Below are 88,051 nucleotides of genomic sequence, written 5' to 3'. Positions count from 1 at the left end.
CACCGATGCTGAACCATTACAATTGGAACAGGTGGCCGGAACCATACTCGGAGTAAGCGTTAAACTATTGGGCAAGGGACAGGTTGTACAGGTATTGGTTCGGTAATACAAGCCCATCATCATAAAATTGAAACAGTCACTGGGACCATTATGAGAATACGTGGCGTTCATCTGTCCGGTGGTAACAGTAGTGGCTACCTCTTGCCAGTCGAACATCCCCATGGTATAGGTTGGATTAGGGGCATTGGCCAACACCTGGGAACCCCCGGTGGAGAAGGCAGGCTGAATATCTCCGAAGAGTGCAAAGCCTCTGGCAAAAATGGAATTTCCGCAGGCATTGATCCCACCCATGACCTGTGTATTGGTTCCGCCAATCTGAATACAGCAACCATCGTTGATTACCATATGTCCTTGATAATTTGCAGTGGGATCGGAGAAGATAATCAAAAGGGATGCTCCGTCGGTGTCCTTCTGAGGCGTAGGCGGGTTCGTAGGAAATCCGCTGATAACATAATTTCCGTTTCCGGTAATGGCCGCCGTAACATCTACGCGATAGGAAGTGGTTCCACCATATCCCCAGCATTTGTCGGCTCCTGTTCCAATCACCACGGCAGGATAGGTATTTGAAACCATCGAAGGGTTAACAATAGTAATATTCAGCGGAATTTGCGTGCCACTCATACTGGCGTAGATGTATGCTCGTTCGATGGTGCGACAGGTGGGAATTCCACTTATAGTAAAAGTAGCAGGCTGGTTGGCGCCAACAATTGGAGGATTGCTGGACATACGTTTCCAAAGCACGCGCTCGGCGTGAACGTAATTCAGACCGCATTTGCTCATATTAAAAATCTGGCCCAGCGTACCGTTTCCGTTTTGCGGAGAATTCGGAGTAGTATGAAGAGGAGAATAGAGATGACAGGCTCCGCCATTCATGTTACAATCATTTTCCGTAGTACTCTGGGCAAAAGCAGACGGAAAAGAAAAAGCAAAAAACAGTGCGGTTAAGAATAATCTGAGATAGAGCATCGCGAGGGGCTTAGGTGTCTACTATTAAGACACCTCCCGCGGCATGAAAGTTTCGCTTTTGTCAAAAAAACACAATTAGCTGTATTTCAATTAGTTAAAAACTCGTAAGAAAGAATTTGTGTCCCATCGATCGTTCGAATCACGAGTCGTGTGAAACCCTCGTCCGAATCATTTCTTTCAAGCAATCGCGGATCATGCAGGTAGTGCTTTCTGAATTTGGAATTCTTGCTTCCGCTCCCTGAAATAATCTGTGTCCCCCACTCCATTTTCCAGACCTGAAAATTATGATCATGCCCTGCGACGAGGATATGACTTTTACCGGATTCTTTCAGCAAGCCATTCAGCCGGTCCTTGTAATTTTTATATCCGGGCTGATTAACATTCTGGGAGAGCACCCGATTCGCTCCCATCAATCCAAAGATTTGAAAAGGAGTATAATTAACCATAAAGCGCACCAATTTCATTGGTGCTCCATGCGTCCCTGCGCTGATCAGGGGATGATGTGCTGCAAAGATCAATTGCTCTCCCCGAAGAACCGCGGCAAGTATTTCCGCTTCCAGTGTAGTCCAGAAAAACTCCTCCGTCTCTCTTTTACTTTTACCAGCCAACGTACCAACCTTCTTGTGTGACCGTTTCTGTATAAACCACTGAGAATCGATAATAAATAAGCGGAGGCCCGGAGAAAGCAGCACCGAATGCGGACCCGGCAAAGCTCCGGAGGGCAAATACGCACCATTCACTTTCAGACTGTCACGCAGATAAGCGTTGACCCACTGCTCCTGATTCTGTATCCATACGGCGCCGTTCCGTCGCTGTGCTTTCCAGTCGTGGTTCCCTGGAATCATATACACAGAGCCCCTGTGACCCTTGAGCACCGACAACTGGGCCATCATCTTTTTTTCTTCCGGCGTGATTTTTCCATCTGCGATCTGTTCATTCATTCCATGAGGATAAACATTATCGCCTAAAAAGATTATAGTAGCTGATGTATCTTTTACAATTCGTTTCTTCAGCGCCAGCAGAGCCTTTCCAGGAGCAGTATCATTGCCGGCATCACCCACCAGGTAAATCACCGTGGAATCTATCTGCGAGGATGAAAAGAAGGATGCGGGGAAAAGAAAAAATAAAAGGACGAGGGACGGGGTGTTCATAGTATCCTGTATTCTGTCCGTCGGTTCTGTGCACGTCCTTCCGGTGTATCATTGGTAGTTTTTGGAAGTGTTTCACCAAATCCTTTCCAGGACAACCGAGATTTATCAATTCCTTTTGAAACGAGGTATTGGTATACTGCCTTCGCCCGGTTATCAGACAAAATCAAATTGGATTTGTCGTCGCCCACATTATCGGTATGACCGCGTAACTCAATTTTTACCGTGTTATGCTTTTGCAAAAACTCCGCCAGTTTGTCCAACTCGTATTTACTGGTTGGCTTCAGATCCCATTTGGCAGTTTCAAAAAAAACATTCTTAAGCTCCACAATTTCTCCCGAGGCGTCTTCGGGTTTCACGAGTGGAACATCGACCAAAAAGGGTTTATCCGCCGGTGATTCTTTAAATGAAAAATTCTCCGAATAGAAATTGTAGCCGTCTTTAGACACATTCAGTGCGTAGTTTTTATTGGGCGGCAAAGTAATCAGGAACTGACCGTTCCCAGGGTTGGAATTGGAGCGTACTACCGGCAGACCGGTTTCCAGATCAATAAGTTCGAAAGCTGCATCCAGTGGCTTACCGGTCTTTTTATCATAGACCTTCCCCTTCATATAGGATATCTTCTCCGGCTGCAATGATTTATCGAGTTCAAAAAAATACAGATCCAGGCCGCCGTATCCTCCTTCACGATCGGAAGCGAAATACGCGATTTCGCCGGAACCACCAACCAGAAGGCTGTTCTCATCTGCACAGGTGTTGATAGGATAGCCGAGGTTCACCGCAGGTCCCCAGTTGCCGTCGGGCTGACGCCTGCACATATAAATATCCATCCCGCCCATACCCACTCTTCCGTCGCTGGAAAAATACAAGGTCTGGTTATCAGGATGAATAAATACGGATTCCTCTGTACCAGGGGTATTAACATTAGGACCGAGTTTTTGCGGAGCGCTCCATTTTCCGTTCTCATCAAGTGTACACATATAAATATCGTCCTGGCGCTCATATTCACCTTTGATGCCTTTTGTGAAATACATTGTGCGCCCATCGGAAGAGAATGAGGGCTGGGACTCCCAGTGACCCGAATTGAGCGGCGAGCCAGCATTCTGAGCCTTTACCCACTTCTCTCCGTTTTTCATTGAAAAGAAAATATCGCAACTGCCGAATCCTTTTCGGTTTTCCCCGTATCCCATCATGTCCGGACAAACAACAAAAAAGAGGATATTCCCATCGCTGGAAAGATTCGGTGCTCCTTCATTCATGGTTGGCGTATTGATATTATTTCCGACACTGACAGACGGGGTCCATTTCCCGTTTTCCTTTTTTGAATAGAAAAAATCTTCCTGCATATGGGTACTGTTATCCTCCTTAACGGTACGGATATTTCTGGTAAAAAGGAAGAGCTGATCATCGGCAGTAACAGTGGGAAAATATTCATAATCTTTGGTATTGATCTCGGGTCCCATATTCACGGGTTTAAAAGGAACCGGGTGCTGCATGGCACCGATCGCGAATTCACAGCACTGAATATCCATCTCTACGTAAGGGGCGAATTTGGGATTCTGTTTCGGCATTTGCCTGTATTTCTCATAATTTTTTTTCGCATCCCCGTATTTTCCCACACTCATCTGCAGTCTTGCCAGCGTAAACACGTTCTCTCCATAGCGGAATCCGGGATTCAGTTGAACTGCAGTAGTTAACGCTTCAATAGAGAGATCCGTCTTCTTTTGTTCTGCGTAAACATAACCAAGCATTGTCCAGGCTTCAATAAATTCCGGTACTCTTTCCACCGCTTTCCTGAGCCCGCTTTCCGCGTCACTGAGCCGCTGTTCGTTGTATGCCTTTCTGGCATCCTGGTACAGTTTAAGTGCTTTTTTATCAGACGTGGAGTATTCTCCGGGAGGCTGTGCTTTGCAGGCTATAGCCGGAAAGAGGATGATCAGGAGGAGGAGGTGCTTTAACATATCAATCGAATTCATGGATCGCAGTTCAGGGGATACCGAGATATTTATGGGTTTGTAAAGAGACATTCCACTTCGGGTTTTTAAGAATGAATGATACAATCATAGGCATCGTTTCCTCCCGTTTCGACCATTCCGGCTGCAGGAATAGGTACGCAGCGGAGTTAACCTTTTCGGCCTGTAATTCCGCCCATTCCAGATCATGCCGGTTATGAATAATTACCTTCAATTCGTGTGCCACATCGTACCATTCAGAACGAACTGAAAAAGTTTTTTTCGGAGAAAGGCATATCCAGTCCCATTCACCACTCAGGGAATAAGCACCGGAAGTTTCCAGATGGGTTTTAAGTTTCATTTTACGCAATCCTGCAGTAAGGGGCTCCAAATGCCAGATACAGGGTTCGCCTCCTGTGATCACCGCGGTTTTCGCCGGGCAGGCTGCAGCTCTTTCGATAACCGGGTATATTTCCTGCGGCGGAAAAGCGGCTGGCTCCCAGCTTTCCTTGACGTCGCACCAGTGGCATCCAACATCACACCCGCCGATACGAATAAAATAAGCCGCCTTCCCGGCATGGAAGCCTTCGCCCTGAATGGAATAAAACTCTTCCATAACAGGCAACACCAATCCCTCACTCATCAGGTCATCAGTCTTGATTCGCACGGCCATACTTTATAAAGATAGTGAAATTCGGGAGAGGATTCTGATGGTAATCGTCGGCCAAGTTAAAACAATCGCTAAGTTTACAAGGATGAAGCACCTGTTGCCATTACTACTGTGCATTCTGTATTTTCCACTGACGGCGCAGCAGCCGGAACAAGTGCTGCGAACAGATATTGCAAAAGCGGAGAGTGACACTCAGCGGGTTCATTTACTCTGCAAACTAAGCGATCTTTATACCCATTCGCAGCCCGACAGCGCATTGGCCGTAGCTGAACGTGCGCTCCAGCTGGCTGAACAAACCGGCGACCTCAGGAGTCTGACCAATGCCTATCATTTTAAAGGGCTGGCACTTGATTATCTCAACGACATGAAAGGTGCGCTTCAACATTATCTCAAGGCGCGCGATCTGGCCATACAGCTGGGAGATAAATTATTGGCCGCACGGGAATATAACGGGATAGGAAATATTTACATCGGGATGGGCAAATACACAGAAGCCAACGAGGCGTTGGTTCGTTCACTGAAGATATTTGAAGATGTAAAAAGTGATCAGCGCTTTCTCCCCCTCGTTAACCTGGGGAACATATATTACTACCAGAAAAATCTTTCTAAAGCGGTGGAATACTGGGAGCAGGCCGTGCCTCTGCTGAAACAGATTAATAACAACTACTACCTGGGTATTCTGCTTGCCAATCTAGCCGTTGGGTTGGAAAATACCGGTAAATACAGAGAGAGCCAACGCTACCTGTGGGATGCCATAGGTATACACTCAAAACTAGGAGACAGTATTGGTTTAGCCGTTGCATACACCAACCTGTCCACCTGTTATCTGAAACTGGGCATGAAAGACTCCGCATTATATTTTATCCGGAAAGGCATCAGTATCTGCGAGAAAACCGGAAACATGAAAGAGTTGGGCGGTTTTTACAATAATCTTGCGGATATACTTGCCGACGACGGCAGGCACGACGAGGCAATGAAATATTACCGGATTTCAATGCACCTGCACGACAGCCTGAATATTCCGGATGCCAAACTTTACAATCTGAAAGGAATGGCCCGTGTATACGGCCTTAAGGGTGATTTTAAAAACGCTTATTCCTATATGTCACGTTACGCCGAATTACGAGACACACTTATCACGAAAGAATCCCAGTCATTGGTAGAAGAGATGAACGCGAAATATGAGAACGACAAGAAAGAGCTTGAAATTGAAAGACTCGCGAATCAGAAGCTGCTGGACGATGAAAAACTGGCAAAAGAACGATACTTCCGGATATTTCTCATCGTAATAATTGTCCTGGTGGTAGGAATGGCCGTGGTGGCGTTGCGTGGATTTTTGAGGAAACGGAAGGATAATCAGGAACTGGCCAGGCAAAAGAAGGAGATTGAATTGGCCAAAATGATCATTGAAGAAAAGAACAAGGACATTACCGACAGCATTCTTTATGCCCGCCGTATTCAGCAGGGTCTTATGCCTTCTGAAAAAATGGTAGAAAGGATGCTGAACAGGAGTGGGAAGAAGACCTGATCAGTTTTTTAATTTATAACTCAGCAGCGTATTCATCAGCAGGCTGGCAATGGTCATAGGACCGACACCACCCGGAACGGGAGTGATAAAAGAGCATTTGGGAGCTACCCCGTGATAATCCACATCTCCTTTCAGGGCGAATCCGCTTTTCTTGGATGCGTCAGCGATTCGGGTTATTCCCACATCAATTACTACCGCGCCCTCCTTCACCATGTCCGCTTTCAGGAACTCCGGCTTCCCCAGTGCTGCGATGATAATATCGCCCTGCAGGCAAATATCTTTCAGATTCCTGGTTTTAGAATGTGTGATTGTTACAGTACAGTTTCCGGGATATCCGTTTCTTGACATAAGAATACTCATGGGTGATCCCACAATATGGCTTCTGCCGATCACCACACAATGTTTTCCTTCCGTAGGAACTTTATAACGCTCCAGCAACTGAAGAATGCCGTAAGGGGTGGCTGGTAAAAAGGTCGGAAGGTTGAGTGCCATTTTTCCAACACTTTCCGCATGAAAACCATCAACATCCTTAGAGGGTGCCACTGTTTCAATAACTTTCTTTTCAGAAATATGCCTGGGAAGCGGCAGCTGCACAATAAAACCGTCCAGTGATTCATCCACATTCAGCTCACGAATTTTATTCAGCAATTCAGCTTCGGTGGTACTGGCCGGAAGGCGAATAAGGGTTGAGCGGAAACCTACTTTTTCGCAGGTAGCAACTTTGGATGTAACATAGGTCTCACTGGCTCCGTCATTACCTACCAGAATAGCAGCCAGGTGCGGAGGACGCTTCCCTGTCTCTGTTATCTTTTTCACCTCTGCAGCAATTTCCTGCTGAATGTCCTGGGATGTTTTCTTTCCGTCGAGTATGGTCATCGTCTGGGCATATTACGCATCATTTTTGCCATCTGATCTTTATTGCTCATCATGCGCATCATTTTACGTGTATCTTCAAATTGTTTGAGCAATTTATTTACTTCCTGAATGCTTCTGCCGCTGCCACGGGAGATTCGGGTTTTTCGTGAGCCATTGATCACATCCGGATTTTCCCTCTCCTTCGGGGTCATCGAATGAATGATCGCTTCGATATGCTTGAAGGCATCATCGTTTATTTCTACATCCTTCAACGCTTTTCCTACGCCGGGGATCATGCTCACCAAATCTTTCATGTTCCCCATTTTCTTTATCTGTTGTAACTGGGAAAGAAAATCATTGAATGAGAACTGGTTTTTGGCAATCTTCTTCTGTAGCTTTCTTGCTTCTTCGGCATTGTACTGCTCCTGTGCCTTTTCCACCAGAGTAACAATATCGCCCATCCCAAGAATACGATCGGCCATACGCTCAGGATAGAAAACATCCAGCGCATCCATCTTCTCCCCTGTTCCAACAAATTTGATGGGTTTATTTACGACACTCTTAATACTCAGAGCCGCTCCGCCTCGCGTATCACCATCCATCTTTGTAAGCACCACTCCACTGAAATCCAGACGGTCATTAAACGCTTTAGCCGTATTTACCGCATCCTGTCCGGTCATTGCATCCACCACAAAGAGAATTTCGTCCGGCTTTAGCGCGCGTTTCAGCTCTGCAATTTCGTTCATCATTTCCTCATCTACAGCCAACCGGCCGGCGGTATCAATGATAACAACCGTATGCTGATTGTCCATCGCCTGCTGTACACCCCTCTTTGCGATACTCACCGGGTCCTTGCTCTCCCGATCAGAAAACACAGGAATCTCCAGTTGCTCTCCGAGAACATGTAATTGATCAATAGCGGCGGGACGGTAAACGTCGCAGGCCACAAGAAGAGGATTTCGTCCCTTCTTTGATTTTAAATACTGTGCGAGTTTACCTGAGAACGTTGTTTTACCAGAGCCCTGCAACCCGCTCATCAGGATCACGGAAGGAGAATGAGTGAGGTTGATATCGCTTTTCTGGCCACCCATCAGCGCCGTAAGTTCATCATGGGTGATCTTGGTAAGCAACTGTCCGGGTGAAACGGCAGTCAGTACCTGTTGCCCCAGTGCCTTTTCTTTAACAGTGTCTGTAAATGTCTTGGCTACTTTATAATTAACGTCTGCATCCAGAAGGGCTTTGCGGATCTCCTTCAGCGTTTCAGAAACGTTGACCTCGCTGATCTTCCCCTGACCTTTTAAAACCTTGAAGGCCCTTTCTAATTTATCACTTAAACTTTCAAACATAAGAGCAATTATATATTGTCGGGCCGAGAAGCATCAAGGCCTCACTTTTTTACATACTGCTGAACATCCTTGTCGCTGATTTGCTTGTCACACAGAATCAGCAAGCGTTCAACAACATTTCGCAGTTCTCTGATATTACCGGTCCAGTTCAGTTTTTGTAGTTCCCTGATACATTCTTTGGTGAAGGTCTTGGGTTGCATACCCTGCTCATCTACGATGATGCGTGAGAAGTGCTCCACCAACAGAGGAATATCATCACGCCGGTCGTTCAGGGAAGGAACGTGAATCAGAATCACTGATAATCGATGATACAGGTCTTCTCTGAATCTACCTTCTTTAATCTCCTTCTGCAGATCTTTGTTTGTTGCTGCGATGACGCGCACATTCACTTTAATTTCTTTATCGCCCCCCACCCGTGTTATTTTATTTTCCTGTAAGGCGCGCAAAACTTTTGCCTGTGCGGAGAGCGACATATCTCCGATTTCATCCAGGAACAAGGTGCCACCTTCAGCCACTTCAAACTTTCCCTTGCGTTGAGCTACTGCAGATGTAAAAGCTCCCTTTTCATGACCAAACAGTTCAGATTCTATAAGTTCTGAAGGTATGGCGGCGCAATTCACTTCCACCATTGGTCCGTTGGAACGGTTTGACTTTTCATGAATCCAGCGCGCTACCAACTCCTTGCCTGTTCCATTCTCTCCGGTGATTAATACACGGGCGTCGGTAGGTGCAACACGTTCGATCATTTCCTTGATCTGCGCAATTCCTTTTGAATCGCCGATCATATCGAATGTTTTGCTGATTTTCTTCTTGAGGGTTTTAGTCTCCGTAACAAGGGAACTTTTATCCATCGCATTACGGATAGTCACCAGCAGGCGATTCAGGTCCAAAGGCTTTTGAATAAAATCGTAAGCCCCGATTTTCACCGACTCAACAGCCGTTTCAATATTCCCGTGTCCGGAGATCATGACTACGGGTGTGTCGGGATTAGAAGTCATGAGCTTTTCAAGCACTTCCATTCCATCCATTTTCGGCATTTTGATGTCGCAGAGCACGATATCAAACTTTTCCTTTTGAGCCAGGGTCAATCCCTCCAGACCATCCTGCGCTTCATCAACCTTAAAGTTCTCGTACTCAAGTATTTCCCTGAGTGTTTTCCGGATACTTTTTTCGTCGTCAATGATGAGAATTCGAGGCATTCCGCTTGATTAGTGAAGGGTAAAAGTAAGAAAAAAGTGGGCAGGTGGGTGCGTCTCCAGGTAAGTGGGCGGCAGTTCCTTCATAGCCAAATAATTGAGGCAAAGCAGGGTGGAATGGCGGTAAGGTATGTACCTGCTGCCCGCGGATAAAATACATACCGGCCGGCGAATAAGCTTAACGTCACCGATTTTGCATATCCATGCGTTGAAATCGTACATTCGGGAAATGAAAAAGCTATTCTTATACTCCATAGGCGGACTTCTCCTGTTCGCTTTCACACAAAAAGCTATTGACCCACATAACCTTGTTGGCTTATGGAAAATGGACAAGCACACCTACATCATCAAGGAGATGGTGAAGGGAAAGGACAAAGATGTGGAGCATGAATGTGATTTTGGGATACATCTTCCCATGCTTCAGATCAGCAAGGACAGTACTTATTCCATCAAACTTAAGGGGAAGGTTATTGAGATGGGCAAATGGACTTTTCGCGGCACTTCCACGCTAAAATTTTACGATTGCAAAGATATGCCTGATGATCCGGCGGTAACCATTGATCCCAGGGAGATGGAGGTACTCAAAGCCTCTTCCTCCGAACTCCGGCTGAAAGAATACCAATGCAGCCAGAAATTCATTGGAACAAGTGTGTATAAAAAATTATAGCCTTCGGACAAGGCATCAGATCCTAACCGGCTTAAAAATCATCCGGCCTGTGTCAATTCCGTCCTTCAGACTATGAGTAGTCATACGGAATTGGCGCAGGTTACATTTTTTTAAAATGTACCTCGTGAAGAATGCCGCCGGCACAATGGCGTCTACGCGGAAAGACTCCAGTCCTTTCATTTTTTCGCGCTCGGCATGTTTTGAACTCCGCAGTTGTTCCTCCAGAAGCATGAACTTTTTAATGTCAATGTCGCAGTAGGAATTCTTCCCGGCAACATCAGAAAACTTATCTGCGTTATTCAGAATAAGCACAAAGGATTCAAATGATCCGGCTGCGCCGATGAGTACTTTCGGCTTGTGAAGGGCAATGGCCGTTTCCAGATTTTTCAGGAAAGCGTCAAAGTGGGCAGTCAGTTTTTCCTGTACGGTCTCATTGAACGGATCCTTGATCTTAAATTTTTCCATTAGCCGTTGCATCCCGAGATCAACACTCTCCTTCCAGAATACCTCCTTACTGTTGGCAATAATAAATTCATTACTTCCTCCGCCGATGTCCAGAATAAGAACGGGCTCCTCTCCTATTTCAATCCCGGCCTTCACTCCGCGGTAGATGAATTCCGCTTCTTTGAAACCCGGAATGATTGTAATTTCCAATCCGGTTAGCTTTTTTGCCTCAGCAATAAATTTTGCTGCATTCTTGGCGGTTCGAAGTGCGGAGGTACCATAGGCAACCCAGTTCTGTACTCCTCTTGCTTTTCCAATGTCCTTGAATTGTTTCAGTGCAGAAATCCCCCGCTCAAAGGCGGCCGGTTGAATATTCTTCTTTTCCATCCCACCTTCCCCCAGCCTCACCGGTATCTTTGTCTTGAACAGACGTTTCTGCTCTTCCCTGTTCGATTCAACAATCAACAGATTAAAAGTATTGGTACCCAGATCAATAATGCCGACGATCATCCTTTATAAAATAACCATTTACCTAATTCCTTCCACGTTGTTTTCTTTCCGTACATGAGAATTCCAGTGCGATAAATTCTTCCGGCCAGCCAGGTAGTAAATACAAATGCAATGACCAGAAGGAACATGGACAAAGCCAGTTCCCATCCGGGAACCCCGAAGGGCAGGCGAACCATCATAACAACCGGGGAGGTAAGGGGGAATATAGAAAGCCAAAAACCAACTGATCCCTCGGGGTTCTGCATCACGAATTGTGCTGCCATAAATCCCATGATTAGCGGAATGGAAACCGGCAGCATAAATTGCTGCGTATCTGTTTCACTGTCAACCGCGCTGCCAAAGGCCGCGAAAAATGCGCCATACAACAAATATCCGCCAAGAAAATAGAACAGGAATGACACTACGAGCAAAGGAATATTTTGATTCGCAAGCGCACTGTAGATATTTGCAATGGTATTTTTTGGATCATCCCTTCTTTCCGGTGTCAGATCCAGCGCGTTTACATTGGCACCCATTTTAATAATCTCCTGCTTTGGCTGCACCTGCTGAAGAACCAGGTCGGGATTGTCGGCAATCATTCCGCCCGTAAAAGAAACAAGTATTCCTGTAAGTGCTCCCCATAACAACAGTTGCGTGAGACCAACCAGTGAAACGCCAATGATCTTTCCAAGCATCAGTTGAAAAGGTTTTACGGAACTTACTATGACCTCTACAATCCTGTTCGTTTTCTCCTCGATCACTCCCCGCATTACCTGAACCCCATATAGAAAAATGAACATATATATCAGGATCGCGCTTCCGAAACCGATGAACATATTCACTTCGGAGCTGATTGTCTTCTCATTACCCTGCTCGTCGATCTTCTGGGTTACCATTCGTACGGGCTTTCGTGCATTAGCTACTTTTTGGGGATCAATACTGTCCTGTTCAAGAAGAAAATTATACAGTACATTTTCCAGATTAGATCGGATCGTACCCTCAATAATGATTCCGGGCTGCTTTTTGTAATACATATTCACATGACCCGTTAGCACCCCTTGTCCGGGCGGGATCCACAGAAAAGCGGTATAATCAGAAGCGTAGAGGAGCTTTTTACCTTCGTTTTCCGACAATCCTTCAACATAATCGTAATGCACGTACGATGTGTTTTTAAAATCTTCCTTTGAGTAGATGGGGCTTTCGTTGACAACCGCCACCCTGCTTACCGAGGTATCCTGAAGCGCAAAATAAATGATCAGTCCGAAAAGCCCGGTGATCAGAATCGGTGGCAGGAAAGACATAATCCAGAATGACTTTTTCAGCACGCGTGAAAAATATTCCCGCTGAATAATGATTCCGATCTTATTTTTAGCTCTGCTCATTCGGTGAAAGCTGAGTGACTACCTGCGTTTCCGTCGGTGACACACTTAATAAAAATATCATTCATGTTGGGAATCACTTCGTGAAGCGCATGGATTTTTGCGAAAGGCAGGATCGCGTTCAACAGATCATTGGGTGTATGATCATTACGGAGCCGGATCTTAGCCTTTTTAAGTTCTGCGTCTTCGGATTTTTCCATCAATTCCGCTCCCGACCACAGGGCGTTCGCAAACCCGATCCAGTTGCCTGTAAACTCCACTTCGTACACATTCATCCTGTATTTATTTTTGATTTCCCTGACAGAACCTTCCAGGATTTTTTTTGACCGGTTAATCAGTGCAATCTGATCACAAAGTTCCTCGACACTTCCCATATTGTGTGTAGAAAAAATCACCGTAGCGCCCTTCCGCTGCAGCTCCATGATCTCATTCCTGATCAGGGAAGCGTTGATGGGATCAAAACCAGAAAATGGCTCGTCGAGAATCAGAAGCTTAGGCTCGTGAAGCACGGTCACAATAAACTGAACCTTTTGCGCCATTCCTTTTGACAGTTCCTCTACCTTTTTATGCCACCAGCCGGTTATTTCAAATTTCTCGAACCAGTACTGAAGCCGGTTCATTGCTTCCTTCCGGCTGAGCCCTTTCAACCTGGCCAGGTACAACAATTGCTCTCCCACTTTCATTTTCTTATACAGGCCGCGTTCTTCCGGCAGGTAGCCGATCTGTTCGCCGTGGCCGGGATTTAGCCTTTCGCCCTTAAAAAGTACCACACCCGAGTCGGGTCCGGTAATCTGATTGATAATCCGGATTAGTGTTGTTTTTCCTGCACCATTAGGGCCCAGCAGGCCGTAAATGCTCCCTTCCGGCACAGAAATACTTATATCATCCAGGGCGGTATGCCCGGCAAATCGTTTCACAACGTTCTCGGTGGAAATAATCGGGGTGCTCATTCAAAGTACTCCCTCATCCGATCGAAAAAGCTTCTTTCGTTTTTGGCGGGATCGGGTTTGAAGTTCTTGGAATCCTTCAGTTTTTCCATTATCTTTTTTTCCTCTGCAGACAAATGTGCAGGAGTATAAATATTCACACTGACCAACAAGTCTCCTTTGCCATAGCCGTTGATATCCGGAATACCTTTGCCTTTCAGGCGAAGCACTTTTCCTCCTTGTGTGCCCGGTTCTACTTTAATCTTCGCCTTTCCGTCAAGGGTGGGAATTTCGCAGGAAGTTCCGAGCGCGGCGTCCGGAATGCTGATATGAAGATCATAAAGGAGATGATTGCCTTCCCGCACGAGGTGTTCATGTTCCTGCTCTTCGATCACTACGATCAGATCGCCGTTCACACCGCCGCGTGCCGCGGCATTTCCCTTTCCACCAACAGAAAGTTGCATCCCCTCCCCTACTCCGGCAGGAATATTAATGCTGATCACCTCCTCACCTCTGATAATACCATCACTGTGACATTTCGTACATCGGTCTTTGATCGTTTGACCTTCTCCTCCACAATCCGGACAGGTGGTGGTCGTTTGCATTCGGCCCAGGAAGGTGCTAGTCACGCGCATCACAACTCCGGAACCTTTGCACGTTCCACAGGAATTAAATCCGGATCCCGCCTTGGCACCTGTGCCTTTACAGGGCTCGCAGGCAACATATTTGTTGACTTTAATCTTTTTTTCGACCCCCGAAGCAATCTCTTCAAGCGTTAATTTAACCTTTATACGCAGGTTTGAACCCCGGTTCACGCGTCGTCCGCCCCCTCCGCCGAAACCAAAATGCCCACCGAAAATATCTCCGAACTGTGAGAAAATATCATCCATGTTCATTCCGCCACCATAGCCGTGCGCTCCTCCGTTCCCACCCATTCCGGCATGCCCGAACTGATCGTAGCGTGATTTTTTATCCGCGTTGCTCAGCACATCATACGCTTCCGCTGCTTCCTTGAACTTCTCTTCCGCATCCTTGTTGCCGGGATTCTTATCCGGATGGAATTCAATGGCCTTTTTCCGATACGCTTTTTTAATTTCGTCGGAAGTGGCTCCTTTCGGAACACCTAAAACATCGTAGAAATCTCTTTTACTCATAGATTCATTTATCAGCAGGCTATATCCCTACCACTACTTTTGCGAATCGGATAACCTTGCCGTTTAAATAATATCCCTTCTCCACACATTCAATAACCTTACCCTTCTTGTCTTCCGAAGGAGCCGGAATATTCGTAATGGCTTCGTGAATATCCGTATTAAAATCCTCTTGTTCCGCTTTAATCTCCTCTACTCCTTTTTGCTTTAGTGCGTTAAGAAATTTATGGTGGATCAGCTGAATACCCTCCACAAATTTTGGGTCCGAACTATTCTGGCCAACTTTCAGTGCCCGTTCCAAATCATCCAAAACCGGTAGAATGGCGGTAATCGCCTCCTCTGCCGCAAATTTCGCAAATTCGACCCGCTCCTTCAGAGAGCGCTTCTTAAAATTGTCGAATTCGGAATAGAGGCGAATGTATTTATCATTTATCTCCGCTAACCTCGTCTCAGGTGTAACATTCTGCTCCTCCACCGGAGATTGCTCCTCCAGAGGCTGACCCTTTTCTTCCTTTTGCTCTTGCATTCTATTACAAATTTTTTCCTTTAATTATCAAAATACTGACCATTGAGGAAAACATGACAAGCGGTCAAATATACACAGTCAAATTGTCATAAAGGCTAAAAAATGAGGGAGTTATAATCCAATTTCCGGCACTACAACCATATTAAAGAAATACTTTAAGTCAAGGCCTGAGTCCTGTTGAAAACCTCCGAATCAGTTATTAACAATGCCTCATTTTTGTGGATAATCCTTCCGGGTTCTGCACCCTCATTCTGTTAATTTAGCGGGGCAATGAAATCCGGCCTATAAGCCGGGTGAACCACCTAAATATCACCATTTTATGCTGAGCAGAATTGTAGTACTTAACTCCAAATTATATGGAAAAGCAGAGATTCGCATGGACGACTGCGATTCCCTGCAATTGGTTGGACCGAATAACATCGGGAAATCTACCCTCATCTACGCCCTCAACTTTCTATTCATTGTGGATGGGAATAAAATGACCTTCTCCGGAAACCGCCGGGGCGATAAAGACACGATCCACCACTATTTTCCTAGTCCCAATAACTCGTTTATTGTTTTTGAAGTCACCAAAAAAGGACATTACTGCATTCTGGTAAAGCGCGACAGCGAAGGTGAGCTGGAGTATTTCAAATTCGAAACTCCTTACCGTGAGGAACATTTCTTTGTGACGGAGAAAGGGGGACAACGACTCATGGACTTTGATGAGATCAAAGAAACGCTCTCCAACGAAGGGTTCCCTCCCATGCAGTTTCGTACCAAGACGGATGTTTTTAATTACGTCTACCAACGTGGAAGAAAGAACAATTCGGTGGTGTGGCTGGAAGACACCGTAAAAACGGAAGGCCTCTCGAATAATTTTTCCAAAGTTTACCGCTACCTGATCAATACAAAGCTGATCAATAATAAGTCGCTCAAGGAAGCACTCATCATTTCCGATAACAGGGAGAACGATAACCTGAATTTTTCCCAAAAGAATAAAAAAGATATCGCAGATCTACTGAAAATCAATCAGCAGATCCGTGCAATCCGGCATATTAAAGAAGATTTTCTGGCTTTCCGTGACAAGGTGAACCTGTACAACTCAAAAACCAATGTGGTCCGGGAACTTCTTTACGCATTTAACCATAATTACGCCAAAATCGTTCCCGAACTGGAACAAAAGGCAATTAAGAAAGACACCGACATTACTAAAGTAAAAACGGAGCTGCATGAAGTGTTGAAGCCAAGAGAAAATGAGCTGAACCAACGAATGGGAGAGAAGATCTCCGATGTACGGAATAAGGCGCAGTTCTTTGACCATCTCGACAAAGAACTTAAAGAGATCAATGCCTTTGAGCCGGAAAAGTTTTTACTGGAAGCGCTGGAGAACCTGGATAAAAAGAGAAAAGAAATCGAAGTGTCTGTTACCCAGATCGAGAATCAAAACTATACCGCAGACCAACTGAAAGGAAGGATTGCTGCCCTTGATGCTGAAATTGATCAGCTTGCAACGCAGATCAAGAACTACGAGGACCTTCTCATCAATCAGATTTCGGATCAGCCGGAAGTCCGGAAACTGATGAACTCGGTTTTTTCTGAACAAATGAAATCCCTGCCCGGCAAACAGGTGGTTTCCAAAATCACAAAAAAGGGTAAAACGCTTAAGATTTTCGACGGAGAAATTGACATTTCCAAAAACCTGGAGCTTGAAGAATTCCGGAGTGCGGAAGAAATCAAATCGGAGCTTGAATATAAAACCAAAGAAAGAGACAGCCTTCAGAAAATCTATAAAGTAGTGAAGGATCTTGACAAAGCTCAGAAGGATCTCACGCAGGTAAAATCAGAAATCGACCTGATTAACGAAAAGCTTCGGCGTATCCGGAATAAACCCAAGCTGGAAACACAGCTGAACAGCATCAAAGCAGAGCTGGATAAACTTACAGATGAGAAAAGTAAGCTGGAAAGGGAACTCTCCGATGTGAAACAGGAAAGCGTTAGAAAGGAAGAGTCATTGGATGAATTGCTACGGGAAAAACTGGCACTGGAGGAGCGCGCCCGTGAACTTAAGCACCAAAAGCTGGAACTTGAGGAAATGAATATCGAACCGGCAGAATACGAGAGCAATGAAGCACTGGAAGCGCTTTACAATAAAATCAAAGTACACCAACACGATCGTGCCGACCTCAAATCCAAAAAGGATGCAGCATTCCATGATCTGAGGTACCGAATCGACAGCAATATTGCCGACGAGGAACTCTTTATCAAATTCCTTGAGGAGGAAATTGCGTGTGTTGGCGACAAAGAGCGGAGTATCGACGGACTGCTGAAGTCCATATCCACACAATTCGCCAATCCGGCTTATACCCTCCTCCGCCGGTATGAAGAGTTCAAGAGTTATATCTACAATAAATTCAACTATGGTCTGAGTAAAACGCGCATCTCAGATATTGAGTCGCTACGCATCGAACTGGTCGACAATAAAAAGCTTCTGGATGAAATCAAAGCGATTTCTGTGATCCAGGAATTCACAGATCAGCTCATCCTTGAACTCGATCATGAAAGTGAAAACCTGAAGATCCTGAGTCAGTACCTGGACAATTCCAGAAAGATTTCTTTTGATGAACTATTTGATATAGAATTACATCTCGACATCAAAGGAACCATCAAGAAAGTGGATCTGGCCCATCAGGTAGAATCCGATGGTACGGACCGGATGATCCGCCTGGTGATCATCATGAGCATCATCAACCGCCTGGCCCTTCACGACACAGAGAACAAGATCGCCCTGTTTATTGACGAGGTAGCCACCATCGACAAACACAATCGTCCGGAGCTTGTTAAATTCTGCAGGCAGCATCAGTTCATTCCCATCTTTGCAGCACCCGACCCCGTTCCGGGCTTCAGCAAGTATTACATGATCTATCCGCAGAAGGGAAAGATCACGATCTCCGAGAATGTGAATGCCATTTACGGTGAACGGTCGCCGTCCTACGTCAACGAGAACTAAGCCATGAGGACCGAACCCAAAACCATACTCTATTTCCTCTGGCATTATTATGAACCGATCCAGGAGCTCTTCGACGCGCAGTCGCGTGATGGTTATATCCGGAAGGAAACCCTGAAGGAAATCTGCGGACGTCACGGGCACGATATCGAAGGAAAGCTCACTGAGTACAAGATCCTGAAGAATGTGAATACGGATTATGAATTCCGCACCGTGTTTTACGGGTTGCTGGAATTCATCATGAATGAATTCAAACCTATGCTTCCGGAAACGATCGAGAAGTATCACCACTCGATCTCAGAACTTTTCCGGAAAATCCGAAAGGGCGTACACGAGGAGAAGTTCATACTGATGCAGCGGCTGACGGACCTTACCTCGGAAACCCGCGATTTCTCTGAAGGTGTGGAAAACAATACCCTCAAGCTGCTCGCTAAGACCCGGGAGCTGAAGGCCAATATGGAAAAAGTAGATTACCGCGATAAGATCCGGAAGGCATCGGAATGGATAGAATATTATATCCTCCCGATGAATAAAATTCTGGATATCCACCATACGAGTTCCATCGCCAATAAGCTCTTCGAGATTGCCAATTTCGCTAACGAGAAACGATTACTGGTAAGTGAAGAACAAACACGCCAGGCCTTCGAAAAATTATATTACTTTCTGCTGCAGACCAACGACGATTTGCTGCGGCAATCGAAGATCCTTACCAATGAATTGTTACCGCTGATCGAGCGTATTCGTACGGAATCCATCATTCTTTCCGGATTCATCGAGTTTCTTAAGGATCCTTTCGATGTGCCTGTGCCTCAGATGCTCAAAACCTCACGCGACATGGTATACAATCGCCACATGGAGCTGAACGCTACAGAATTCTGGGAACAATTCGAACGGGTGGAAAAAGTATATATCAATGAAGCCGGAAGTGGCAAGCCTGCCTGGCTGTTCGACCGCGAAGCCTATAAGGATAAGCTGGACAAGTCGCTCCCCGTTGAGGATTTCTTTGATTTTCTCGGGACAGAATGGAACGAAAAACAAGAAGTATTCGACGAAGAAAAATTCTTTGCATTTACCACACTGCTGTTTGAGGAGGACTTGAAACTGGAGTTCCCCGATAAATCCTCCCAACACCGGATTCGGACCGAAAATATGACCTATCGTGTACCAAAGATCAAAGTAGACAAAAATGGAATATTCTAAGTATCACAAAACCATCGTGCAAAGCCTGCTTGACGGGAAGTTCCTGTTACGCAACGAGCCGGAATTCATTGAACTCCGCGAAAAGGAAGAATTTTATTCAGAATTCTTTAAGGCCTCTTTCGATTATGAGCTGAAAGTTACCACAGACTACTCCTACCTCATCAGTTCGGAAACAAGCGAAATCACCTCCCGCGATATCTGCATATTTTTTGCATTGATCTGCTATGAACTGGATCGCGACGGGAAGAACTTTATTGATGAGCTGAACTATGCGGAATTCGAAATCAGCCAGGTGGAAAATTACTTTGCCAATTCTGCTTATATTGATCTGATCCACTCCAACAAACAACTGAAGGATAAAGATTCCAGAAAAAACTTTATCAATATGCTCAGCCGTAGATCAATCATTGAAAAACGTTCGGAAGAAAAATTCACCTTCACGCCTGCGTATAAGGTGTTTATTGATTTTGCCCGCGACCTCGCCCGCAAAAGAATGGAGGAACAGCAACCCACAGCCTGATGTCGGAACAGGACGACAAGATCCGACGGGCATTCGAATCCAAGGACTGGAGTGAAATCAAAGCCCGGGATTCCTGGCAACTCTTCAAGATCATGGGAGAGTTTGTGGAGGGATTTGAAAAGATGGCGCGTATCGGTCCCTGCGTCTCTGTTTTCGGATCCGCCCGTACAAAGCCCGGCACCCGCTATTATAAGCTGGCAGAGGAGATCGCCTATAAACTGACCAAAGAAGGCTACGGCGTAATCACCGGCGGAGGCCCGGGTATTATGGAAGCGGCCAACAAGGGCGCACAAGCCGGCCAGGGAAAATCCGTTGGACTTAACATCGTGCTTCCCTTCGAACAAAAACACAATCCCTACATCGATTACGATAAGCTGATCAGCTTCGATTACTTTTTTGTCCGCAAAACCATCTTTTTGAAGTATTCGCAGGGTTTTATTGCCTTGCCGGGTGGTTTTGGAACCATGGACGAATTGTTCGAAGCCCTCACGCTGGTTCAAACGAACAAGATCGCTCACTTCCCAACTGTACTGGTGGGAAAAAAATACTGGCAAGGACTTCTTGACTGGATCCGCAATACCATGTTGAACGAGGAAAATAATGTAAGTGCGGAAGATCTTGATCTTTTTTCCATTGTGGATACGGCCGATGAGGCAGTTAAGGTTATCGCTGATTTTTATTCCAAATACACACTGAAACCAAACTTTTAGTTTATGGCAAAAGAAGTATTCATAGTTAGCGCGGTTCGTACTCCTCTTGGAAGTTTTGGAGGTTCTCTTGCTTCTGTACCTGCACCCCGCCTGGGGGCTGTTGCAATTAAAGGAGCGTTGGATAGAATCGGGCTCGCTCCCGGCGAAGTACAGGAAGTCATCATGGGCTGTGTCATACAAGCCAACCTGGGACAGGCACCCGCCCGCCAGGCCGCCAAATTTGCCGGGCTTCCTGATCATGTTCAATGTACGACGGTCAATAAAGTATGCGCCTCGGGGATGAAGGCCATTATGCAGGGCGCACAGTCCATTTTACTAGGCGACGCCGATGTGGTGATCGCAGGAGGAATGGAGAATATGAGCCAGGTTCCTTTTTATCTGGACACCATGCGCTGGGGAAGTAAATACGGAAATGCCAGCGCCATTGACGGCCTTGCAAAAGACGGGCTCACGGATGTTTATCATAATTACGCCATGGGAGTAGCTGCAGACCTGTGCGCCAAAGAATGCAATATCTCCCGGAAAGAGCAGGATGATTTTGCCATCGAATCTTACAAACGATCCGCCGACGCCTGGAAAAACGGAAAATTTACTGCAGAGATCGTTCCCGTCGGTATTCCTCAGAAGAAAGGAGATCCGGTATTTTTCAAGGAGGACGAGGAATACAAAAGCGTAAAATTCGACAAGATTCCAGAGTTACGGGCAGTGTTCAGTAAAGAGGGAACAGTTACAGCCGCTAATGCCTCCACAATGAATGATGGTGCTGCCGCTGTGGTGCTCATGAGTAAAGAGAAAATGGAACAACTCGGATTAAAGCCACTCGCAAAAATCCGGGGTTATGCTGATGCAGAACAGGCTCCGGAATGGTTTACCACTACCCCCTCGCTCGCTGTGCCCAAAGCGGTAGCGAAAGCGGGTTTAAAAATGGAGGATGTTCATTTTTACGAACTCAATGAAGCGTTTTCGGTGGTAGGACTGGTAAACATGCAAAAAATGAAACTGGATCCGAAAAAAGTGAATGTAAACGGCGGAGCCGTTTCCCTGGGGCATCCACTCGGCTGCTCAGGGGCACGCATCGTCGTTACACTGCTCCATGTACTTAAGCAGAACAATGCGAAGATAGGCGCAGCCGGAATTTGCAACGGAGGCGGAGGCGCCAGCGCAATGGTAATTGAAAGCCTGTAATGTATGTAGTTTCAACCCTCAGCATTGTCCCCGTACGGAAAGAACCTCGTTCCCAGTCCGAACTTGTATCACAATGGCTCTTTGGTGAAACAGCGGAAATTCTGGAGTCAGGTAAAGAATGGCACAGGATCCGGATCACCCACGACCGGTATGAAGGCTGGATAAACAGTGCGCAAGCAACCTCCCTCTCCCACTCACAGTTTCTGGATATTTCTACCCATCCTGTATGCCTTTGCAGCGGAATTACCGGTATGGTCAAAGACAGGAAGCTTACACAGGAATATCCCGTTACGGCCGGCTGTCTTTTGCCAGGACTGATTGCAGGGAGTTTCCTGCTTGGCGAAAACATTTATTCATTCCAGGGTGATTTTCACCAGCCGGAAAAACCTGATCTCAGTGAATTTCTTCCTTATGCAATGAAATTTATCCATGCGCCTTACCTATGGGGCGGACGCACTCCCTTCGGCGTAGATTGCAGCGGCTTTGTACAATCCGTTTACCGGTACTGCGGCATTCCGCTACCGCGCGATGCCCGGCAGCAGGCGGAGTTCGGAGAGGTGTTAAGTTTTTTAGAAGAAAGCAAAGCAGGCGATCTTGCATTTTTCGATAATAAAGACGGAGAAATCATTCACGTGGGAATCCTGCTATCCCCTGATCGTATTTTACATGCTTCTGGCAAGGTGAGGATCGACAAGATCGATCACCAGGGAATCTTTCAAGAGGAACTCGGGAACTATACGCATCATTTACGTGTCCTAAAGAGGTACTGACCTGCCATGATGCTGCTCCCGGACAACCAGAACAAAATAGGATACCTTGAAGGTTTGCGGGGATTAGCGGCTCTGGCCGTGGTTGCGCACCACTTTATGCTGGGATTTTACACCGCTGCCTACGACGGGAATCCCGAAAGAGCACATACCGAAGGGCTGGAACTATGGTTCTATTCGAGTCCACTCAATGTCATCGCCAACGGAAATTTCTGCGTCATGATCTTCTTTGTGCTGAGCGGGTTCGTGCTGAGTCATAAATACCTCAGCCAGGGGGATTTTTCCATTCTTACGAATGCAGCCAAACGAAGATACTTCCGGCTTTTCATCCCGGTAGGATTTACCCTGCTCCTTTCTTTTATTCTCCTTCGCCTGAATGCCTATAAACACCTGGAAGTATCCGTAATCGCTCACTCTGAACCATGGATGGGAACTCTCTGGCGCATGGATCCTTCCTTCGGCACCTGGCTGGAATTTTTCTTTTACCGGGTGATGTTTCAGGGATGGCATGATTATGACACCTCTATGTGGACGATGTCAAAAGAGCTTTACGGATCCTTTCTGGTATTCGGATTGCTGGCAATAACCCATAAACTGAAATCAAAAAATATTGCCTTCCTGGCAGCTATCATCCTGGCCTTCTTATTCGACATGGATCATTACATTGGCTTTTTTGCCGGCATGATGCTTTTTTCTCTTGAAAAACTCGCGCTAAAGTCGGAAGGTATTCTTTCCCGCACGGTTCTGCCCTGGACACTCATGGCAGGCGGTCTGCTGCTCGGCTCCTTTCCGTCGCTCGCCTGGGCGTATATGAGCTGGTGGGATTTTATAAAGAATCAGGCTATTTTGGATCACTTCGTTTTCATACACTCAATCGGCGCAATAATGGTGGTTGCGGCGGTTATCATGAGCCCGATCATGCAAAAGATCCTGGGCACAAAGCCGTTGCTTTTCCTGGGTAACATTTCATTTTCGCTTTACTTGCTTCATCCCCTCGTACTGGGTTCTTTCGCCTCCTCGTTCTTCCTGGATCATCATCTCGACTGGGGTTATAATAAAACCGGACTGATTACATTTATTCTCTATCTCTTGCTGTCGGGCCTACTCGCATGGATCATGACAATCACCGTGGATCGCTTCAGTATTCACTTTACAAAGAAGCTCTTTAAAATGGAGACGGTAAAGAAGGTAAAGGGCAAGAAGAAGAAATAGCCTTCACTTCTGAAGGCTATTATCTGATGTGGTTGGAGTGGCCGTCATTCGCTTGACTCACGATGACAGAACCTCCTCCTGAAAATTGGTCGGGGTGGCCGGATTTGAACCGACGACCACCAGCACCCCATGCTGGTACGCTACCAGGCTGCGCTACACCCCGAAAAGGACGCCAAAAATAGTTATTTTTACCATATAAGCGATTATGATCTCTGTACGGCATCTTAGTAAATCCTATAACAGCAATGTCGCTGTGAGCGATATCAGCTTCGATATACGGCAGGGAGAATGTTTCGGGCTGCTGGGACCAAATGGCGCGGGGAAAACCACAACCCTTTCCATACTCAGCACCTTAATCCCGGCAGATGCCGGCTCGGTAAGTGTGGCTGGCTTCGATATAAAAACACAGGCCCCGGAGTGTAAAAAAAGCATAGGGGTTGTACCCCAGGAAATTGCACTTTACGAAGAGCTGACCGCCTGGCAGAACCTGCTATTCTGGGGAGGACTCTACGGTGTAAGCGGAAAGAAACTTCGGGATCGCGCGGAAGAAATCCTGACGCTGGTAGGTCTGAGCGACCGTCGGCATGATAAAGTCAAGACCTATTCCGGAGGTATGAAAAGGCGCATCAATATCGCTGCTGCGCTTCTCCATCATCCACATATCCTTTTCATGGACGAACCCACCGTAGGCATTGACCCGCAGAGTCGTAATCTGATTTTTGAAGTGGTGGAAAAATTCCATAAAGAAGGTATGACCCTGATTTATACCACCCATTACATGGAAGAAGCCGAAAGACTCTGCGACCGCATTGGGATCATAGAAAGCGGAAAACTCATAGCGTGCGGAACAATTGATGAACTCAAGGCGCTGAGTCCTGTCAAAGAGAGCATAGATATTCAGCTGACCAACCTGACGGGGGCTGAACTGGATCACCTAAAACTAGAATTTCCCTCACTGATTTACGCCGGTCAACTGATTACGCTTCCGTCGCACAGCGTAAAAACGGACCTGGGGAAACTCGTGCTGAAATGTTCTGAACTGGGCCTGGATATTATTCAGGTGGAGATTAAAAAAATAAATCTCGAATCCGTATTTCTTGCACTCACCGGAAAACAACTTCGTGACTGATGTTTAAGCTCGCTCTAAAAGACTTACGGTTAGTACTGTCCGACAAACGCGGGATGCTGCTGGGATTCGCACTGCCCATCGCCCTGATCTCGCTGTTCGCTTATGCGTTCGGCGGGGTAGGAAAGTCTTCGCCTGCTCCAAAACCCAGAGAGGTAGTGATAGCTGACGGAGACAGTAGCCCATTCAGTAAAATGCTTATCCGGCACATTGATTCCATGCCTGAATTTACCGTATTGCAGACCACCTCCGACTCCGCGAGGGAGATGGTGAAAAAAGGTGAACGAGCCGCGGTTCTGCTGATCGGACCGGGTTCCGGTGATTCCATAAGCAGGAAGAATTTTCCCGGTCTGGAGTTTCTATACGACGAAGCAGAGGGGCCTTCAACAACCATTCTTCAGAGCGCCCTTTATAATACCCTGGCTTCAATCATTGAACCTTTACTTATTCCCGACTCTATCCGACCCTTAAACCTTCAGCCGCAGCATCGAAAAACCTTCATCCGGTCTGTACCCGTGGTGGCAGAGCAGGGAAATTCTCCCGGCCTCATACAGGCAGTGGCAGGAACCTCCATCATGATGATGCTGTTCTCTGTTTCCGCAATCGGCGCCGGGCTGCTGGACGAAAAAAGCGAGGGAACATTAAAGCGGCTGCTGTACTCTCCGGTAACACCCAACGGCATCCTGCTTGGAAAAATGCTTTTTGCCAATATTATGTCAATTGCCCAGCTCACGGTCATGTTTCTCTTCGCCTGGGTGGCATTCGGACTTCAAATTATTCCTGTGATCATTCCAACTTTTCTGATGATTCTCTGCACAGCCTTCGCCTGTTCATCATTTGGTGTTTTTCTCGCTTCACTGGCACGGACACGTGTGCAGGTACAGGGCCTTTCCACGCTCATTGTACTCGTGATGAGTGCCGTCGGCGGGAGTATGGTTCCAAGTTTTGTGATGCCGGAGTTCATGCAGAAGATATCCGTTCTCTCCGTGAACTACTGGGGAATACAGGGATTCTACGATATTTTCTGGAGACAATTATCCCTTAGCGATCCGGTTTTTCTGCAGCGCCTGATTGTACTGCTGGTCATAGGAGGGGTATTCAACGGAATTGCGTTAATGCTTTTCCGTAGGAATCTGTTTAACCTTCACTAGAGTCATGAATAAGCATACGGTATTTCTTTTAAAATCTACTCTTGTTCTCTTCTGTTTGAACCCTGGTGGCATATTGCATGCACAGAATGATTCGATCCAGGAAATGGAGGAGATTGTAGTGGAAGGAACCCGATCCAGCAAGAGCATAGCCGATATACCCACACGAGTGGAGGTGCTAACAGAAGAAATTGATGAGTCAGCAACAATGGATCCCAGTAAGATTGCGCACCTTTTGACCCACAGCACCGGTATCCAGGTTCAGACCACTTCAGCTGCGTCTAACACCGCCAATGTCCGGATACAGGGACTCGACGGAAAATACACCCAAATCCTGAAAGATGGGTTTCCACTCTACGGAGGATTCACCGGCAGCCTGAGCATTATGCAAATTCCCCCGCTCGATTTGCGACAGATAGAGTACATTAAGGGTGGCGCTTCCACCCTATATGGCGCCGGAGCAATAAGCGGTCTCATCAACCTGATCAGCAAGGATCCAATGAAGGAAGAACACCTGCTTCATGTGAATGCTTCACATGTGGGCGCATTCGATTTGAATTCATATGTCAGCCGGAAAAAAGGGAAAATAGGCTTTTCTATTCTTGCCCAACGAAATTCCCACGCCATGTATGATGTGAACGGAGATGGTTTCACTGATCTTCCAAATCTGGTAAAATACAACCTGAATCCCCGCCTCCGGTTCAACATTACTGACCGGATTCACCTGGTTGCCGGCGCCACCTTTACAGACGAGATAAGAAAAGGTGGCGACACCCATCTTGTACGTGGCGAACAACCAGATTCTCTGCATTTCTTCTTCGAAGGCAACGATGTGAAGCGTGTCACATCACAGCTGAAACTGGAGTGCCTCACGGTAAAGGATCGCGTATGGACACTTAAAAACAGCGTTTCACGGTCCTACAGGGACATGAACAGCCGCTTCGCACCATTACAGACGACCCGTTTTACCGGGATACAGCTCTCTTCCTTTTCTGAGGTTACCTACGGTGGCAAGTGGCCAAACACCACCTTCATCGCCGGAGCGAATGTTTATACACATGAATTTCGTGAGCTCCGTCCCGATTCCTTTCCTGCGAGAGATGAAGAAAGTATAACCCTTGGTGCATTCGTTCAATTTACTTATACTCTCTTCAAGAAAATTCACGGTGAAACCGGCATGCGTTTGGATGCGCAGTCGAACAGAGAATTATTTTGGCTACCCCGGTCATTTTTTCTGATTAAATGGACGGAGAACATTACCACTCGTTTCGGAGGAGGAATGGGTTATCGCACGCCCACGCTTTTTAATCAGGAAGCCGAGCAGATATATTTCCGGAACGTGTTGCCTGTCAGCGATGCGGAGCTGGAAACCGAGATGTCTGCGGGAGGAAGTATTGATATTGGGATGAAATTTCCCATAGGTAAACATTACTTTATTTCCTTCAACCAAATGTTTTTTTTAACAAGGGTTAACCGGCCGCTCCAACTGGCCGATACCGGTTTTCATTCCGGGATTTACCATTACAAAAATTTCGACGGCATGGTAAGGAGTCATGGTGCTGAAACTTTTTTAAAATTCGGATTCTTTAAATTTGTCTTTTTCGCAGGCTATACCTATACCAACGCATTTTTACTTTCTGAAAATTCAGGTTACACGACACTTCCCCTCACCCCGCAGCACAGTCTGAAAGGCGATCTGCTTTATAGCTTGCCCGGCAAGTGGCGTATAGGTGCTGATTATGAATACAAGGGCGCCCAGAAATTGTCCGATGGGCGCACAACACCTGGCATCTGGACCTTCGGAACGGTAGTGGAATACACTTACAGGCAGTATACCTTTTTTGGTAATGCAGAAAACATTACTGACGTACGGCAAACAAGGTATGAAAACATGATCCGTTCGCCCCATTTCACCCCACAGTACACAGAAGTTTGGGCACCGCTGGATGGGTTTGTGTTCAATGCGGGAATCAAGCTAAGGCTTTAAACGCATCTCCCAGGTGGGAGATCACATCACCCGGTATTAACGCCTCCTCCGATGAGGCATTGACTGCAATATCAGCCGCCAGACCGTGGAGATACACACCGAAAATCGCTGCATGTGAAGGAGGATAGCCTTGTGCAAGCAGTGAAGTGATAATACCGCTTAGCACATCTCCGCTGCCGCCTTTGGCCAACCCTGGATTACCCGTTGCGTTAAACCACACCGTTCCGTCTGGCAATCCAATCCAGGTATGCGCTCCTTTTAAAACAATTACGCTGCGAAGCCGCACCGCCTGTCGTATCAGCTGATCCAAACGTTTAAGGTCGTCCGGTTCTGCACCAAAGAGCCGGGCGAATTCTCCCGGATGAGGAGTAAGTATTGTGCCGGCTGGAATAAATGCCAGCCAGGTGGGATTAGCGGAAAGAATGTTCAGCGCATCGGCATCCAGCAGCAGAGGCACGGGGCATTCCTGAATCAATAATTTTATAAAAGAGTTTGTGTCCTCTCCGGTGCCGATACCGGGCCCCGCACCCACAGCCGTCTCATTTACAAACCGGATACGGCCGGAAAGACAAGTAACGCCAGTGTCCGCATCAACAATGGCTTCCGGAAGAGCGGTTTGAATCACCACCTTTTCACCTCCGGGAATTCGCATGGTCAGCAACCCGGTTCCTGAGTGAAGACAAGCCCTACCCGCCAGAATTGCTGCACCCATCATCCCTTCCTTTCCGGCGGCGATCAATGCATGTCCGTAGGTTCCCTTATGGGAAAACTTTTCCCTGGGCTTGTAAATTTCTTTCACTGACCTCTCATCCGTATAATAATATTTCGTCCGGACAGTATCTATGAATCTCTGATGAAGTCCAATATCTATCACATGTATCTTGCCACAATATTTCCCTGTGAAGGGCAGCATCATGGATAGTTTCGGGCACTGAAAGGTGAGCGTGTGGGTGGCCCATACAATATGTTCCGGGTCGCCTGCACCGTTGTCATCCGCAAAAAGTCCGGAAGGAATATCAATCGCTATCACCGGCTTTTTGCTTTTGTTAATCGCTTCTATTTGTTCGGCCCATTTTCCTTCCGGGGGGCGGGACAATCCGGTACCAAAAAGTGCATCAATTATCACTTCTCCGTTTTCGCCTACTTCCCTGCCGGCTTCCTTAAGCATATGTATTAACACTTTCCCATCGCCCCCATTATTCCCCGGACCGCAATACACCGTAAATTTTCTGACAGAAGAAAAATGGCGGACAATCCATTCGAAACACTTCCCGGCAGCTCGCTCCATGAGTGCATCCGGACTTACCGGTTCATGCGCGATCGTATACGCATCAGCTTCCCGGATTTGTGATGCACTGAGAATTTTCATTTTTTTCGCCTGAACTGTTCGTGAAGATGAAGCACCTGCTCCAGTACCGGGCAGCCATCGTTCAGAATCACGTACTGTGATTTTGCCTCCCGTTGCGCGTCCGTCCACTGGTATTTCATACGTGATCGAACTTCTGTCTCACTTACACCGTCTCTCTTGCATACACGGGTGATTCGCTCGGATTCCGGACAGGAAACCGTGATCACTTCATCTACCTGCGCATCGGCTCCACTCTCAAACAGTATGGCCGCTTCCTTGATCACATATTCAGACCGTTGACGAGCCACCCATCCGGAAAACGCCTTCGCAGCAACAGGGTGCATCAGTTCATTCAGTTTGTTCAGCATTACATTATCCGCAAAAACGATGGCCGACAGCTTTTTGCGATCAACTTTCCCGTTATTATCCAGCACCTGGTCTCCGAATAACTCCCGGATCTTGCTTAAAATATCCCGGTCATCCAGGTGTTTTTTAGTTTCCTCATCCGCGTTAAAAACCGGCACACCCAGAGCGGCAAATGCTTTCGCCAGCGTACTTTTTCCGCTGCCAATACCTCCGGTTAGACCGATTTTTAACATCACTTTAATTTACGAAGAATAAAATCAACACGTTCCGGTGTACAGCGGAGGCTGCGGATTTTCGGGTGCGACGTAAGCAGGGTTACCTTCGCCTTGTTCAAATTCTGACCGGCGATTTCATTATAATCTACGGAGGCCGTGAACATTGCCGCATCCACCTCTTGAAGGAGGGAAAAAGGAACCAGGCACTTAACATTAACGGTTTTAGGCACCGGCTTGAAGGAGCGATCCGGGGGAAGATTTTTGACCGATACAGGAACGGAGAATTCCTTTTCTGTGAATTTTTCCAAAGTAAACTGGATTGTCACTGAATCCGTTTCCGGCACTGCATTCTTCTCTGGCATATCCAGCCGTACCCTTAGCGCATTACGACCTTCCTGACCCCTGAGGGGTACTTTCACAGTATAAATCTCGGAACCCATCACCGAGCCTCTCACCAGCACCGAATCAGGAGAAATACGAATACTATCTGCCACGGCAAGATTTACACCCAGCTGAATTTCTCCTTTAAACCGCACTTTCATCCACTGGCCCTCTCCCCGAATCCGCATAATTTTCAGTGTATCGGGCTGTATACGGGTTACCGCCATTCCGGAACCAAACTGCCGCGAAAACTGTTTGGCCAGCATGGTACCCGGCAAGAAATAAAACAACTGATTCTGTGTGATCCGTGCTCCAGTAAGATCAATGCGAACCGAAGCGTGCCCCGGGTCGCGGAACATCAGATTAAAGCCAGTAGCACTGAATTCAACCGACAAGGTATCGGGCAATGTACTCCGGATCACATCGGCCGGAAGATGAGTATATTCAACATGAAAATACCGGCGTTCTACATAACTTTCAGAGAGCGAGATAACCACCCAGAGCATACAAGCGATGAGCAGGCATACAAGAAAAGTGATGGCGCGCCGGTTGAGGCGCAACTCGCGGGCTGGATGCTTTTGTACCGGCCGTTGGGTTTCCAATCGGGTCTATTTTTTCGCGTCCTTCCCTTTACCCTCAGCAAGGGCTTTGGTAGCTTCGGGACTTACGGCAGATTTTTCGTAACGAATCTTCACCCCGCTGTCCACTTCCACCAGTATGGTGGTGTCGGCCACTTCCACGATGGTGCCATGGGCTCCTCCAATGGTTACGATCTTATCACCCTTCTGAATTCCGTCGCGGTACTTCTGTGCATCCTTTTGTTTGCGCATCTGAGGGCGGATCATAAAAAAGTAAAAAACCGCGAAAATTAACAACAGAAAGATCAGGGATTGCATTCCTCCCCCTCCGCCGCCGGCAGGTGCCTGTAAAAATACTGTGTAGAACATATTCATTTTTTATCTTCCGCCTTGATCACATTCACCCGGAACTGAAGGATCTTTGTGTTCGGCTGGCAATTGGTTACCACGGTCACTTCTTTTTTCTGAAAACCTTCCCGACCCTGGCTATCGAAGGTTACAGAGATATACCCTTCTCCTCCGGGAGGGACGGGCTTGGCCGGAGGATCCGCTACCGTGCAACCGCAGCTGCCTTTAGCGCTGGTGATCACAAGGTCCGATTCTCCGGTATTGGTAAAACGAAAGTTATAGGTTACTTTTTCTCCGTCTGTCACCGTTCCGAAATCATGCTCCGTATGATCGAAACTGATCACCGGCAATCGTGTGTTTCCAGAACCGTCAGTAGGAATGTTAACAATATCTGTATCCACCCCTTTGGACTCTTTCCCGGGTTCGCAGGAAAGTAAAAACAGGAACATGGCGCAAAACAGAAAAACGAACTTATTCATCAGTATACAAAGGTAGGGCAAAAGATCAATCTATCAAGCCCCTGCCTTCCTTTTTAATCAGCTCAGAAGCGCGGAAATCCTGAACCAGCTTATCCAGAATTCCGTTAATAAATACTTTGCTTCGAGGTGTAGAGAACATCTTAGACAGCTCGATGTACTCGTTCAGTGTTACTTTGACCGGGATGCTGGGAAAATAGAGAAGTTCGCTAATCGCCATCTTCATAAGAATAATATCCATCAGGGCAATCCGGTCAATTTCCCAGTTGCGGGTTTTTTCGCCAATTAATTTTTCGTGAGCAGAGGAATGAATAATGGTCAGCCGGAATAACTGGAGCATAAACTCCTTGTCCTCCTCCTCATTCTTAAAGAGCGTCAGCAGGGGTCCGCCTTCGGGATTGGCCGGATCAAAGAAGTTCACGGACTTAATCGCCATAGAGGTCCAGAAATCCAGTTCGTCCGCCCAAAAGATCGTTTTATCCTCCATTGCATTTTCAAGCGGTTCAAAGGCGGCCACCTGATTGCGAAGAAGCTCCGAAACAAACCGTTTATCTTCAAAATGATCGCGGAGACCTGAATTCATGTATTGTTCATAAGCCGGAGAAGAACGAACATTGTGCCATATTTTCCTTACCAACTCCGCGTCATTTTGCCAGGAAATCCCCATCTCCTTATTCTTTCGTTCCAGTTCCTTGTTCGATGCAATTTGTCGTATCACCATATTCTCGGTAAACTTCCGGTTAGGGTTCAGGTCATCGGGTCCCGGAAGCAGTCTGGTTTTTGCATCCTCCATCGACCGCTCAGCCTGAAAACGAAGTTCGATCAGGAGCGTAAGTAAATAGAAATATAATTCAAATGATTTTCTTACGCCGGTGAGAAGTTCACGCTCTCCTCTGGGAAGATCGTGATCACCCGACTGAAAGAAGGCGTACAAGGCCTGTAATACCTTGACGCGGAGTTGTCTCCTGTTTAACATTCCTGGTCTCTAACTTTGGCCCGGCACCTTACGGTGCCGGAAATAACAAAAAAGCTACTTCCCGCTCAGCCGCTCCTCCGCCAACCGGTTCGCGGCAAGATAACTGGGTATCTTTTCCCGTTCCGCGATTGCGAAGATCTTCAGTACCGTATCATAAATCCCTTTCGCCTGCTCCATCACCTTCTCCCTGCTCACTCCCGTAATTTCGGAACATACATTCATCAACCCGCCACCGTTTGCCACATAATCCGGGGTATAAATAATTCCTCTCGCTTCTATTGCCCTTCCGTGAACGTTTTCCTCCGCCAGCTGATTGTTAGCCGCCCCACAAATGATACTGCACTTAAACTGTTCTATGGTACGATCATTCACCGTTGCTCCCAATGCGCAGGGAGCATAAATGTCCGCATCCGTCCCAAAGATATCATCCTTTCCCACTACCTGCACCTTAAATTTCGACGAAACCTCTCGAATTCTGTCTTCAAAAATATCCGTAATGCTCACTATGGCGCCTTCGTGCATGAGGTGTCCGACCAATCCTTCGCCCACATGACCCACCCCTTGAACAGCCACCTTCTTTCCTGCCAGCGAATCACTGCCCCATCTTTTCTTTGCCGCAGCCTTCATCGCCATATAAACGCCATAGGCTGTTACGGGTGAAGGATCACCTGACTTTCCGGGCAGACCGGTAACATGCCTGGTTTCCCGGGATACATGAACCATATCTGCTGGTCCTATTCCCACATCCTCCGCAGTAATATACCTGCCGTTCAGGCTTTCAACAAATTGTCCGAAACGACGGAATAGCTTCTCCGATTTCATGCTTCGGCTATCGCCAATAATAACCGCTTTGCCCCCGCCCAAGGGCAGTCCTGCCACCGCTGCTTTATATGTCATACCCCTGCTCAGGCGCAGGGCGTCTGTAAGCGCCTCTTGTTCATTTGTGTAATTCCACATCCGCGTACCACCGAGTGATGGTCCGAGCCGCGTGCTGTGAACTGCAATGATGGAGCGTAATCCAAGGGCATTGTCGTTGCAAAACAACACCTCCTCGTGATCATACGTGCCCATCTGAGCCAAAACTCCGGCCTCCTGTTGCCTCGTTTTATCCATAAAATCCGAATTGCCAGCCCTTTGGGAAGGGATCCAAATGTACTCTTTTTTTATCCCGACTACCGCGCCTCCGTTAGCAATTCTTATCTTTATCCCTCATTTTGAGCACAATATGAAGGACCTCCGCTCACTGAATCCGTATTTTTTTCGCTATAAGTGGCGTCTGCTCCTGGGCGTTGTATTCGTAGGCTTATCCAATTTCTTCGGGGTGCTCCTCATTCCTAAAGTAGGCCTAGGTGTTGATCTGGCCCAGCAGGCCTTGCAGGAAAAATTACCTGAAGGGGAGCTCAGCACCCAACTGCTCACCCTTGGAGTGACTGTAATTCTGTATGCGGTGATCTCCGGTGTTTTCATGTTCCTGATGCGACAAACCATCATAGTGATGTCGCGCATGATAGAATATGACATGAAGAATGACATCTTCACCCATTACCAGCGGCTGGACACAGGCTTTTACAAAAGGAACAGTACCGGGGACCTGATGAACCGGATCAGTGAAGATGTAAGCCGGGTACGAATGTATATAGGTCCGGCGATCATGTATCTGGTGAATACTACGGTAACACTCATCACCGTCATTTCATTTATGGGAACAGTAGATATGGCCTATACAGCCTACGTTCTTCTCCCGCTACCTGTACTGGCATATGTAGTGTACAAAGTGAGCAACGTAATTAACCGCAAAAGCAATCTTGTTCAGTCGCGTCTTTCTGATCTCTCCACGCATTCCCAGGAGACCTATTCCGGAATCCGCGTGCTGAAAGCGTTTGCGCTGGAAGACGAAAACACAGAACGTTTCCGTGTGCGCGCAGATGATTACCGGACTTCAGCACTTTCTTTGGCAAAAACGGAAGCGTTTTTTCAACCTGCTATGATCCTGATGATCGGATTGAGCACCCTGCTGGTGGTTTATATCGGCGGACTTGAGACCATTAACGGCAATCTCAGCGGCGGAAAGATTCCTGACTTTATTTTATATGTAAACAAGCTGCTTTGGCCTGTCGCTTCCCTGGGCTGGGTTACATCACTCATACAACGAGCAGCTGCATCTCAGGTACGGATTAACGAATTTCTACATACGGCTCCAGTGATTTACGACCGGAAGAACGCGGTGCAGCAATTAGAAGGGGATATATGTTTTGAGAATGTATCTCTGCGCTATCCTGACTCCGGTATAGAAGCACTAAAAGGCATTTCCTTTCGGATTCCGCAGGGGAATTCGCTGGCTATTGTGGGAAGGACGGGCTGCGGAAAATCAACGATCGCAGGACTTCTGGTCCGGCTTATGGAGCCTGACTCCGGAACAATTTCGATTGGGGCCCACGACCTGCGGGATATTCAGCTTGGAGCCCTCCGGTCAGGGACAGGTTACGTGCCTCAGGAAGTTTTCCTTTTTTCAGATACCATTGCCAACAACATCGCCTTCACATCCGGAAAAATTCCGGACCGCAAGGCGGTTGAACAAGCCGCAAAAGATGCTGTGATTCACCAGAACATTTTGGAGTTTCCAATGGGTTATGAAACGATGGTCGGAGAACGGGGCATTACGTTGAGCGGCGGACAAAAACAAAGGGTTTCGATCGCCCGTGCCATCGTGAAAGAACCGCAAATTCTGGTATTTGACGATTGTCTCTCGGCGGTTGATACGGAAACAGAGGACCAGATCCTTAAAAACCTGGACCGCGTAATGAAAGGAAAAACCACCCTGATCATTTCTCACCGGATCTCATCAGTAAAAGGTGCGAACCACATCCTGTACATGGAAGAGGGCAAAATCCGGGAGGAAGGCTCACATCAGGAACTGCTGGCGCTGAAAGGCCGTTATTACGATTTACACCTCAAACAACTGCTGGAATCAGAGAAAAACCCTGTTTAGGCATAAAAAATCACGTTTTTTCTCATTTTTACCTAAAAATCAGGGCTTTGGAATTTGGTTATGTCCCTGCTTCTATGAATATTTGCTAGACCAAACCAAAAAAATAAACGATGGAAGGTTCAGAAAATAAGGACGGATATAGTGCCGATGGAAAGAACGAGATCTTTTCCAAGCCTGTGCGTGCCGGAAAAAGGACGTATTTCTTTGATGTTAAGAGCACCAAAGGGAACGATTACTACCTGACCATAACAGAGAGTAAGAAAAGAATGGGCGAAGACGGGAAGTTCTTCTATGAAAAACACAAGTTGTTCCTGTATAAGGAGGACTTCGATAAATTTGCAGAGGGGCTGAGTGAAGTGGTTGCCTACATTAAAAATGCCCGCCCCGCGGTTGCGAGTGAAACCAATGCCGGAAGCAACGGAACCGGCAGCGGCTACTCCAGCGTTAACTTTGAGGATCTGAAATAACGTTTCATTTATCTCCGAAAGCCTCCTTCCTCCGGGATCGGGGCTTTTGGCTTTTTATCATGGACATACATCAGGAGATCAGCAGGCGCAGGACTTTCGCCATCATATCTCACCCGGATGCAGGAAAAACAACACTGACGGAGAAACTGCTTCTCTTTGGCGGCGCCATTCAAACAGCGGGCGCAGTTAAAAGCAACAAGATCCGCAAGCATGCCACTTCAGATTTCATGGAAATCGAAAGGCAGCGCGGAATCTCGGTAGCTACTTCGGTAATGGGATTTGAGTACAAGGGAGTTAAGATTAATCTGCTTGACACTCCCGGTCACGAGGATTTTGCAGAGGACACCTACCGCACGCTCACCGCGGTGGACTCGGTTATAATGGTGATTGACTGCGTTAAAGGAGTGGAACCTCAGACGAGGAAGTTGCTGGAAGTATGCCGCATGAGACACACCCCGGTTATTGTTTTCATCAACAAGATGGATCGCGAAGGGCGCGACCCCTTCGATCTTCTGGATGAAATCGAAAAGGAACTCAAAATCAGGGTGCGTCCCCTTTCCTGGCCTATCGGCATCGGAAAAACATTCAAAGGAGTTTATTCGCTTTTTGAAAAAAAACTCATCTTTTTTGAACCTTCATCACGGAAACTATCGCGAGAAACAGTGGAGGTCTCGGATCTGTCAGATCCTGTGTTAACGGAAATGGTGGGAGAAGATTTTGCCGGTAAACTTCAGCACGACATTGAACTGATCGACGGAGTTTATGATCCATTTGACAAGGAACGCTACCTGGCAGGACAGATCAGCCCTGTGTTTTTCGGATCAGCCGTAAACAATTTTGGAGTGCGTGAATTGCTGGATTGCTTTATTCAAGTTGCTCCACCTCCGCGTGGCAGGGAAACGGCGGAAAGAAAGATTGCGCCGGAGGAAAAGAAACTAACGGGATTTGTGTTTAAGATTCATGCGAATCTTGATCCGAAACACCGCGACCGGATTGCCTTTATGCGGGTATGTTCAGGAGTTTTTGAGCGAAATAAAAATTACTACCATGTGCGGGAAGGCCGTCAGATGAAATTCTCCAACCCAACGGCTTTCATGGCACAGGAAAAGAATCTGATAGATGTGGCCTATCCCGGAGATATTGTAGGACTTTATGACAGCGGGAATTTCAAAATAGGAGATACAATGACGGAGGGAGAGAAACTGGAATTCAAAGGCATTCCCCGGTTTTCACCTGAGATTTTCAAGTATGTTGTGAATACAGATCCGATGAAGACGAAGCAGCTTCACAAGGGGCTGGAGCAACTGACAGACGAAGGCGTTGCTCAGCTTTTTACAAAGAAAAACAACAATCGTAAGGTCCTGGGCACCGTGGGAGCTTTGCAGTTTGAGGTCATCCAGCACCGGCTGAAGGCGGAATACAATGCCAGCTGCGACTTTGAACCTCTTACACTGCACAAAGCCTGCTGGATCACCTGCAAGGATAAAAAGAAACTGGAAGCCTTCATCGAGGACAAGATCCATCATATGGCCACCGACAAGGACGATCGTCCGGTGTTTCTCGCGGAGAGCGCCTGGGCATTACAAATGGCGCAGGAAAAAAATCCTGAAATAGAATTTCACTTTACCAGTGAGGATATCTGACGTCTATTAGACTGCATATCCACCTTCACGGAGCACGTCTTTTGCCTTTTCAACATCTTCTTCACGAACCTGAAGTTTCACACCACCGATAGCATTGGAGTAAAAGATATTCACCTGCACGGTCAATTCGTCTTTCAAAAAACACTCTATCCCTTCGGATTCCAAATATGCTTTCATGATATAAGCATCGTGCGGAGCGTTAAAACTTGCAACAGTAATCCAGCGAAAGGAAGAATGATGCATGCTCATTTAAAGATTCTTAATAAGTTCCGCCAGCGCTTCTTTCACACTTGGAAAGTGTGTGCAAACGCGCGGATCCATGATATTTCCTCCGAAACCGGATTCCTCATCGCTGGCATTTCCTTCCATCTCTTTTAACTTCTCCTTTATCCCGGTGGGTTTTTGAGAAGCAAGACTCCAAATACAGATCACCTTCACAAAATTCCGCGTTGCCGGACTTTCTATCAGGCGCACCAACTCTCTAGTGCAATCATCGCTCGCATAAGATGCAAGGGCCCGCGCTGCAGATATTTGATTGTGATGGTTGAGGGTATCGGAGAGAAAAATCACCAGTTGCTTGTAATAACCGCTCAAATTCAGATGATACACGCATTCCAGCGCCACATGTTGTGCAAAAAAAATCTTCATGGATTCCTTCTGAATGGCTGCCGGAGCCTGCAAAAGCCATTTAGAAATGTACTCCCGGATGGCGAGGGTATCATACGGCTGGCCGTGCGAGGACCTGAAGATGGCGGTCATCGTCATCTCATACACTCCAACCGGAACCATGGCCTGGTGATAGCTGTGACGGTATGTTGCCTTTACTTCATCGTCCATTACAAGGGCAAAACCGGTGGTAGGTGTGGCGATAGCCGGTTTCCCTTTCTTGTCGCTCCCGATAAAAAAATAATACTCATCCCCCTTTTCGAAGTGCCACTCAGGGCCGTGTCCGCCGGAAACACTGCACAAATCAAGAAGAAAAAAACCTTGCACCTCCAGTTCCCCGCTGCGCTCAGTTCCGGCCAGGGTTTTGAGTATCTTGATTTTAATCCCCTTATCCTCGTGGCAAGAAATGATTTTCGCCTTTACAAAGGATTCGGACTTTTTTACCACCTCCCGGTGCCAGGGTTCATTCCAGGTAGTTGAAAAAAGAAAAGAGGTCCTGATCAGGAGAAAAAACAGGGCTGCAAAACGGATCATGTGCATGGATACGGAATTTTTCAGACAACAGAGCCTGACAGAAATATCAGGGCATTAATTCACACGAATCAGATGGTAATCTTTATACCTCAGGATGAACACTCCGGTATTCTCGTAACCGCTATCAGTACCTGAACGCACATAGCGGAAACGCATATTCATTCCTTCTCCGGTCATTTGCTCCAGCTTCGGACTGAATTTCACTCCTTCCTTCCAAAGCAGTGATCCGTAGAACAGCGCAATATCAAATCCGTCGAACGTATAATCTGTCGGTTCGGACTTATATAATCCGCGGTAGCTATGAATAAAATGTACAATACCCGTATCGGTGTAATTTACGAATGAATTGGACGGATAGTGAAAAGCCATTCCGTTCAGGTATTCCATATCCAGGTTCTCAAAAGAGGACCATGCATTCATACCAACAATAATAATGCTATCCTTTCGATCGATGTGCAGTTTATAAAGTTTTGACAGAACATCCGTCACATAGCTTTGATTATTACTGGGAAGCACCACCACATTAATCTTCTCCTTTACCAGTGAAGCGGTTACACCACTAAGACCATTTACCAGTCGCATTGAATCCTTGTTCATCCCGATGAGCACTTTGCTTCCGGCATTACGTACGGCATTAACGATGGTCATATCTTTGGGCCCGCCCGAGGAGACAACCATAATATTCTGCTCTGCGAAGTTAGCCGCCACATATTTTCCTATTTCCTCCATCTGAGTATAAGTAGACGCCGATGCTTTGTTCACCTCAGGATTTCCAATCAGCAGCTTGTTATTCTGCAGGGTGGGAGAAACAATAGTAATCCCAAGCTGTTTTGCCAGCTTCACTCCTTCCATGAATGAATTGGTAAACAGCGGGCCTACCAGCAGGTCCATATTTTTCAGCTCAGGGTCCTTCATCCACTTGCTTCCGGCCGAGTCGGAGCCGGTGTCAAAATAATAGGCCTGCACTTTTATGCCGGATTTCTGCAGAGAATCCATTGCCATTTTTACTCCATGGTAAAACTCAATAGCAATGCGGGCCTTTTCAGGAAAGGCACGAGTGCCTTTTTTTATCTTTTCCGGTTCGATGAGATCTGTAAGACCAAGATTGAATGGGAGCAGAAATCCAATTTTATATTCCTCTTTTCTTATTGTAATGGTATCGGATAAGGACGGTGGGGTGCCGATCACCGGATCTTTGATCTGCACCGGTTCATTCCTCTTCACTGTTTCCTTCTTGATGGCCCCTATGGTGGGAATTCTGATATCCTGACCGGCTTTGAGATCATCTTTTACCTCCGCATTCAACGCCTTAATCTGCTCTACTGTAAGGTTGTATTTTTTGGAGATACTATACCAGGTCTCTCCTTTAAGTACTTTGTGCCACTTCCATTTCGGTGATTTCTCTTCCTGCTTTACAATTTCCGGATCTTGCGGAACCTGTATGTAAGGAACTTTCAACTCCTGTCCGGGCTGCAACCCGGTTCCAGTATCCGGATTGGCATCTACAATCATCTTCACGCTCACATTGTACGCCTTGGCAATACTGTAAAGTGTTTGGCCCGCCTCGACTTTATGCACGTAATACATTTTCCCATCCATACTGACTGTTTGTTCCGACCGCACGATTTCCTGCGCCGAAATAAAGACCGGCAACAAAAACATAAATATGATATACACGTTTTTCATTCCCATTCAATGGTGGCCGGCGGTTTCGAACTAATATCATATACCACTCTGTTCACGCCTTTAACTTTATTAATAATCTCACTCGAAATAGCGGAGAGGAAAGAATACGGAAGATGACACCAGTCGGCCGTCATTCCGTCAGTTGATGTTACAGCGCGAAGCGCAACTACCTGTTCATAGGTTCGCTCGTCACCCATCACACCCACGCTCTGCACGGGAAGCAGGATGGCACCCGCCTGCCAGACATCTTTGTAGAGGTTATGGTTTTTCAATCCTTCGATAAAAAGATAATCCACTTCTTGCAATATCCGTACCTTTTCTGCGGTAACATCCCCTAAAATCCTGATTCCCAGGCCCGGACCCGGGAATGGGTGACGGTTCAAAATACGATCCGGGATCGAAAGCTCCCTTCCCACTTTTCGAACTTCATCTTTAAAAAGTGTATTCAGGGGTTCCACCACTTTCAACTTCATTTTTTCAGGAAGTCCGCCAACGTTATGATGTGACTTAATTGTAGCACTGGGGCCTTTGACAGAAACCGACTCGATCACATCGGGATAAATTGTACCCTGCGCCAGCCATTTAACCTCCTGTATTCGATGTGACTCTTCGTCAAACACTTCTATGAATACCCTTCCGATCGCCTTCCGCTTCTTTTCGGGATCCTTTTCGCCCATCAACGCATCATAAAATTTCTTCTTCGCATCTACTCCCTTCACATTCAGTCCGAGCGCAACATATGATTCAAGTACATTTTCGAATTCATTCTTCCTGAGCAATCCGTTGTCTACGAAAATGCAATACAAATTCTTTCCGATCGCCTTGTGCAGGAGCACAGCTGCAACGGAGGAGTCCACCCCTCCGGAAAGCCCCAACACTACCTTATCATTTCCAAGTTTCTCTTGCAGTTCGCGAACGGTAGATTCAATAAAGGAGGAGGGATTCCAATCTTGCCGGCATCCGCAAATATCCACTACAAAATTCCGCAACAGCACCATGCCTTCTTCGGAATGATATACTTCCGGATGAAACTGTATTCCGTAAGTAGCTTCCCCTTTCACCTGAAAAGCCGCTACTTTAACATCCGGGGTACTTGCAATAATTTCAAAATCAGGTGCCACACCTGAAATCGTATCCCCGTGGCTCATCCACACCTGGGAATTAGCAGACATTTGTTTCAGCAGGGAATTGGAGGTGTTGAGTGTTGTAAGGTTGGCGCGGCCATACTCCCTGATCCGGGAAGGCACCACCTCGCCTTTATTCTGATGCGCCAGAAGTTGGGCGCCATAACAGACACCCAGTAGCGGAAATTTCCCCCGGAAAGCTTCCAGGGAGGGGTGCGGAGCGCGTGAATCCCGAACGGAAAAAGGGCTGCCGGAAAGTATTACACCCTTAACCTCAACATGGGAAAATTCCTTTCCAATATCCGTAAAAGGATGGATCTCGCAATATACATTCAACTCCCTCACCCTGCGTGCAATGAGCTGCGTGTATTGGGAACCGAAATCAAAGATCAATATAGATTGCTGTTTCATAGAGCGGGAATACAAATTTAGGAATAATCGTCATTAAAGCACCTCATTAGCTTTCCGGATCCCTTCGAAAATATCATTCATGCTGTATTTTTGAATTTCATAGCTGCCCTTTCTCAAATAGGGGTCTAGAAACAAATGATAAGAATCCTTTATCACACCCGATCTTTCCAGGCGCGGGAGTAATTCATAAACGAAATTCACGTCTCTGGCAGAGGGATCGTATACTGCTCCGCAAAATTCTCTGATGGGATCCAGGCAGGTGGCAATACCCACTGCCACTTTCGGATAGGACATGATCAGTTTTCTTATATGTTCTCTCAAAACGCTGATAGTAAAAACGGAGGGAATATTCAGCCGAACGAATACGGTTTCAATCCGGTTCCTCCGGATAAGACGTAACAAAGATTCCACGTCCGAATCCACCGTTCCTCCTCTCACTGTGAGCGTGAACACCTTTCCGGAAACCAGGAGTACCAGATGCGGGGGAATACGATTGGCATGCAGGAGTACGAGATGAACATCCGTTTGCAAATACTCTTCTTTGAGCGGAAGCAGGGAATTGATGCGGTAGGAAGCGCTGGTATCGGTTGCTGTAAAACTCATAATTGAAGTGTACGATCCCAGTCTTTCCACAGCGGTTCATACCCGTTCCTGCGTATCATTGCCGCAATCTCATGCGGCTCTCTTTCATCGCATATTTCAAACTGCTCCAGCGATTCCGGTTCTACGGCGTAACCGCCGGGATTTGTTTTTGATCCCGCGCTGAATGTGGTAGCGCCAAGATGAATGATATGATCTCTGAATTTTTCGGACTCCCTGGTGGAGACGGAGAGTTCCACTTCCTCATTAAATATTCTCCAGGCGCAGATCAACTGCACCAATTCCCTGTCCGTAATCAGTCCCGGCCGGAATTTATCCTCTCCCCTATGTGGTCGTATCCGAGGGAAAGAGATACTATATTTTGTTTTCCAGTAGGTTTTCTCCAGATAAGAAAGATGAAGTGCGCAAAAAAATGAATCAATTCTCCAGTCCTCCAGTCCGAGCAAAACACCCAGTCCGATCTTATGCATTCCCGCAGTTCCCACCCGGTCCGGTGTAGCCAGCCGGTAGCGAAAATTTGATTTCTTTCCCCTGGGATGGTAGTCGCGGTATTTTTGTTCGTGGTAAGTTTCCTGATATACCAGAACGGAATTCAGTCCGAAAGGAAGAAAAGAAGTGTATTCTGCTTCACTCAGGGGCTGGACTTCAATGGAGATGTGGGAAAAAAAAGGCCGAACCCACTCCACTGCCCGACGGATATACTCTACCCCGGCCTTCACCTGATCTTCGCCGGTAACAAGAAGCACGTGGTCATAGCCCATTTCTTTCAGGGTGCTTACCTCGATCATTAACTCTTCTCGCGATAGTGTTTTTCTCCTGACCTTGTTCTCCATGGAAAAACCGCAATAGGTACATATATTAAGGCACTCGTTGCTAAGGTAAAGAGGAGCATACATCTGTATCGTTTTCCCAAAACGCTTCCGGGTAATCTTGGAGGAGCGCTGCGCCATTTCCTCAAGGTAAGGGGCGGCAGCGGGTGAGATCAGTGCGAGGAAATCAGCCAGGTCTCTTTGCTCTTCTTTAAAAAGAGCGCGTTCCACTTCAGGTAAGGAAACCGATTGAATTCTTTCTCCCGTTTCCTCCCAGGAATATTTATCAAACTCGTCTGCGAACATCAGTTCATATCTAAAAACTCAGTCAGCGGGCTACTTGCTACAGCGGTATGCGAAGTACGGCCTCTCCCGGATTCAAAGGCCATGCGTCCTGATTCCACCGCCAGGCGAAAAGCCTCTCCCATGCGCACAGGATCTTCTGCTGCAGCAATGGCTGTGTTCACGAGTACAGCATCTGCCCCGACCTCCATGGCATAGGCAGCATCAGAAGGTGCGCCGATACCGGCGTCCACGATTACCGGAACATTACTTTGCTCGATGATGATCTTTAAGAAGTCAATAGTTTTTAATCCCTTGTTACTGCCTATAGGAGAACCCAGCGGCATCACCGCGGCTGTTCCTGCATCTTCGAGCCGTTTGCACAAAACAGGGTCTGCATGAATATACGGTAATACAATGAAACCCATTCGCGCCAGTTCTTCGGTTGCCAGCAGTGTTTCCAAGGGGTCGGGCATGAGGTATTTCGGATCCGGATGTATCTCCAGTTTCAGCCAATTCGTTTCGAGTGCTTCCCGTGCCATTTGCGCGGCGAATATGGCTTCTTTTGCATTTCGTGCGCCACTGGTATTGGGAAGTAACTGAATATGGGAGTGCTGAAGATGTGAAATAATCTCATCCGTTTCACTTTCCATGTCAATTCGCCTGAGTGCGACCGTAACCAGTTCGGATCCGGATGCCAAAATGGCCTCCTCCATGATCTTATATGACCCAAACTTTCCAGTTCCTGTAAAAAGCCGGGAGGAGAATTCCCTGTCTCCGAGTTTCAATACCGATCTGTTCATAGCATTGCTTCTTTCATTTGACATTCTGCTAAAAATTCCGCTGTCGCTGCAACCGGATTCTGTGCTGAAGCGATGGCCGAAGCAACCGCAACACCGTGCAAACCGCGGCGACGGAGAAAGAACACATCCTCCATCGTGATCCCTCCGATGGCAATTACCGGTACAGTAGCGATTCGTGCAAGTCGGACAAGTCGTTCCGCACCCAGAACAGGATTCAGTTTTTCGCGCGTGCGGGTGAAGCGCAAAGGACCCAGTCCGATATAATCCACAGGAAGCGAGTTTTGAAGCAGAATATCCTCTTCAGAATTCGTACTGGCACCTATAATTGCCTCTGGTCCGAGGATACGCCTCGCTTCCACCGGATGCATATCCTCCTTTCCAAGGTGAACGCCGTGCGCTCCGATCGCCTGAGCCAGCCTTACATGATCATTTATAATCAGTACCGCGTGGTATTTATCACAGATCGCTTTCACCTGGCGTGCGATCACAGCCACTTCCGCTTCCTTCTTATCCTTAATACGCAGTTGAATCCAGTCGGCCCCCCCTTTGCAGGCGAGTTCAGCGACCGTTGCATGATCGCGGCCAGGCAACTCTGCCGTAATCACATGCAATTGGGATATTTTTCGTTTGTTCATCGTTTGTGGTATCCTAAAAGTGAATTTGAACTGGAGAGATAACGGTGTATATAAGACTTCGCCCGTAGCGCGGCAGGATGCAACTTGAATCCCCTTGCGAGTTGGGCTGTGAATGCCGCAGAAAAAATGCACCCGCTCCCATGCTTCGGCCATGCAGGTGCTGCCATCCGACGCAGCACAAAAAAATCTTTCCCACGAAAAACATAATCCTTTCCCGATGCACTGTGTCCTCCCTTTAAATACACCACGCAATGGCGGGCGAGTTCTCTTGCGGCTTCAATGGCGTCAGGGATACCGGATAAAATGACCGATTCAGGTATATTGGGAGTGACAATATATATTTTCTTCAGTACACGTTGCAGTACGGCAGGATTAAACGCCTTGTGAAATTCAAAACCGGCGGAGGCAGACAGAATCGGATCCCAAATTACTTTTACTCCCGGCCATAATTGACCGGCTTGCTCCAAGAGCGTTTCCAGTGCTTCGATATCCCGGATCAGCCCAACTTTGATAAAGCGAACACGATGCATTTTCCCCAGCAGGTTCATTTGCTGCAGGATGCTATCCGTACTTTCCCATCGTATTTCCGAAAACTCCATTTCGTTTTGCCAGGTAAGCGCCGACTGCACGCCAAGGCCATACACTTTACAGTTCTCAAAGGTCTTAATGTCGGCCAACAGGCCGGCTCCTCCGGAAGGATCGTATCCGGCGATGCTCAGTGCAAATGGTCGTGCAGTGCCCATTTAGTATGAATCGTTAAATAGCGTTTGAGGGCATCGGCAGGATTTTCCCATATCCATCCCAGCATAGCACCTCCATCGTATCCCAGCTCGCTCAATACCAAAAGATTTGAATTCTTGACCCCGCCAATGCCGATAATTTCGCTTCCCGGATGCGGAGGCAACATCGGGAATGTTTTACCTGCATATTCCTTTTTGGAAATACTGTTAAATACCGGACCAAGGAACAGCCTCGGGAAGAACGGCTTGCAAGATTCTAATTCCTGAATGCTGTGCACAGAGGTACTTAGTAAAAACCCTTTCTCCCGGAGCAGTTCCCATTCAAAGGGGCTTGTGCTTTCTCTTTGCTTTTGAGTAAAATGCAAGCAGCGCAGGTCAAATTCCGGTGCGAGCTGCTCGGAAAATGAATGAACCGCAATCCGCTGATGAAAGCGGGATGGAATCCGTGAGAGGTATGTTCGCATCTGTGTGATATCCCAGTCGGGTTTCCGCACATGTACATGTTGCAACCCGGCCTCCAGCATGGAAACAAGCATCTCCGTCTCACCGAGCATGCTCCCTTCAGGTGTAAATATGATCAGTTTCACAGGTAAAGCTCCGAGCCGGTCTTTAAAAACTCTTCTGATTTTTCTTTCATGCCTGATTGGGCAAAATCGCGAACCTCCTGGGTAATTTTCATGGAGCAAAAATGCGGTCCGCACATAGAACAAAAATGCGCCACCTTCGCCCCATCGGCCGGAAGTGTGGCATCGTGAAATTGCCGTGCAGTATCCGGATCGAGTGAAAGATTGAACTGATCCTCCCAGCGAAATTCGAAACGCGCTTTACTCAGCGCATTGTCACGGTATTGGGCACCCGGGTGTCCTTTTGCCAGATCCGCGGCATGTGCCGCCAGCTTATAGGCGATCACACCATCCTTCACGTCTTTTTTATCCGGCAAACCAAGATGTTCTTTTGGCGTAACATAGCAGAGCATAGAAGTCCCGAACCATCCTATCATCGCAGCACCGATGGCGGAAGTGATGTGATCATAACCGGGTGCGATATCGGTGGTTAGAGGGCCCAGGGTATAGAATGGCGCTTCCTGGCATTCCTGAAGCTGTTTTTCCATATTCTCCCGGATCATATGCATTGGAATGTGTCCCGGGCCTTCAATAATTGTCTGCACCTCATGCTTCCACGCCACGCGGGTAAGTTCCCCCAGGGTTTTGAGTTCGGCGAACTGCGCTTCGTCATTCGCATCATAAATGCTCCCGGGGCGTAATCCGTCTCCAAGGGAAAATGCGACATCATAGGACTTCATAATCTCACATATTTCTTCGAAGTGCGTGTAAAGAAAATTCTCTTTATGATGGGCCAGGCACCATTTGGCCAGGATAGACCCTCCCCTGCTTACGATTCCTGTCAATCTGCGCGCCGTAAGAGGCACATAACGCAAAAGAACCCCCGCATGAATGGTGAAATAATCCACGCCCTGCTCTGCCTGCTCCACCAGCGTATCACGGAAAATTTCCCAGGTCAGTTCTTCCGGCTTCCCTCCTGTTTTTTCCAGCGCCTGATAAATTGGAACTGTACCTATGGGCACAGGAGAATTGCGTAAAATCCATTCGCGTGTTTCATGAATATTTTTTCCTGTGGAAAGATCCATTATAGTATCGGCACCCCAGCGACACGCCCAAACGGCTTTTTCAACTTCTTCTTCAATTCCGGAACTCACGGCGCTGTTGCCGATGTTGGCATTGATCTTGACAAGGAAATTACGACCGATGATCATTGGTTCCGCTTCCGGATGATTGATATTACTGGGCAGGACAGCCCGCCCGGCCGCTATTTCCTGCCTCACAAATTCAGGTGTAATGAGTCCTTTCGGTATCCGTGCCCCAAACGATTCCCCCGGATGCTGATCATTCAAATTAATATTGGCAGTGCCCATTGTCGCTCGGTGTTCATCCGCACGCTGGTTTTCCCGAATGGCAACGTACTCCATTTCCGGAGTGATGATTCCTCTCTTCGCGTAATGCATCTGTGACACATTGCTTCCCTGTTTTGCCTTGCGTGGCAGCCGAAGGTGCGGAAACCGCAGGTCATCCAGTTTCTTATCGTTCAGGCGCAATTTGCCATAATCCGAAGAAACACTGTCCAGCTGCAGCGTGTCTCCGCGATCAATAATCCAGGATTCACGCAGAGGAAGCAACCCGCGTTTTAGGTCAATGGATGCGAAGGGATCGGTGTATGGTCCGGATGCATCATATACCGTAACCGACGGATTTTTTTCGGCTGATCCGTTCGAAAGGCGGGTATCACTCAAGGCTATCTCCCTCATTGCCACCTTAATATTATGAAGCGATCCGTTCACATATATTTTCCTGCTTGCCGGGAACGGAGTTCTGGTGATGTTGTTCATATTGCTCATTACTTGCTTTTCAGAAATTGAAATTATCTTATCCGCCTTGTGTAGCGGTAATCAATGTTACAGATTCATTTCCCTTCAGAAGGACCTCGTTCCACGAAGAACGGGGAATAATTTCCTGGCCTACCGCAACCGCTACACCCCTAGTGTGATCACCAAGCAGCTGTACAATCAGTTGTCCGACAGACAGGTTGCTGTCAACTGTGATTTTCTTTTGATTTACCGTGAGTTCCACAGGATTTACATCGACCCCTGGGATGAACCGACAGGTTCAAACTTTTCCCTTCGCCGGCATTACCCGGATCAGGTTCAAGGGTTTGTTCTCAGACCGCTTGCGGACACCCCTAAAGTCACATTAAAGTTACTATTAAGATGCGGGCATACGACCTAACCCGGCAGAAAAAGTGATGAACAAAAAAAGGGAAATTGTTAATTACTTTCCGATCAAGGAGACCGTTCCATATTGTTCAATGTACTCGCCTGCAGCGGTTTTGTACTTGATGAACCATACATAAGCATCTTCCTGGCAAACAGAACCTTCAAAGGTGCCATCCCATCCGATAAAAGGATTATCGCTTGTGAACAACAACTGGCCCCACCGGTTATGAATTGTCATTGTAAATTCACTTTTATCATAAAAGGAGCCGTTAGGAAGGAAAACAGAGTTCACTCCACCGGGAACGAAGGCATTGGGAACATAGAACTTGGCCGTCTGGAACGCTTCGGCAATATTTGAAGCGGCCAAGCCTGTGATATTATACTGGTTACCTGCGTCTTCGTTTGCAACAATATAGTATTCGAAGCGTCCGCTACCCTGAATAAACGGAACGGCATCGTCCACGAAAACCGTATTACCTGGTCCGACAGTAGAGATCAGTGTAAAAGGTGCGAAGTCCACACTTCGGTAAATATCGTAGCTCAGTACTCCGGCATCGAAGCCTTCATAATCATTCCATGTGAGGGTATTCGTCATATTATTATTGGCAGTGGCGGTCGCAAAAATAGTTCTGGAAATATTACTGGTTTGGACCGGATTGCCGCAGCTGTCAATGGAAATGATCCGGTAGTAGTGCGACTGCGTCTCAGTGTAGGCGGAGCCATCCAGCAGAAAAATATTTGGTGTACCTGTAAAAGGAACGGTACCGACTACCATATAAGGACCCGTTAGCGCATCAGCACGCTCAAACACATACGAGGTCACATCCGCCAGAATATCAACATAAGCATCAATTCTGACATTTTCCGGTGCGATTACGGAGCTGCTTTGTCCGTACGTAAAAACGGGTGCGGTCGGAAGCGCGGCATTGAGACATAAGGTATTGGAAGTGGATGTTCGCGTACTTGCATTTTCAATAGCATGAATATTATAACAGTAAACCGATCCGTTATTGAGTGAAGTATGAGAGAAGTTGGTAACGCCGGAGGTGGTTGTGCCAGCAAGCGAATACGGACCGCCATCCACCGAAACCCAAATTTCATAACCGCTCACGCCTCCCGGCCAATTAATATAGGGATTCCAGCTGAGGTTAGTGGAAGCACTGCAAGGATCAACACTGCCGGTCAGGTACATCGTGTTGTGATAATTACCGAGAGGGCTCAGATTGCCACATGAATCCATGGCTGCAATGCAGTACCATTCACTTTGCACATCTGCAGCAGAATTTGGATTTCCGTAAGAAGTGTTCCCGTATCCGTACACTGTGTCTATTGCAACCCAGAGATTGTTCACAAACTGATAGATGACATAGGCTGTAACATCTCCGCTTGTTGGCGGTGTCCATCCGATGGTGGCATTGTTCAATGCGTTCACGCTGACAGAATCAATGACCGGTGTGGCGGGAGGGGTGGCATCTTTAAAAAGACTGGCGGCGCACATTGAAATATTGAAACAGGGCATGTTATCCGCCAATTCGATAGAATAACTGATCGTACGGTTACAAACGATCTGGGTGTCCACATAGGTCAACGCTTGTGTGCTGTCAACGAATGTACCATTCACCGGATAGTCACAATAGATCTTATACCAGGGCTGCATGGTAGAAAGGAGCGGGTTCCGCGGGGCGTTCCAGTTCAATGTCGCGACCTGCCCACCCGGATTAGAAATCGTGAGAAACATGGTGCAAAGAGTGTCCAGCGCAGGAGATGTAACAGGATTGCCAATGAACGATTCCGTTTCAACGTAATAACATTCCGACTGGAACATGGCCGATCCGGAAATGTCAGTATAGGTATTGGTAAGGCGGTTACCGACGGAAGCCAGATAGGATCCCCCTTTAAAAACATGATAGGCAACAAAAGTACTGCCCGGATCCGGAGGGATAGTCCAGGTAAGCGTGACATTCCCGTTCGCACAGTTCACCGACAGGCATCTTAATTCAGGAGCAGCAACCTGCTGAGCAGAAATATCAGAGCCGGTGGTAAATAACCACAGCAGAATTGTAAGGCCGGTAATAGAAAATTTCACTTAAGTAGCTGTGTAATAAGCAAATATACCAAATGGAACGCCATCATTGCTCCTTTATTGTAAGACGATATACCAGGCCGTATGGTTGCACTCCGCAACACGCTGATATTCAAATATTTCTCCCACCCTTAGAAAAAAATGCCTGGTCAGATCTAGGATCAGCTCCTTTCTCTCCCTTTTCGAACCTTCCACGGATCACATTTTTCAGTCCAACCACTCTGTCTACTGCAATCGTAGAGGCGACCGAAGCCAGCACGGGGGCAATAATAACTCCGGCATAAGGAATGAGAAAAAGGGCGGTAAATATTCCTCCGATAGTGAAGGAGAGCGCAGCGTTTTTCCGTATGAAAGTGACACTTTCATCGAGAGAATATCCCAGCCGCTCACTGACATAATCCATGAAATAAAATCCGTAGAAATAGAATCCAATAATAATAACGATCACCGGGGTTGCCGCCTGCATGTTTGGAATGAAGGCGGCGAATGTCAGCCATAGCAGGATGATAATCATTTGCAGAAACAGGTTCCGGAATGCGATCTGAAGTCCGCGAAGCAGATTGTGGAGATACTGTTTAAATCGGAAGGGGTAGACATTCGCAGTAAGGAGACGTTCAGTACGTGCGGATAGCTGCGTCAGTACGGGTGAAAGCAGGATCATCACAAGGTATTTATTCAGCTTAAAAGCCACATAAACAAACAAGGACTGAAGCCCGATGATCAGGTAGCGGTCTATTTCATCATCGGCCAGGTTTTGAAAATTCTCCGTTCGGAGCTGGCGCAGGGTCAAGTCGCCACCCCACCAAACCAAAACGGAGAGTATGGCGGGCACCAGGAAATAGAGCCAAAGCCCGTGTTTTACAACAAAGATTACGCTTCTGAAATAGGCGGCAAGACCAATCCATACCTGACTGAACACATTCCTCACGCTGTAAAGATACATCTCAAAGAGATGGGAATTATTCGTACCTTTGACTTTTGATGGCCTTTCTCTTCCCAGGCTTCCTTTTTGCTCTCCTCGCACTATCTGTTCCCATTCTCGTACACCTATTCAATTTCCGGAGATACAAGACCGTTCTTTTTACGAATGTCCGCTTCCTGAAGGAAGTTAAAAAAGACACGCAGAGTAAAAACCGTCTCAAGTATTTACTGATCCTTGCCTCGCGACTGATCGCTCTTGCCGCACTGATCTTCGCCTTTGCGCAACCTTATCTTGCCGCGGAAGAAGGACATGTACCGGCCGGACAAAGGGCGCTGAGTGTATACCTGGATAATTCATTCAGTATGGATGCTCTGGGACGAAACGGTACACTGCTGGAAGATGCGCGAAACAAAGCCCGTGAGATTGCCTCTACCTTCAGTAACTCCGATCTTTTTCAGCTGGTGACCAATGATTTTGAGGGTAAGCACCAGCGGCTTGTAAACAAGGAAGAATTTCTGGAACTGCTCGAAGAGGTGCAATTGAGTCCGGCTGCCCGCGACCTTAATTCCGTTCTCACACGTCAAAAAGATGCACTGGCCGGAGCCGGAACTTTGCAAAAAGCGGTGTATCTCCTTTCCGACTTTCAGCGCAGCATCAGTAATCTCGGTTCTGTGCCTGCCGACACTTCGGTGCGCATTCATCTTGTGCCCCTTGAGAGCAATTCCGTGAGTAACGTCTATGTGGATTCCGTCTGGTTTCCCACACCGGTAAGGCAAAAGAACAGGAGCGAACGGGTGTTTCTGCGCATCCGCAATTTTTCGCTCAATCTGCTGGAGAATATTCCGGTAAAGCTATTCATCAACGGACAGCAGCGTGCTCCCGGATCTTTCTCTCTTGAACCGGGCGCAGCCGGTGAATACTTCCTCAGCTTTGTCTGCAAGGAAAGCGGCATACAGAATTGCCGTGTTGAAATTCAGGATCATCCGCTCACTTTCGACGACGCCTTCTATTTTTCATTCACACTTCGTAACACCATTCCGGTGCTCGCCATCCATGAACAGTCAGCTGACAGTACGGTAAAAAGTCTGCGCGCAGTTTATTCCGACAGCCTGTTCCGCTATTTAGAAGCAGACGCTAAGAGCATTGACTACTCCTCCTTCCCCCGTTATGCGCTTATTGTACTGAACGGATTAAAAAGCATTTCCAGCGGGCTTTCCTCCGAGCTTAAAAAATTTACTGACGGCGGTGGTTCCGTATTTTTGATCCCCGGCACTGAAATTGATTTGCCATCCTATAAAAACTTCTTACAACCGCTGTCATGCCCTTTCCCTGAGAGTACGGACACTTCCAGGATAAAAACAGGGAAACTTTTTTACGAGCACCCTCTTTTTGAGAATGTGTTTGACAAAAAACCGGAGAACCCGGATCTTCCGGTTGTCACCCGGAGGTATACATTTTCCCGAGCAGTTCGCAGTACAGAAGAGCCGCTTCTGCAACTGCAAAACGGGGAATCTTTCCTTAGCGTGATCCCAATTGGTAACGGCAGGCTCTACCTTTCCGCGGTTGCCCTGCATCCTTCCTGGTCCAACTTCACTCGTCATGCGCTGTTCGTGCCGGTATTCTTTCAATCGGCACTGCATGCTACACCGGCAGAAAAACTATATTACACCATTGGGAAAGGGGAAGGAATAGAACACATTTCCACCGGAGCAGGAGGAGAGAAGATTTTTCACTTGAAAGGACCGGATCAGTCGGATCTGATTCCTGAAACGCGCAGTGAAGGGAATTTCTCGACGGTTTATCCCGGAAATCTGGTCAGGAAAGCGGGAAACTACAGCCTGTATTCCGGCGACAGTGTACTGAGCGGCATCTCGTACAATTACGACCGCCGGGAATCGGATCCGGGCTGCTTCACCGCAGAAGAACTAAAAGAAATGATCAGCTCCGGGGATCTGAAAAACATCCGGGTAATTGAAGCCGGCGAGAAAAATCTGGCGGAAATCATTCGCATTGCCGAACAAGGCACACCACTTTGGAAATGGTTTATCGCTCTATGCCTGCTCTTTTTGGGAACAGAAGTATGTTTAATCCGCTTTATGAAATAATACTATGGAACTGATCTTACGCTCTGCACGCATTACGGACTCCCGCTCGGTACTTTCCGGAAAAATCACGGATATATTAATCGAGAACGGAGTAATAACTGATATAAGGAAAGGAATCCGCTCCTCCACTGCCCGTGTGATCGAATCCGAACATCTCCATGTGTCGGCGGGATGGTTCGACATGCAGGTTAATTTTTGTGACCCGGGAATGGAATATAAAGAAGATATACGTTCCGGTTGTCGTGCCGCCGCAGCCGGAGGTTTTACCGGTGTTCTTCTCATGCCCTCTACCCAACCATCTATCAGTTCTAAAGCCCAGGTCGAATACGTACTGAACAAGTCGGAGAAGGAAATAGTAGAAATTGTGCCTGCCGGAACGCTGTCTGAACTTCAGGAAGGAAAAGATCTGGCAGAAATGTTTGATATGTATCAATCGGGCGCCCGCGCCTTCACAGACGACCTGTGTGCTGTGAAGGATGCAGGGTTGATGAACCGGGCAATTCAGTATACCAACAACTTTGGAGGTTTGATATTGGCCTACTGTGATGATCCGGCGATCTCCGGAGATGGGAAAATGAACGAGGGGGTTGAAAGCACCAAGCTGGGATTAAAAGGAATTCCCGGACTTGCTGAAGAAATTATGGTTGCCCGAAATATTTTCCTTGCCGAATACAACAATGCGCGAATCCATCTGTGTGGAATTTCGACTGCAAAATCAGTACAGATGATACGGGAAGCGAAGAAGAAAAAAATCAAAGTTACCGCCTCTGCGAATTGCGCGAATCTGTTCTTCAATGACAGTGCGCTGCGGGAATTTGACACGAATCTGAAAGTAAAACCCCCACTGAGGAATCAGGCAGACCAGGAAGCATTGCTAAAGGGAGTTGCGGATGGAACGATTGATGTGATCGCTTCGGACCATCGTCCGGAAGATGTAGAAAACAAAGTGGTAGAATTTGATCATGCGGCCTTTGGAATGAGTAGTATCGAGACCATGTTTGCCATGGCGAACATGAGCCGGGGGCGAATGAGTCTGGAGAAGCTGATTGAAAAATTCTCGGTGAATCCGCGGAAGCTGCTAGGCCTTCCCATCCCACAAATAAAAAAAGGAGAAAAAGCGAATCTTACGGTGTTTGATCCTACACTACAGAACACTATTCAGGCGACCGACTTCAAATCAAAATCGAAGAACAATCCCCTGATCGCTAAAACAATGCAGGGAAAAGTGCTCGGAATAGTGCACAAGAATAAATTCCAGGGGAATTAATTTCCGGTCAGCTTGCTGATCTTGTTCGCCTTTTCAATATAGGCACGCAGCCCCTTTTCATCGCCGGCCTGCATCAAAACCTTCAGTTCCTCCAGTTTTGCAATGAACGCATCAATGGCTTTGCCCGTCTCTTCCGCATTCTGACTCAGTACCGGAACCCACATTTTAGCACTGGACTTTGCCAATCGCACCGTGCTTGAAAAGCCGGTGCCCGAAAGTTCTCTTAATCCTTCGATTTCTTTTTCCATTTCCAATACCGAGAGTCCTAATGCATACGCAATGGCATGGCTTAAATGAGAAACATAGGCATAGCTGCGATCGTGAATGATGGGATCCAGCACAGTAACCTGCATTCCAAGCTCTTCAAAAACTGCTTTCACCCGTTTCCACACCTCAGGTGACGAGCGCTCTTCCTCGCATAAGATAATTCTTTTGTTACGAAAAAGATCGGGCAGTGCGTACTGCGGACCTGAATGCTCGGTTCCGGCGATGGGGTGCGCCGCCACAAACCGGGGTCGGGCCTTATGTCCGGCAACGGCTTCGCAGATGGCTGACTTCGTACTGCCCAGATCAACCACCACGGCCTCTGTTCCATGGATCCGGTCCAATAGTCCGGGCAATAAATCACGAATTACATCCACAGGCAGGGCCAGGAACAGTATGAAGGGTTCCGGAAACAGCTCCTCTGTCTCCACCATTCTGTTCACCATTCCGGAGGAAAGGGCATAGGATGCGTTCTCGGGATGATTATCTACCCCCCATATCTCCGCATCGGGGAAGCGCTGCCTCAATGCCATAGCCAGTGATCCCCCGATCAGTCCCATTCCCACAATACAAAACCTTTCTTTCATTCCGGCGAAGGTATCAATTTCATTGTTTTTTTAAAATGAATGTATCCTTTTTGCGTTTCCTCCGTTATAAGTTCAATCCCCCGGATTCGTTCGTAAACTAAAAACCACAGGCTATGAAGACTGCATGGATCGCAATGGTATTGCTTGCCGTTACGGCGACAATGTCCGCTCAGCAAAAGGAGCAGCCGCTGAAAAAGATTATCTACGGTGGAAAATCGGAGGTGAAGATTACCATGAAGAAAGAACCTCTTCCGCTATCGCTGCAAGATGTTTTGAAATCGCTGGCCAGTGAGGAACAGGTATTCCGCATTACAGCAAACCGCGACACGGTGCTCAAAGGAAAGAAAGGAACGCTGATATATTATTACGGCAATTCCCTGGTGGACGAAAACGGAAATGCGGTGAGTGGCAAGGTGTGGATGAAACTGAAAGAGTCCACGGAATATTCGGAAATGATGGGAGACGGGCTTTCCACCGTAACGGATTCGGGGCTGCTTGAAACACGCGGAATGTTTCGCCTGGGTGCAACCGACGGCAAACAGGAATTGCAACTTAAGCCGGGGGCTTCTATGACCCTGATGGTTCCCAATACACTGGGCAATGGAAACATGCAAGTGTGGGATGGGGTGAATGGCAGCACACCCGGCATCACCAGCTGGCGAAGCAATCCCAACCCGGTGAGCAGGTTTCAGCCATCGGGTTCCTTCTATTGCGGATGGGAAATCCCCACGCGGTTAGTGAAAAAATGCAACTTTTGGTGCAAATTCCGGAAATTCCTGGGTTTCCGGAAAAACGTAAAGACCTACCGCAGATCCTCCACGCTGAATACACGGTACTGGAGTCCGCTGGGTTGTGCCGGCATTGACTCACTGATCTCAAGGTATAATATCCGCAACTATGATCAGTTGCTGCGGTATGTTTATCTGCCGCTGATGAAGCAATACCGTGTTCACTCTCTTCCTCAGTTATTTCTTAAAATGCAAAAGGAGTACATGGCAGGACTGGAGAATACGATTGCAACAGGAAATGCCGGTTTCCGGGATCTGAACTATTATGTTTTCAGCACGCAGAAGCTGAACTGGAAGAACCTGGACGAGTTTTACCATATGTCGGATGCCATGGTAGTGGAGCAGAAGATTAATCAGCCCGTGGAGGAAGAAATGTCTGTCAGCCTGATTTTTAAACACCGCCGTATGATGGTAGCCGCATACATAGATGAGGACAATAACTATCACTATCCGAGGGTACCGAGGAATGAAACGGGCACGGTGGTGGCCATACGTATGCAAAATGGGAAACCTATGCTGGCCACACATACAATTCGTTTCGAAGGGGAGAACCTGGACCTGCAATTCAGGGAGGTGAGCATGGAAGAGCTCAAAGAGGAGATCCGTAAGGCGGGATTATAAGGGGAGGAAAAGTTTTACATTTTGTGAAAGCCTTTCGGGCCGGCGCAGCCGTACTTTTGGGAAGTCATACCGCTCATGACACAGCAAAACCGCTCCATCGTTCACCTGGATCTCGACTCCTTCTTTGTTTCGGTGGAGCGGCTGCTGAACTCCTCCCTGATCGGGAAACCGGTGATTGTGGGAGGCGGGTCGGACCGCGGAGTGGTGGCAGCCTGCAGTTACGAAACGAGGGCCTTCGGGGTACATTCCGCCATGCCAATGAAACTGGCGAGGAGACTATGTCCCGGGGCCATCGTCGTACGCGGGGATTACGAAGCCTATTCCCGGCATTCCGAAACCGTTACGGAGATCATCCGCGAGAGCGTTCCGCTATACGAGAAATCGTCCATTGACGAGTTTTACATAGATCTCACGGGTATGGACCGCTTTTTCGGATGCTACGCTTTTGCCTCCGAACTGCGGCAAAAGATAACAAAGCATTCGGGGCTTCCCAGTTCCTTTGGTTTGTCGGAAAACAAAACCGTATCGAAGGTGGCTACCAATGAAGCCAAGCCGAACGGACAACTGCAGATTGATTACGGGACGGAGAAAGAATTTCTCGCGCCGCTGCCCGTAGGCAAGATCCCCATGATCGGAGAGAAAACCGCCCTCACCCTTCGCACCATGGGTGTGGACAAAGTACTCACCCTGCAGCAAATGCCTCCACAACTGCTGGAAAAAGTATTTGGCGATAACGGAATCAGCATGTGGAAAAAGGCGAATGGTATTGATAACAGCCCGGTGATCCCCTACTCCGAACGAAAATCTATTTCTACAGAAGAAACCTTTGAGCAGGACACCACCGACATGGGAAAACTCTACAGCACGCTGGTGAGTATGACCGAGAAGATCGCTTTCCAGCTTCGTTCAGAGCACAAACTCACCGCCTGCGTTACGGTAAAAATACGTTACTCCGATTTTGACACCCACACCATGCAGATGAGAATCCCCTATACTGCCTGCGATCATACGTTGCTGACTACGGTAAAGGAGCTCTTCGGAAAACTATACAATCGCCGCCTCCTCATCCGCCTCATCGGCGTGCGCTTCAGTCATCTCGTGGGTGGTCATCATCAAATTGACCTCTTTGAAGATTCCGAAGAGGTGGTGCGACTCTATCAGGCCATGGATAAACTGCGCAAACGCTATGGAAGCGATGCGGTGCGCCGCGCCGCGGGTGCAGGGATGAATTATTCCTAAATTTACGGCATGTTCCAACTTACATCCGACTTTGAGCCCACCGGAGATCAGCCGGAGGCCATCAGGCAGCTCGTGACCGGACTGAAAGCCGGTACCCCTGCACAAACGTTACTGGGTGTTACCGGATCCGGAAAAACATTTACCGTTGCAAACGTGATCAAGGAAGTGGAACGCCCCACCCTTATACTTAGTCATAATAAAACGCTGGCCGCTCAGCTCTACGGGGAATTCAAAACCTTTTTTCCGAAGAACGCAGTGGAATACTTTGTATCATATTATGATTATTACCAGCCGGAAGCATATCTTCCCACCACCGACACCTATATAGAAAAGGACCTGGCAATCAACGATGAAATAGAGAAACTGCGGCTGGCCACCACCTCTTCCCTGCTCTCCGGAAGAAGGGATATCATCGTAGTGTCCAGCGTTTCCTGCATCTATAGTATCGGCAACCCTAATGAATTCGGCAGCAGCGTGGTGAGAATCCGGAAGGGTCAGGGAATCACACGAAACAATTTCCTTCTCCAACTGGTTAATACACTATACTCCCGGACCGAAGGGGATTTTGAACGCGGAAAATTCAGGGTAAAAGGAGATACCGTGGATATCAACCTGGCCTATGCTGATTACAGCGTGCGGGTATCCTTTTTCGGAAACGAAATCGAAGACATTCACACCTTTGAATCTGCGACAGGAAGAAAACTGGAATACTTTGAAAGTTTTAACATCTATCCTGCCAATATCTTTGTCACTTCCCAGGAAACACTCAAAGGCGCCTTATGGGAAATACAACAGGACATGGTGAAACAATCCGACTATTTAAAGGAGATAGGGAAACCACTCGAAGCCAAACGGATAGAAGACCGCGTCTCCTACGACCTTGAGATGATGCGAGAACTGGGATATTGTTCCGGTATAGAAAACTATTCTAGATACTTTGACGGACGAACAGTGGGTACACGTCCCTACTGCCTCCTCGATTATTTTCCGGATGATTTCCTCATGGTCATTGACGAAAGTCACGTGACCGTTCCGCAAATCCGCGGCATGTACGGTGGCGACCGATCCCGCAAAGAAACACTGGTAGAATTCGGCTTCAGATTGCCTTCAGCCCTCGATAACCGTCCGCTCAAATTTGATGAATTTGAAGAAATGCTGGGACAGGTGATCTATGTATCCGCAACTCCTGCCGATTTTGAGCTGCAGCGCTCCGAGGGCGTGGTGGTAGAACAGCTGATCCGACCGACGGGGCTGTTGGATCCTCTTATTGAAGTTCGCCCCTGCAACAACCAGGTGGATGATCTTCTGGAAGAGGTGAAACTGGTAGCAGAAAAAGATGAACGTGTGCTGGTAACCACACTGACCAAGCGCATGGCTGAGGAACTCAGTAAGTATATGTCACAATTGGGCATCCGCTGCCGTTACATTCATTCGGATGTGGACACATTGGAACGCGTGGAGATTATGCGCGACCTGCGAAACGGGTTGTTCGATGTTTTAGTAGGTATCAATCTGCTGCGGGAAGGACTGGATCTTCCGGAAGTATCGCTTGTGGCGATCCTCGACGCCGACAAAGAAGGGTTTTTACGCAGCGAGCGCTCGCTGGTGCAAACCGTAGGAAGGGCTGCGCGTAATATTAATGGTAGGGTGATCATGTACGCGGACAAAGTAACGGTTAGCATGCAGAAAACCATTGATGAAACACTGCGCCGCCGGCAAAAACAAATCGAATACAATTACAAGCATGGTATCAGCCCGCGGCAAATTGTAAAAGCCAACCGAGATGTTTTCTCTGAAGCAATGAGATCCACACGGAAAGGAGCCGCTTATATTGAGAAAAACGAAGTGTCAGCGGCAGCAGATCCTGTACTGAAATACCTGCCCAGAGAAGACTTGCAAAAAATGATTCAGCGCACGCGTCGTGCCATGGAAAAGGCTGCCAAGGAGCTGGACTTTATGGAAGCAGCAAGACTGAGAGATGAGATCAAAGCAATGGAAAAGATTCTTAAGGACGATTAGGAATCAGTCCTGGTTAGCTCCTACTATCACCAGGCGCCCGGTGAAAACGCGGGAAGGAGACACCATAGAATAGAAATATATTCCCGCCGTAAGCGTTGTAGTAAAACTGTTCGTGCCAGGAGCCAGCGAAGCTCTCCTCTCCACTACTTTTCCGGATGCATCTGAAATAATAAGATCGCATGCCTCCTTACCTGCAATGTTCAGATAAATTTCACTCCCCTGCCTTGCAGGATTAGGGTAAAGTGTGACCGGGGCAGTAAGTAAATAAGATCCTACTGATGCCGTAGACTGACTTATTCCGTAAAAGCGCTGGTAATACACTTCGGATGGGTTGTTCACATTCTTAAACTTAAGTACGGCCGTGCCGCTGTCAGGAACACCATTAATCATAAAATGGAAAGCTACATTTACCACCTCATTCGGGCCCATCGTAGCGCGAATACTGTCAACCGTAGGCTGGGAACATATCTGAAAACAGAAAGCGGTATTCCATCCCGTTACCGCAACGTTTTCTACCCTCACCACATCCAGCGTGATCACCTGTGAAGTAAGATTGGTAACCAAATCGTTCGTCCAGCAACTCAGGGCGGAACTATCAATGGCCGGGCCGTAGGCAATAGTATCCGGAAAAGAAACAGAAAAACTTTGTGACCAAACCGCAAAAGGCAGGATAAGGTTCAGTAAAAGGAGTTTGTAACACAAACGCATCTTACAAATATAGGAAGTACACCTGACTTTCCAAAAAAATCCCCCCCCGGGGGCTGCGATCAAGGTCATAATAAACACTGACTTTAGCACGTTTATTGATTAAACATAAAACGTAAATTTGCTCCTATGAAACATGTGGGAATCATTCTTCTCTTGCTCGCCTCCTTCTTATGCGCTGATTCTCAGACACTTAAGAAGGATCCGCCGCTTAAAAAAGATGAACCAAAAAAAGATGTTAAGAAGGACGATCGTCCGCTCATACAGTTTTCCGGGGTGGTGGTGGAACGCGACAGCCTGAAACCGGTTTCTTTTGCCAAAATCATCATCAAAAACAAGCAGCGCGGGACACTGGCGGACTACTTTGGCTTTTTCAGCTTTGTGGCGCAGGAGAAAGATACCATTGAATTTACTGCAGTAGGATTTAAGAGCATGCTATTTATTATTCCTGATTCACTCACTACCAATAAATATTCTCTGATCCAGATCATGCACTCGGATACCATTTTGCTAAAAGAAACCGTGATCTATCCCTGGCCTTCAAAGGAATCATTCAAAAAAGTATTCCTCGAAACCAAAATTCCGGAAGATGATCTGGATCGGGCGGCAAAGAATCTGGATCAGCAGAACATGGTGATGCAATATGAAACCATGCCTATGGACGGCAACATGAACTTTAAGGCCTCCATGCAGGAAACCTATTCCAAATTATACTATGCCGGGCAGTATCCTCCCAACAACCTGCTGAACCCGATAGCCTGGGCCAAGTTCATTAAGGCCTGGAAGAACGGGGATTTTAAAAAGAAGGAGCAGAAGGAAATAAAGGATGAAGAATAACCTGTCATCTGTCTCGTGGGAAGATCTGCTGTAAAAATCATTTCCGGTCTTGAAATTTTTGACACTTCGTCCGATGGATGGGGCATATGCCGGCATGATGACCTCGTCTATTTCATCCCCGGGACTGTACCTGGGGATGTAATTGAAGCGGAGACCTGGAAAGTGCGGCGTAAATTCTGGTCCGGACGCGTACTTCACTACCAAAAACGATCAGAAGACCGGGTGAATCCTGCATGTGCGCACTTCGGTTCCTGCGGTGGATGCAAATGGCAAAATATGAATTATGCCGCCCAGCTCAGATTCAAGGAGAAGATGGTACGGGATTGCCTTGAACGAATCGGAGGAATAGAGTCGGCCGGTTTGGATGTACTGCCAATAATCGGGAGCAAAAACAATTATGCCTACCGCAATCGTCTTGACTTTTCCTTTTCCAGCCGCAGATGGTTTACGGAAGCAGAAATGAATATGGAACAAAAGCCTTCTGGCAATGCGCTGGGGTTTCATGTTCCAAGAATGTTCGACCGTATCATTGATATTCAACGCTGTCATTTGATGCCGCCATTAAACGACGAAGTCCGCAACGGAGTCCGGAGTCTGGCGCTAAAGAACGGGTTTTCCTTTTATGATCATAAAGCAAAGTCCGGGTTGCTCCGGGGAATGATTATTCGGACAACTACGACCGGAGAATGCATGGTAATGATGATGTTTGGGGAAGATCATCCGGAACACATCCAAAGAGTGATGGAATACCTGAGCACCTCCTTTAATTTCATTACTTCTCTTCTTTATGTTGTAAATCTTAAGGCGAATGACACCATGTATGATCTGGACGTGGTCACCTATGCCGGCCAGGGATATATCACTGAGGAAATGGAGGGACTGAAATTCAGGGTGGGGCCTAAATCCTTTTATCAGACAAACCCTGTACAAGCGCTGGAACTTTACAAAGTGGCAAGGGATTTTGCACGCATTCAGGAACCCGATGTGGTGTATGATTTGTACACCGGCACCGGCACCATTGCCAATTTTGTAGCCCGCCGTGCAAAAAAGGTGATTGGTGTAGAATCCGTTCCCGAAGCGATTGAGGCGGCGAAAGAGAACTCAGTGTTGAACGGAATCCAAAATACTTCCTTTTACGCCGGTGAGATGCGGAAGATTTTTACACGTGACTTTGTTTTGCTAAACGGCAAACCGTCGGTGGTGATCACAGACCCGCCCCGTGCAGGAATGGATGAAGAAACCTGCCGCTTGTTACTTGAGTTGGAAACACCACGAATAGTATACGTCAGCTGCAATCCTTCCACACAAGCGCGTGACATCCGAATACTTGGCGAAAAATATCGTTTGCTACGATCACAGCCTGTGGACATGTTTCCTCACACTGCGCATGTGGAGAACGTGGTGGAACTGGTCACTGACTGCTGATCACCGGTCAGATATTTCCCAATACACGCATCAGTTTTTCATTCACTTCCTTCGCGAAACTTACCAGGTTCGGATTCCCGACGGCCCCAATGGCCGCCTCCGGGTTGATTATTGCGATCTCGATCTCCCCGGATTCCATCTGTCTCAGGGTAACATTGCAGGGCAACATAGTGCTGATTGTGGGTTCCGTGGTGAGTACCTTATCGGCATAAACAGGATTGCATGCGCCGAGGATCACATGCGGGAGATAATCCTTATCCAGCTTCTTCTTCATGGTCGCTTTGATGTCTATCTCCGTGAGCACACCAAACCCCTCCGCTTTTAAGGCCTCCTCCACTTTCGGGCGTAGTGCCTCTATGCTGGTTCCGCCTATTCTTTTAGAATGATAGTAGTTCATATTGTTGATAGATTGATTCCCCGAAGATACGGTTTCCCGGTGAAGGGATTCTCAGGGATGTAGCTCTCCCCTTTTTACTGCTCAGGCCGCCATTGGTTTTCTAAAACTGCAGAAAATAAAATTCTGGATAGTATTAAAGGGCGTTTTGTGCTCCACCCTGACACACCTGATCTTTACAAAAAATGCTTTCAGCCGCTCCGTCATGGTGGTTTCCGAATACCTCCTGATCTCAATACCGCTGCATTTCAGGGGACCGTCTTCAGAAAATGTTCCGATTACCATCATAGCACCCGGACGAAGAGATTCTTTGGCGGTCTGCAGATAGCCCGCCACATCGCTCTCTTCAGTCAAAAAGTGGAACGCAGCCCGGTCGTGCCAGAGATCATACTTTTCCTCCGTCTTGAAATGCGCAGCATCCGCTACGATCCACTTCACCATGGCGGCCAGCTTTCCGAGCCGCAACTTGGCTCTTTCAATGGCTGCGGAGGAAATATCCAGAACAGTAATATCGAGATAACCCATCCGGAGTAAATGATCCACCAGTAAGCTGTCTCCTCCGCCGACGTCGATAATCTTCGCTGTTTTTGGAATATCAAACTGTCTTATAAAGTCCAGGGATGTTTCAGGATTGGGCTGATACCAGCTCACCTCACTCAGCTCCTTCGTCCGGTAGATCTCTTCCCAATGTTTTTTACGGTCAAAATTTTTCATTTCAAATGCTCGTTAAGTGTCATCATTCCTTTGAAATTTAACAACAAATCAGTAGCAAGAACTTAATCCAAATATAATTTTGCTGGCCAGAGGAAAGAAAACGCAGACAAATAACATTAAATCCGGTCCATCTGTCATGGCCTCTAGATTACCTCAATACATTGACATTAACATCTTAGTCCAAGAATAGTGATATCGTCCACCTGTTCAAGATTACCTCTCCACGCATTCAAACGCGCTGAAATTACCCTCTTTTGCTCCTTCATCGGTAGGTTATTCACCTCAACTATCATTTCCTTAAGCTGCTTATATTTAAACTTTTTCCCTTGTGGTCCACCAAACTGGTCTGCTATTCCATCCGTGAACATATACACTGAATCCCCCGGCAAAAACGAAAAAAAGTGCTGATTAAATGGAATCATATCCTTTTCGCCTTTTCCTAACGGCATCTTATCAGGAAGCAACTCGATGACCTTCTTCTCCCGAACAATCCAAATTGGATTATTTGCAGACGCGAAAATTAAGTTTCTATTCTTAAAATCGAACACAGCCAAGCTGCAATCCATTCCATCCCTCCCGCCCTCACTGCTTCCATCTCTCTTTAATATATTAATAATTTTTGATCGTGTTTCATCAAGAACTAATGCGGGCTCGCAAATCCCCTGATATTCTACTGATTTTTCCAAGGAAGTAATATTGACAATACTCATAATTGCGCCGGGCACGCCATGTCCAGTACTATCTCCAACCACAAGCATGAGTTTGCCCTCGGTAAGCTGGGACACCCAATAGAAATCGCCACTTACCACATCCTTAGGCTCAAACACGATGAAATAATAATCGAAATAGGAGTCCAATACTTCTGAACTAGCAAGCAAGCTTCGCTGTATCCTTTCCGCATAATTAATACTATCTGTGATTTCCTTATGCTTGGACTCGATTTCATTCTTTTGCTCAAGGATTATGGAATTTGCTTTGCTTTTTTGGCGATAACTTCTAAAGATTATTGCAGCAACAATAAACACTAAAACAAACCCACCCAGAAAGTAATTACGTTGCATCCGCTCTTGTTGAAGCTTTTCTTTAGCAATTGCCTCTTGTTTCTCAGACTTCAGTTTTAACTCAGTCTCCCTTTTTTCAACTTCATATTTTGTTTTTACTTCTCCTAGCCGGATGCTATTCTCACGATTATAAATACTATCCTGTATCGATTTATACTTCACAAAATATTCGTAGGCTCCTTTATAATCTTTCGATTTGATGCAAACATTGGACATGTTTTCGTAGATGGCACTTAACAACTCCCTTTTATTGTAACTTTCGCTTACAAATTGTGCGGAATCAAAATATGCTTTGCTGAGTCCGAGATTATTCATACGTAAATACATTTCCCCGAGGTTAAAATACGCCATGCCTAACATACTCATCTCTCCGATTTTCTTCCTTTCATGAAGAGATCTAAGATAATACTCCTTCGCTGTTTTGTAATCAGATAAGGCTGTGTAACAGTTTGCAATATTATTCAGACTAATAATTTCCTCTCTTTTATCTCCATGTTTTTCTGCGTAGGAGAGCGCAAGAAGAAAATTTTCCAATGCCTTCTTGTGTTGGCCGACATTAAAATATTCTGATCCTAAATTATTATATGCCTTTCCAATAATCTTCGGCTCTCCAATCTCTCTGCTTATTTTGAGTGCCCTTTGTCTATATAGCATCGATTTATCGAACTGCTTTTGATTCTCATAGACAAAGCCAATATTCGCCAGACAAGCATATATCCCTACCTTATGCTTTACTTTCTCAAAAAGCTGCAAGGCACTTAATAAATACTCTAGTGCTTTGGGATAATCAGACTGCTGCTCATATAGAATTCCCAGCGATAGTAAAGCATTCCCTTCGTATTCTGCACGATTAACTTTTCGCGCCAACACCAATAGTTCCTCTATTAAGACGAAAGCGGAGTCTGGTTTCGTATTCCTAAAATGTTTAAAAATTTCATTAAGTGCTTTAAAGCGAATAGTATCAATATTAGTTGCATTCTTATAAATGACCCATAAAGAATCGAGCTTCGATTGGGTAGCACTTTGTGCATTTGTCTTCTGCCACTCGACTTGAGAAAATAAGTTAGTTGGACAGAAACAGAACCACACTAACAATGATATGAGTATGTTTTTAATGCTCATTTTGATTCGTACTCTCAATTAATCTGAATACATCTAATTGCCATTATTCTGAAGTAGGCCTTTGCTCCTTGATAAGTATTTTCTCAAAGATTTGCACAAACAATAACCCTTTATGAATCCTGTTGATTAAGGCATTCTTTATCCTACTTCTCTTTTTTTATCTGATTATCCAAATCGTCCGGATCTTCCTTAGGCTTTGTCTGAGACTCAAAGGACTTTTTGTCTATAATACTAAGCGTGTTCTTATACATATTGAAGACCGAAACAAACTTGTCGCCATAGACATAATGCATATCCCACTGGCACATGGGCTTAAATAGCAGAAGCACGCAGATATCGGTTGGAGTGATGAACTCCTCTGCTCCTTCCCCCTTGTGATTATGAAATGAGGACTTTATCTCATCATTCTTTTTTCCATAATATTTCGGATCCAGAGGGATGAATGATTTGTGAAGCACCTTCTTCTCTATCATATTCCCCTCTTTGTCGAACTTAAAATAATAATCGTTACCCAGTGGAACAAAACTCATATCCCGGAACACATTCATCACATAGGCCTCGAAGTACTTCTTTTGATCGCGGATCACTATGCTAAGGGATGATTTCTCGTATTTGATAAACGTAGCGGGATCATCGTTAAAGACCTTAAATATTTTAAACCGGATGTCAAATAGTTTTTTCTCATAGTCAGTAATCTTCCGGTCATTCTCAAAAACGAATACTTTCGACTTATTGATGCTCTTATTCAGATAGCGCATCGTTTTACTTACAATCAGCAGATCAAACTTATCTTTTATCATTTTACGAAGCGAATCGTTTGCTTTGAACAAAGCCGTTGTGGTATCTAACTCCCGGTAAAATACCGTTTTGATGGTGTCCTTATCGAAATAAGAAAAATAACCTTTCGCCAGTTTCGGATCATACTCCTTGTCGTAAAATACATCCAGGGATGTTACACTGGCCATCTCCAATGTATATAAGACTTGTCCGTCCTCCAGGATCTTGTCGGCTGTCTTCTGATTTCCCTTCTGGGAAATAAGTACCGCCGGAATAAAGAGAGTAAAAAACAACAAACGTTTCATGCATGTAAGGTACAAAATCCGCACCAAAGCGGCAGGGAGGACGGAGAATTGACAGGAAGCGTTATCTTTGCACCTGTGAGACAGGGACTGATTTTAAGGGTGTTTCTATGCGGTGCGATGATCGTGGCGGGATTTACGGCCTGCGACAAGCTCCTTCCAAAAGCTCCGGACAACACTGAAACACTTGATGGTCCTATAGAAGGTCTCTCCCCGGAACAACTGGATCGTTTTCTCCGTGGTGACGCTGCCTTTGCAGAAGTGTTTCACACAGGAAACGGACTGGGCCCCATTTTCGTTTCCACCAGTTGCGCCTCCTGCCATCCTTCCGACGGAAAAGGTCACCCCTTTTCTTCCCTTGTCCGCTTCGGACAAAATGATTCACTGGGAAATACCTTTCTTGCGCAGGGCGGTCCTCAGCTTCAGCACCGCGCCATACCCGGACATACTCCCGAATCTCTTCCTTCCAATGCACCCCATTCACTTTTTCTTCCTCCATCCAATGCCGGCCTCGGACTCCTGGCGGCACTCACGGACCTTCAGATTCTCGGATTTGCTGATCCGATGGATGCGGACGGGGACGGTATTTCCGGGCGACCGAACTATATTGCTCCGCCTGTTTTCTTTGTTCCCACCTTTATTCACCAGTATAATAATGGAAAGTTCATTGGGAGATTCGGACGAAAAGCCGCTGCGATTGATCTGCTGATACAAACCGTTAACGCCTATAACCAGGATATGGGAATCACCTCCGAATTTCTGAACACTGATCCTTACAACCCTGCTTCAGGAAGCGGACCCGGGGATGGTGTGCCGGACCCGGAAATTTCCCGCACTACCATAGATGACCTCGTTTTCTACCTGCGAACCATTAAACCACCTACACCCAGAAATCAGGGTGATACGGAAATAACGGCCGGAAAAAACCTCTTTGTCCAGATCAAATGCGGAAAATGTCATATTCCTTCTTGGACCACAGGCGTCTCTGATATCCAGGCCCTTTCCAATATTACTTTTTATCCCTACACAGATCTACTTTTACATGATATGGGACCAGGGCTTGATGATGGTTATACCGAAGGCGGTGCCATGACCAGTGAATGGAGAACGCCGCCCTTGTGGGGGCTTGGATTATCTCCCAACTCACAGGGAGGCGAATACTTTCTGATGCACGACGGAAGGGCGCATACCCTCCGCGATGCCATATTGCTGCACGGAGGAGAAGGCCAGGACAGTAAGAACCTGTTTCAGCTGCTAACAGAGGAAGAACAGGAGCAACTGCTCAAATTTTTAGAATCATTATGAGCGACCGGCGTGAATTTATAATAAAGTCGGGCTTAGCCTGCGCCGGAGGCATGCTGGGGTTGCTTTCACTCTCTGCCTGCAAAACCATACATACCGTTACGGCTTCCGAAGGCGGAAAGAACGTACTGATTCTTCCTTTGAATGAATTTTCCTATCTCTCCAAAGGTGAACCAAAGCAACGAAACCTGGTGATCGTCAATCATGCCACTATTCCGTTCAGTATTGCGGTCTATAAACTGGAAGACGGCACCTACTCTGCGCTGAAAATGATGTGCACACACAATGCCTGTGACCTGAATGCCACAGAAACCGTGCTGGTGTGTCCGTGCCATGGCAGTGAATTCAGCCAAACCGGTAAAGTGCTCTCGGCACCGGCCAGTGTGAATCTGGCCCCTTACCGTACAGAAGTTTCAGACAACCGGATAAAGATCTACCTGTGAGAAACACACTGATCGCTCTGTTGTTTTACCTTCCTGCCCTGACACAGGCACAGGCGGATTCCATTGCAAAGGATTCGCTATTTGCCGATACGGTAATGAATAAGGACGCTGTTTATCACCGTCCGGGCGTATGGAATGAAAAACTTCCTTTGGTTCTTGGAGGATACGCGGAGGGTAATACCCTTTATGCCGGCACCGACGGAGTTACTGAAGGGTTGCAGTTTCAGATGAGGCGTTTTACGCTCTACACCTATTCAAGGCTCGGGCGTTCCCTGCGATTCGCCGCGGAGGTGGAATTTGAAGACGGCGCAAAGGAAATCAATCTGGAATCCGCTTTTCTGGATCTGGAATTCATACCCTGGTTGAATTTCCGTGGCGGAGTGATCGTAAATCCCATTGGAGCTTTTAATCAGAATCACGACGGACCGAAATGGGATTTTATTGACCGCCCGATTTGCGCTACAGAACTCGTTCCCTCTACCTGGAGCAACGCGGGATTTGGTTTACACGGAAATTTCACCGCCGGAAAAAGCAGGGTTACTTACGAGATTTATATTACTAACGGCTTCAATGACGAAATCATAAGCAACAAAAAAAACCGTACCTGGCTGGGGGCCTCCAAGGATTCTCCGAATCGTTTTGAAGAAAACAACAACGGTATGCCCCTGACCTCCGTACGCTGTGCCGTGAAACACCCGCTGCGCGGCGAAACAGGGATATCCTGGATGGGAGGAGTGTATAATACATTCCGTAAGGATGGTCTGACCGTTGATGATCGCCGCCGGATGGATGTATTCTCGCTGGATCACACCCTGAGTACAAACAAAGGCACCCGCTTACTGATAGAATATGTTTGGGTGGCTGTGGATATTCCTGAAACTTACACGCAGCAATACGGAGAGAAACAACATGGCTATTACCTGGAATTTACACAGCGTATCTTCAACCGCCCTTTTCTCCAATTTGAAAAAAGCTGCTTTCACGCCGGATTCCGGTACGAAGGGGCAGACTATAACGTGGGTACTTTCCGGGAGACGGGAGGAACAATCGGAGATAATATTATGCGTATAACCCCCGTTGTTTCCTGGCGTCCGACTCCCGAAACAGTTCTGAGGTTTAATTATTACTTCCAGTCGGAAGAAGATATTCTGCTGAATCCTCCCTCGCGAACAGGTGCCTTCTTATTCGGATTCTCGACCTATTTTTAACGGCGGGTGTTCCTCCCCCATTTATTTCAGCATCCTGCACACCTCTTCCAGTACCTTACTCCGGGTGCCGATTTTTACAAGCTTGTTTTTTTCCGCATCCGGGAAGACGCGGTTAGTAAGGAGAATAACTACAATTCCACTTCCCGGATCCGCCCAGGCGAAAGTGCCGGTAAAGCCACTGTGCCCGTAACTTTTCAGGGAAACACATTGCGGAACGGGACCGGCCTTTGTGCTGTCAGGTTCAGGCTTATCGAATCCTATTCCTCTTCTGTTGTTCGGGCAAAATGAGCATGCCGTAAACTCTTCCACCACCCGCGGATCCATGTACTTCTTACCTCCGAAATACCCTTTATTCATAAATAACTGCATCATGGCTGCCAGATCAAAGGCGTTCGAGAACAATCCGGCATGTCCGGCCACTCCTCCCATCATCGCTGCACCCTGATCATGCACATCTCCCCAGATGAGCTGCTTTCTAAACCGTGCATCATACTCAGTAGGAGGAATCTGCCGTAGTGAATATTTATTCCTCGGCCGGTACATCATGGTGGGAAGTCCCATGGGATCATAAAACGACTCCTGAACATACTGGTCGAGAGATTTCCCGGTCTTCTGCTCTATAATCCGCTGAAGAAAATAATATCCTAAATCGCTGTATTTTAATTCTCCCGAATCCCGTATATCTGACTCCACAATCCGCTTCCAGATGGTGTCTTTGTAAGTGGCATTGATATATAGTTTTTCAGCAACGCGGAAAGGGTATTTTTCCGAAGCATCTTTTTGGTAGATCCCCGGTTTATACACTCCCTTTTTTACAGTTCTTGTCCAGAAAGGTATCCAGTCCTTCAGCCCTGCCTGATGTGCCAGCACCTGCCGGATCACCAAATTTCGTTTATTGGTACTATCCAACTCGGGCAGATAAAACCCGAGTGTTTGATCCACACTGATCACTCCTTCTCCGCACAATTTCATCAGTGCCGCCGTGGAGGAAACGATCTTTGTAACCGAAGCCAGGTCATACAAATCCGTTCGTTTAACCGCCCGCTTCCCGGTATAAGTGTGGGCACCATAGGTGGAGTAGCGTATCACTTTCCCGTTTTTCATCACCAGCAACTGCGCTCCCGGAAAAGCCTTTTCGCTTATCCCCTCTTTAACGAGGGAATCAATGATCCTGAAACCGAGATCATACTGCATGAATTCTCCGGGATGAGAGAGAGAAAGCCGCACAGGCTCACCTGTATTCTTTCCGTTGCCTGCTTTGAACAGCGGAGAAGATGTAACAGGAAGCATTCCGTTCGCCCCTATACCGCCAAAAATTGCCATCGCAGCGACTTCCTGGCTATGGAGATTCTCTTCATAGCCCATCACAACGGCCGATGCCAGATGCACTGAGTCCAGCGATCCCAACAGGTAGGGATTTGAGAAGAAGGTTAGCACCGAAGGTCTGCTGCGGATCAACCGGTTCATCAGCAGTTGAAGCCGGGGCTGAAATCCAAAATCGGAATCGGGCTTCAATGACAGGTTGTGAATACTGATCAGCAGCACATCGTAGGTGGCCAGATATTTATTCAACGTGTCGAGATGCTCACTTTTATAGTTCTTAGGAATGTTGTAATGATCGCATTTGGCATAAAGTGAAACCATTTCCTGAAAAGCGGTTATTTCTTTTGATCCAAGTGCTATGGTGGCTATTTTCTTCTGATTTGTGCCGTTGATTGGGATTATTCCCGTTCCATTCGCCAGCACGGTGACGGCCTTTTCGTAACAAAGCCGGCGGATATATTCCGCTCCGGCATTATTCAGGTCCTCTATCAGGTTTTTCGTATCTACCGGCTTGTATTGATCCAGTCCGCACCACTCCTTCGCCCTCAGGATCTTAATACATCGCTTATCAATCTCCTCTTGTGTGATTCTGTTTTCCGTAATGGCTTTTTTGATTTCGGAGATGGCGAGCGGAACATTTTCCGCGAAGAGCAAGACATCATTACCCGCCAGCAGCGCCTTGACATCCACTTCCCCGGGCTGAAAAAACTTTGACACCCCCTTCATATTCAGCGCATCAGTGAAAATCAATCCATCGAATTTTAATTCCTTTTTCAGCAGTTCGTTTACGATCCGGGGTGACAATGTGGAAGCGGTATTGGCAGAGCTGTCGAGCGAAGGGATGTAAAGATGCGCCACCATCATGCTTCCCAGTCCGTTTCGTATCAATTCCCGGAAGGGATAAAGCTCCAGAGAATCCAGTCGTTCACGAGAGTGCAAAATGACAGGGAGGGTCTTGTGGGAATCCTTGTCAGTATCTCCGTGACCGGGAAAATGTTTCCCGTTGGCAAGCACCCCGCCATCCTGCAGGCCCTTCATATACATAACTGCCTTACGGGCGACATTGAATTTATCTTCGCCGAACGAACGCGTGCCAATTACGGGGTTGTTGGGGTTGTTATTCACATCCGCAACAGGGGCAAGGTTCACATGAATGCCAAGACGGCGACATTGCCTTGCGATCTCCTTTCCCATTTTGTAGATCACAGAATCATCCGCGATTGCACCCAGGGTCATCTGGCGTGGGTATGAGACGGTGGAATCCAGTCGCATGGCCAGCCCCCATTCTCCGTCGATGGAAATCATCAGAGGAACCTTACTTTTTCTCTGAAAGCGGTTGGTGAGACTGGCCTGCCGTGCCGGTCCACCCTGAAAAAATATCAATCCGCCGATTTTCTGCTCACGAATCAGCTTTTCAATTTCAGCCTCATGTTTTGCATCCTTATTGGAGTAGGCCGCAACCATAAAGAGCTGGGCGATGCGCTCTTCCGGGCTCAGTGAGATAAAGACAGAATCGGCCCAGGAACGTTTGGTATCCCGCATAAAAACGCTGTGCCCTTCCTCCTGCACAGGAAGAAAAGCGAAAACAATGATCACCAAAAAAGGGATCAGCAGCAGGGCGAGAAATCGCTCCCTTGTCATTGAGATAAAGTTACCGCCTGGTACGCCATCCGGCTACCCTCGGCGGTTTACTTTTCAACAATGCACTATGAATAGAAGGGGGTCAGAAAGCCAGGGCTATTCCTCCATTCATTATTGATTTCCCCAAGCCAATTTCACCGTAAATGCCGAAATTCGGGATAAAATAATAACGTACACCCACTGCCATTTCGAAGCCGAATGGCACCATACCGCTTACCGAACTATCATCCCAGTAAGGATCGTTGCTTTCGAATTTGTGTACATTCGAAGCATATCCTGCACCGATGCCAAAGTAAGGATCCACGGTTTCCGTTACACTGAAGTGGAAATTGAAACGAAGAAGATAATTGGTTGTATTAAACGTGTATTTGTAATAATACCCCGAGTCTCCGTCCCAGGTCTGCTTAAGTGTCATATGGTTGACACTGAGTCCGATTCCCACATTATCCGAAATGCCAACCTCACCGCGGAAATGCAGCGGTCCCAGCGCAGAGGACGAAAAATTCAATTCATCCGAAAATTCGGACCAAAGCCATAACCTAAGGTTCCCCATACCATAACCGGCGGTGAATACAATTTTTTGCTGACCAAATGCTAATTCCCCCCCCTGATTTGGAGGTGCTGTGAAAAAGCCGTATCCGTTGCCCGCAAAAAGAGATCCCGCAAGAAGGGACACTCCGAAAAGCATTAACAATTTCTTCATTTTGTCTGTTTTACCAAAGATAGGTCATTCTGAGCATAGAAATCAGATGAGATTAAGAAAGGCCTTCGGTATAAATTGTATCTTTAAACCACGTTTTATGAGCAGCATCATCCGACTCCTTCCCGACGCTGTGGCAAATCAGATCGCTGCCGGCGAAGTGATCCAAAGACCGGCATCGGCCGTGAAGGAACTGCTTGAAAATGCGATAGATGCGGGAGCATCGAAGATCCGGCTGATTTTGAAGGATTCAGGACGCACCCTGATTCATGTGATAGACAACGGAAGCGGAATGAACGAGCAGGACGCCCGGATGTGCTTTGAGCGGCATGCCACATCCAAACTCCGGAATGCAGATGATCTTTTTAAGATACGCACCAAGGGGTTCCGGGGGGAAGCCCTTGCAAGCATTGCGTCTATCGCGCAGGTGGAGCTGAAAACAAAAACCGCAGAGGCAGAGACCGGCACCTGCATCATCATCGAAGGGAACGAGATCAAAAGTCAGGAAGCCTGCTCTTCCAATACCGGCACCTCGCTCGCTGTGAAAAATCTTTTTTATAATGTTCCGGCCCGTCGTAATTTTCTGAAATCCGACAACGTAGAATACCGGCATGTGCTGGAAGAATTTCACAGGGTAGCCATCGCACATCCCGAAACAGCCTTTACGCTGATCCATAACGGGGAGGAAGAACTGCAATTACCGGCGGGCACGCTGCGCCAGCGGCTCAGTGCGATATATGGTGGCAGTTATCATGAAAAGCTGATGCCCGTAGAAGAAGAGACTACGATTGTCCGGATCAGCGGACTGGTAAGCAAGCCCGTCTTCGCAAGAAAAACAAGAGGAGAACAGTTTTTTTTCATCAACAACCGTTATATTAAAAGTCCCTACCTGCACCATGCTGTTCAGGCTGCCTTTGAAGGACTCATCCCGCCCGGGGAATTTGTAAGCTATTTTCTGTTTCTTAGCATAGATCCCTCCCGCATTGATGTGAACATTCATCCCACCAAAACAGAGGTTAAATTCGAGGACGATCATCACATCTACTCTATATTGCGAAGCGCTGTGAAAAATTCGATTGGAAAATTCAACCTCTCTCCCACCCTGGACTTTGAGCAGGAAACAGGGTTTCAGACCTATCACCCGGCAGACAAACCCATCGTTCCCCCAACTATTAAAGTGAATCCGGATTATAACCCTTTCAGTAAGGAGAGAGCACCATCCGGCGGACTTGCTTCATCAAAGGAGCTGAACCGCTATTTTGAAAGCACACTCACCACGGACCATCCGTTATTGCCCACCCAGGAAATACCGGAGCAAAAGCCCAACGTAATCACCCTGCAACTGGGAAAATATATTTTATCACCTATCCGAAGCGGACTGATGATTATTCAAATCCGGCAGGCACATGAGCGTATCCTGTTCGAACGAATATTATCAGGCATCAGGAAGCAAAAAGGGAGAAGCCAGCAACTGCTCTTCCCCCAGCATTTTACCCTTAATTCTGAAAATTTTTTGGTACTGAAAGAGCTGGAGCCCGTGCTGCGCGGGGCGGGATACGACCTGAACGAATTTGGGAAAGACACCTACGTGATCCACGGTATTCCGCCGGAGATGAGTGAGACCGATGCCCTTTCAGCCCTGGAAACTCTTATTGCGAAACAGACCATAAGCGGGGCCGAAAACAAGGAAGGACTCGAGGAGCATATTGCCGCTGTGGTGGCCGCAGGAATGAGCATGAAAGACGGTCGTGTACTCCGTCCGGAGGAAATGGAGGGAATCATCGATGATCTTTTTGCGTGTGAACATCCCGCGCTGTCTCCCTCCGGACGGCCTACACTGATTACCCTCAACTACGAAGAGATTGCACAATTTTTTGAACGATGAGCGACTATCGTCCGACAGGATTCCAGATTATGCCTCCGGTGGTGAAGAACCTTCTCATCATCAACGTTATTATTTTTCTTGCCACCCAGGTACTTTCCCAAAGTATGGACATTGACCTGATGCGCTGGGGTGCGCTGCATTTCTTTTCCTCCGAAAAATTCATGCCGCATCAGTTCGTCACTCATATTTTTATGCATGGTGGATTCTTCCACGTTTTTTTCAATATGCTTTCTCTTTGGATGTTCGGTGCCATGCTGGAGAATCTCTGGGGCTCCCGGCGTTTCCTGATCTTTTATATGGTATGCGGACTGGGGGCCAGTATTACCCATCAGGCCTATACCGGATTCAAACTTATGCCTGCGTTTAGCTACGAAACGTCTGAGAATACGTCGGACTTCCTTACACTCATTGAACGCAATGAAGGGTTACTGGAACTTGCGTCCAAAGATCCGCAGTACTCAGATTATGATCCCGTTGCCCTGAAGGAACTGGCTGCACAGGCCGATAAGGAGCCTGGGAACCGTTACCATCTGGACGGGATGAAAGCGCGGGCTGAAATGATTCGCCGCTCTGTAGAGGACATTCCCACCGTAGGTGCTTCAGGTGCCATCTACGGATTGCTGATGGCATTCGGAATGCTGTTTCCGAACATGCTGATTCATTTTATGTTGTTCATTCCGATGCGTGCCAAGCACTTTGTAATTCTGATGATCGCAGTGGGAGTCTTTTACGGTGTAGCCGATTTTCCTGGCGATCAGGTGGCGCATTTCGCGCACCTGGGAGGAATGGCATTCGGTTTTCTGATGATCAAACTCTGGGGGCGTAAGCACAGTTTCTGAATCATGTTCCGATCCATCACCAACGATATACGGATGCAGTTGCGCTCTCCCAGCGCCCTTATCCGTATCATCATTGCCAACGTAGCCGTTTTTCTTCTGCTCAACTTACTCCTCCGCATCGTACTCCTGCTGGCAGGATTCAGCGGCGGAGAGATTAATTCCTGGCAACACAGAATAGAAAACTGGCTTGCCCTTCCTTATGATCCGGCCCTGCTCCTCACCCGGCCATGGACGCTGTTTACCTCGCTTTTCATCCATGGCGGTCTGACGCATATTCTTTTTAACATGCTAAACTTATACTGGTTTGGTTCCATTTTCAGTGAATTTACAAAGAAGCGGTTCAGCATTGTATATTTCGGGGGCGGCCTGGTCTCCGCCGCACTGGCATGGACTATGTACCAGCTATTTCCGCAATGGTATGGCATCGCCGCTTTCATGATCGGCGCCAGCGGGGCCGTGATGGCCATCGTTGCCGCCGCCGCCACGCTCGTGCCGGACTATTCTGTGAATCTGATCTTCATTGGTCCTGTACGCATCAAGTACCTCGCACTCTTCATGATTCTCTTCGATCTGCTGGCGGTAACTCAGTTCAGCAACACAGGCGGGCACATCGCGCATCTGGGAGGAGCGTTTTTCGGATACCTTTATATACGTAGCATAAAAAATGGCTGGAATCTGAAACTCCCGAAAAAGAAACTCAAAGTGGTACACCGTCGATCTGCCGGTGAAAGCGTGAGCAAACGAGATGCACAAAAGAGAATTGATGACATTCTGGATAAGATCAACCGCTCCGGTTACGATTCGCTAACAAAGGAAGAAAAAGAAGACTGGTTCAAATACAGCAATAAAATCTGATGCCTAAAGAAGAACCGGCCGGAAAAGATCTAAAGCGCAGAAACCCGCTGGCTTTACGCCTGGTGCTCTGGGTAAATATTCTTATTGCCCTCCTGACGGCACTCTCCCTGCTGGCTCCGCATTATAGTCCTGCCGATTTTTATCCCCTCGCCTTTCTCGGACTTTCCTGGTATTACCTCCTCTGGGTCAATGTACTATTTATAGTTTTCTGGATTATTTTCCGGAAAAGACTGACGATAGTTTCACTGATTCCGCTTCTGCTTTCCTGGTCCAATTTCGGACATCTGTTACAGTGGAACAGTCCTTCCGAAGAACACCCTTCGCACCCGGTCAAAATACTCTCCTATAATGTTCGTTTGTTCGACCTCTACAACTGGACCAGCAACAAGAACACCCGGGACCGTATTATGCTCTTTCTTAAAAAGGAGAATGCGGATATTCTCTGTCTGCAGGAATTTTATGATAACGACAGTCACTTTAAAATACTGGACACGTTCCTTCTGATACTCCGGAGACCATTCTACCATGTGGAGTACACACTGAAGATCAAAGACCAGCGTTTCGGAATCGCCACCTTCAGCAAATATCCCATTGTTAACCGAGGATTCATTGATTTCAACGAGCAAACGAACAACGCCTGTATTTACACAGACATATTGAAGGACGGCGACACCCTCCGGGTGTATAACGTGCACCTGCAGAGCAACCGCCTGAATACTGACGATCTCAAGTTTCTTGAAAGCTTGGGTAGTGGAAAGGAAGTTGATGAAATAAAAAGCTCAGAACGGATATTTTCAAAACTCAAAAAAGGATTTATTCGCCGTGCCGCACAAGCCGAGATCATCAGTGAACATATGTTCAAATGCCCCTATCCGAAGATCGTTTGCGGAGACTTCAACGACTCCCCTTATTCCTACACCTATCATACGATGGCACGGGGCATGAAGGATGCCTTTGAGGAAAGAGGAAGCGGACTGGGAAAAACCTATAACGGAAAATTCCCCTCATTCAGGATCGATTACATCCTGTACGGAAGGGAATGGAACGCCACACTATTTGAAACATTACCGGAGAGCTTCTCCGATCATTTTCCTATTTATGCGGTACTGGAACCTGCCTTATAACTTTCCGGCGAAGGCCAGAAAAAGCGTTGCAGCAAGTGCTCCAATCATCCAAACAAGGGCAAAAGGACCAGCCTCTCCCCAGTTGAAACAAGTATCTAAGAATTTTCTCATAGGCTTTGTTTTGACTGCTTCCACAAATGTAATTATTTTTTAATGAACCTGCTCGCCGGATTTAAAGAACTCTTTACGCAGGCGCACGCGGCAGGAAAGGAAGCGGAGATCAAAGAAGGAGATACAGAGGGAAAAAGAAGAGCCGGGCGGGAAGTGGCGATCGTGAGTATTACCGCCATGATCTGCCTTATCCTGATCCGCTATTTCGGAGATGATTTTTACTTCTATGAAATTGCACGCCTGCTGGGATTCGACGATCAGTTACCGCTAACCACCTCCGGTACCTCTTCCTATGAACTCATCCGCCTCGGCTGGTGGATATTTGTGGTGGTTATTTGCTACCTGATTGTCCCCATGGCTGTAATCCGGTGGCTGCTCAAAAAAAAGGTTCGTGATTTTGGACTCAGGGGGAAAGGCGTGATCAAAGACGCCTGGCTCTATGTCCTCCTGCTCACGGTAATGATACCGTTGGTACTGCTGGTGGGAAAAGGAAGCGGATTTCAGGCAAAATATCCATTCTACCAGGTAGCAGGCGAGGGCTTAAGTACAGGTTTCTGGATATGGGAAGCGATGTACTTTTTTCAGTTCTTCACGCTGGAGTTCTTTTTCCGCGGCTTCCTTTTGCATGGGAGCAAAGCCCGTTTCGGATACTATGCTATATTTTTTATGTGTATTCCGTACTGTATGATCCATTTTCAGAAACCGGTTGCGGAAACACTCGGATCGGTTTTGGCGGGCATTACGCTCGGCGCACTCAGCCTGAAGAGCAACTCTATCTGGATGGGAACACTGCTGCACTATTCAGTAGCGATTCTGATGGATATGGCCGCTCTCTATTACAAAGGGCTACTCTGATCAGTACGCGCCGCTGCGCTTCCGTATCAGCCACTCTGCTGCCAGCAGCAACAAGAGCATAAAAAACAGCCAACGTATGTTTATAAGATCGGAAAGTTTCCGATGCATGTACGTCACAGTTTTCACATCCTCCCGGGCATTGAGAATATCCGGTAATCCGGACATGTTACCAGGATACATCATAGCACCTGCGTTCTTTTTCGCCAGCGCGTACAGCAACTGATGATCGGCCGTAGTGCTTACCTGCTCCAGGTGAATGGTGGAAATGCTGAATTGGCCGCGCGCCGTAAGAATTTTATCACCGCTTTTGGTTCGAGCTTCATAGTGGTAATTCCCCGGCGGGAGAATGCCCGCATTCAGACGGTAGCTTTTACCTGTTGGAGTGAACGTAAATGCGTACTTCTTTCCCTCCTCATCTATGATCTCGATGTTCACTTCCGATTCATTTATCAGCTCATAGGTTTCATTGTAGACCTCTGCGTTGAGTTCAATATTTTCATTTTCAAGAAAATCGGACTTACCGTAGACCCGGAAAAGACTTTTATCAGCTTTCACTGCAAGGTATTGCACCGAACGGCTGACCAGGTCATCAAAATACGTTGTGTTTCCTTTTTCCGACATCTCGAACAATCTCCATTTCCACAAACCCTCTCCAGAAATGATGCCCGATTTCTTTCCTCCCATATCTGCAAACGCCCAGGCCGGGTTGCCGGTGTTCACCATTCCGATGCGCTGGTAGAAGACAGGTACACAGGAAGGACTGGATTTATAATTTCCGAAGGGTGCTGTCAGCGGAGGATACTTGCGGTAAAAACTCTTTGCATCCGCAGATAGTTCGAAAAGCGTAAAACCTTCCGAAGGAGATAAGGTCACCTCATTCGATTTCCCTTTGTGCTCAGGGATTTTAATACCCGCGTTCAGCCTGGCATGCGCCACCACATCCGACTGCGTACCGAGAACAAATAATACAGGCAGGCTGGAAGAAAAAAGCGGTTCCAGCTTTTTATTTGCCCCTGCATCCGGAGCCGGCAACTGATGCAGAATCACCAGGTTATATGCTTCAAAACCCTTTGAAAACTGATCAATAACACTCACTTCGACTTCATAATTCCTGTTTATTTCGATAGCAGACCTGAGAGCATTCACATCCGGATGAGGCGACTGCGCCAGAATGAGTATCTTTTGACGGCTGTCCAGCACCTCAATAAAGATATCCCGGCTGTTGTTCTTCAGATTAACTTCCCCTTCCACGGGTGTGAGACTAATATGGTACCGGTGAAGTCCGGGCTCTTTTGCCTCAATCATGGCACTCACCGTTCGGACGTACGATGAACTGCCGGCAGAAATAGTTTCCGAAAAAACAATCTGATTGCCTTTTGATATTGTGAGAACAGAACGGGAACCCTTCATCTGACGCGCATCCACAAACATTTCCACCGGAAAGGTATTTCCGAGATACGCGTAGCGGTTGTGCGCCACATTCCGAAGAATCAGATCCTTTCGCACAGTACTGTCACCAAGGGCAATCGTAAACACCGGGCATTTTAGCCCCGTCTTTAAAAACAGCGGATTAGAACCCCGGTTGTATATTCCGTCGGAGGCAAGAATAATCGCTCCCACATTCCGGTTTGAAAGCCGATCGTCCAGTTCACGGAAGAGAGAAGCAATATCCGTGCTTTTATCCCCAAACCTGCAGTCGATCCCGTTTCGTACCTTATCTCCGAACGAATAGGTTACGGTATCATACGTTGATGCAAGATCATCCAGCATTTTACGGAGCGCATCGGGAAACTGAGTTTTGTAATACGCAGAATCCTTTCCATTGATAAGCGATGCGCTATGATCCAGTGCCACCACAATGAGTGGCTTTTCCGTTTCCCTGTTGACCATTTTAATCATAGGATCCAGAAGGTAGAAAGCTATAAAAGCCACACACAGGAAACGAAACGCCGCGGAAACTATCCGAAGTGCGAGGGGTATCTCTGCCGCAGATTTATTCCGGAAATAAAGTACGCCGCTGTACACTGCACCCGCCAGAATGCAGAGAAGGATGAGGGCAGGTGATTCAACAACGATACTCAAGAGGCAGGGATAAATCAGGTGAGCATACCGCCGCAGACCGTGATGGTCTGTCCGGTGATGTAGGAAGAGAGATCAGAGCCCAGGAAGACGGACAGATTCGCCACATCTTCCACTGTTCCTGCCCGCTTCAGCGGAATAGTTTGTTTCCAGCCTTCCACAATTTTGGGATCAAGCGCAGCGGTCATTTCCGTTTCAATAAATCCGGGGGCGATCACATTCGAGCGGATATTCCGGGAACCCAGTTCAAGCGCCACACTTTTACTCAGTCCGATAATTCCCGCCTTGGAGGCAGCATAATTCGCCTGTCCTGCATTTCCGCGTATTCCCACCACCGAACTAAGATTGATTATTGAACCTTTCCGGGCTTTTAGCATTGGACGCTGTATGGCCTTGCACATATTAAAAACAGATTTCAGATTGGCGCTGATCACTTCATCCCACTGTTGCTCAGTCATGCGCATAAGAAGATTGTCGCGTGTGATCCCAGCATTGTTTACCAGGATATCCACTGTTCCGAATTCCTTTACCACTTCCTCTACCAGTTGTTCCGCCGCTTTAAAGTCTGCCGCGTCCGACCGGTAGCCTTTCGCCTTTATCCCGAATGCAGCAAGTTCTTTTTCCAGTTCCTGCCCCTTCTCCACACTGGAGAGATAAGTGAATGCCACATGGGCCCCGCTGGCGGCAAATTTCAGCGCAACACCCCGGCCGATCCCCCGTGAGGCTCCGGTGATGAGGGCTACTTTTGATGAGAGAAGTGTCATAATGGGATAAAGATAAGGAGATACCCGGATACTGCAGTCTAATTCGGAAAAACGCGGCCTCGAATCTGCTCTTCCTGCTTGCGCACGAGCAAGAGATACTCCAGCATTTTTTCAAGCTGTCTTTCCCGGCGGGCGATCGTTCGCGCAGAAACCAAAGCGATTTTCTGGGAATCATGTAAAGGTAATTTGACGGCCAGCCTGAAGAGATCGCATCCGTCATACTCGTCGCGTTCGGAGATCCTGCCAGTTAATTCTTCATAAACTGAAAAGAACCGGTCGAAAACTGCGCGGGAAACAGGAAAGTGGTCCTCTTCATTGACTGCGATCATGGCTGTTCCATAGACCTCCCTGGTTTCTATCGCCATGAGGCCCTCCAGGTCAAACGTTCCCACCCCTTCTGCCATAATATCCATTCTGCCGTCAGCGTATTTCTTGAGCACCCTGCTGACCCTCACCAGAGAACCAAAACCCAGCATTTTGGCACCGGAAGTACAGGGAATACCAAAATGCCGATGCGTAAGAAGTGATTCCCGGATGAGAAGTTTATACCTGGGTTCAAAGACATGCAGGCCTCTTTCCTCTCCGGGAAGAATAACAAAGGGAAGAGGAAAAACCGGAACCTGTATGACCGACTGATTCATTCTCTTCCCCTAAATTACAGCATTTCTCAGAACTCAGACCGGTAATGCTCAACCCAGTACTTTCCCGCTTTTCGGAGAAGACTGACGCCGTTGCAATTGAATGATTCAGAAAAGGGGCGAAGCCGGAATTCTTCCCACGCATGGTTGAATTGATCTTTACGCAGATCCCGAAAGGCAATGGTCATGTGCGGATGAAAGGGCTTTGCATATGCATCCTGAGAAACGATGCCGAGTCTGCGACGCGCTGCCTCGCCTACGGCCGCATACACTCTTCGCAGTTCCTCCGACGGCAGCGGCTTTACAAAGATCACCCGTGGAGCGAAAGCACCAAAACCCTGTAATTCTATTTTAAAAGGATGTAAATTCTTTGCAACCCCGTCCAGCATATCCCTTAGTTCTTGCTCCCGGTCCACTCTCCATTCAAAGGGCATGTGCAGCGTGATGTGCGAAGGGGAATAACGTGCCTGCCTGGAATGAAAGCGCAGACTCATTTCCTCTTTGAGAGCCTGTACCCTGGATAAAACAGGCTCGGGCGGTATCAGAGCGATGAAATAGTTCAAAGGATCAGAGGAGGAAATTTATAGTCCGGAACAAAGTTTCCGTTTTTCAGTTTCATACTCCGAAATAATTTCCTTCACAATTTCTCCAGCCGGCATTATCTTGCGAATGGCTCCGCTTACCTGACCGATTTCGAGTTCTCCTTCTTCCAGGTCGCCCTCGAACATACCCTTTCGGGATCGTCCTTTTCCTAAAAGTGCTTTCAGTGCCTCCGTTCCGGCACCGGCGATTTCTGCCTTGTTCACTTCTTCAAAAAACGTGTTTTTAATCAGGCGTACAGGAGTTAGCTGTTTCAGCGAAAGCTGTGTGCCGCCCTCCGGCGTTTCAATGACTCTTTTTTTAAAATCAGCGTGTGCTGAGGATTCCGTACTCGCAACAAAACGGGACCCGATCTGTACCGCATCTGCTCCAAGGGCCAATGCCGCAAGCATGGCTCTGCCGGAAGCGATACCCCCGGCAGCGATCACCGGAATTTTAACAGCATCACGCACCATAGGAATCAGAACCATCGTGGTGGTTTCTTCCCGGCCGTTATGCCCGCCAGCTTCAAATCCCTCCGCGACCACCGCATCCACCCCGGCCTCTTCTGATTTTATTGCAAACTTTACATTGGACACCACATGTACCACTGTGATTCCGTTTTCCTTGAGTTTGGACGTCCATGTTTTGGGATTTCCCGCAGAAGAGAATACGATCTTCACTCCCAGTTCGATAATGCTGTTCACATGCTTCTCGATGTCGGGATACAGCAAAGGCAGGTTGACTCCGAAAGGCTTATCTGTTGCTTCCTTGCATTTAATAATATGCTCTCTGAGAATATCGGGATACATGGATCCGGCACCGATCAGCCCCAGTCCGCCGGCGTTACTTACCGCAGCAGCCAATTCCCACCCGCTGCACCAAATCATTCCACCCTGGATGAGAGGATATTTTATTTTAAACAATCCGGTAACACGGTTCTTCATAACTCGGGAGATAAAGGAACAAAATAATGAATAATTTTGAACCTGTGCTGCAGCATCTTTCTATTGTCAATTATGCCCTGATTGACCGGCTTGAATGGGAGCCGGGGGAAGGCTTTAATGTTATCACGGGTGAAACCGGTGCAGGAAAGTCTATTCTTCTGGGAGCTTTGGGACTCTTACTTGGAAACCGGGCAGAGGATTCACGGAAAAAGTGCATCATTGAAGGCCGGTTCAGTGATACGAGGGGACGATTCAAAGGATGGTTCAGAGCAAAGGACCTGGATCATAGCGAAGTCATCATATTGCGGAGAGAAATCGGGGCGGATGGCAGATCAAGGGCCTTCATCAATGACACACCGGTAACCCTCCAGATTCTTCGGGAGCTGGGTGAAGAACTGGTGGACATTCACTCACAGCACGAGACACTGTTTTTGCGGCGTGGGGAGTTCCGGATGGAATTGCTGGATCTTGTGGCGGGGTGTACAGAAAAAACAGAAGACTACAGGGCACAATACCATCAATGGAAAGCGAACCTTGCCTCCCTTCAGGATCGGGAGGAGGAGCTGGCCAGACAGATGCGGGAAAAAGATTTTTTGGAATTTCAGTTCAAGGAACTGGAGGAGGCGGGGCTGGAACAACTGGACCAGCGGCGGATGGAAATGGAACTGAAGGAGCAAGAACACTCGGAGAAGCTGCGGGAGGCCATGAATGAAGCGGAACAATTGCTAGAGTCAGAGCAACGCGGACTGCTCACAACGCTGACGCGTGCGCGCAATCTGATGAAGTCGTTCGCCGATAAAAGTCCGCGGGCAGAGGAACTTACGCGCAGGCTGAGTTCAGCTCTGGAAGAACTGAAGGATATCGCTGCTGAACTCGGTCAGGGAGCAATTGCGGCCGGAACAGGTCCGGAACAGGCGGTCCTGCTGCGCGATAAACTTGACCACCTGTATCACCTGCAGAAAAAGCACCGGGTGAATGAGGTGTCGGCCTTATTGGAATTAAAACAGCAATTTTCCGCGAAGCTGGAAAAGACCGTCACAGAAGCCGAATCGCTGGAAAGTCTGAGAAAAGAATGCGCCGAGGAGGAAAAAGAACTGAGGAAAAAGTCAGAGGAACTGCACAAGCACAGGAGAAAGAGCATTCCTGCCCTCCAGAATGAAATAAAAATGCTGTTCGGGGATCTTGCCCTGCCCCAGGCGGAACTTCGGGTACAGCTGTCTTCCACCCCTGATCTGACAACAAACGGAGCAGACCGGGCGGATTTTCTATTTTCTGCCAATCCGGGTTCAGACCTCCGGGAGATCGGGAAAGTGGCTTCCGGGGGCGAACTTTCCCGGCTCATGCTCGCCTTAAAGTCCATCGTAGCCCGGCACCGGACACTTCCCACCATTATTTTTGACGAAATCGATTCAGGAGTTTCGGGTACTGTGGCCGGAAAGGTAGCCGGTATCCTGGCGCGAATGGGGGAAAAGATGCAGGTGATCGCCATCACCCATCTGCCCCAGGTAGCAGGAAAAGGAACGGCACATTTTAAGGTATTCAAACAGAATAAGGGTGCAGGGGTTCAGACTCTTCTCAGCCGCCTGGGCCCGGAAGAAAGGGTGCGGGAGGTGGCCGGACTGCTCAGTTCGGGCAAACCAAGTGAAAATGCGCTTAATACGGCGAGGGAACTTCTCGACCATTAGCGGAAAAATCGGTATACTTGTACGGTTAAACGTCCATTATGTCTCAGGGAATACTTAAAGGAAAGCGCGGCATCATTTCAGGTGCCCTCGATCCCAATTCCATCGCATGGAAAGTGGCAGAAAAAGCCCATGAACAGGGAGCCACTTTTGTTCTCACCAATGCCCCGATTGCGTTGCGGATGGGTGAGATCAAAAAATTATCCGAACAATGCAATGCGGAACTGATTCCGGCGGACGCTACGAGCGTGGAGGATCTTACGCATCTTTTTACTAAAAGTCAGCAGATACTGGGCGGGAAAATTGATTTTGTTCTGCATAGTATCGGTATGTCGGTGAACGTACGGAAAAATGTTCCCTACACAGAACTGAACTACGAATTTCTTAACAAAGGACTTGATGTGTCTGCCGTATCCTTTCATAAGATGCTCAGTGTAGCTATGAAAACAGATGCTCTGAATGAGTGGGCCAGTGTGGTTGCCCTGTCGTACATAGCTGCACAGCGGACTTTCCCATTTTACAATGACATGGCGGAAGCGAAGGCTCTCCTGGAAAGCATCGCCCGCAGCTTTGGGTATCATTATGGAAAGTCCAAAAAGGTAAGGGTGAATACCATTTCCCAGTCACCAACCAAAACAACAGCCGGATCGGGGATCAAAGGTTTCGACGAATTTTACGAATTTGCAGATTGCCTCTCGCCGCTGGGGAATGCCCCCGCCGAAGATTGTGCCAATTACTGCATCACATTGTTTTCCGATATGACTCGTTTTGTGACCATGCAGAATCTCTTTCACGACGGCGGTTATTCCACCACCGGCGTCAGTACGGAAGTGGT

The 88,051-nt window shown here is 47.4% G+C and carries 78 protein-coding genes, 1 tRNA gene and 1 riboswitch (1 of these 80 only partly in view); of the genes, 32 read left to right on the top strand and 47 right to left on the bottom strand.

Annotation, left to right across the window (positions count from 1 at the left end; all coding sequences use genetic code 11):
- The 4 genes from IT233_05530 to IT233_05515 form a co-directional block, all read right to left on the bottom strand.
- A partial coding sequence (locus IT233_05530) for a hypothetical protein (protein MCC7302083.1) occupies positions 1-1,026 on the bottom strand: 1,026 nt, incomplete at its 3' end.
- Between the two features lie 86 nt (positions 1,027-1,112).
- Positions 1,113-2,177 (bottom strand): metallophosphoesterase, encoded by a 1,065-nt coding sequence (locus IT233_05525; GenBank protein MCC7302082.1) that lies wholly within the window; start codon positions 2,175-2,177, stop codon positions 1,113-1,115.
- Complete coding sequence (locus IT233_05520) at positions 2,174-4,135, bottom strand: OmpA family protein (GenBank protein ID MCC7302081.1); 1,962 nt, start codon at positions 4,133-4,135, stop codon at positions 2,174-2,176. Before IT233_05520 ends, IT233_05525 begins: the two co-directional genes overlap by 4 nt.
- Positions 4,136-4,160: 25 nt before the next feature.
- Positions 4,161-4,799, bottom strand: a complete 639-nt coding sequence (locus IT233_05515) for a 7-carboxy-7-deazaguanine synthase QueE (GenBank protein ID MCC7302080.1) — start codon at positions 4,797-4,799, stop codon at positions 4,161-4,163.
- An 82-nt stretch (positions 4,800-4,881) separates the two neighbouring features.
- Here IT233_05515 and IT233_05510 point away from each other — a divergent pair, with 82 nt between their 5' ends.
- On the top strand, positions 4,882-6,324 hold the full coding sequence (locus IT233_05510; protein ID MCC7302079.1) for a tetratricopeptide repeat protein: 1,443 nt from the start codon (positions 4,882-4,884) through the stop codon (positions 6,322-6,324).
- Here the strand turns inward: IT233_05510 and IT233_05505 are convergent, their stop codons facing one another.
- Genes IT233_05505 through IT233_05495 form a run of 3 tightly spaced genes read right to left on the bottom strand, consistent with a single transcriptional unit; the run spans position 6,325 to position 9,724 of the window.
- On the bottom strand, positions 6,325-7,200 hold the full coding sequence (locus IT233_05505) for a bifunctional 5,10-methylene-tetrahydrofolate dehydrogenase/5,10-methylene-tetrahydrofolate cyclohydrolase (protein ID MCC7302078.1): 876 nt from the start codon (positions 7,198-7,200) through the stop codon (positions 6,325-6,327).
- The gene (gene ffh, locus IT233_05500) at positions 7,197-8,525 is read right to left on the bottom strand and encodes a signal recognition particle protein (GenBank protein MCC7302077.1); all 1,329 of its coding nucleotides are present in this window, start codon (positions 8,523-8,525) and stop codon (positions 7,197-7,199) included. The genes IT233_05505 and ffh overlap by 4 nt, the downstream gene beginning before the upstream one ends.
- A gap of 41 nt (positions 8,526-8,566) precedes the next feature.
- Positions 8,567-9,724: a sigma-54-dependent Fis family transcriptional regulator gene (locus IT233_05495; GenBank protein MCC7302076.1), complete on the bottom strand. Its 1,158-nt coding sequence runs from the start codon at positions 9,722-9,724 to the stop codon at positions 8,567-8,569.
- A 226-nt stretch (positions 9,725-9,950) separates the two neighbouring features.
- Between IT233_05495 and IT233_05490 the strand changes: the two genes are divergently transcribed.
- The gene (locus IT233_05490) at positions 9,951-10,388 is read left to right on the top strand and encodes a hypothetical protein (protein ID MCC7302075.1); all 438 of its coding nucleotides are present in this window, start codon (positions 9,951-9,953) and stop codon (positions 10,386-10,388) included.
- Positions 10,389-10,403: 15 nt separating this feature from the next.
- On the opposite strand, the gene IT233_05485 is transcribed toward IT233_05490, so the two are convergent.
- Genes IT233_05485 through IT233_05465 form a run of 5 tightly spaced genes read right to left on the bottom strand, consistent with a single transcriptional unit; the run spans position 10,404 to position 15,303 of the window.
- A complete protein-coding gene (locus IT233_05485) occupies positions 10,404-11,342 on the bottom strand; it encodes an exopolyphosphatase (protein MCC7302074.1) in 939 nt (312 codons plus the stop codon).
- Positions 11,339-12,703 carry an ABC transporter permease gene (locus IT233_05480; protein MCC7302073.1) on the bottom strand — a complete coding sequence of 455 codons (1,365 nt, stop codon included), beginning with the start codon at positions 12,701-12,703 and terminating at the stop codon, positions 11,339-11,341. Before IT233_05480 ends, IT233_05485 begins: the two co-directional genes overlap by 4 nt.
- A complete protein-coding gene (locus IT233_05475) occupies positions 12,700-13,650 on the bottom strand; it encodes an ATP-binding cassette domain-containing protein (GenBank protein ID MCC7302072.1) in 951 nt (316 codons plus the stop codon). The genes IT233_05480 and IT233_05475 overlap by 4 nt, the downstream gene beginning before the upstream one ends.
- A complete protein-coding gene (gene dnaJ / locus IT233_05470) occupies positions 13,647-14,780 on the bottom strand; it encodes a molecular chaperone DnaJ (protein ID MCC7302071.1) in 1,134 nt (377 codons plus the stop codon). Before dnaJ ends, IT233_05475 begins: the two co-directional genes overlap by 4 nt.
- Before the next feature lie 19 nt (positions 14,781-14,799).
- Complete coding sequence (locus tag IT233_05465; GenBank protein MCC7302070.1) at positions 14,800-15,303, bottom strand: nucleotide exchange factor GrpE; 504 nt, start codon at positions 15,301-15,303, stop codon at positions 14,800-14,802.
- A gap of 319 nt (positions 15,304-15,622) precedes the next feature.
- Between IT233_05465 and IT233_05460 the strand changes: the two genes are divergently transcribed.
- From IT233_05460 to IT233_05430, 7 genes are read left to right on the top strand one after another with little or no spacing between them, the layout of a single operon-like run.
- Positions 15,623-18,292, top strand: a complete 2,670-nt coding sequence (locus IT233_05460; GenBank protein ID MCC7302069.1) for a hypothetical protein — start codon at positions 15,623-15,625, stop codon at positions 18,290-18,292.
- Between the two features lie 3 nt (positions 18,293-18,295).
- Positions 18,296-19,489 (top strand): hypothetical protein, encoded by a 1,194-nt coding sequence (locus IT233_05455; protein ID MCC7302068.1) that lies wholly within the window; start codon positions 18,296-18,298, stop codon positions 19,487-19,489.
- Positions 19,476-20,009 (top strand): hypothetical protein, encoded by a 534-nt coding sequence (locus IT233_05450; protein ID MCC7302067.1) that lies wholly within the window; start codon positions 19,476-19,478, stop codon positions 20,007-20,009. The genes IT233_05455 and IT233_05450 overlap by 14 nt, the downstream gene beginning before the upstream one ends.
- Positions 20,009-20,719 carry a TIGR00730 family Rossman fold protein gene (locus IT233_05445; GenBank protein MCC7302066.1) on the top strand — a complete coding sequence of 237 codons (711 nt, stop codon included), beginning with the start codon at positions 20,009-20,011 and terminating at the stop codon, positions 20,717-20,719. The genes IT233_05450 and IT233_05445 overlap by 1 nt, the downstream gene beginning before the upstream one ends.
- A gap of 3 nt (positions 20,720-20,722) precedes the next feature.
- A complete protein-coding gene (locus tag IT233_05440) occupies positions 20,723-21,904 on the top strand; it encodes an acetyl-CoA C-acyltransferase (GenBank protein MCC7302065.1) in 1,182 nt (393 codons plus the stop codon).
- Positions 21,904-22,674: a C40 family peptidase gene (locus IT233_05435; GenBank protein ID MCC7302064.1), complete on the top strand. Its 771-nt coding sequence runs from the start codon at positions 21,904-21,906 to the stop codon at positions 22,672-22,674. The genes IT233_05440 and IT233_05435 overlap by 1 nt, the downstream gene beginning before the upstream one ends.
- Before the next feature lie 6 nt (positions 22,675-22,680).
- On the top strand, positions 22,681-23,883 hold the full coding sequence (locus IT233_05430; protein MCC7302063.1) for an acyltransferase: 1,203 nt from the start codon (positions 22,681-22,683) through the stop codon (positions 23,881-23,883).
- A gap of 86 nt (positions 23,884-23,969) precedes the next feature.
- Here IT233_05430 and IT233_05425 read toward each other — a convergent pair.
- Positions 23,970-24,046: transfer RNA gene (locus IT233_05425), tRNA-Pro, on the bottom strand.
- A 42-nt stretch (positions 24,047-24,088) separates the two neighbouring features.
- Here IT233_05425 and IT233_05420 point away from each other — a divergent pair.
- From IT233_05420 to IT233_05410, 3 genes are read left to right on the top strand one after another with little or no spacing between them, the layout of a single operon-like run.
- Positions 24,089-25,012: an ABC transporter ATP-binding protein gene (locus tag IT233_05420; protein ID MCC7302062.1), complete on the top strand. Its 924-nt coding sequence runs from the start codon at positions 24,089-24,091 to the stop codon at positions 25,010-25,012.
- Entirely contained in the window at positions 25,012-26,160 is a 1,149-nt protein-coding gene (locus IT233_05415) for an ABC transporter permease (GenBank protein MCC7302061.1), read from the top strand. The genes IT233_05420 and IT233_05415 overlap by 1 nt, the downstream gene beginning before the upstream one ends.
- A 4-nt stretch (positions 26,161-26,164) precedes the next feature.
- Positions 26,165-28,144, top strand: coding sequence for a TonB-dependent receptor plug domain-containing protein (locus tag IT233_05410; GenBank protein ID MCC7302060.1), 1,980 nt, complete (start codon positions 26,165-26,167; stop codon positions 28,142-28,144).
- Here the strand turns inward: IT233_05410 and IT233_05405 are convergent.
- Genes IT233_05405 through IT233_05375 form a run of 7 tightly spaced genes read right to left on the bottom strand, consistent with a single transcriptional unit; the run spans position 28,128 to position 33,945 of the window.
- A complete protein-coding gene (locus IT233_05405) occupies positions 28,128-29,513 on the bottom strand; it encodes an NAD(P)H-hydrate dehydratase (GenBank protein MCC7302059.1) in 1,386 nt (461 codons plus the stop codon). The genes IT233_05410 and IT233_05405 overlap by 17 nt on opposite strands.
- Complete coding sequence (locus IT233_05400; GenBank protein ID MCC7302058.1) at positions 29,510-30,091, bottom strand: dephospho-CoA kinase; 582 nt, start codon at positions 30,089-30,091, stop codon at positions 29,510-29,512. Before IT233_05400 ends, IT233_05405 begins: the two co-directional genes overlap by 4 nt.
- Complete coding sequence (locus IT233_05395) at positions 30,091-31,056, bottom strand: hypothetical protein (protein ID MCC7302057.1); 966 nt, start codon at positions 31,054-31,056, stop codon at positions 30,091-30,093. The genes IT233_05400 and IT233_05395 overlap by 1 nt, the downstream gene beginning before the upstream one ends.
- A gap of 6 nt (positions 31,057-31,062) precedes the next feature.
- Positions 31,063-31,401: a preprotein translocase subunit YajC gene (gene yajC, locus IT233_05390; GenBank protein ID MCC7302056.1), complete on the bottom strand. Its 339-nt coding sequence runs from the start codon at positions 31,399-31,401 to the stop codon at positions 31,063-31,065.
- A gap of 2 nt (positions 31,402-31,403) precedes the next feature.
- Entirely contained in the window at positions 31,404-31,859 is a 456-nt protein-coding gene (locus IT233_05385; GenBank protein MCC7302055.1) for a DUF1573 domain-containing protein, read from the bottom strand.
- 25 nt (positions 31,860-31,884) lie between these two features.
- Complete coding sequence (gene nusB, locus IT233_05380) at positions 31,885-32,832, bottom strand: transcription antitermination factor NusB (GenBank protein MCC7302054.1); 948 nt, start codon at positions 32,830-32,832, stop codon at positions 31,885-31,887.
- Between the two features lie 54 nt (positions 32,833-32,886).
- Positions 32,887-33,945 (bottom strand): Glu/Leu/Phe/Val dehydrogenase, encoded by a 1,059-nt coding sequence (locus tag IT233_05375; GenBank protein MCC7302053.1) that lies wholly within the window; start codon positions 33,943-33,945, stop codon positions 32,887-32,889.
- 112 nt (positions 33,946-34,057) lie between these two features.
- On the opposite strand from IT233_05375, the gene IT233_05370 reads away from it, so the two are divergent.
- The 3 genes from IT233_05370 (at position 34,058) to IT233_05360 (ending at position 37,931) form a co-directional block, all read left to right on the top strand.
- Positions 34,058-35,821, top strand: a complete 1,764-nt coding sequence (locus tag IT233_05370) for an ABC transporter ATP-binding protein (protein ID MCC7302052.1) — start codon at positions 34,058-34,060, stop codon at positions 35,819-35,821.
- Between the two features lie 110 nt (positions 35,822-35,931).
- The gene (locus tag IT233_05365; GenBank protein ID MCC7302051.1) at positions 35,932-36,288 is read left to right on the top strand and encodes a PUR family DNA/RNA-binding protein; all 357 of its coding nucleotides are present in this window, start codon (positions 35,932-35,934) and stop codon (positions 36,286-36,288) included.
- Between the two features lie 59 nt (positions 36,289-36,347).
- A complete protein-coding gene (locus IT233_05360; GenBank protein ID MCC7302050.1) occupies positions 36,348-37,931 on the top strand; it encodes a peptide chain release factor 3 in 1,584 nt (527 codons plus the stop codon).
- 6 nt (positions 37,932-37,937) lie between these two features.
- On the opposite strand, the gene IT233_05355 is transcribed toward IT233_05360, so the two are convergent.
- The 14 genes from IT233_05355 to IT233_05290 form a co-directional block, all read right to left on the bottom strand.
- A complete protein-coding gene (locus IT233_05355) occupies positions 37,938-38,174 on the bottom strand; it encodes a DUF2007 domain-containing protein (GenBank protein ID MCC7302049.1) in 237 nt (78 codons plus the stop codon).
- A gap of 6 nt (positions 38,175-38,180) precedes the next feature.
- Positions 38,181-39,131: a hypothetical protein gene (locus IT233_05350; GenBank protein ID MCC7302048.1), complete on the bottom strand. Its 951-nt coding sequence runs from the start codon at positions 39,129-39,131 to the stop codon at positions 38,181-38,183.
- Positions 39,132-39,185: 54 nt separating this feature from the next.
- The gene (locus tag IT233_05345) at positions 39,186-40,817 is read right to left on the bottom strand and encodes a LysM peptidoglycan-binding domain-containing protein (GenBank protein MCC7302047.1); all 1,632 of its coding nucleotides are present in this window, start codon (positions 40,815-40,817) and stop codon (positions 39,186-39,188) included.
- Positions 40,814-42,352 carry a glutamine-hydrolyzing GMP synthase gene (gene guaA, locus IT233_05340; GenBank protein ID MCC7302046.1) on the bottom strand — a complete coding sequence of 513 codons (1,539 nt, stop codon included), beginning with the start codon at positions 42,350-42,352 and terminating at the stop codon, positions 40,814-40,816. Before guaA ends, IT233_05345 begins: the two co-directional genes overlap by 4 nt.
- A 33-nt stretch (positions 42,353-42,385) precedes the next feature.
- On the bottom strand, positions 42,386-42,955 hold the full coding sequence (locus tag IT233_05335) for a hypothetical protein (GenBank protein MCC7302045.1): 570 nt from the start codon (positions 42,953-42,955) through the stop codon (positions 42,386-42,388).
- Complete coding sequence (gene thiH / locus IT233_05330) at positions 42,952-44,067, bottom strand: 2-iminoacetate synthase ThiH (GenBank protein ID MCC7302044.1); 1,116 nt, start codon at positions 44,065-44,067, stop codon at positions 42,952-42,954. Before thiH ends, IT233_05335 begins: the two co-directional genes overlap by 4 nt.
- The gene (locus IT233_05325) at positions 44,067-44,846 is read right to left on the bottom strand and encodes a thiazole synthase (GenBank protein MCC7302043.1); all 780 of its coding nucleotides are present in this window, start codon (positions 44,844-44,846) and stop codon (positions 44,067-44,069) included. Before IT233_05325 ends, thiH begins: the two co-directional genes overlap by 1 nt.
- Positions 44,843-45,481, bottom strand: coding sequence for a thiamine phosphate synthase (thiE, locus tag IT233_05320; GenBank protein MCC7302042.1), 639 nt, complete (start codon positions 45,479-45,481; stop codon positions 44,843-44,845). Before thiE ends, IT233_05325 begins: the two co-directional genes overlap by 4 nt.
- Positions 45,478-46,224, bottom strand: coding sequence for a hydroxymethylpyrimidine/phosphomethylpyrimidine kinase (locus IT233_05315; protein MCC7302041.1), 747 nt, complete (start codon positions 46,222-46,224; stop codon positions 45,478-45,480). The genes thiE and IT233_05315 overlap by 4 nt, the downstream gene beginning before the upstream one ends.
- Positions 46,197-46,808: a hypothetical protein gene (locus IT233_05310; GenBank protein ID MCC7302040.1), complete on the bottom strand. Its 612-nt coding sequence runs from the start codon at positions 46,806-46,808 to the stop codon at positions 46,197-46,199. Before IT233_05310 ends, IT233_05315 begins: the two co-directional genes overlap by 28 nt.
- Positions 46,805-48,625: a phosphomethylpyrimidine synthase ThiC gene (gene thiC / locus IT233_05305; GenBank protein ID MCC7302039.1), complete on the bottom strand. Its 1,821-nt coding sequence runs from the start codon at positions 48,623-48,625 to the stop codon at positions 46,805-46,807. The genes IT233_05310 and thiC overlap by 4 nt, the downstream gene beginning before the upstream one ends.
- Before the next feature lie 37 nt (positions 48,626-48,662).
- Positions 48,663-48,866, bottom strand: coding sequence for a sulfur carrier protein ThiS (thiS, locus tag IT233_05300; GenBank protein MCC7302038.1), 204 nt, complete (start codon positions 48,864-48,866; stop codon positions 48,663-48,665).
- Positions 48,867-48,894: 28 nt separating this feature from the next.
- Positions 48,895-48,987: riboswitch (TPP riboswitch) on the bottom strand.
- 77 nt (positions 48,988-49,064) lie between these two features.
- A complete protein-coding gene (locus tag IT233_05295) occupies positions 49,065-51,095 on the bottom strand; it encodes a gliding motility-associated C-terminal domain-containing protein (protein ID MCC7302037.1) in 2,031 nt (676 codons plus the stop codon).
- A gap of 109 nt (positions 51,096-51,204) precedes the next feature.
- Entirely contained in the window at positions 51,205-52,020 is an 816-nt protein-coding gene (locus tag IT233_05290) for an EI24 domain-containing protein (protein ID MCC7302036.1), read from the bottom strand.
- 53 nt (positions 52,021-52,073) lie between these two features.
- Between IT233_05290 and IT233_05285 the strand changes: the two genes are divergently transcribed.
- The gene (locus tag IT233_05285) at positions 52,074-54,119 is read left to right on the top strand and encodes a BatA domain-containing protein (GenBank protein MCC7302035.1); all 2,046 of its coding nucleotides are present in this window, start codon (positions 52,074-52,076) and stop codon (positions 54,117-54,119) included.
- Between the two features lie 4 nt (positions 54,120-54,123).
- Positions 54,124-55,386, top strand: coding sequence for a dihydroorotase (locus tag IT233_05280; GenBank protein ID MCC7302034.1), 1,263 nt, complete (start codon positions 54,124-54,126; stop codon positions 55,384-55,386).
- Here IT233_05280 and IT233_05275 read toward each other — a convergent pair.
- Entirely contained in the window at positions 55,383-56,237 is an 855-nt protein-coding gene (locus IT233_05275) for a prephenate dehydrogenase/arogenate dehydrogenase family protein (protein MCC7302033.1), read from the bottom strand. The two genes, IT233_05280 and IT233_05275, sit on opposite strands and share 4 nt — an antisense overlap.
- A 113-nt stretch (positions 56,238-56,350) precedes the next feature.
- On the opposite strand from IT233_05275, the gene IT233_05270 reads away from it, so the two are divergent.
- The 3 genes from IT233_05270 (at position 56,351) to uvrB (ending at position 60,904) form a co-directional block, all read left to right on the top strand.
- Positions 56,351-57,646: a hypothetical protein gene (locus IT233_05270; protein ID MCC7302032.1), complete on the top strand. Its 1,296-nt coding sequence runs from the start codon at positions 56,351-56,353 to the stop codon at positions 57,644-57,646.
- A gap of 75 nt (positions 57,647-57,721) precedes the next feature.
- Positions 57,722-58,885, top strand: a complete 1,164-nt coding sequence (gene dinB / locus IT233_05265) for a DNA polymerase IV (GenBank protein ID MCC7302031.1) — start codon at positions 57,722-57,724, stop codon at positions 58,883-58,885.
- The gene (uvrB, locus tag IT233_05260) at positions 58,886-60,904 is read left to right on the top strand and encodes an excinuclease ABC subunit UvrB (protein ID MCC7302030.1); all 2,019 of its coding nucleotides are present in this window, start codon (positions 58,886-58,888) and stop codon (positions 60,902-60,904) included. It begins immediately after the preceding gene.
- A gap of 3 nt (positions 60,905-60,907) precedes the next feature.
- Here uvrB and IT233_05255 read toward each other — a convergent pair whose 3' ends face one another.
- Positions 60,908-61,612 (bottom strand): T9SS type A sorting domain-containing protein, encoded by a 705-nt coding sequence (locus tag IT233_05255; GenBank protein ID MCC7302029.1) that lies wholly within the window; start codon positions 61,610-61,612, stop codon positions 60,908-60,910.
- Positions 61,613-61,738: 126 nt separating this feature from the next.
- Between IT233_05255 and IT233_05250 the strand changes: the two genes are divergently transcribed.
- Positions 61,739-62,446 (top strand): carboxypeptidase-like regulatory domain-containing protein, encoded by a 708-nt coding sequence (locus tag IT233_05250; GenBank protein ID MCC7302028.1) that lies wholly within the window; start codon positions 61,739-61,741, stop codon positions 62,444-62,446.
- 15 nt (positions 62,447-62,461) lie between these two features.
- A complete protein-coding gene (rlmD, locus tag IT233_05245; GenBank protein MCC7302027.1) occupies positions 62,462-63,871 on the top strand; it encodes a 23S rRNA (uracil(1939)-C(5))-methyltransferase RlmD in 1,410 nt (469 codons plus the stop codon).
- Positions 63,872-63,878: 7 nt separating this feature from the next.
- Here the strand turns inward: rlmD and IT233_05240 are convergent, their stop codons facing one another.
- From IT233_05240 to IT233_05225, 4 genes are all read right to left on the bottom strand, one after another.
- Positions 63,879-64,268, bottom strand: a complete 390-nt coding sequence (locus IT233_05240; GenBank protein ID MCC7302026.1) for a DUF302 domain-containing protein — start codon at positions 64,266-64,268, stop codon at positions 63,879-63,881.
- 81 nt (positions 64,269-64,349) lie between these two features.
- Complete coding sequence (locus IT233_05235; GenBank protein ID MCC7302025.1) at positions 64,350-64,979, bottom strand: class I SAM-dependent methyltransferase; 630 nt, start codon at positions 64,977-64,979, stop codon at positions 64,350-64,352.
- A gap of 167 nt (positions 64,980-65,146) precedes the next feature.
- Entirely contained in the window at positions 65,147-67,162 is a 2,016-nt protein-coding gene (locus IT233_05230) for a tetratricopeptide repeat protein (GenBank protein ID MCC7302024.1), read from the bottom strand.
- A gap of 143 nt (positions 67,163-67,305) precedes the next feature.
- Positions 67,306-68,244, bottom strand: coding sequence for a hypothetical protein (locus IT233_05225; GenBank protein ID MCC7302023.1), 939 nt, complete (start codon positions 68,242-68,244; stop codon positions 67,306-67,308).
- A gap of 117 nt (positions 68,245-68,361) precedes the next feature.
- Between IT233_05225 and IT233_05220 the strand changes: the two genes are divergently transcribed.
- The 3 genes from IT233_05220 to IT233_05210 are packed head-to-tail and all read left to right on the top strand — an operon-like array spanning position 68,362 to position 71,194.
- Positions 68,362-69,546, top strand: coding sequence for a thiol oxidoreductase (locus tag IT233_05220; protein MCC7302022.1), 1,185 nt, complete (start codon positions 68,362-68,364; stop codon positions 69,544-69,546).
- The gene (locus IT233_05215; protein ID MCC7302021.1) at positions 69,543-69,986 is read left to right on the top strand and encodes a Rieske (2Fe-2S) protein; all 444 of its coding nucleotides are present in this window, start codon (positions 69,543-69,545) and stop codon (positions 69,984-69,986) included. The genes IT233_05220 and IT233_05215 overlap by 4 nt, the downstream gene beginning before the upstream one ends.
- Positions 69,983-71,194, top strand: a complete 1,212-nt coding sequence (locus IT233_05210) for a hypothetical protein (protein MCC7302020.1) — start codon at positions 69,983-69,985, stop codon at positions 71,192-71,194. The genes IT233_05215 and IT233_05210 overlap by 4 nt, the downstream gene beginning before the upstream one ends.
- Positions 71,195-71,215: 21 nt before the next feature.
- Here the strand turns inward: IT233_05210 and IT233_05205 are convergent, their stop codons facing one another.
- Positions 71,216-74,158: a serine hydrolase gene (locus tag IT233_05205; GenBank protein ID MCC7302019.1), complete on the bottom strand. Its 2,943-nt coding sequence runs from the start codon at positions 74,156-74,158 to the stop codon at positions 71,216-71,218.
- An 82-nt stretch (positions 74,159-74,240) separates the two neighbouring features.
- The gene (locus tag IT233_05200) at positions 74,241-74,861 is read right to left on the bottom strand and encodes a hypothetical protein (protein ID MCC7302018.1); all 621 of its coding nucleotides are present in this window, start codon (positions 74,859-74,861) and stop codon (positions 74,241-74,243) included.
- A 97-nt stretch (positions 74,862-74,958) separates the two neighbouring features.
- On the opposite strand from IT233_05200, the gene mutL reads away from it, so the two are divergent.
- From mutL to IT233_05175, 5 genes are all read left to right on the top strand, one after another.
- Positions 74,959-76,743 carry a DNA mismatch repair endonuclease MutL gene (mutL, locus tag IT233_05195; GenBank protein ID MCC7302017.1) on the top strand — a complete coding sequence of 595 codons (1,785 nt, stop codon included), beginning with the start codon at positions 74,959-74,961 and terminating at the stop codon, positions 76,741-76,743.
- Between the two features lie 239 nt (positions 76,744-76,982).
- On the top strand, positions 76,983-77,582 hold the full coding sequence (locus IT233_05190) for a rhomboid family intramembrane serine protease (GenBank protein ID MCC7302016.1): 600 nt from the start codon (positions 76,983-76,985) through the stop codon (positions 77,580-77,582).
- A 3-nt stretch (positions 77,583-77,585) separates the two neighbouring features.
- The gene (locus IT233_05185) at positions 77,586-78,437 is read left to right on the top strand and encodes a rhomboid family intramembrane serine protease (GenBank protein MCC7302015.1); all 852 of its coding nucleotides are present in this window, start codon (positions 77,586-77,588) and stop codon (positions 78,435-78,437) included.
- Positions 78,437-79,561, top strand: coding sequence for an endonuclease/exonuclease/phosphatase family protein (locus IT233_05180; protein MCC7302014.1), 1,125 nt, complete (start codon positions 78,437-78,439; stop codon positions 79,559-79,561). Before IT233_05185 ends, IT233_05180 begins: the two co-directional genes overlap by 1 nt.
- A gap of 153 nt (positions 79,562-79,714) precedes the next feature.
- Positions 79,715-80,527 (top strand): CPBP family intramembrane metalloprotease, encoded by an 813-nt coding sequence (locus tag IT233_05175; GenBank protein MCC7302013.1) that lies wholly within the window; start codon positions 79,715-79,717, stop codon positions 80,525-80,527.
- On the opposite strand, the gene IT233_05170 is transcribed toward IT233_05175, so the two are convergent.
- From IT233_05170 to IT233_05150, 5 genes are read right to left on the bottom strand one after another with little or no spacing between them, the layout of a single operon-like run.
- Positions 80,528-82,609, bottom strand: a complete 2,082-nt coding sequence (locus tag IT233_05170; protein MCC7302012.1) for a hypothetical protein — start codon at positions 82,607-82,609, stop codon at positions 80,528-80,530.
- Positions 82,610-82,623: 14 nt separating this feature from the next.
- Positions 82,624-83,370 carry a 3-oxoacyl-[acyl-carrier-protein] reductase gene (gene fabG, locus IT233_05165; protein ID MCC7302011.1) on the bottom strand — a complete coding sequence of 249 codons (747 nt, stop codon included), beginning with the start codon at positions 83,368-83,370 and terminating at the stop codon, positions 82,624-82,626.
- Positions 83,371-83,408: 38 nt separating this feature from the next.
- Positions 83,409-84,011: an LON peptidase substrate-binding domain-containing protein gene (locus tag IT233_05160; protein MCC7302010.1), complete on the bottom strand. Its 603-nt coding sequence runs from the start codon at positions 84,009-84,011 to the stop codon at positions 83,409-83,411.
- Positions 84,012-84,037: 26 nt separating this feature from the next.
- On the bottom strand, positions 84,038-84,571 hold the full coding sequence (locus IT233_05155; GenBank protein ID MCC7302009.1) for a 2'-5' RNA ligase family protein: 534 nt from the start codon (positions 84,569-84,571) through the stop codon (positions 84,038-84,040).
- An 18-nt stretch (positions 84,572-84,589) separates the two neighbouring features.
- Positions 84,590-85,534: a nitronate monooxygenase gene (locus IT233_05150; GenBank protein ID MCC7302008.1), complete on the bottom strand. Its 945-nt coding sequence runs from the start codon at positions 85,532-85,534 to the stop codon at positions 84,590-84,592.
- A gap of 44 nt (positions 85,535-85,578) precedes the next feature.
- On the opposite strand from IT233_05150, the gene recN reads away from it, so the two are divergent.
- Positions 85,579-87,219 carry a DNA repair protein RecN gene (gene recN, locus IT233_05145; GenBank protein MCC7302007.1) on the top strand — a complete coding sequence of 547 codons (1,641 nt, stop codon included), beginning with the start codon at positions 85,579-85,581 and terminating at the stop codon, positions 87,217-87,219.
- A gap of 38 nt (positions 87,220-87,257) precedes the next feature.
- Positions 87,258-88,051 carry the 5' portion of an SDR family oxidoreductase gene (locus tag IT233_05140; GenBank protein ID MCC7302006.1) on the top strand. 25 nt of this gene lie beyond the right edge of the window, so the window shows 794 of its 819 coding nt (coding positions 1-794); the start codon lies at positions 87,258-87,260; the stop codon falls past the right edge of the window.

Source organism: Bacteroidia bacterium (assembly GCA_020852255.1).
GTDB lineage: Bacteria > Bacteroidota > Bacteroidia > JADZBD01 > JADZBD01 > JADZBD01.
The sequence above is the reverse complement of the archived record's forward strand: the minus strand, read 5'-3'. Positions and strand labels throughout refer to the sequence as shown.

Coding starts and splice junctions, on each gene's coding strand:
- IT233_05525 (MCC7302082.1), bottom strand. CDS start 2,177: ATGAACACCCCGTCCCTCGTCCTTTTATTTTTTCTTTTCCCCGCATCC.
- IT233_05520 (MCC7302081.1), bottom strand. CDS start 4,135: ATGTTAAAGCACCTCCTCCTCCTGATCATCCTCTTTCCGGCTATAGCC.
- IT233_05515 (MCC7302080.1), bottom strand. CDS start 4,799: ATGGCCGTGCGAATCAAGACTGATGACCTGATGAGTGAGGGATTGGTG.
- IT233_05510 (MCC7302079.1), top strand. CDS start 4,882: ATGAAGCACCTGTTGCCATTACTACTGTGCATTCTGTATTTTCCACTG.
- IT233_05505 (MCC7302078.1), bottom strand. CDS start 7,200: ATGACCATACTCGACGGAAAGAAAACATCCCAGGACATTCAGCAGGAA.
- ffh (MCC7302077.1), bottom strand. CDS start 8,525: ATGTTTGAAAGTTTAAGTGATAAATTAGAAAGGGCCTTCAAGGTTTTA.
- IT233_05495 (MCC7302076.1), bottom strand. CDS start 9,724: ATGCCTCGAATTCTCATCATTGACGACGAAAAAAGTATCCGGAAAACA.
- IT233_05490 (MCC7302075.1), top strand. CDS start 9,951: ATGAAAAAGCTATTCTTATACTCCATAGGCGGACTTCTCCTGTTCGCT.
- IT233_05485 (MCC7302074.1), bottom strand. CDS start 11,342: ATGATCGTCGGCATTATTGATCTGGGTACCAATACTTTTAATCTGTTG.
- IT233_05480 (MCC7302073.1), bottom strand. CDS start 12,703: ATGAGCAGAGCTAAAAATAAGATCGGAATCATTATTCAGCGGGAATAT.
- IT233_05475 (MCC7302072.1), bottom strand. CDS start 13,650: ATGAGCACCCCGATTATTTCCACCGAGAACGTTGTGAAACGATTTGCC.
- dnaJ (MCC7302071.1), bottom strand. CDS start 14,780: ATGAGTAAAAGAGATTTCTACGATGTTTTAGGTGTTCCGAAAGGAGCC.
- IT233_05465 (MCC7302070.1), bottom strand. CDS start 15,303: ATGCAAGAGCAAAAGGAAGAAAAGGGTCAGCCTCTGGAGGAGCAATCT.
- IT233_05460 (MCC7302069.1), top strand. CDS start 15,623: ATGCTGAGCAGAATTGTAGTACTTAACTCCAAATTATATGGAAAAGCA.
- IT233_05455 (MCC7302068.1), top strand. CDS start 18,296: ATGAGGACCGAACCCAAAACCATACTCTATTTCCTCTGGCATTATTAT.
- IT233_05450 (MCC7302067.1), top strand. CDS start 19,476: ATGGAATATTCTAAGTATCACAAAACCATCGTGCAAAGCCTGCTTGAC.
- IT233_05445 (MCC7302066.1), top strand. CDS start 20,009: ATGTCGGAACAGGACGACAAGATCCGACGGGCATTCGAATCCAAGGAC.
- IT233_05440 (MCC7302065.1), top strand. CDS start 20,723: ATGGCAAAAGAAGTATTCATAGTTAGCGCGGTTCGTACTCCTCTTGGA.
- IT233_05435 (MCC7302064.1), top strand. CDS start 21,904: ATGTATGTAGTTTCAACCCTCAGCATTGTCCCCGTACGGAAAGAACCT.
- IT233_05430 (MCC7302063.1), top strand. CDS start 22,681: ATGATGCTGCTCCCGGACAACCAGAACAAAATAGGATACCTTGAAGGT.
- IT233_05420 (MCC7302062.1), top strand. CDS start 24,089: ATGATCTCTGTACGGCATCTTAGTAAATCCTATAACAGCAATGTCGCT.
- IT233_05415 (MCC7302061.1), top strand. CDS start 25,012: ATGTTTAAGCTCGCTCTAAAAGACTTACGGTTAGTACTGTCCGACAAA.
- IT233_05410 (MCC7302060.1), top strand. CDS start 26,165: ATGAATAAGCATACGGTATTTCTTTTAAAATCTACTCTTGTTCTCTTC.
- IT233_05405 (MCC7302059.1), bottom strand. CDS start 29,513: ATGAAAATTCTCAGTGCATCACAAATCCGGGAAGCTGATGCGTATACG.
- IT233_05400 (MCC7302058.1), bottom strand. CDS start 30,091: ATGTTAAAAATCGGTCTAACCGGAGGTATTGGCAGCGGAAAAAGTACG.
- yajC (MCC7302056.1), bottom strand. CDS start 31,401: ATGTTCTACACAGTATTTTTACAGGCACCTGCCGGCGGCGGAGGGGGA.
- IT233_05385 (MCC7302055.1), bottom strand. CDS start 31,859: ATGAATAAGTTCGTTTTTCTGTTTTGCGCCATGTTCCTGTTTTTACTT.
- nusB (MCC7302054.1), bottom strand. CDS start 32,832: ATGTTAAACAGGAGACAACTCCGCGTCAAGGTATTACAGGCCTTGTAC.
- IT233_05375 (MCC7302053.1), bottom strand. CDS start 33,945: ATGGATAAAACGAGGCAACAGGAGGCCGGAGTTTTGGCTCAGATGGGC.
- IT233_05370 (MCC7302052.1), top strand. CDS start 34,058: ATGAAGGACCTCCGCTCACTGAATCCGTATTTTTTTCGCTATAAGTGG.
- IT233_05365 (MCC7302051.1), top strand. CDS start 35,932: ATGGAAGGTTCAGAAAATAAGGACGGATATAGTGCCGATGGAAAGAAC.
- IT233_05360 (MCC7302050.1), top strand. CDS start 36,348: ATGGACATACATCAGGAGATCAGCAGGCGCAGGACTTTCGCCATCATA.
- IT233_05355 (MCC7302049.1), bottom strand. CDS start 38,174: ATGCATCATTCTTCCTTTCGCTGGATTACTGTTGCAAGTTTTAACGCT.
- IT233_05350 (MCC7302048.1), bottom strand. CDS start 39,131: ATGATCCGTTTTGCAGCCCTGTTTTTTCTCCTGATCAGGACCTCTTTT.
- IT233_05345 (MCC7302047.1), bottom strand. CDS start 40,817: ATGAAAAACGTGTATATCATATTTATGTTTTTGTTGCCGGTCTTTATT.
- guaA (MCC7302046.1), bottom strand. CDS start 42,352: ATGAAACAGCAATCTATATTGATCTTTGATTTCGGTTCCCAATACACG.
- IT233_05335 (MCC7302045.1), bottom strand. CDS start 42,955: ATGAGTTTTACAGCAACCGATACCAGCGCTTCCTACCGCATCAATTCC.
- thiH (MCC7302044.1), bottom strand. CDS start 44,067: ATGTTCGCAGACGAGTTTGATAAATATTCCTGGGAGGAAACGGGAGAA.
- IT233_05325 (MCC7302043.1), bottom strand. CDS start 44,846: ATGAACAGATCGGTATTGAAACTCGGAGACAGGGAATTCTCCTCCCGG.
- thiE (MCC7302042.1), bottom strand. CDS start 45,481: ATGAACAAACGAAAAATATCCCAATTGCATGTGATTACGGCAGAGTTG.
- IT233_05315 (MCC7302041.1), bottom strand. CDS start 46,224: ATGGGCACTGCACGACCATTTGCACTGAGCATCGCCGGATACGATCCT.
- thiC (MCC7302039.1), bottom strand. CDS start 48,625: ATGAACAACATCACCAGAACTCCGTTCCCGGCAAGCAGGAAAATATAT.
- IT233_05285 (MCC7302035.1), top strand. CDS start 52,074: ATGGCCTTTCTCTTCCCAGGCTTCCTTTTTGCTCTCCTCGCACTATCT.
- IT233_05280 (MCC7302034.1), top strand. CDS start 54,124: ATGGAACTGATCTTACGCTCTGCACGCATTACGGACTCCCGCTCGGTA.
- IT233_05275 (MCC7302033.1), bottom strand. CDS start 56,237: ATGAAAGAAAGGTTTTGTATTGTGGGAATGGGACTGATCGGGGGATCA.
- IT233_05270 (MCC7302032.1), top strand. CDS start 56,351: ATGAAGACTGCATGGATCGCAATGGTATTGCTTGCCGTTACGGCGACA.
- dinB (MCC7302031.1), top strand. CDS start 57,722: ATGACACAGCAAAACCGCTCCATCGTTCACCTGGATCTCGACTCCTTC.
- IT233_05255 (MCC7302029.1), bottom strand. CDS start 61,612: ATGCGTTTGTGTTACAAACTCCTTTTACTGAACCTTATCCTGCCTTTT.
- IT233_05250 (MCC7302028.1), top strand. CDS start 61,739: ATGAAACATGTGGGAATCATTCTTCTCTTGCTCGCCTCCTTCTTATGC.
- IT233_05240 (MCC7302026.1), bottom strand. CDS start 64,268: ATGAACTACTATCATTCTAAAAGAATAGGCGGAACCAGCATAGAGGCA.
- IT233_05235 (MCC7302025.1), bottom strand. CDS start 64,979: ATGAAAAATTTTGACCGTAAAAAACATTGGGAAGAGATCTACCGGACG.
- IT233_05230 (MCC7302024.1), bottom strand. CDS start 67,162: ATGAGCATTAAAAACATACTCATATCATTGTTAGTGTGGTTCTGTTTC.
- IT233_05225 (MCC7302023.1), bottom strand. CDS start 68,244: ATGAAACGTTTGTTGTTTTTTACTCTCTTTATTCCGGCGGTACTTATT.
- IT233_05220 (MCC7302022.1), top strand. CDS start 68,362: ATGATCGTGGCGGGATTTACGGCCTGCGACAAGCTCCTTCCAAAAGCT.
- IT233_05215 (MCC7302021.1), top strand. CDS start 69,543: ATGAGCGACCGGCGTGAATTTATAATAAAGTCGGGCTTAGCCTGCGCC.
- IT233_05205 (MCC7302019.1), bottom strand. CDS start 74,158: ATGACAAGGGAGCGATTTCTCGCCCTGCTGCTGATCCCTTTTTTGGTG.
- IT233_05200 (MCC7302018.1), bottom strand. CDS start 74,861: ATGAAGAAATTGTTAATGCTTTTCGGAGTGTCCCTTCTTGCGGGATCT.
- mutL (MCC7302017.1), top strand. CDS start 74,959: ATGAGCAGCATCATCCGACTCCTTCCCGACGCTGTGGCAAATCAGATC.
- IT233_05190 (MCC7302016.1), top strand. CDS start 76,983: ATGTTCGGTGCCATGCTGGAGAATCTCTGGGGCTCCCGGCGTTTCCTG.
- IT233_05185 (MCC7302015.1), top strand. CDS start 77,586: ATGTTCCGATCCATCACCAACGATATACGGATGCAGTTGCGCTCTCCC.
- IT233_05180 (MCC7302014.1), top strand. CDS start 78,437: ATGCCTAAAGAAGAACCGGCCGGAAAAGATCTAAAGCGCAGAAACCCG.
- IT233_05175 (MCC7302013.1), top strand. CDS start 79,715: ATGAACCTGCTCGCCGGATTTAAAGAACTCTTTACGCAGGCGCACGCG.
- fabG (MCC7302011.1), bottom strand. CDS start 83,370: ATGACACTTCTCTCATCAAAAGTAGCCCTCATCACCGGAGCCTCACGG.
- IT233_05160 (MCC7302010.1), bottom strand. CDS start 84,011: ATGAATCAGTCGGTCATACAGGTTCCGGTTTTTCCTCTTCCCTTTGTT.
- IT233_05150 (MCC7302008.1), bottom strand. CDS start 85,534: ATGAAGAACCGTGTTACCGGATTGTTTAAAATAAAATATCCTCTCATC.